This window comes from Tritonibacter multivorans (genome assembly GCF_001458415.1).
In the GTDB taxonomy this organism is placed as follows: Bacteria; Pseudomonadota; Alphaproteobacteria; order Rhodobacterales; family Rhodobacteraceae; genus Epibacterium; species Epibacterium multivorans.
Window position 1 is genome coordinate 1 of record NZ_CYSD01000002.1, and the last position, 115,343, is coordinate 115,343.

Consider the following 115,343-nt stretch of genomic DNA (forward strand, 5'->3'; position numbering starts at 1 on the left):
GACCTCCGAGACCTTCACCATCGCCGTCGAGGACGTGAATGAGGCCCCGGCAGAGGTCATGCTGGACGGCACCACCGTCACTGAAAACGCCGCAGGCGCGGCCATTGGCACGCTGTCCATTGTCGACCCCGACGCAGGCGACAGCCATGAGATCACCCTCTCGGACGACCGCTTCGAGGTCGTCGGCAATGAGATCCGCCTGAAGGATGGCGTCAGCCTCGACCACGAAGAGACCGCTGAGATCGATCTGGAGGTCACCGTCACCGACGCAGGCGGGCTCACGACCTCCGAGACCTTCACCATCGCCGTCGAGGACGTGAATGAGGCCCCGGCCGAGGTCTCGCTGGACGGCACCACCGTCACTGAAAACGCCGCAGGCGCGGCCATTGGCACGCTGTCCATTGTCGACCCCGACGCAGGCGACAGCCATGAGATCACCCTCTCGGACGACCGCTTCGAGGTCGTCGGCAATGAGATCCGCCTGAAGGATGGCGTCAGCCTCGACCACGAAGAGACCGCCGAGATCGATCTTGAGGTCACCGTCACCGACGCAGGCGGGCTCACGACCTCCGAGACATTCACCATCGCGGTCGAAGACATGAACGAGGCCCCGGCAGAGGTCTCGCTGGACGGCACCACCGTCACTGAAAACGCCGCAGGCGCGGCCATTGGCACGCTGTCCATTGTCGACCCCGACGCAGGCGACAGCCATGAGATCACCCTCTCGGACGACCGCTTCGAGGTCGTCGGCAATGAGATCCGCCTGAAGGATGGCGTCAGCCTCGACCACGAAGAGACCGCCGAGATCGATCTTGAGGTCACCGTCACCGACGCAGGCGGGCTGGCGACCTCCGAGACATTCACCATCGCGGTCGAAGACATGAACGAGGCCCCGGCAGAGGTCTCGCTGGACGGCACCACCGTCACTGAAAACGCCGCAGGCGCGGCCATTGGCACGCTGTCCATTGTCGACCCCGACGCAGGCGACAGCCATGAGATCACCCTCTCGGACGACCGCTTCGAGGTCGTCGGCAATGAGATCCGCCTGAAGGATGGCGTCAGCCTCGACCACGAAGAGACCGCTGAGATCGATCTGGAGGTCACCGTCACCGACGCAGGCGGGCTCACGACCTCCGAGACCTTCACCATCGCCGTCGAGGACGTGAATGAGGCCCCGGCCGAGGTCTCGCTGGACGGCACCACCGTCACTGAAAACGCCGCAGGCGCGGCCATTGGCACGCTGTCCATTGTCGACCCCGACGCAGGCGACAGCCATGAGATCACCCTCTCGGACGACCGCTTCGAGGTCGTTGGCAATGAGATCCGCCTGAAGGACGGCGTCAGCCTCGACCATGAAGAAGCCGCCGAGGTCGATCTGGAGGTCACCGTCACCGACGCAGGCGGGCTCACGACCTCCGAGACCTTCACCATCGCGGTCGAAGACATGAACGAGGCCCCGGCAGAGGTCTCGCTGGACGGCACCACGCTGTCTGAAAACGCCGCAGGCGCGGCCATTGGCACGCTGTCCATTGTCGACCCCGACGCAGGCGACAGCCATGAGATCACCCTCTCGGACGACCGCTTCGAGGTCGTCGGCAATGAGATCCGCCTGAAGGATGGCGTCAGCCTCGACCACGAAGAGACCGCCGAGATCGATCTTGAGGTCACCGTCACCGACGCAGGCGGGCTCACGACCTCCGAGACATTCACCATCGCGGTCGAAGACATGAACGAGGCCCCGGCAGAGGTCTCGCTGGACGGCACCACGCTGTCTGAAAACGCCGCAGGCGCGGCCATTGGCACGCTGTCCATTGTCGACCCCGACGCAGGCGACAGCCATGAGATCACCCTCTCGGACGACCGCTTCGAGGTCGTTGGCAATGAGATCCGCCTGAAGGACGGCGTCAGCCTCGACCATGAAGAAGCCGCCGAGGTCGATCTGGAGGTCACCGTCACCGACGCAGGCGGGCTCACGACCTCCGAGACCTTCACCATCGCCGTCGAGGACGTGAATGAGGCCCCGGCCGAGGTCTCGCTGGACGGCACCACCGTCACTGAAAACGCCGCAGGCGCGGCCATTGGCACGCTGTCCATTGTCGACCCCGACGCAGGCGACAGCCATGAGATCACCCTCTCGGACGACCGCTTCGAGGTCGTTGGCAATGAGATCCGCCTGAAGGACGGCGTCAGCCTCGACCACGAAGAGACCGCCGAGATCGATCTGGAGGTCACCGTCACCGACGCAGGCGGGCTGGCGACCTCCGAGACCTTCACCATCGCCGTCGAGGACGTGAATGAGGCCCCGAGTGATCTCACCCTCAGCTCTTCCTCGGAGAACTTGATCCGCAATGGCAGTTTTGAGGATTTTGAACTGGATGCCGGGCGCTGGCGAGGCTTCGAGTCGGATGAAACTGGTGCTTGGCAGGATCAGAATGGGATTGAGGTCTGGAACAATCTTGGCCGGGTGACCGCGTCGGACGGGGACCAGCTGATGGAGCTGGATCATGGTCATGGTGTGGATTCCATTTCGCAAACCATCAACACAGATGCGGGCCAGGTTTATGATCTGGGGCTGGATATTCGCGAACGTTTTTCCGGTGGCACCGATACGGTAGAAGTCTACTGGAACGGCGATCTGGTGGCCGAAATCGACCCGCAGGCCACCGAATGGGAAACCTTCGAGTTGCAAGTGATCGGTACCGGCCAAGACACGCTGGAATTGCGCGAACCTGAAGGAGGAAGCGACAGTCTTGGCGCTCTAATTGACAATATCACCCTTGTCGCTGCGGAAAGCACCGTGGCCGAAAACCTTGAGGGCGCGGTGGTTGGTGAGCTGTCTTTTGTGGACCCCGACGACGGGGACAGCCATGAATTCAGTGTCTCGGATGACCGTTTTGAGGTCGTGGGCAACACGCTGTGCCTGAAACCCGGCGTGAGCCTCGATTATGAAGAAGCGGCGCAAATAGAGGTTGAGGTCACAGTAACGGACGCGGGTGGGCTTTCCACAGCGGAAAACTTCACTGTTCATATCGCCGACATTGCAGAGCCCCAGGATGTTGATATCGAAATTCCTGTCGGAACTGGATTTCAGACCAAGTATTTTGACGTTGATCATAGTTTGAAAGAACTGGCGGACGTGGATTGGTCAGCGGATCCCACCCATCAGGAAGTCAAAAGCGATATCAACTTTGAAAACAGCGGGAACTCTTTCTGGGAGGGTGGTTCGCGCGACACATTTGGAGTCGAGGTTTCTGGAAATATCGAAGTGGAAGAAGGCGGCACCTTTGAATTCTTCCTTGGCGGTGATGATGGGGCCGTGCTGTTTGTCGATGGTCAAGAGGTGGTCAATCATGATGGCTTGCACGCTTACAAGACCGGCACTGGGGAGATCGATCTGGACCCCGGCACCCATCATATCGAAGTGCGCTACTTTGAGAATTACGGCCATGCCGGACTGAAGTTGGAGTGGGAGGGTCCCGGCCTTGAGGGGCGCGAGCTTGTCACTGCACCAGATATGTCAGAGGCGCAGACAGTCAGCGGCGTCCCCGTGACATTGGACGTGGACATGAGCGTGATGGACCCCAATGGCCATGCCGAAATTGCGCTGGAAGGATTGCCAGTGGGGTCTCTGGTCGAAGCAGGGTCGCTGACACTTATTGTCGATGACAGCGGTGGCGTCGATCTTGGCGGTTGGGACGGCAATAGCATTCAAATTACCCCACCGCTTGATTTCATGGGGGAGGTTTCCGCCGATCTGCATGTGACCACCCAGTTGGCCGATGGGTCGTCTCAAAACGGTACACAGAACATCACCTTTGACGTCAACGAAGCCCATATTGATGCGCCAAGCGCCGAACTGGTCGGCGGCTTTCACGCCAGCTATTTTGATGTCGATCACAGCCTGAATGTATTGGATGACATCGATTGGTCATCCGATCCCACCCATGAAGAAATGGTCACGGAGATTAACTATCAGAACGCGTCAGACTCTTTCTGGGAAGGCGGCTCCAAGGACACATTTGGCGCTAAGCTTGAGGGCAAGGTCACGATCGAAGAAGGCGGAAACTATACCTTCTTTGCAGGCGGCGACGATGGTGTTGCGCTGTTTATTGATGGCGAACAGGTGATCAACAATGACGGGCTGCACGGGTTTCGCACCCGCAGCGGCGAGGTCGAGCTGGAACCCGGCACTTATGAAATTGAGGTCCGCTACTTTGAAAATTATGGGCGTGCCGGTCTCAAGGTGGAATGGGACGGGCCAGACACCAATGGACGGGAAACTCTGCAGGCGGATGCACCAGAGCAGGTCGCGGAAAATGGCACGCTGGATGTTGGCATTTCGCTTACCGGTGCAAGCCCAGAGGCAAGTGTTGTGTTAGACGGCTTACCCGCCAATACGCTTTTGATCAGCGGTGATGAGGCCGCGCTTTCCGATGGCACCCCGATAGATCTGTCCGGCTGGGACATTGATCACCTGGAAGTCTCGCCACCGCCGGGCTTTGAGGGCAAAATTGAAGGGGAATTGCAGCTATCCGACACCGCATTCAACGGGGAAGAAGTGTCCGCGACCAGCACGTTTACTTTGCAAGTGGGAGAGCCGGGCGATGAGCCGCCAGAAAACGGCGCTGAGGCGCTGGACATCCAAATCGCAGTTGATGCCAGTGAAGGATCCACACAGGTGGGATGGGACGCTGATCTTTCCGACGCAGAGCCAAGCAGCGATGACGGTGGTGATGTCATGGCCGAACCTGTCCTCAGCAATTCAGTTGCCGAAATCACGGTGATTGACACCGACACTTACGAGCGGGTTGATTGGTAGCGGCTGCGCGCCACGCGCACGCTACGGCATTCCCCTGCAACGCGTCTACTGCGCGAGCAGAACCGGAATATTGGCGTTTTCTAGAACGCTTTTTCCGGTGCCCCCAAACAGTTCCTCGCGAAACGACGTTGTCTGCCGCACCCCCATAACCAGAAGCCCTGCGCCCTCTTGTTCGCAGCAGTCCAGAATGGCCTTTGCAGCTCCGCCCGAGCTCGGTTTCACAGTGATCAGGTTGGCTTGAACGCCGTGGCGCTCAATGGCGGTTATCACATCAATGCCCGGCAGGGGTTTGCCGACTTTCTTGTTGTCGACCGTCACGATGGTCACCCGCTGCTTCGTCTCCAGAATGCTCATGGCGGACCACAGGGCATTTGCGGCGGCGCGATTGCCGTCCCATGCCAGAACAGCGTGTTCGTGGATGGCCTCAACATCATATTTTCGAGGCACAACAATGACCGGGCGCCCGCTGCGCGCCGCGATCCGGTCGGGATGCAAGTCATAGCGTCTATTGCCAACAAGAATATCCCGACGCCCGACAACGGTGACGTCAAACATCAGCGAATAATCCGCAACCGTCTGATCCGAGTTGCCAAACTGCTCGATCCAATGCAAGTGGTCCGGCCCGACTTCGGGATACCCGACTTTTAGAAACGCATCCTTGATCCGGGTGTGTTCCTTGTCCTCAAGCGCGCCGAGCACATCTTTCATGTCCGACGGGATCCAGGTTTCCTGTCGCAGCCGTGATTGCGCGCTTTGGTGCGCCAGAAGCCCGGTGACATGTGCATCGTACTTGCGATGCATCAGCTTGGCCAACCGCATGGCTGCATCAGATGAATCCGACCCGTTATATGCGACAAGTATGCTCTTGATGCTCATGAGGAGACCTTTGCGCTTCGCTGCGAGCGCCGATCAAGGCGCAATGCAACAATGATTGTCAGAACCGACAGGGCCATAAACACGGCGGCAATCGGATTGTTGAACAGAAACCAAGGATCGCTGCCGGTGGAGGCAAAGGCCTGACGCGCGGTATCCTCGAGACGACCTCCAAGGATAAAAGCGATGACAAAGGGCAACGGAGAAATCCCGTAGACCCGCATCAAATACCCCACCACACCAAAGGCCAGTGTGATCCAAACCGCAACCATGGCGGTTTCCTGAACGTAGATCGCGGTCAAAGTCAGCAGCAAGACAACGGGCAACAGCATCTGCTTTGGCACGCGGGTCATAATGCCCATCGCGCGCATGATCAGCCCACCAATTGTCCAGTTCAGGAAATTGGCGATGAACATGCAGGTGAAAAGGCCAAAAGCGATAACCAGCTCAGGGTTCACTTGCTCGGTCGAAAATTTGAAAACCGAAGGCCCCGGGGTGAAGCCGCCGATGCTTTCTGCAGCAAGGATCAAAAACACGGCCGCCGCGTTGCCGGGAATGCCAAGGGAAAGCACGGGGATAAGGTTTGCGCCGGAAACTGACGAATTTGCAGCTTCGGTTGCGGCCACCCCCTCCGGCGCGCCTTCCCCGAAACTGGGATCGCCCTTGCGTTTTCGCTTTTCGTGCCGTGCACGTCCCAATGTGTAACCAATGGTCGCAGCCAGTGTCGATCCGATCCCCGGCAGCGCGCCGATGACGGTGCCGACAAGTGCAGAACGACAAATGTATGGCCAGATCCGGCCAATGAGCCGCAGGCTCAGACCTTGGTTGTCCCTGCCTTCCGGATCATCTTGCCGGTCCTGCCGCCCCCGTTCGCGCCAGTAAGTCGTCAGTTCATGCGCAACAGCCCCGACAATCAAAACGCCGAGGATAACCGCTGCCAGCGGCAGGCCTTCAGACAAAGCTGGGCTGCCAAGGCTAAGCCGCGGGTAGAAATCTTCGCCTGTGCCGACATAGGCCGCAAGCAATCCCAACCCCGTCGAAATCAGACCCTTAGCAGGTGCACCACCAACGGCGGCCGCAATAAACGCCAGAGACAGGATCAGCAGCGCTGCCTTCTCGGGCAGATCCAGATATCCTTCGACCAGGATCGCCAGAAAGGGCGCACATACAATCAAGACGATGTCCGAAAATGTGTCGCCCGAAACCGAAGAGAAATGCGCAACCCGCAGGGCCCGGCGCGCATTGCCCTTTTGGGTCATTGGATAGCCGTCCAATGTGGTCAGATACGCATCAGGCGTTCCGGGCGTGTTGAACAAAATCGCAGGCACTGCCCCGCCAATTGTCGCCCCTTTCATAACCCCAATAAGAAATCCCATAACCGGCAAAAGCGCATCGGGACTAAAGCCGAAGATCGATATCAGGATCGGCAGCGAAATCGCCATGGCGATAGGTCCAGCCAGTCCCGGCGTCGCGCCTACGGCAATGCCAAGCAAGAAGCCTATTGCGATCATGATCAACGTCACTGAGATCGAAAGTCCAAAGATCGAAAACAGTTCCGGACCCTGGAAGACGGACAAAATACCCATCCAGATATAGTCTAGGGTTCCCATCACATGTCTCCGTTGGGCGGCAGCAGAAGGTCATCAAAAGGCAGATCGTAAATCGCAATCATTGCAACGACTGCGACCAGACCGGTGAACAGCGCCCGCCATGAAAAGCGCCCTTCCAACATGGAAATGCTGGACATCACGGCCAATGTGCCCCCGGTCGCAAAGCCAAGGTATTTCCAAGGCGCAGTATCGCGCAGCAGCCGGTATTCCAGGGCATCACCGGTGATCCCATTGGCCACCCAGACCACAAGCGGACCGACGCCCCACATCACAAGAAAGCAAAGGAAATAAACCGCAAACAACAGCCCCGCAAAGCGCATCGCCAACTGGTCCAGCGGCTCTTCGACCCCTGTTTCCGGCGCGCGAAACAGGAGCAATCCAAGCCCGCCGACCATCAAAAAAGCCGCCGCAACTGTAGGAGCAAGGGCATCCCCAATAGAGATCTGCCGGCGGACTTTTTCAATAAAGCCGGTATCCGTGTCCAAGGGGATCCACAGAAAGATCAGAAGAAAGGCAAAGAGCATAAAGAACACGCCCAGCTTTTGATCTCGCGACAAAGGAGATTCCATGTACCTCTTCCTCTTGCGATAAAAATTGGCCCGCAACCACAGTTGCGAGCCAAGAGCCTGTTATTCGGATGCTGCGTCGAGCAGGGTTTCAGAGGTGTCAAACTCCGCCTGAACCCGCTCAGCTAGCGCGTCCCCTTTGATCGCAACAGCCCCCCCAAAGGCCTTGGCAATCATCTGCCCCGCTTTGGTGTTCGGATCAGTAATGACGGCCTCAATAGCATCGGCCATGGCGGCGCGTGCCTCTTCCGGAAGGCCCGCCGGGGCGACAAAAAGAAACTCACCTTCGGCATCAAACTCCAAACCACGTTCCAGCAACAGCGGCGCGTCCGGGCTCTGGTTCAGGGGCTTGGTGATGGCAGAGGCAAGGTTGACCATGTCGCCAGCCGCCACCGCGCGGGTTTGAAGACCCGCGACAAATCCCATGTCCACGTCACCTGCGTTGATGGCGTCAAACACAGCTTTACCACCGCGCAGGGACACAATATTGAAATCAACGCCATTCGCCTTGCCCAACAGGTAGGCAAGATCGGCAAGACGCGGGCTCATCACACCAAAGCTAAGCGTTTCGCCTGCTTTGGCTGCTGCAAAGGCATCGTCAATGGTGGTCCAGCCCCGTCCGCTGGTTGCGACAACCCCCATCTGAAAGCCCGCCGTCGTGATAATCGGCGTGTAATCCGCGGGTTTCATGCCCGCTTTGGGGGTCGCAGCCATGCTGTAGCCGAAGAATTCTGTGACACCGAGACCAATAACGGTGCCATCGGCAGGCGCGTCCTTAAGGGCCGCGGCCATATTCAAACCGCCTTTTCCCGCAACCTCCTCGGGAATGAATTTCCAGCCATGCCGGGCTTCCAATTCTTCGGCAATCAAACGCGCATGTGTGTCAGCACCACCGCCAGACCGGAACGCAACAAGCAGCTTGATCGGTCCGGGTGGCGTCCAATCTGCGGCGGTCGCAGCGGAAGCAGAAGCAGCGATTGCGACAGCTGTGGCTGCAGCTTTGATCATTGATTTCATTTTGACCTCCCATGTTGATTAACCTCAGCATGACCAAATTTAGTTGAAGCATCAACTAAAATCTGTAGAATGGTATCGAAAGGGTCCGCAAATGCATAAGAACAAAGCGCAAGATACGACTGAATCCGAGGTGCCTCTCGAACAGCGCATCAGTTACCGGCTACAGAGAATCGGCACACTGCTGACCACACAGGTCGTCGGGATCCTCAAATCCTCTGGCGATCTGACGTTGAACCAATGGCGCTTGCTGGACTTTGTCAAAGGCCGCGATGGCGGCTCAGCGCACGAGCTCGCAAAACGGGGCTATGTGGACAAAGCCACAATGAGCCGCGCATCCGCTGATCTGATGAAACGCGGCTATATTGAAGTGTCCCCAAACCCGTCAGATCGCCGCGCTAGCCGGTTGTACTTAACCGATAAAGGCCGCGCAGCACTGGCCGCCACCGACCCTCTGATGCGGGCACGTCAGCAGGCGCTGTTGTCTGCAATCACCCCGGAAGAAAAAGAAACCCTGTTTCGGGTCCTCGACAAACTTGAGGCGGCCGTTACTGAAAAGGATCGTGAAATCACATGACCCAAAACAACCTTCTTGTCATTGTCTCGGATGAACATCAGGCGCGGGCGATGGGCTGTGCGGGTCATCCCTTTGTCAAAACACCCCATCTGGATCAGCTTGCTGCCAAGGGTACGTTGTTTGAACATGCCTATACCCCCTGCCCGATCTGCGTGCCGGCCCGTGCGGCCTTTGCCACCGGCAAATATGTGCATGAAACCCGCCTCTGGGACAACGCAATGCCCTATACCGGCGCCATTCGCGGATGGGGCCATGCGTTGCAAGAACAAGGGGTGCCGGTCGAATCCATCGGCAAGCTGCACTACCGCGATGAAAAGGACCCGGCGGGGTTTGATGTCGAATACATCCCCATGATGGTTCAGGGCGGTGTTGGCATGGTCTGGGCTGCGATCCGCAATGAAGAGGACCGCATTGAACCCGGAGCTCGCATGTTGGGAGATTACATCGGGCCGGGCACCAGCACCTACACTGACTACGACCAAGGGGTGACGGATCGCACTGTGGCTTGGCTGGAACAGCGATCTCAAAGTGAAGATGCCCGCCCCTGGTGCCTGTATGTGGGCCTTGTGGCCCCACATTTCCCGCTGGTTGCGCCACAGGAATACTACGATCTGTATCCCGAAAGCAGTATGCCAGACGTCAAGCTGCATCCAGACGCCGGGTATCAACGCCACCCATGGGTTGAAAAGCAAAACAGCGGCTCTGGCGACGCTGAGATGAAATTCACCGACGCCGCCGAACGCGCCCGCGCGTTTTCCGCCTACTACGGGCTGACCTCCTGGCTGGACCACAATGTCGGCCGCATTCTGAAGGCGCTGGAAAGCCAAGGTTTCGGCAGCACCACCAATGTGGTCTACAGCTCGGATCACGGCGACAACCTTGGTGCGCGCGGTCTTTGGGGCAAATCAACCCTTTATGAAGAAAGCGTCGCGATCCCCATGATCATGGCCGGACCTGATGTGCCCACCGGGCGCTGCGAAACGCCGGTCTCGCTGTTGGATGTGTCACAGACCATTGCCGACCAGTTTGGCGCAACAATCGACAGCGCAGAGGGCGTGCGTTCCCTGATCGATATCGCAAAAGACGCGCCCGATCCCGAGCGTCCCATCCTGAGCGAATATCACGCAATCGGTGCCGTCTCTGGCGCGTTTATGCTGCGCAAAGGACCATGGAAACTCAACTATTACGTCGGCTTCCACCCCGAATTGTTTAACCTGGAAACCGACCCCGAAGAGCTGGAGGACAAGAGCCAGGATCCCGCGTTTGCGGACATCCTGGCGCAGATGACCGCTGCTTTGAAGGATATTGTCGACCCGGAACAGGCAAATGCCCAGGCCTTTGCCGACCAAGCTGCATTGGTGGAACGGGTTGGCGGAAAAGAGGCCGCATTGAAGCTTGGCCCAAAATCGGCGACGCCGCCGCCGGACGTCGCCTAAGGGATGCGGCAAGGGGATCGGCTAGGGCCGTTCGAGCAGCAACGCGGTCCCCTGCCCGACGCCCACGCACATGGCGCAGACCGCATACCGTTGCCCGGTCCGCTTCAACTGATGGGCCGCCGTGAGAACAAGACGGGCACCGGTCATGCCAAGCGGGTGGCCCATCGCAATCGCGCCCCCATTCGGATTCACCCGCGGGTCATCGTCGGCGATGCCCAGCTCCCTCAGGCTGGCAAGCCCCTGGCTGGCAAAGGCCTCGTTCAGCTCAATAATGTCAATGTCTGCCACAGATAGGCCGCTGCGTTCCAGCAATTTGCGAGTTGCAGGCACGGGACCGATGCCCATCACACGCGGCTCCACACCGGCTGAGGCCATCGCCCCAACACGCGCCAATGGTGTCAGCCCGTGCTGTGCCACAGCGGCTTCAGACGCCAGTAGCAGCGCTGCGGCCCCATCATTGACACCAGAGGCATTGCCCGCCGTCACGGTGTTGCCAGGCCCATTAATCGCGCCCAGTGACGCCATTTTATCTGCGGACGACCCCAGGCGCGGATGTTCGTCACGCAAAAAGACCAGCGGCTCCCCTTTGCGCTGAGGAAGGGTGACCGGTATGAGCTCCTCCTCGAACAGACCTGCCTCCTGCGCGGCCAGCCAGCGGGCCTGCGATCTGAGCGCAAAAGCATCCTGATCTTCACGGGACACGCCCCAGTCCACGGCGACATTGTCGGCGGTTTGAGGCATCGACTCCGTGCCGTACTGAGCCTCTATCTTTGGGTTCACAAATCGCCAGCCAATGGTGCTGTCATGCACCTCATTGGCACGGCCAAAAGCGCTGGTGGCTTTGGGCATCACAAAGGGCGCGCGGGTCATGCTTTCAACACCGCCCGCGATGGTCAGGTCATAATCGCCCGCTTTAATTCCACGGGCAGCCATGCCCACCGCATCCATCCCCGAGGCACACAGGCGGTTAACTGTCAGCCCCGGAACGGTCGGTGCAAGCCCTGCCAGAAGCGCTGCCATACGGGCCACGTTTCGGTTGTCTTCGCCCGCCTGATTGGAGCAGCCCAGAACAACCTCGTCAACCTGTGCCCAATCCACATCCGGATTGCGCTCAATGAGGGCCCGAATGGGAAGCGCAGCCAGATCATCGGTACGGATCTGGGACAATGCGCCCCCATAGCGGCCAATCGGCGTGCGCACGCCGTCACAGATAAATACGGTCACGGATCTGGTCCTTCTTCGCTAGGGAGTTCTGCGGTCTATGTGCTGGGGGCGATGAAGGCGGTTGCCTCGATCTCGATCAGCGCATCGTCTTCCACGAGGTCCTGAACAATCAACATCGACATCGCCGGGAAATGCTTGCCAAAAACCCGGCGATAGGCTTGGCCAACCTCGCGCTGGTGCGCCAGATATTCCGCTTTGTCTTTGACAAACCAGGTCAGACGCCCCACGTCGGTCACATCCCCTCCGGCTGCGCGCACGATCTCAGCAATGTTTGCAAGCGCCTGCTCCATCTGAGCGATAAAGCCGCCTTCGACAAAGTTTTTGTCTTTGTCCCAGCCGATCTGGCCGCCGATATGCAGAGTTCCATCGGGCATCAGCATGCCATTTGAATAACCAAGCGCAGGCGCCCAGCCTTCTGGGTGAATGGTCTCGGGTTTCACAATGGATCTCCAATTTCTTTGTCAATTTTGGCACGGATGGCATCCGGCCAACGCAAAGGCCGCCCGTTTTGGTCAATACAGACAAGAACCTGATCCGCAACGAAACGCACCTCTTCGCCGGACTGCGCGACGATCTGAAGGCGCAGGCTGGCACCGCCGATCGCTTTAATCGTCAGGTTCAGATCCAGCACGTCGCCATGGCGACTGGGCGCTTTGAAATCGACCTGAAAAGACGCAGTCGGCACTGCGCCTGTCTGGTGCAGATCTTCAAAGGGCCAGTCCAGAACATCGGCAAACATGGCTTCCACGGCATCATTGATCATCTCAAAATACCGGGGATAGAATACGATCCCTGCCGGGTCGCAGTGTTTGAACAGGATCTTTTGGCGCAGGGTGGAATGCATGACGCCTTAGAACGCTTTGTAGGTCTGGGTTGTATAGGTCCGTTCGATGCCTTCGATATTGAGGAGGTTGTCATTGATGAACCGGCCAATATCGGCCCCTTCGGGCACATAGAGCTTCATCAACAGATCGTAGTCGCCGCTTGTTGAGTAAAGCTCTGAGTGGATCTCGCGCAGCACGATCTGGTCGGCAACCTCATAAGCGGTGCCGGGGCGGCAGCGGATTTGTACAAAAAGACAGGTCATGATCTCTCCTCAGGTGACGCGTGATTTGGTTTGATATTTGGGGTCTTGCCAGAGGTTCTGGGTGATCACCTCTTCGAGAATTTCGGCAGCGGCAACGATGTCGGCTGCGTCCAGATACAGCGGGGTAAAGCCAAACCGCATAGTATCGGGCGCACGGAAATCACCGATGACGCCTCGGTCGATCAGCGCCTGCATCGCAGCATAACCATGCTCAAAAGCAAAGGACACCTGGCTGCCGCGCGCCTCTGGGTCGCGAGGCGAAGCCAGCGTCAGGGTGGGGCAGCGGGCCTCGACCTCTTGGATAAACAGCTCAGAAAGCGCCTGCGAGGCGCGACGCAGGTCCTGCATGTCCACGCCCTCCCAGACATCCATGGCGGCATCCAGAACCGACAGTTGGACAATCGGTGGCGTGCCGACCCGCAGGCGTTCTGTCGACATGGCAGGACGATAGCCCAGCTCCATCGCAAAGGGCGCGTCATGACCCATCCAGCCGGCCAGCGCAGGTTGCACGTCGTGGACAATGTCAGGGCGCACATAGATAAACGCAGGCGCACCAGGCCCCCCATTCAGATATTTATAGCTGCAGCCCACAGCGAATTCTGCGCCCGAAGCTGTCAGATCCACCGGCACAGCACCTGCGCTATGGGCCAGATCCCAGATCATCACCGCGCCGACCGCATGGGCCTTTGCGGTGATCGCCTTCATGTCATGCAGCCGACCAGAGCGGTAATCGACCTGCGTCAGCATCACCACGGCGACGTCTTCGGTGATCTGATCCACCACATCTTCGGCAGCAGGGGTGCGCAGCGCATAATCTTTGTCGATGGTGTTGATCAGCCCCTGCGCCATATAAAGATCGGTCGGGAAATTGCCATTGTCCGACAGGATCACCCGACGGTCAGGGCGCATTTTCAGGGCTGCCGCCAGCGCCTGATAGACCTTGATCGACAGCGTGTCACCAGTGGCCACGCTGCCCTCAGGCGCACCAATAAGCGCGGCAATACGATCACCCACACGCTGCGGCAGGGAAATCCAGTCGGCCGTGTTCCAGGCCCGGATCAGCTCTTGTCCCCATTCTTGCGTGATCGTCTTTTGCGCCCGTTCGGCCGCCCCTTTAGGCAACACGCCAAGCGAATTACCGTCCAGATAGATGACCCCTGCGGGGATATCAAAAAGATGTTTTTTAGGTAGCATCACAAATCTCCGCGCAGGTGCCACAGGTCCGGGAACAGCTCGACGCTCAGCATCTTGCGCAGGTACTGCACACCCGAGGTCCCGCCCGTTCCACGTTTGAATCCGATAACCCGTTCAACCGTGGTCACATGGTTGAACCGCCAGCGGCGGAAGTAATCCTCGAGATCGACCAGTTTTTCACCGAGCTCATATAGCGACCAGTAGACATCAATGTTCTCGTAAACGGTCTTCCAGCGCGCCTGGATGTCCGGGTGCGCCGTGTGCGGCGCATCCAGAGACAGTTCGGGCACATTCTGGTCATGCCCATCGAGCGTTGTATAAAGATGGCGCACAACCTCATGGTAAAAACTGGGTCGCGCCAGCTCAGCCGATAGGGCCTTGTGCACATCCGGGACATGTTCGTGCGGCTTCAGCATATTGGGATTGCGATTGCCCAGCACGAATTCGATCATCCGGTACTGATAGGACTGAAAACCCGAAGACGGCCCCAAAGCCTCGCGGAAGGTGGTGTAGTCTGCAGGCGTCATGGTGCGCAGAACATCCCATTGATTGTTCAGCTGTTCAAAGATCCGGCTGACCCGCGCCAGCATCTTGAACATGGTGGATTTGTCGCCGCTGATCAGCGCCTCGCGCGCGGCGCTCAGTTCATGCAGGATCAGCTTCATCCACAATTCGCTAGTCTGATGCTGAATGACAAACAGCAGCTCATCATGGGCCTCGGACTGCGGGGCCTGATGGGCAAGGATCTGATCCAGATGCAGATAGTCCCCATAGGACATTGCATCCTTGAACCCCATCTTCGCACCGTCGGTTTCCGGGTTATAGGCTTGGTTCGCCATGACTATACCTCACGCAGTTTGAAGCGTTGAATTTTCCCGCTCTCGGTCTTGGGCAGTTCTTTCGCGAACACGACCGAGCGAGGATATTTGAAAGGGGCAATGGTGGCTTTGACATGATCCTGCAGCTGCTTTGCCATTGCCTCAGAAGGAGTCTCGGACGCGCCCAGAACCACATGGGCCTGCACAATTGTTCCGCGTGCCTCGTCAGGGATGCCAATGACGGCGCATTCTGCCACGGCGTCATGGGCCAAAAGCGCCGCCTCCACCTCGGGGCCTGCGATATTGTAGCCGGAGCTGACAATGATATCGTCATTGCGGGCCGCAAAGTGGAAATAGCCATCTTCATCGCGGACAAATGCATCACCCGAAATGTTCCAGCCTCCCTGCACATATTCGCCCTGACGTTCGCCCCGCAGGTAGCGGCAGCCCGTGGGCCCGCGCACGGCCAACCGGCCAATTTCGCCCGGCTTTGCCTCTTGGCCGGTTTCATCCACAACCTTGGCCTCATACCCACGCACCGGCTTGCCCGTGCAGCCCGGACGGTGGTCCGCGAAGCGGTTTGTAAGGAAGATATGCAGCATCTCGGTAGCGCCAATCCCATCCAGCATCGGCTTTCCGGTCTTTTGCATCCATTCGTCATAGACCGGGCCTGGCAGTGTTTCACCAGCGGATACCGCCGCCCGGAGGGAGGACAGATCCGCGCCCTCTTCCATCGCGCGCATCATTGCGCGATAGGCGGTGGGTGCGGTAAAACACACTGTCGCCTGATATTTCTCGATGATCTCGATCATATTGGGGGGCGAGGCGTTTTCCAGCAGCGTGGCCGTCGCTCCAAAACGCAGAGGGAAAATCGCCAGACCACCAAGACCAAAGGTAAACGCCAGTGGGGGTGAGCCGACGAAGACATCGTCGGGTTGCACGTCCAGAACCTCGCGGGCATAACCATCGGCGATGATCAGCAGATCCCGGTGAAAATGCATGGTGCCTTTGGGCGCGCCGGTCGATCCGGAGGTGAACCCAATAAGTGCGACATCATCCTGACTGGTTTGAACTGTATCAAATGTCACAGGTTTTTCCAGCGCCAGCCGGTCCAGTTCGGCGTCGTGATTGGCGGTGCCATCAAAGCCGACAACCGTAGTCAGCGTATCGCAGGATTTGGCGCAGGCCGTCATCTCATCCATCAGGCGTGTGTCACACAACGCGTGGGTGATTTCGGCTTTTTCCACATATTTCTGCAGCTCGACCGCCCGCAGCATGGGCATGGTGTTGACCACAACGGCACCGGCCTTGGTCGCAGCCAGCCAACAGGCCACCATAGCCGGATTATTGGCCGATCGGATCAGCACCCTGTTTCCCGGCTTCAGGCCAAGGTCATCCACCAGCGTATTGGCCAGCCGGTTGGTCCAGTCGGTCAGCTCTTTATAGGTGCGACGGCGACCATTTCCGATCAGCGCCGTGTGATCGCCAAATCCTTTGGCCACCATCGCATCGGTCAGCTCATATGCTGCATTGAGCTGTTCGGGATACTCAAACCCATCCAGCAAGAGGTCAGGCCACTGGTCAACAGGCGGCAGGTTGTCCCGGGAAAACGTATCCGTATGTGCACTGTTCTGTAGCATGTCGATTACCCCTGCTGTGCCGCTAGCGTTTGCCGTGCAATGATCACCCGTTGGACATCAGAGGCCCCCTCGTAGATCCTCAGCGCTCTGATTTCTCTGTATAATTTCTCGACAACCACGCCGGACCTCACGCCATCACCGCCGTGCAGCTGCACGGCTTTGTCGATCACCTGTTGCGCTTGATCGGTGGCAAACAGCTTGGCCATTGCAGCTTCGCGGGTGATGCGGGCAGCCCCGCTGTCCTTAGCCCAGGCGGCGCGGTAAATCAGCAAGGCAGCCGCATCAATGTCCGTGGCCATATCAGCAATGTGGCCCTGTACCATTTGCAGGTCCATCAAAGGGGCACCTTGCACGCATCGGGAGGAAACGCGCGTAAGGGCCTCGTCCAGTGCGCGGCGCGCAAAGCCAAGCGCGGCAGCGCCAACCGTGGACCGGAAAACATCCAGAACCGACATGGCAATCTTGAACCCCTGACCGGCTTCACCAATCAAGGCGGATGCAGGCACACGGCAGTCCACAAACGACAGTGTTGCCAGCGGATGCGGAGCGATGGTTTCAAGCCGTTCGGTGATCTCAAGCCCGGGCGTTGCGGCGGGCACGATAAAGGCTGACATGCCCTTTGCACCCGGCGCTTCGCCAGTGCGGGCAAACACCGTGTAGAGATCGGCAATCCCGCCGTTGGAGATCCAGGTTTTTTCACCATTGAGAACAAAGTGATCCCCGTCGCGGGTTGCGGTCATCGTATTTGCCGCAACATCAGATCCCGTTCCGGGTTCGGTCAGCGCAAAGGCGGAAATGGCCTTGCCTGTGCGGGTCTTTGGCAACCATTCGCCACGCTGCGCCTCTGTGCCAAACAGCGAGATCGCCCCGGTGCCCAGCCCCTGCATGGCAAAGGCAAAATCCGCAAGCCCATCATGGCGCGCCAGAATTTCCCGGGTCAGACAGAGTTTGCGTACATCCAACGCCCCGTCTGCACTGCCAGTGGCCTGCAACAGCCCCGCCGCACCCAGATCCAAGACAAGCGCACGGCAGGCCTGGTCCGTGTCACCATGATCGACGGACAGCCCCGCGGCCACCTCTTCGACCCGCGCCGCCCAATCCCGGTGCTCCGCCTCCAAGAAAGGCCAGTTCAGATAACTTTGATCGCTCATCTTTCACCTTTTCCAAATATCCCGGGGAGCGCGAGGGGCAGCGCCCCTCGCTCCGTATCAGTCGCCCTCGAACACAGGTTTTTCTTTGGCGACAAAGGCATGGTAGGCACGGTGGAAATCTTGCCCCTGCATACAGATCGCCTGCGCCTGCGCCTCGGCCTCGATCGCCTGCTCGATGGACATGGACCATTCCTGTGCCAGCATGGTTTTGGTCATCATATTGGCAAAGCCCGGCCCATCGGCAATTCGGCGGGCCATAGTTTGCGCCGCCGAAAGCAGCTCACCCGCTTCAACCACCTTGTTGAAATAGCCCCAGGCAACACCTTCCTCAGCGCTCATGGACCGGCCAAGATACAACAGCTCTGCCGCGCGTCCCTGACCGATAATCCGAGGCAGGATCGCGCAGGCCCCCATGTCACAGCCCGCAAGCCCAACGCGGTTGAACAGAAAGGCCGTCTTGGCCTCGGGTGTGGCAAGCCGCAGGTCAGAGGCCATCGAGATAATCGCCCCTGCCCCGGCACAGACACCATCCACCGCAGCGATAATTGGCGTGCCGCAGTTGACCATTGCCTTGACCAGATCCCCGGTCATACGGGTGAAAGCCAGCAGTTCCTTCATGTTCATTTTGGTGAGCGGGCCGATAATGTCATGGACATCCCCCCCCGACGAAAAGTTGCCGCCGTTCGGGGCAAAGACCACCGCCTTGACCGTGTCGTCATAATGGAGATCACGGAACCAATCCCGCAGTTCGGCGTAGCTGTCGAATGTCAGCGGGTTTTTACGCTCTGGCCGGTCCAGCGACACAGTCGCGATGCCGTCCGCAATGTCGCAGTTGAAATAGGAAACGTCCTGTCGCATCAGATATCCCTTTCTTCCAGCGTTTCGGCCAAGCGATCGAGGCGCAGGATCATGCCTTCGATGTCATCAGCATTCAAACCGCCCAGCAGGTCGTCGATCCACGCCTCATGTGCGGCCGCATGCTCAGCAAAAGTGGCCTGACCTTTGGCGGTCAGCTGCACGAGGTTGGCGCGCCGATCACCGGGCACGGCCACGCGCTGCGCCAGCCCGTCCTGCGCCAACTTGTCCACCACAACAGTCACATTGCCGTTGGAGACCCGCAGCATTTTTGAAATCTCGCTCATCTTCAAACCCTCAGGCACGCGAGACAGGGCCGACATCACATCAAAGCGCGGCAGAGTTCCGCTGTACTCTGCCCGCAGACGGCGGCGGACTTCGTCCTCCAGCAGACTTGAGGCCTTGAGCAACTTGAGCCAGAGCCGCAGTCTTTCTTTCGACAGCGGGGTATCAGGTGCGATATCGGGTTGGGGACCGGTTGTCATATTTCACCTCCTGATAGGCTGAGTGCATGGCCATTGATGGAGCGCGCAGCATCCGAACAAAGCCAAAGCGCGGTTTGTGCGACCTCATCGGTCTGAATGAACCGCTTTTGGGGGTTTCCGCCATAAAGCGCAGCACGCGCCTCGGCTTCGGTCTTGCCGGTTTTTTCGGTGATGTTGGCGACAGAGCGATCCAGCATCGGGGTTTCTATGAACCCCGGACAAATCGCATTGACTGTGATCCCCGCACCGGCGAGCTCCAGTGCAAGCGCGCGGGTCAAGCCGACAACCCCGTGTTTTGCCGCGCAGTATGCAGCGACATAAGGATAGCCCTTGAGCCCAGCAGTGGACGCAATTGCGATCATCCGACCCCACCCTTGCGCTTTCATATCCGGCAAGGCGGCCTGCCAGACATTGGCCACACCAACCAAGTTCACCGCCAGCATATTGTTCAGGACCTCTGGCGTCATTTTGGCAAAGGGTACGCTGTCAGCTGCGCCCGCATTGGCAACAACAGCCGCCACCGGCCCGTGTGCGTCCCGCGCAGCCGAGAAGGCCTCGGTGACTGCGGCGGCGTCGGTTACATCACAGATCTGATAGGGCAGCCCCTGCGCCTGAAGCGGTGCTTCACTGCGTCCCATGATTGTGACCTTGGCACCGGCCTCCGCAAACAGTTGCGCGGTTTCAGCGCCAACACCGGTGCCGCCGCCAGTCACGACGATATGTCTGTCACGGATGCTCATACTTTGATCGCCGCGGCCGCTTCGCGTTCCGCGAGGCGCCAGATCATGTCACGGCCTGCGCGATAGGGTTCTGGCCAATTTGCGGAACGATCGCCAATATTGCTGCCCGCGTGAAGGGTCCAATATGGATCCGCCAGATGCGCCCGAGCGAGACACACCAGATCCGCCCGCCCCGCCATCAAGATCGAATTCACGTGATCCGCCTCGTAGATGTTCCCCACGGCCATTGTCGAAATCCCGGTCTCATTTCGGATCCGGTCCGAGAATGGCACCTGGAACATGCGACCATAGACCGGCGCTTCCTCCGACACCGTTTGGCCAGACGAAACATCGATGATATCGGCACCGGCCGCATCAAAGGCCTGCGCCAGCAGGATTGCGTCTTCCGGCTGTGTGCCGCCCTCACCAACCCAGTCATGGGCAGAGATCCGCACAGACATCGGCTTTTCCGTGGGCCAAATGGCCCGCATGGCATGGAACACTTCCAAGGGGAAGCGCAGGCGGTTCTCGATCGAACCACCAAATTCATCGGTTCGATGGTTGGTCGCCGGTGACAGGAAACTGCCCAACAGATACCCGTGCGCGGCGTGCATTTCGATCATGTCGAACCCGGCCTGATCGGCCATTTTTGCGGCGGCCACGAATTGATCCCGCACCTGCTCCATATCCGCCCGCGTCATTTCGCGCGGGGTTTGACTGAGCTCTTTGTACGGCAGGGGCGACGCCGCCATCAGCTCCCAATTGCCATCTGCAAGCGGATTATCAATCCCCCCTTCCCAGGGAATACAGGTCGACCCTTTGCGCCCTGAGTGCCCGATCTGACAGCAGATCTTCGCATCGGTTTCCGCATGAACGAAGTCCGTCAGCCGCTGCCAGGCGGCCACGTGACCCTCGCGATAAAGACCCGGGCAGCCGGGGGTGATGCGCCCCTCCGGAGACACACATGTCATTTCGGTATAGACCAGTGCTGCGCCGCCTTTGGCGCGTTCGCCATAGTGGATCAGATGCCAATCCGTTGGGCAACCATCGACAGCCTTGTACTGCGCCATAGGTGATACCACGATGCGGTTCTTCAGCTCCATTTTGCGCAGCTTGTAAGGCGTGAACATCGGCGCGCGGACCTCTGCTGTCTCCGGCGCACCTGCGCGAGTCTGGAACCATTTCTCGGCGCTGCGCAGCCAGTCGCCATCCCGCAACCGCAGATTTTCATGGCTGATCCGCTGGGACCGCGTCAGCAGCGAATAATTGAACTGAACCGGGTCCAGATCCAGATACCGCTCCACATCCTCAAACCACTCCAAAGAGTTGCGAGCCGCTGACTGTAGCCGCAGAACATCCAAGCGACGCTCTTCCTGATAGCGCTCAAAGGCAGCTTCTTTGGTTGGCTCCACATTCAGGAACTCTGCCAGCGCAATTGCGCTGTCAAAGGCCAGTCGCGTGCCCGAGCCGATAGAGAAATGCGCGGTCGCAGAGGCATCCCCCAACAGCACCACATTCTCGTGATGCCATTTTTCGCACAGAACCCGCGGGAAATTGATCCAAACCGCAGAGCCGCGCAGATGGTCGGCATTGGAGATCAGATCGTGGCCGCCCAAATGCTTCTCAAAGGTCGCGCGGCAGGTCTCGACAATCTCGTCCTTTGACATGTGCTCAAAGCCAAAATTGTCCCATGTCTCCTGGGTGCATTCCACGATGAAAGTCGCGGTATCCTCGTCGAACTGATAGGCGTGAACCCAAATCCAGCCGTGCACCGTTTTTTCAAAGATAAAGGTGAAGGCATCGTCGAATTTCTGGTGCGTGCCCAACCAGATGAACTTGCATTTTCGGGTGTCGACTTCCGGTTTGAAATACGCTGCATAGGTTGAGCGCACGGTAGAGTTCAGCCCATCACAGCCGACCACAACGTCATAGTCTTTGCGATAGGTTTCAATGTCGTCAAACGCGGTCTCAAAGCGCAGCTCGACCCCCAGTTCACGGGCGCGATCCTGCAAAAGCAGCAGCAGTTTCTTGCGGCCGATTCCTGCAAATCCGTGACCACTAGAAACGGTCCGCACCCCGTCATGGACCACCGCAATATCATCCCAATAGGCAAAGTTCTGGCGAATGACCTCCGCGCTTTCCGGGTCATTGGCCCGCAGATTACCAAGCGCATCATCCGATAGCACCACACCCCAACCAAAGGTGTCATTGAATTTATTTCTTTCAATAACAACAACTTCATGATCAGGATCCCGCAACTTCATGGAAATTGCAAAGTAGAGACCAGCAGGTCCTCCGCCAAGACAAGCTACACGCATCTTTACTTCCTCCATGTCCACATTCGACCAGAATCAGGGTCGCTTATCCAAAGGTACCGCGTTCTGTTTTTATTTCAAGCTTGAATAATTGAAGCTTCACCGATACGTTTTTCATCAGATCGACTCGCCAAAGGGAGACCCGGAAAATGCACGCAAGTGAACACCTCAGCTTCAGCCCTGCCACCCCCGAAGACGCGCGCGCGAAACCTGCGGCGCTTGTTTGGGAAGATCCCTTTCTGATTGAAGACCTTCTCTCTGAAGAAGAGCGCATGATCCGCGACACCGCGCATGCCTACTGCCAGGACAAGCTGAAACCCCGCGCGATCGAGGCCAACCGCCACGAGGTGTTTCACCGCGACATCATGAGCGAAATGGGCGAGCTGGGCCTTCTGGGGCCGACCCTCCCCGAAGCGTATGGCTGCGTCGGCGCCAACTATGTGTCTTACGGGCTTGTTGCCCGCGAGGTGGAACGTGTCGACAGCGGCTACCGGTCTGCCATGTCGGTGCAAAGCTCGCTGGTGATGCACCCGATCTTTGCCTATGGCTCCGAAGACCAACGGCAAAAATACCTGCCCAAACTGGCAAGCGGCGAATGGGTGGGCTGCTTTGGCCTGACCGAACCCGATCACGGATCAGACCCCGGGTCGATGATCACCCGCGCCAAGAAAGTGGACGGGGGGTATTTGGTTTCCGGGGCCAAGAACTGGATCACCAACAGCCCGATTGCCGATGTGTTTGTGATCTGGGCGAAATCCGACGCCCATGACAATAAGATCCGCGGCTTTGTTCTGGAAAAAGGCATGACGGGGCTGAACGCGCCCAAGATCGAGGGCAAGTTTTCCCTGCGGGCGTCGATCACCGGCATGATCCAGATGGACGAGGTCTTTGTGCCGGACGAAAACCTGCTGCCCCATGTGGAAGGTCTGGCCGGGCCATTTGGCTGCCTGAACCGCGCCCGTTACGGCATCAGCTGGGGCGCCATGGGCGCCGCCGAGGCCTGCTGGCACGCCGCACGCAGCTACACCATGGACCGCAAACAATTTGGCAAACCGCTGGCCGCGATGCAGTTGATCCAGAAGAAACTGGCCGACATGCAGAGCGAGATTTCGCTGGGCCTTCTGGGGGCGCTGCGTCTGGGGCGGTTGATGGACGAACACAAGAACTCGGCCGAGCTGATCAGCCTGATGAAGCGCAACAACTGCGGCAAAGCGCTGGCCATCGCCCGCGAAGCCCGCGACATGCATGGCGGCAATGGGGTGTCGGATGAATATGGCATTATCCAGCATGTGATGAACCTTGAGGCGGTGAACACCTATGAGGGCACCCACGACGTCCACGCCCTGATCCTGGGCCGCGGTCAAACCGGCCTGCAGGCCTTCGTATGACCGACGCGTCAGGCATTGATTGGGAAGACGCTTTGGTAAAAGGCGACAGGATCACCGACTGAATGAATGTCGCTGAGAGAAAGGCCGCCGCAGCGGCGGCCTTTCTCTCAGCAGCACACAAGCGAAGCCGGGAAAAATGCGATTTTATTCAGTAACTCGGTTTTCAAACCAGTGCTGAACTAAATAGCATTTCCGTAAAATACCGCCCCAATCGCCCTGCATTATTTGACCAATCGAAAAAAATTTCGTCACCTAACCCCAGCAATCACAAAACTAGGGGGAACTAGGTATGAAACGGCAACCCACGCGTAGGTTGTTTCTAGCAGCCGCTCTTGCGGCATCCACGGTCTTTTCAGCCGGAGCAGCCGCTGCTGAGAAAATCAAAGTCGCCGCCATCTACACGCTGCCGGTGGAACAGCAATGGATCAGCCGGATTCACACGGCGCTCAATACGGCGGCAGAGCGCGGCGACATTGACTATGTTTTCTCCGAGAACGTCGCCAACACGGACTATGAGCGCGTCATGCGAGAATATGCCGAACAAGGCACGCAGCTTGTTGTCGGTGAGGTCTTTGGGCTTGAGCGCGCGGCGCGCAAAGTGGCCAAAGACTACCCGGAAACCGCATTCCTCATGGGGTCATCCTTTGGCCCGGTGGCACCGAATTTCTCTGTGTTTGACAACTGGATTCACGAGCCTTCCTACCTGACAGGCATGGTGGCGGGCGCTGCCACGGAATCCAATGTGATTGGCATGGTCGGCGGCTATGCGATCCCTGAAGTGAACCGACTGATGCATGCTTTCATGGATGGTGCGCGCGCGGTGAACCCCGATGCCAAGTTTATCGTGAACTTCATCGACAGCTGGTACGATCCGCCCAAAGCCAAAGAGAGCGCGTTTGCGATGATGGATGCCGGGGCGGACATCATGTACGCAGAACGCTTTGGCGTCTCGGACGCAGCGGTTGAACGCGGCGTGAAGGCCATTGGCAACGTGATCGACACCTCTGGTGACTATCCGGGCACGATCATGGCATCCGCATTGTGGCACATGGAAGCCACCATCGACAAAGCCGTGTCCAGCGTGGCGTCCGGGTCGTTTGAGGCCGCAGACTATGGGCAGTACAGCTTCATGGCGTTTGGCGGCGGCTCACTGGTGCTGGACGAAAACCTCGTTGATGCCGAAACCGTCGCTGCGGTCAAAGCAAAAGAAGCCGAGATCCTGGACGGTCTGTTCCGTGTGAATGTGAACGACCAGCGCCCGGTTTCGGACAACTAAGGCAATCAGGGCCGGCTTGACGGTCGGCCCCCAGTTCTCATGACACCATACCCCGTCTTACAACTCCGCGGCCTGAGCAAACGCTTTGGCCCCGTGGTGGCCAATGACGACGTCTCTCTGACCCTGCACAAAGGCGAAGTCCTCGCCCTGCTCGGAGAAAACGGCGCTGGCAAAACCACATTGATGAACATGCTTTTTGGGCACTATCTGCCCGATGCAGGCACGGTCGAAGTCGCGGATGCGGCGGGCGCATTGCAGCCCCTGCCCCTGGGCCACCCTCAAGCGGCCTTGGCGGCTGGTGTTGGTATGGTGCACCAGCATTTTGCACTGGCCGAAAACATCTCTGCCTTGGATAATATCACCCTCGGCGCAGAGCCCCTGTGGTCACTACGCCGAAACCGGGCCGCTGCCAAAGCAAAAGTCGAGGGCATCATCCAGCGCAGCGGCCTGTCGGCCCCATTGGATGTGCCTGTTGGACGATTGTCCGTTGGCGAACGCCAGCGGGTGGAGATCCTAAAAGCGCTCTACCGCGATGCGCGGATTCTTGTTCTTGATGAACCAACCGCCGTTCTGACCCCGCAGGAAGCAGACACTCTTTTCGCCAATATCAAAGCGATGACCAAGTCCGGACTATCGGTCATTTTCATCAGCCACAAACTGCGGGAAGTTTTAGCGTTTTCCGATAGGATTGCGGTGCTGCGTCACGGGCGAAAAGTGGGCGAAATGCCCACCTCAGAAGCCAATGAGGCCAAGATCGCGCGCATGATGGTTGGGGCTGACACGCCTCTAGTGGAGCGGGAACCGCTTGCGCCCGGTGCACCAGTTCTGAACCTCAGCGGTATGTCGGTGGTGGGGCGATCCAAACGCGAGACCCTCAATGCGGTGAATTTATCCGTTCACGCACAAGAGATCGTGGGAATTGCAGGTATTTCCGGCAATGGGCAACACGCCCTTGCGCAGGTGATTTCCGGCCTGAAAGCCCCCGACATGGGCACGGTGGCGATTGATCAGGCCGCAATTGCCCATCCAACACCGGCCCGCATGGTCAAAGCCGGGGTTGGACGCATTCCCGAAGACCGCCACCACGAAGGCATTGTCGGCGCAATGAGCGTCGCGGAAAATCTGGTGCTTGAACGGCTGACCGAGCCGGACGTGTCCACGGGAGGATTGTTGCGCCGCGAGGACATCGCCGCCAATGCCACCAAACTGGCAAAGGCCTATGATGTGCGCGGTCCCGGAACCGAGGCACAGGCGCGCCTGCTGTCCGGCGGCAACATTCAGAAACTTATTTTGGCCCGCGTCTTTGAGCGCAACCCACGCCTGATCCTGGCCAATCAACCCACGCGCGGGCTCGACTTGGGCGCTGCAGCCGAAGTTGGACGCAGGTTGTTAGACGCTCGTGCGCGTGGTGCAGGCGTTGTTCTGATCTCGGAAGACCTGGACGAAATTCTGGGCCTTTCGGACCGTGTTCTGGTGATCCGCGACGGGCAATTGATCGAAGCGCCAACCCGAGATCGCGCAACCATCGGGCTGATGATGGCCGGAGAAACAGTATGATTCGTATTGAACCTCGTGACACCCCGTCCAGAGCGTTTGCGCTTGGTGTTCCTCTTCTTTCCGCTTTGGTCGCATTAGGCTTTGCGGCCATTCCGCTTTTGGCGGCCGGGGCGAACCCGATTGCGGCCTATGGCGCGATGTTCAAAGGCGTCTTTGGTTCGGTATTTGCCTTTACCGAAATGCTGACCCGCGCGACGCCTTTGATCTTTACCGGGCTGGCCGCGGCATTGGCGTTTCGCGCAAAACTGTGGAACATCGGCGGCGAAGGTCAGCTTTACCTTGGTGCGATGGCTGCGGTGGCCATTGGCGCTGGGGCATTGGACATCCCCGGGATTTTTCTCGTGCCGCTGATCGTGGTTATGGGGGCCGCTGCAGGTGCGGTCGGCATGGCGGCGCCGACTTATCTGCGGGTCAAATTTGGTGCCGATGAAGTTGTCACCACGCTATTGCTGAATTTCATCATTTTGATCCTGGTTCAGATGATGCTTGAAGGGCCGCTGCAAGATCCGATGGGGCTTGGCTGGCCGCAATCTGCACCCATTCTGGATCAGGGTATGCTGCCCAAATTGATGGACCGGATGCGCCTGCATTCTGGGTTTATTCTGGCGCTGATCCTGGCCATTGTCGCGCAATTTATGCTGATCCGATCGGTATGGGGGTTCAAACTGCGCGCAGTGGGGGAAAACGTCGCTGCCGCACGCCATGCGGGGATCAATGTGAACCGGTCTTTCTTTGGCGTGGCCGCGATCTCGGGCGCGCTGGCCGGGCTGGCCGGCGTCAGCGAAGTGGCCGGGCTCAAAGGATACCTGACCGCCGACTTGTCCCCGGGCTTTGGCTACACTGGCATTGTTGTGGCCATGCTGGCGGGGCTTTCCCCCATTGGCGTGGTGCTGGCAGCCTTGTTCATTGCGTCCGTCTTTGTCGGCGCAGACGGGATGAGCCGCGCAATGGGCGTGTCTTCATTTCTTGCGGATCTTGTTGTCTCTGTCTCGTTGTTGTGCGTGCTGGTCGGAGGGTTCTTCGCAAAGTTCCGCGTTGTTCTGGCTGGCAAAGGGGAGGTCGCACAATGATGGATCTGCTGAATATCCTGCTCAGCGACAGCTTTTGGGCCGCTTCCCTGCGCATCGCGACCCCATTGATCTTTGGTGTTCTGGGCGCGCTGATCTGCGAACGCAGCGGGGTTTTGAACCTTGGGATCGAGGGGATCTTTGTCGTTGGCGCAATGTGCGGATGGATGGCGGTCTGGCTTGGCGCGAGCCTTTGGGGCGGTGTGCTGGCCGCTGCCTTGGCCGGAGCGGCCTTTGGGTTTTTGCATGCGCTCCTCACCGTGCCGCTGGGCCTGTCGCAACATGTCTCGGGGCTGGGGATTACCTTGTTTGCCACCTCAGCCAGTTACTTCACCTACCGGACAGCCCTGCCCAATGTGTCCTCCCCGCCGCGGATCGAACCGTTCCAACCGCTCGATATTCCGGTTTTGTCTGACCTGCCGGTGTTGGGGCCGGTCCTGTTTCAGCAAACCGCATTGACCTGGCTTGCGCTGGGAATGGTGGGTTTGGTCTGGTTTGTACTGGATCGCACAGCCCTTGGCGTCGCACTCAAAGCGGTTGGTGACAATCCAGACAGCGTCGATGCCCAGGGCCTGTCGGTCTATGGGCTGCGGATCGGCGCCATCGTGGCCGGGTCGTCCCTCATGGCATTGGGCGGTGCGTTTCTGACCATGTCCGCGTTTGACGCCTTCTTTTTCGGTATGGTCAACGGGCGCGGCTGGGTCTGTATTGCATTGGTGATCTTTGCCAGCTGGCGTCCGGGCAAAGCCCTATTGGGGGCCATATTATTTGGCGCGTTTGATGCCCTACAGGTCAGGTTACAGACAGAAATGGGCGCTCTGGTTCCCGGTCAGGTGTTTCTTATGGCGCCCTATATTCTGTCGATTACCGCACTTGTCATTGCAGCGCGGTCCGCAGATTACCCGCGCGCGCTGCTGACACCTTGGTTCAAAGGACAACGGTGATTAAAAACTCCTGCGCCAAACGAATATGCCCGATGGTCGAAGCCACCACCGGGCATATTCCTATTGTTGCGCCATCTGTTCATCGCGCTTCTGTCTGGAAATCGCGCGTTTGGTCGAAATGGATGCGGTCAGGACACCGATGGTGACAAAAGCAATGATGATCGTCGACAGCGCATTGATTTCAGGGCTGACCCCAAGGCGCACAGCCGAGAAAATCTTGATCGGCAGGGTCGTCGCCGCCGGACCCGAGGTAAAGGACGCGATCACCAGATCATCAAGCGACAGGGTAAACGCCAGCAACCAGCCCGAAATCACCGCCGGCGCAATGATCGGCAAGGTGACAGAGCGGAACGCGTCCCATGGCGTGCAGCCCAGATCCATCGCGGCCTCTTCGAGGCTTTTGTCGAACGTTACCATCCGCGAAGACACGACAACCGAGACAAAGCACATGGAAAACGTAGCATGGGCCAGAACAATGGTGGTCACCCCACGGTCCAACCCGACCGAAATAAACAGGAGAAGAAGCGACAGGCCTGTGATGACTTCGGGCATAACAAGCGGCGCATAGATCATACCCGAAAACAGGGTTCGGCCGAAAAACCGCCCTCCGCGCACCAGAACAAAGGCCGCCATCGTTCCCAGAACGGTAGCAATTGTGGAAGAAATCGTCGCCACCTTCACCGTCACCCAAGCCGCATCAAGGAAAGCCTCGTTCTGCAACAGCTCTCCGTACCATTTGGTGGAGAACCCCGCCCAGACCGTCACGAGCTTGGACTCGTTGAAGCTGTAGACGATCAAAATGATCATCGGGATATAGAGAAACGCAAATCCAAAGGTCAGAGAGACCGCATTGAACCAGGTGAACTTTCTCATTGGTCCGCCTCCCTCTGCTTCTGTTCGTTGCGCTGGAACAGGACGATCGGGATGATCAGGATCAGCAGCAGGATGATGGCAACGGCGGACGCCACAGGCCAGTCGCGGTTCGAGAAGAACTCTTCCCACAGCACCTTGCCGATCATCAGGGTTTTGGAGCCGCCCAGAAGCGACGGGATCACAAATTCACCTAGGGCAGGAATAAACACCAGAAAGCAGCCCGCGATCACACCCGGCTTTGCCAGATGCACGGTAACGGACCAGAAAGCGCCAATCTTGGTACATCCCAAATCCTGCGCCGCTTCCAGCAGCGATCCATCGAGCTTCTCCAAGGTGGAATAGATCGGCAAAATCATAAACGGCAAATAGGTGTAAACGATGCCAATATAGACCGCCGTATTGGTGTTCAGGATGACCAAAGGCTCTGAAACAAGCCCTGTCCACATCAGGATCTGGTTCAAAAACCCTTCGTTCGACAAAATACCGATCCACGCATAGACGCGGATCAGAAAACTGGTCCAGAACGGCAGGATCACCAGCATCATCAGGCTGGGCCGCCATTCGTCCGGGGCATTTGCCATCGCATAGGCAATTGGAAAACCGATCAGCAAGGTAAAGAACGTCGCCAGCGCCGCGATCTGCAGGCTGGACAGATACGCCTTCCAATACAGGTCGTCCGACGTCAGGAACACATAGTTCTCAAAATCCAAGGCCGCCCAAAAGACACGAAACCCCGCCCAGCCTTCGGACAGGTCAAGCGTCGGTGTATAGGGCGGAATTGAGATCGCGTAATCCGACATCGAGATCTTCAATACGATCAGGAAGGGCACCAGAAACAGGGCAAACAGCCACAGATACGGCACCCCAATCAGCAGTCGACGCGCAAGGTTCATCAGCTGTGCCCTACCCTGCCAAGACGATGCCGGCCGTGTCAGTCCAAGACAGCCAGACCTTGTCGTTCCAAGTGATCCCCCGACGCGCAATACGGCGGGTATTTGCGGTTTGCGACTTTACCAGCGCGCCGTTTTCCAGACGCACATAATAGGTGGAGATATTGCCAAGATAGGCAATGTCCTCGACCTCACCGGAAATCCGGTTGTGGACGTCTGTGGGCTCTTCCGTACCGATCACGATTTTTTCGGGGCGAATGGCAAAAGCACCACCCTGACCGCTGGAAACCCCGGCACCGGACATGCCGCGGATCGGGCTGTGACCTTCGGCCCAGGCCAGTTCCGCCGCCTCGCCATCGGCCTTGGCGATGCGGCCCTCGATGATATTCACGTCACCAATAAAATCCGCCACGTAAACAGAATTTGGTGCTTCATAGATACGATCAGGCGTGTCCACCTGCACCAGCTTGCCATGATCCATCACCGCGATCCGGCTGGCCATGGTCATGGCTTCTTCTTGGTCATGGGTCACAATCACAAAGGTCGTGCCGGTCTTTTCCTGAATATCCATCAGCTCGAACTGGGTTTCCTGACGCAGCTTTTTATCAAGCGCCCCAAGGGGTTCGTCCAGCAGCAGGAGCTTGGGTGCCTTTGCCAACGCCCGCGCAAGCGCAACACGTTGGCGTTGCCCCCCAGACAGCTGATGCGGTTTGCGCGATGCAAACTTACCCAGCTGCACAAGCCGCAGCATTTCGTCGACACGCCCCTTTATCTCGGACTTTGGCATCTCCGAACGTTTCAGACCAAAGGCCAGATTGTCCGCCACCGACAGATGCGGAAACAGCGCATAGGACTGGAACATCATGTTCACCGCGCGTTTGTTCGCCGGCACGCCCTTCATGTCCTGCCCGTCGATTGTGATGGTGCCTTTGGTGACGTTTTCAAACCCTCCCAACATCCGCATCATTGTGGTCTTCCCACAGCCCGATGGCCCCAAAAGCGCAAAGAACTCGCGAGGAAAAATCTTGAGGTCGATATTGTCGATGGCCGTAAAGTCACCGTAGTTTTTGGTGACCCCGGAAAATTCGATCATCGGCTTGGCGTCGGCATCCAGCCAAGGGACAAAAACGTCTGTGGCGTTCATAAGAGCAGGTCCTGAAAGGGAAAACCTGGACCCTGCAGGGTCCAGATCTGTCTTTTGAATGTCAGCAGCTTAGCTGCCGGATTTGACCTTTGCCCACATGCGAGTGGCAATGCGCTGGGTTTTCGGGTCGTAGGGCGATTTGGTGTAGAGGTTTTTGATCGTCTCTGCATCCGGGTAAATGGCCGGATCGCCAATTACGTCTTCCACCAGAAATTCCTGCGACGCGAGATTGCCGTTTGCGTAGTAAACATAGTTCGACGCGGTCGCCATATTGTTGGCATCCAAGATGAAGTTGATGAACTTATGCGCCGCGCCCGGATCTGGCGCGTCTACCGGAATGGCAAGTTGGTCAAACCACATCAGCGCACCCTCTTTCGGCGCATGATAGGCAATCTCGACGCCATTGTCGGCCTCTGCGGCACGATCCCGGGCCTGAAGAATGTCACCGGACCACCCGACAGCCACGCAGATCTCACCATTGGCCAGGGCATTGATATACTCAGAGCTGTGGAATTTGCGCACATAGGGTGCAACCGCGGCCAAGACGTCTTCGGCCTTCTTCACGGTGTCCGCATCCGATGCGTCGGGGTCTTCGCCAATGTACTTCAGCGCAGCCGGGATCAGTTCATCTGGTGCATCAAGGAAATGAACGCCGCAGTCCGCGAGTTTTTCCATGTTTGCCGGGTCAAACACCAAAGCCAAGGAATCGAGCGGTGCATCCGCGCCAAGCGCCTCTTGCACTTTGGTGATGTTAGCGCCAATCCCGGTGGTGCCCCACATGTAGTTGATAGAGTATTCGTTGCCCGGATCATATGTCGCGGTGCGTTCTTCGATGTCGGACCAGACGTTGCCAATATTGCTCAGCAGGTTTTTATCAAGCTTCTGAAACGCGCCGGCTTGGATTTGGCGCTGCAGGAAAGATCCAGTGGGAACCACCACGTCATAGCCTGACCCGCCCGCAAGCAGTTTGGTCTCGAGGAGTTCGTTGCTATCAAAGACGTCGTAGATCAGTTTAATGCCGGTTTCTTCTTCGAATTTGGTCAGCAGCGATTCATCAATGTAGTCGGACCAATTGTAGACGCGCACCTCTTCTGCATTGGCGACAGAGGCCGCTGCGAGTAGCGCGATGGCGGAAAGTGTGGACAGTTTCTTCATGGCTATCTCCCTGTTGATGGCAAAAGTTTGATCAAAAGTTTGAGTAAGGCAAGTTTTTTACGAGCTTCAAATTTAAGAGAGGCCCCAGTTTGGCCTTCTGAGGTTGTTTTCCTGTGGCACGGACCCCAAAGCGCCCTCGCATCAGGCAGTCTGCGAAATTCCCGAACCGCAAAACCCAGTAAAGCGTTTAAATCAGGCGGAAACTTATTCAGCGACTCGTGGATTTGATCGATCAAATGTGGCGTCAACAACCGCGTTTCTGGGCCTGACCCCAAAATATGATCAAATTATAAGCGATCTGGTCTACACGCCTGCGGCAATTTTGACGCGACCCGCCGCCACAACCCCGTCCTGGATATCTCCTTCTATTGCAGTCACCAAAGCCTCCGCATTGCGCTCATCCAAAGCGTTGAGGATCGCTTTGTGATGATCAACAACATAGAAGTCACTGACATTCTTAATTAATTCACGGTGAAACGGGCCAAGCTGCAACCAGATGCTCTCGATCAATGGCATAGCGACCAAATCGGGGTTGGCTTGATATAGTTTGCGGTGAAAGTCCTGATTCAGACGCGTCAGGCGGTCATAATCCTGGGCAGCAATGGCCTCATCCATCTTGTCATCAATGGCGCGCAGATCCTGCACGCGCACGCCAGAAACATAGGGCAGCGCCCGTTCGGCCGCGTGCCGTTCCAGAACGGTCCGGGTTGCAACCAGATCCTCAAACCGCCCGGCAGTCATCTCGGGCACCAACATGCGGCGATTGTCCTGCGGCGTTATCGCCTGTTCTGAACTCAGGCGGCGCAGGGCTTCGCGAATGGGGGTTGGGCTCAGGCCAAGCTGCTCTGCCACGCCCCGCATTGTCAGGGATGTCCCGGTCGGGATCGCCCCAACCATAATCGCATTTCGCAGCCGCGCGTATACATACTCTTGGCTGGTCAGCTGCGCAGAGGTTTCAATCTCTGGGATCTCTAGGCGCATTTTTTGGTCCTGTGTGCAGTCTCTCGCGACCTTAGGTTTGAGTTTGACTCGAGTCAATTAAGCTGTCACGTTTCAAAAAATGCTATCACATTTCATAGAAAGCTGTGCCAAATGAGCCCCGATTTTGCCATTTCTGCGAAAGCCAGGACTGCGCCCTTCGACGCGAAGCCGCGCCGCCTGCAGGGTTCACCTGTGGGGATGGGATGACGGCTTTGGGACATTACGCAGGCGATGGGTCTCATACAGGCAGCTACTACGCCGCCTCCGCAAATGTGGTGCAGCTACGTCCACAGCTGACACGCGACCACAGCTTTGACATTTGCGTGGTTGGCGCAGGCTATACAGGTCTTTCAACCGCCCTGCACCTTGCCGAAAAAGGGTTCAAAGTCGCCATCGTCGAAGGCGCGCGGATCGGTTGGGGCGCATCGGGTCGCAATGGCGGGCAGATTGTCAACGGGCTCAATGCCTCGCTGCAAACCATCAAGCGCCGGTACGGGCAGGACACCGCAAATTTCGTTGCAGGCCTTGTGACCGAAGGCGGTGATATCATTCGCGACCGGGTGGCAAGCTACGACATCAAATGCGATCTCAAGGCCACCAACCTGTTCACCGCCTACACCAGCGCCCATATGCGCGAGCTTGAAGAGCGGCTGGAGCTGTGGCGCGGGTACGGCATCACCACTCAGGAAATGGTCGACAAAGACAGGACCCGCGATTTTGTCGGATCTGACGCCTATGCGGGTGGGATGATTGACCATGCCGGCGGCCATCTGCATCCGCTGAACCTCGCCTTGGGCGAAGCCGCCGCCTTTGAACAGAACGGCGGCACGATCTTTGAGATGTCCAAGGTGGTGCATGTGGATCAGGACGGCCCGCAGCCTGTTGTGCAAACCGAAAACGGCCGCATCACCTGCAACAAAGTCGTTCTTTGTGGCAACGCCTATCTGGGGCACGTCGTCCCGGCCCTCACATCCCGCGTTATGCCGGTATCGACCCAGATTATGGCGACCGAGCCGCTGGACGCCGACCTCGCGCAGCGGCTGTTGCCAACGGACACCTGCGTTGAGGACATTCGCTACATTCTGGACTATTTCCGTCTGTCTGCAGACAATCGCCTGCTGTTTGGCGGCGGCACAGTTTATGGCGGCGCGGACCCTAAAGACATAGTAGCCAAGCTGCGCAAAAACATGAACCGGGTTTTCCCCGAACTCCGCCGCACGCGCATCGACTATGCCTGGAGCGGAAATTTTGCGCTCTCGTTCAGCCGCGTCCCGCAAATGGGCCGTTTGAATGAAAACACATATTTCGCGCATGGCTATTCGGGTCATGGTGTAACCGGCTCCCATACGTTTGGTCGCATCCTCTCCGAGGCGATCGCGGGCGACATGAGCCGGTTTGACGTATTCTCTAACGTACCCTGGATCCCCTTCCCCGGCGGGCGCCTGTTCCGTGTGCCCTATTCGGTGATTGGCTCTTGGTATTACGCATTCAAAGACCGTTTTGGCATCTGAGGACACCATGACCCCCAAAGGCGATCAAGCATTCCGCAAGACCGACCCCAAAGGCCGCTGGCCCGAGATGACCTATGGCGGCGCGCTCAGCTTTTTGCGCCGGGATTACAGCCGTGACCTTGCGGGCGTCGATGTCGCTGTGATCGGCATTCCCTTTGACAATGCGGTCACCTACCGTCCGGGATGCCGCCTTGGTCCGCGCGCTTTGCGCGAAGCCTCGGTCCAGCTGGCAGAGCTCAAGGCGTTTCCCTGGGGGTTTGATCCGTTCGAAACCCTGAATGTTGTCGACTATGGCGACGTGTTTATGGACCCCCACCATCCGGAAACAGTGGCAAAAACCATCGAAGCGGCCGCGAAGAAAATCCTCTCGAACGGCACCAAACTGCTCTCGCTTGGGGGCGACCATTCCATCAGCTACCCCCTCTTGCGGGCCCATGCAGAACAACATGGCCCAATTGCCCTGCTGCAGTTCGACGCCCATTGTGACACCTGGCCAGACGATGGCGTGACCATGGATCATGGCACAATGTTCGGCCGAGCCGCCGCCGAGGGTGTGATTGACGTGAGCAAATCCACTCAGATCGGCCTGCGGACATACAACGACAGCGATCACGGGTTCGAAATCCTCTCGAGCCCATGGATCCACCGCAATGGGATCGAGGCCGCAATCGACGTGTTCAAAACCCGTGCCGGCGATGCGCCGGTCTATGTGAGCTTTGACATCGACATGCTGGACCCGGCCTTTGCCCCCGGCACTGGCACACCTGTTCCCGGCGGCCTTTCCACATGGCAGGGGCTGGAATTCGTACGCGCCATGTCAGACCTGAATTTGATTGGCATGGACATTGTGGAGGTCTCGCCCCCCTACGACCACGCCGAAATCACGGCGCTTGCTGGGGCGCATGTCGCGCATGACTTCCTGTGCGTTCTGGCGCAGCAGGCAGGGGCAGAACAAAAACCCGTCGGTCGCTTATGACCCGGTGCAACACCCACAGCGCCCCATCGTTCTGACCAAACCGCGGACCCGGTTCTTGATTATTAAAACGTTTTAAAATACCCCTGCCCTACAGGGGGACAACCATTTGACGCACGATGCCCAGGTTCAAAAGCCGACCCAAAAGCTGATCGCCGAGACCGCAGGGCTTTCTGTTGGCACGGTCTCCAGAGCGCTGGCCGGGGACCCCAAAATTGCCGACGCAACGCGGCGGCTTGTAGGGCAAATCGCGGCCGAACTCGGCTATGCGCCGGATCGGGCCGCACAGCGTTTGCGCACGGGCAAGACGCAAGTCATCAACCTGATCCTGCCGCCGCATGACGAAATCTTCGGCTTTGGCACCTCGTTGATCCGGGGCATCACCCGCGGCCTTGAAGACAGCAATTACCATCTGGTTGTTATGCCCGATTTTGGCCCCGACGTGACAAGGGATGACCCCGGCGAGGTGATAACAAGAATTGTCAAAAACAGACTGGCAGATGGAATTCTGTTCTCGCGGACGGAACCCAATGATGCCCGCGTCCGTTTTTTGACTGAGACCGGGTTTCCTTTCGTTTCGCACGGCCGAACCGAAGGAAAACACACCCATGCCTTTGTCGACTATGACAACACCAACTTCGCCTACAAGAGCGCCGTGCGGATGATCCAAAAGGGCGCACGAAAACTGTCGATTCTATTACCACCACCGACGCTGACCTTTCGCCAGCATTTGCTGCAGGGCATCACCAATGCTGTGCGCGAGTACAACGTTGAGCTGGAGGTTTTCAACGGCGCAACGCTCGACAATTCTGCGGACCAGATCGAGGCCGCCATCCGCCACAGGTTCGCAGCCCCCGATCGTCCGGATGGGCTTGTCCTGCCGGGTGAGGTCTCGGGCCTTGCCACTTTGGCGGCACTGCAGGACATTGGCCTGACCCCACAAAAGGACGTCCAACTGGTGGTCAAACAAACCACGGGGCTGTTTGATTTGGTGCGACCACGTGTGGACTGCATTTTCGAAGACCTTCCCGAAGCCGGTCTGCAAATGGCACGTCTGCTGCTGCGCAGGCTCCGGGGGGAAGCGCCAGAAACCCTGCACTATGTTCAACCGATTTCCTCTGCCAACCTTCAGTGAGTGAGCACGCGCAATGGACCCGACACATGATACATGGATGACCAAAGCGCACCGACGCTTTCTAGCGGCCGATGCGCATGCCCAGTTTGATTTCTTCGACCGCAGTTTTTGCGCGACGGGTGGGTTTCATGTTTTGGACTTCAAAGGCGTGCCTTTGGACAGCCAGGTGCAGGAACTGCACACAACCACGCGGCTGATCCATTCCTATGCGCTTGGCAAACTGGCGGGCCGCAGTGGCTGTGAACCCATGATCGATCACGGGCTGGCCTATCTGGGCTCTCACCATTTTGACAGCAGCGCCGGCGGTTATGTCTGGGCGCTGAATGGCCCTGCGATCCACGACGGACGCAAACTTGCCTACGGCCATGTCTTTGTTCTTCTGGCCGCGTCCAGTGCACTTGCCGCAGGTCACCCCGACGCGCAGTCGGTTCTGGACACCGTCGACCACGTGCTGGATCAGCACTTTTGGGAAGAAGATCACGGGCTTTTCTGTGACGAATACAACCGCGACTGGAGCCCGTTTTCGACCTACCGCGGCATGAACGCCAATATGCATGGCGTCGAAGCGTTACTGGCCGCTTATGAGGTCACTGGCCGCGAGAAATACCTTGACCGAGCCGGGCGAATAATTGAGTTTTTCGCCTGCAAAATTGCAGCCGCGCATCAGTGGCGTCTACCAGAACATTACACCGACACTTGGGCTATTGATCCCACCTACAGCGGCGATCCTATGTTTCGGCCTGCGGGAACGACACCGGGTCACTCCTTTGAAATCGCGCGACTTCTCTTGCAGTACAATGAGCTGAGCATAGCCCCTAGCGCCGACAGGATCCAAATCGCCCGCAATATTGCCTATCGTGCTCTTGCAGATGCTTGGGACGACGCGAATGGCGGTTTCTTCTATACCCTGAACTTCGATGGAACCCCGGACATCACGCGAAAATACTGGTGGCCGGTCACCGAAGCTATTGGCGTTCTCGCGGCCCTTTTGAAAACCGATCCCCAACCCGAAGACGTGATCTGGTATCGGCGCATTTGGGACTGTGCGCGCACAAAATTCATCGACACAGACCACGGCGGCTGGTTCCCAGAGATCGACGACACAGGCGCGAAAACCGCCCTGCAATTCAAGGGCAAACCAGACATCTATCATTCGATCCAGGCTGTGCTATTTCCAATGTTGCCGGGTGTTTCAAATGCCTACTCCGGCCTTGAGGGCAAGCTGCGCAGCCCCTGACGGGCAACAGGCACTCCTGCGCGCCCCCTTCTGACACCGCAAAAGCCATTGACCACTGCGATAAACTGCAGCATGGGCGGGGCCAAGTTTGCCTCGCACGGCCGCGGAAAGGTTTTAAACATGAGCATCGCCACATCTCCCCTCCCGATCACAATCCTCAACGGGTTTCTTGGTGCGGGCAAAACAACCTTGCTCCAAAGCCTTCTGGTCCAAGCCCGTTCGCTGCCGGACGTGCGCCTCGCCGTGATCGTCAATGAGATGAGCGAGCTTGATGTGGATGGGCGCATTCTTGACACCAGCGAGGTCATGTCCGGCCAAGATCCCCTGTTCGCCTCGATCCCAGCAGGCAGCATCAGTGGCGCAGAGGGTTTGGCCAAATTCAAGGATGCACTGATCCGGTTTCACAACGCAGGCGCAACGCATGTTGTCATTGAAACATCTGGCAGCACCCATCCCTGGCCCCTGCTCGAGGCTATTCACGCGCAAGAAGGGGTACAGCTGCACGGCTTTCTCTCCGTTGTTGACACCGTCACGCTGGCGCAAGATCACGACCTTGGCCGCGCAATTGTCCCCGCCGCCTCGCAGAACCTTGCAAACAAAACCCGTGGCATTGAAAATCTACTGGCCGAACAGATCATGTTCGCCAACCGCATCCTGCTCAGCAAAATGGACCGCGTCCCGATGGAGCGACTGCGCACCGTGGCAGAGGCCATTCACCCGATCAATCCCGGCGCAGAGATCCTTGGGATGCAATGGGGCAATGTCAAACTCACCGATGTGTTGAACATGCCGCCCTACGACCATCACCGTGTCGCAACACTTGGCGCAGAGCTGACGGAATGGGATCGCGAACATGGCACCAGCTCCATGGCGAGTGCCGCCGACTACCGGATCGACAGCATTGTCATTTCAGATCCCCGCCCTTTCCATCCGCAGCGGCTGTGGGATGTCTACAATCACTACTTGGGCGAAGGCATCTATCGCAGCAAAGGGTTCTTCTGGCTGCCAACGCGGGATCGGCTGCAACTGTTGTGGAACCAGACTGCGGGCAGTGTTGGGCTGGAGATTGTGAACTTCTGGAAAATTGCCACGCTTGAGGATGAAAGCCTGAACCTTCTTCCCGAAGAACGCGAAGAGATGCGCCGCCGTCTGGCGCATACCTCTGAGGAGTTTGGCGACCGTCATTGCCGGCTGACCGTGATCGGTGATCGTGATGGGCTTCAGACCTTTGCGGATGCTTTGCAGGACTGCCTTTGTACACCCGAAGAGGTCGCGCAGTGGAAGGCCGGCTTTGTTTTTGACGACCCTTGGCCCAAAGCGACCACGCGGCTTTCTTAGGCAACGGATCGTAAATTCGTCGATAGCGCGCGCCAAAGATACATACAACCAAGGCGCGCAAAGCATACCATCACATAGAAGTTGAACACAGGCGCGGACGTGGCATCAGCCACGACCACGGCTGCAAGCCCCTGTGATTGCGAAGAATTACCTCGCCCGGCAGCAATATCCGCTGCCGCCCCATCCGTTCGACTGCCTCCTTGGCGGCAGCCTGTGCTGGTCGAATTTAGCCCCCACTCTTTTAAGTTGAAATGAATCATGATTCATGTTTCATATTTTATCAGGAGAAGAGGGAGGACTACCAATGAAAGGCTTGACCGCATTGACGGTTGCCGGGGCGATAATGTCGTCGGCCGCCAGCGCAGAAATTCGTATCGCACATGTCTATGGCAAAACCGGACCGTTCGAGGCCTACGCCGCCCAGTCCCACAATGGGCTGAAACTTGGGCTGGAATACGCAACTGGCGGCACCATGGAGATCAACGGTGAAAAGATCGTCCTGATCGAAAAAGACACCCAACTCAAACCAGACATTGGCCGCGCCCAGCTGGAAGAGGCGTTTGGCGATGACGACGCCCATATCGCGGTCGGCCCGGTCAGTTCCGGCGTAGCCCTTGCCATGCTTCCGGTTGCTGAAGAATACGAACGTGTTCTGATTGTGGAACCCGCGGTGGCAGACTCGATCACCGGTTCCAACTGGAACCGCTATATCTTTCGCACGGGGCGCAATTCCTCTCAGGACGCGATTGCCAATGCGGTGGCGCTTGGCGGTGAAGGGGTCACCGTTGCAACCCTTGCGCAGGACTATGCCTTTGGCCGCGATGGTGTCGCTGCCTTCAAAGAAGCGCTGGAGGCAACAGGCGCAACTGTTGCGCACGAGGAATACGTCCCCACGGACACAACAGACTTTACCGCGGCGGCCGAACGCATCTTCACCAAGATGTCAGACGTGGACGGCGAAAAGAAGCTGTTTATCATCTGGGCCGGCGGCGGCAATCCGATGGGGAAAATCAACGCGATGGAGCCCGAGCGGTTCGGGATCGAAATCGCAACTGGCGGCAATATCCTTGCGGCACTCAAGGCCTATAAGGAACTGCCCGGCATGGAAGGGGCAACCTATTACTATTACGAAATTCCACAGAACCCGGTGAACGACTGGCTGGTGAAAACCCATTTTGAACGCTTCGACAGCCCGCCTGACTTCTTTACTGCGGGCGGAATGGCCTCCGGCATGGCCATTGTGGAGGCGATCAAGAAGGCAGGCGGGGCAGATGACACCGACGCGCTGATCAACGCCATGGAAGGGATGACCTGGGAGACGCCCAAAGGTCCTATGACCTTCCGCCCCGAAGATCACCAGGCCATGCAGACCATGTACCACTTCCGCACTGAAATTCAGGACGGCAAGGACTATGGCGTGCCGGTGCTCGTGCGTGAAATGGGCATGGATGACCTGTCCATTCCGCTCCGCAACAACTGAGCTCAGGATTTTCCCGACGACATTCTCCCGACGACAATGCAGGGGGCCCTTTGCCCCTTGCAGACAGGGACCAGGACAAATGACCCAGACTTTATTGCAGACCGACGCGCTGACCGTACGGTTCGGAGGCCACGTGGCTGTTGATGCTGTCTCGTGCAGTTTCCGCGCCGGAGAGCTCACCGCGATCGTAGGCCCCAATGGGGCTGGTAAAACAACCTACTTCAACCTGATTTCGGGGCAGATTCCGGCCAGCTCCGGCACCGTTAAACTGCTGGGCGAAGATATCACCCGGCTGGGTGTCGCAGACCGGTGCCGACGGGGGCTGGGGCGGGCCTTTCAGCTCACCAACCTCTTTCCCAACCTTTCGGTTCTGGAAAACATCCGCCTGGTCATTCAGTCCCGCCATCACAAGGGGTTTGGTCTGTTTTCAATGGCGGATGGCCATGTCGAATTGACTGTTGCGGCCACAGCAATTCTTGAACGCGTGCGTCTGGATACGCAGAAACATCAGCTGGTTTCGGAACTGTCTCATGGGGATCAGCGCAAGCTGGAAGTGGCGCTGCTGTTGGGGCTCGATCCGATGGTCTATATGTTTGATGAACCAACCGCAGGCATGAGCGTGGACGAAGCGCCGGTGATCCTTGACCTGATCGCAGAGATCAAAGCCGACAGACAGCGCACGGTTCTTCTGGTTGAACACAAAATGGACGTGATCCGCACCCTGGCGGACCGCATCATCGTCTTACACAATGGCGCCCTTGCCGCAGACGGAGAGCCCGAGTCAGTCATGGCGTCGGACATCGTACAGGAAGCGTATATGGGAAAGGATCTGGAACATGTCTGATCCGATCCTGTCCCTTAACAACGTGCACACCGACATCGCGCAGTATCATATCCTGCAAGGTGTGGATCTGGAGGTACCCAAAGGCCAGGTGACCATGCTTTTGGGGCGCAATGGCGTGGGCAAAACCACCACCTTAAAAACCATTATGGGTCAGTGGACCTGCAAATCCGGCGAGATTTCCTTTGATGGCCAAGACATGACCCAGATGGCTGTGTCGGCACGCGCACGTGCAGGAATTGGGTTTGTGCCTGAAGACATGGGCATATTTGCCGACCTGACAGTCGAGGAGAATATGGTTCTTGGCGCGACCTCTGGCCCGATGGACCCAAAACGCAAAGAGTGGCTTCTCAACGCCTTCCCTGCCCTCGGCACATTTTGGACAAGCGAGGCGGGCAATCTGTCCGGTGGCCAGAAACAGATGCTGTCGATCGCCAGGGCAATGGCCGAAGACCGTACGCTCTATCTGATTGACGAGCCCACCAAAGGCCTCGCCCCGGCAATTGTCTCCACCATGGCGCAAGCGCTGCGTGAACTGAAGGCACAGGGCGCGTCGATCCTGTTGGTGGAACAGAACTTCTCCGTTGCAAAAGCGCTTGGCGACACCGCCGCCGTCATGGACGAGGGCCGCGTTATCTGGACAGGCGCCATGGCGGATCTTGCCACCGACAAAGACCTTCAGGAACGGCTGATGGGTCTCAGCATGGAGGCACATTGACATGACTGCTGCTCCGGATCATCGCCCAACTTTTGCCCGGCTCAGCCTGACAGAGCGATTGGACGCCTCTTTGCCCTTGCTGTTGGTGCCGATCCTTGTGGTACTGGGGTTCTTCGCAATTGGCGCGCCATCGTCCTGGCTGACCCTCACTGTGTCCGGCCTCGCTATGGGGATGATGATCTTCATCATGGCATCGGGGCTGACGCTTGTTTTTGGCCTCATGGATGTCATCAACTTCGGACACGGCGCCTTTATTTCCGTCGGCGCCTTTGTCGGCGTTTCGGTCCTGATCGCCCTAGGGGACTGGACCGGTGCCGCCTCGCTTGTGCTGAACATGTCTGCGATTTTCCTCGCGGTTGTGGCCGCGATGGCTGTGACGGGTGCGCTGGGATGGGGGTTTGAACGTGTCATCGTCAAACCGGTTTACGGTGCGCATCTCAAACAGATCCTTGTCACTGTGGGCGGCCTCATCGTCATCGAGCAGCTGATACATGTGGTCTGGGGCCCTGACGAGATTTTCATCAACCGGCCCGAAATGCTGAAAGGCGCTGTCACCTTCGCTGGCGCGGCCCTGGAGCGGTATAGACTGCTGGCTGTGGCTGTGGGTCTCGTGCTTTTTCTGGCCATGCGCATTGTCCTGCGTCGCACCAAAATCGGTCTGATCGTGCGCGCTGGTGTTGAGAACGGACCAATGGTCGAAGCCCTCGGTTATCGGTTGCGTGTCGTATTTGTCGGCGTCTTTATCGCAGGTTCTGCGCTTGCGGGTTTGGGTGGGGTGATGTGGGGCCTCTATCAGGAGGTGATCACCGCCAATATGGGCGAACGGATGATGGTGCTTGTGTTTATCGTGGCCATTATCGGCGGGCTCGGTTCCGTAGAGGGCGCTTTCATCGGCGCGTTGCTCGTGGGGCTGTTACAGAACTACGTGGCCTTTCTGGAACCCAAACTGGCGCTGGTGTCCAATATTGCACTGATGACCGCAATCTTGATGTGGCGCCCCCAAGGCATGCTGCCTGTCGTGAAGGCGAAATGATATGATTGTAAAACTTCTGTCCGGAGACAAGCCACGCTCCAGAGTGCTGACCGCCCTGCTGCTGGTGATCCTGATCTGCCTTGCGGGCGCGCCGTTTATCTTTGACGGCGTGCGCCCCTTGGACACGGCCGCGCGGATCTGCATCTTTATCCTTCTGGTGGCAAGCTATGACCTGCTTCTGGGCTACAGCGGCATCGTCAGTTTTGCCCATACGATGTTCTTTGGCCTTGGCGCTTATGGCGTTGCACTGGCGTCGATCCATATGGGCCGCGGTTTTGATGCGCTCCTTGTGGGGTCGGTCGCAGGCGCTTTGGCCGCTGTGATCTTAGCCCTGCTGATCGGCCTGTTCAGCCTGCGCGTGCGCGCGATCTTTTTCGCCATGATCACATTGGCCGTCGCGTCCGCCGTGGCGGTTCTTGTGTCGCAATTCTCGGGCCTTACCGGCGGGGAAGACGGGCTGACCTATAAAATCCCCCGGGTGCTGACCTCGGCCAATCGTTTGGGAGAGATCATGGGCACCAAGATCAGCGGCAAGATCCTGAACTACTATCTGATCTTCTTCGTATCGCTGATCCTGTTCCTACTGCTTCTGCGCATCGTAAATTCGCCGTTTGGCCGGGTCTTACAGGCAATCCGTGAAAACGACTTCCGCGCCGAAGCGATTGGGTATCGCGTGGTTTGGTATCGCACGATGGCGACCTGCCTGTCGGCTGCTACAGCGGCGCTCGCCGGAAGTCTCTTTGCGATCTGGCTGCGCTATGTGGGCCCCGACACAACGCTCAGCTTCGAGATTATGCTCGATATCCTTCTGATGGTTGTGATCGGCGGTATGGGCACCATTTACGGCGCGGTCATTGGGGCAACCCTTTTCATTCTGGCACAAACTTATCTGCAAAACCTGATGGGCACTGCCGCCGAGGCGACCTCGGGACTGCCGCTGATCCCCGAACTGCTGGACGCAGACCGTTGGCTCATGTGGCTGGGCATCCTGTTCATTCTGAGCGTCTATTTCTTCCCCACCGGCATTGTCGGACGCCTGCGGGAGCAGCATCGCGCATGAGCATTCCGATCCTCTTTCTGCATGGTTGGGCGATGGATGGGGCAATTTTCCAAAACCTGGCCACCTGCCTGGGCCCGGACTTTGATTGCCACGCCCCGGATCTGCCGGGGCATGGCGTCAACCCGACGGATGCGCCGAACTTAGACAGCTGTGTGGAACTGACCCGGTGGGGCATTGCGGAACTCGACCGCCCAATTGTCGTTGGCTGGTCAATGGGCGCTGCCGTCGCATGGCGATACATTTCCCGCTATGGAACCTCTGGTGTCAGAGGGTTGGTGACCATCGACATGAGCCCCCGGATGCTACCGGACACCGATTGGGACCTTGGCCTGCTTGGGCAATCTGCAGAAGACATCCTCGCCACCTCGTCCAAGATCGAGCCGAACTGGCATCGCATGGTCAACAGCATCATCCGCAATATGTACGCCACAGATGCCGAAGACGCCCATCAGAACACGGCCATGCGGGCCTTCCTTCGGGCGCAAGACCCAGAACGTTTGCGCCCATTGTGGGACGATCTCACTGCCCTCGACGAACGCAAGACCATCGCAAAGATCGATATCCCCTATCTGGTCTGCACCGGCATGCAGAGCAGACTATACAGTGCCGATGTCGGGCGTTGGATCGCCCAAACCGCGCAACAGGCCCGCGTAGAGAGTTTTCGGAATTCGGGCCATTCTCCTCACATCGAAGAGCCCGAGACCTTTTGCGAGGCCTTGCGGCGCTTTGCTGTCATAGAGTGCGCGCCAAGATGAAAAACGACCAAGAAAGACCCAAGATGAACAAAATGACCGCCCCTAAACCGAAAACCAAACGCGGTGTGGAACGTCGGGCGAAAATTCTCGCTGCGGCAGAACAGGTGATCGGGGAAAAAGGATTTGCAGCGGCGTCGATCGCGGATATCACCCGCGCCGCCGACACGGCCCTTGGGACCTTCTACATCTATTTCTCTGGCAAGGACGAGTTGTTTCGCGAACTGGTTGAGGACATGGGCCAAGCCACAAGGTCACAGGCTGCCGAGCGGATCTCTCACACGACAAACCGGCTGGAAGCGGAACGTGCGGGTCTTGAAGCCTACCTCATGGTCATCCGAGAACGGCCCATGCAGTACCGCATCGTGGAAGAAGCCCGTTTTGTCGACCCGGACGCCTACCGGACCTACTATATGGAATTTGGGCAGGCCTATGCCGAACAGCTGGAGGCCGCTGTGGAAAAAGGAGAGCTGGCCCCCGGCAATGCCGAGGTGCGTGCCTGGGCACTGATGGGCATCGCCAAAACCCTGGGCGAACGTTTCGTGCTTTGGGAGGACGGCGCAGACATCGACCGGATCGTCACCGAGGCGCATAAATTCATATGCAATGGCATGGCGCCATGACGAACCTTGCGACGGATCTTGTAAGGTTTCGCCAAGAAACGCTTCCCGGGGGCGAACCTTTCTTTGCAATCTCTATGCAGGCCCCGCGTGCCAATGCTCTCGCGCCCGAGATTTTGGCGGCGCTTCACAGCGCTTTTGATGCGCTGGAAACCTCGGGGATCCAAAAGGCATTGATCACCGGCGGACGGCATTTTTCCACCGGCGGTGATGTGGCGCGGTTTTATGACGCCGCCCACTCAGGACATGCCGAAGACTACAGCGACAAGGTCGTGCCACCCTTGCAATCGCTGGTCCTTAGAATGATCGAGATGCCGGTGCTGTTCGCAACCGCCGTTCGAGGGGCCGCGACCGGCGGATCTGCTGGTCTGCTGTTTGCCTCTCATCTTGCGGTTGCCGCCCCTGATGCCTTTGTACAGCCCTATTATGGGACCGTAGGATTTGCGCCGGACGGGGGCTGGACCGCGCTGCTTCCGGATTTGGTCGGTCGCGCGGTTGCCCGCAGTTGGCTGATGGCGAACCAAAGGAAAATGGCTGAAGAACTGCACCGGCTGGGACTGATTCAGGATATTGCGGCTGCGCCTGAAGATCGCGCACAGGATCTGTTGGACGGCATTGATGTCGCCTCCGCGCTCGCAACCAAATCCTTGTTCTGGAACGCTGTGCGCCGCGAGGCGATAAAGTCCGGCCTGAGCGCAGAAGCCAAAGCCTTCCGGCAATTGATCGGACGGGGGCGCACGCAATCCCTGATGCAGACATTTCTTGAAAACATTGGATGAGGAAAATGTTTGACGAGATCCCAGATATGGCCGCAAAACGGGCGGAGCTTACCCCAGACAGATTGGCCTTTGCGGACACCACCAGTGGGCGCGATTGGAGTTTCCGGCAAATCAACGAGGCGGCAGACGCCACCGCCGCAGGCCTGCGCGCACAAGGGCTGGCTGAAGGCGACCGCCTGGCCATTCTCTGCCAGAACCGGGCTGAGTTTTTTGTGGCACTGTTTGCCTGCCAAAAAACCGGAATAATCCTCTGTCCGCTGAACTGGCGCCAGCCCGCGCTTGAATTGACTGAAACCATAGAACAGGTCGGCATCTCACTGTTGCTTGCGGATACGGCGTTTCAGGACACAGCCCAAAAGATCGCGGCGCAGATGGACGTGCCGCTTTTGTCCATTGAAAAAGACCTCGCTGGCTGGATCGACGCCGACGCCCCCCCTGTGACACAGCCCATCCCGGCAGAGCGACCTTGGTATCTGTTGTTCACATCTGGAACCACCGGCCTGCCGAAATCTGTTGTCCAGACGGCCCGGATGGCCTGGGCAAACACCGTCAACATCGGGCAGGCCATCGACATGACATCGGACGACCGCGCAGTGTGCTTCTTGCCCCTTTTCCATACGGCTGGCATCAACCTCTATTCCCTGCCGGTATTCCTGACCGGAGGCGCTTCCACGATCCTGCCAAAATTCGACGCTGCGGCGGTCACGGAGCTGCTCGCTTCAGGGCAGATCACGCAGTTTTTTGCGGTCCCCGCCGTCTACCAAGAGCTGTCGCTCCTGCGTCAAATTGGGGGGCTGGACTGGTCCCGCATTCGCTGCGGCTGTGGCGGCGCTCCGCTGCCGGAACCTTTGATCCGTTTCTATGGAGAGCTCGGTGCGAAAGTTCTGAACGGTATGGGGATGACCGAAACTGGTCCAACCGTTTTTCTGATGGACCCTGAACATGCAACGCAGAAAATCGGGTCGGTCGGAAAGCCACAAAGCCTGGCCGAGGTTCGGCTGGACAGCGTTCCGGAGGGCGCAGAGGGGGTTGGCGAATTGCTCCTGCGTGGCCCCGGCATAACACCGGGGTACTTCGCAAATCCCGAAGCCACGGCGGCAGCCTTCACATCTGATGGCTGGCTGGCCACGGGCGACGTCGCACGGCGCGATGCGGATGGGTATTACTTTATCGTGGACCGCATCAAAGACATGTTCATCTCGGGCGGTGAAAACGTTTATCCGGCCGAAGTGGAACGGGTGTTGCATACGCATCCGGCGGTGCTCGAAGCAGCTGTTATCGGTGTGCCCGATGCAAAATGGGGCGAGGTCGGTGCTGCATTTCTACTGCTGCGCCCGGGCGCAACACTTGCGCCGGACACTCTGCGCCCTTGGTGCCGGGACCGCCTTGCGTCCTACAAGGTTCCGGCGCACGCCCGCATTGTCACTGACCTGCCCCGAACGGCGGCTGGCAAAGTGTGCAAGCCTGACCTTCTGAAGGCGTTTCAGCATGATTGATCTGCAGCAGCACTGGACACCAACGCAGGCGGAATTTGACGCCTTTGCCACATTGTCCGGCGACGAAAACGCCATCCATGTGGACCCCGAATTCTGCGCAAAAACCCAGTTTGGACGCACTGTGAGCCACGGGATGCTGATTTATTCCAAGCTCTGGGGATTGCTGCATCATCACATCCCCAACCTTTCCCAAACGCAGCAAGATCTGATGTTTCCCAACCCGGCTTTTGCCGGCGAACCGCTGCTCTTGACGGTCCGCGAACACAGCCCGGGTCAGCTCAGCATGCGCGCAACGCGTGTCCACGACAATGCCGCCTGCCTGATCGGCGAAGCGAGGGTCGAATGCTAACTGTTGGCGAATCTGCGCATCTTGTGCGCAGCTATTCCCAAGACGACCTGCACGCGTTTGCCGCATTAAGTTCCGCCTCCGTAAAAGCCGTTCCCGAACCCCTGATCGCGGCCCTGTTTTCGCAACTCTTGGGTATGGAACTGCCCGGTTTTGGAACCAATTACCTCAAGCAAGAGCTGAGGTTCAAAACGCCTGCCCCGCTCAACACCCCTTTGGAAGCCCGCGTTGAAATCATCCGCCTTCGCCCGGAAAAACATCTGGTGGACCTGTGTGCAACCTGCCGCACGATCGACGGCCGCCTCATTTGCGAAGGCCGCAGTCTGGTCAAAGCAAAGGATGTGCCGAACGCCTTTTGACCAAGCATCCCCGCTTGTGACTTGGATCAAGATCCGTGATCCAAACCCGCCGCCGCGACGTAGTCTTCTGACAAATAAAGGGACGGCGCAATGAAGCTTCGACTGATCCTCGGCGATCAACTCTCATCACACATCTCCTGCCTAAAAGACGCATCATCGCAAGATGTTATCCTGATGTGCGAGGTCCGCTCCGAAGCCACCTATGTCAAACACCACAAGAAAAAGATCGCCTTTGTCTTCTCGGCTATGCGGCATTTTGCACAGTCACTGACGGATCGCGGCCTGAACGTCCGCTACATCCCTTATGATGCCCCCCAGAACCAAGGCAGCCTGCGCGGCGAGGTCAACGCCGCCCTGAAAGACCTGCACATCGACGGAATCGTTGTCACAGAACCCGGAGAACACAGGCTTTTGGCAGAGATCCAGTCATGGGGCAGAGAGTTCAACGTCCCGGTCTCCATTCGGCCAGATACGCGGTTCCTTGCAACGCACGAAGATTTCACAACCTGGGCAAGCGGTCGCAAGCAACTCCGCATGGAGTATTTCTATCGCGAGATGCGCCGCAAACATCAGGTTTTGATGGACGTCGACGGCCCGATTGGTGGTCAGTGGAACTACGACAGCGAAAACCGCAAACCCCCGAAAGAGGGGCTGGACGTTCCGGACCCTTTCGACATGCCGCCGGATGCGATCACCCAGGATGTCCTGTCGCTGGTCGACGTGCATTTTGCGGATCATTTTGGCGATCTGTTCCCGTTTTCTTTCGCCGTGACACGAGAAGGCGCCTTGGGCGCGCTTGAGATGTTTATCAATCAGCGGCTGAACCAGTTTGGAGACTACCAAGATGCCATGGTTCAGGGCCAGCCATGGATGTTCCACAGCCACATCGCGCTTTACCTGAACGTTGGTCTTCTACAGCCGCTGGAATGCATCCGCGCCGCCGAACAGGCCTACCATCGCGGACAGGCGCCGCTCAATTCGGTCGAAGGGTTTATCAGTCAAATTCTTGGCTGGCGAGAATACGTGCGCGGGATCTACTGGCTCAAAATGCCCCACTACAAAGGCACCAATTTCTTTGCAGCCAAACGGGATTTGCCGGATCTGTATTGGACCGGGCAAACAAAAATGAACTGCCTGCGTCAATGCATTTTGGAGACCAAGCAGAACGCCTATGCCCACCACATTCAACGGCTGATGGTGTTGGGCAATTTTGCGCTTCTGGCCGGTCTGGATCCGGATCAGGTCAATGACTGGTATCTCTTGGTCTATGCCGACGCCTTTGAATGGGTCGAGCTGCCCAATGTCCACGGCATGGTACTGTTTGCGGACGGCGGCACGCTTGCGTCGAAACCCTATGCCGCAAGTGGCGCTTATATCAAAAAGATGTCGAATTACTGCAACAGCTGCTCGTACAAAGTCGGCCTCAAGAACGGCCCCAAAGCCTGCCCGTTTAACTATCTCTACTGGGACTTTATGCAGCGCAATGGTGGAAAACTGCGCGGCAACCCGCGCCTTGGGTTTGTCTTTAAGACCCTAGACCGGATGAGCGACGAAAAGCGCGCCGCCAGCCGCGCTGACAGCGCACGTTTCTTTCAGGCTTTGGAAAACCGCGAAAACGTCTGACTTGCCGCATAAAACGGCCAGCACGGATGCACTTACCAATAGTGATGCACATGGGGTGCGATGCGGGTTTGGTACAGGCTGCGCAAGACGGTCATCGCTTCATCGGAGACCGGAGGGAGTGCGCTGGCCGCAGCGTTTGCACGGGCTTGCACATCGGATTTGGCACCGGGAATAACCACAGTCACCGCCTCCTCCATCAGGATCCAACGCAACGCAAACTGTGCCATGCTGACGCCTTCAGGGACCAGATCTCGGATGTCTTCAACAACCTCCAGCGCCAACTCGTATGGCACGCCGGCAAATGTCTCGCCCTTGTCGAACTCTTCACCATTGCGGTTGAAAGCGCGGTGATCATCCGGCGCAAAACGGGTTTCAGCCGTCATCTTGCCCGTCAACAGACCCGACGCCAAAGGCACACGGACAATCGTCGCAATATTGCGTGCCTTGGCCTCTCGGAAAAACAGACCCGCAGGGCGCTGCCGGAAAATATTGTAGATGATCTGAACAGACATAACGCCCGGATATTCGATCGCTTTCAGGGCCTCTTCGACTTTTTCAACCGATACCCCATATCCCTTGATCTTGCCGTCCTGAACCAGACCTTCCATGATATCAAACACATCTGGCTGATAGAAAACCTCGCTTGGGGGGCAATGCAGCTGCACCAGATCTAGACACTCCATCTGAAGATTGTCGCGCGAACGGTCCACAAAAGCGGTAAGGTTTTCCTTTGTGAAACCCGCCGCGACATGGGGGGAAAGACGTCGGCCCGCCTTTGTCGCAACAAAGGGGCGTGTACCGCCGCGTTCCTTTAGAACCTCTGCGATAATGCGTTCGGAACGGCCATCACCATAAACATCAGCCGTGTCGATAAAGGTCATGCCCGCATCCAATGCCGCATGCACCGCCTGTTTCGCATCCGAAGCCGACACATCGCCCCAGCTGCCGCCGATGGCCCAAGCACCAAAGCCGATTTCGGAAACGTCATGACCTGTCCGGCCAAAGGGTCTGGTTTTCATGGATGTGCTCCTCATTGCGGAATGACTGTAATTGGCCAGATGCCGGAGACAGAGCACACGATGGGAGGGTCGCGCGCGCCAGACTGCCCCCGGCCTGCCTGATCAAGGGCCATGATCCAAAGTTACACTTGAACAGGGCCAAGCGGGACGGATATTGATTGAATGCAGTTCATTCTTCGAATGAGGCAAGTTCACAGAAAATGCTCTCTGATCGCACTAACCTCGCAGATCTGCGGTTGTTTCTGACAATCGTGCGCCGTCAGAGCTTTACCGCCGCGGCAATCGAACTCGGCGTGACCCCGTCAGCCGCCAGCCACGCCATTCGGCGGCTCGAGGAAAAACTGGGGGCAAAGCTCTTGAACCGAACCAGCCGCTCTGTCATGCCCACCGACCTTGGACAAGACCTGGCAGAAAGTCTGGCTGACGGGTTCGACACAATCGATGGCGCTGTTCACGCCATTCAAGCCCCCGGTGCCGCGCGGTTTGGCGAGCTGCGGATCAATGCGTTTGCAGATGCGGCCCATATGCTGATCGCCCCTGCTCTGCCCGAATTCGCGCGCCGTTTTCCCGACGTTCGATTGACCGTCGCGGTCGAGGAACGGCCCATCGACATCGTGGAAGAAGGCTATGATGCAGGCATCCGTTATGGTCACCATGTGCCAGAAGACATGGTTGCGGTTCCCCTCACTGGTCCCCATCGCTGGGTCGTGGTCGCCGCGCCGTCTTATCTCGATGCCCGATCTATCCCGCAGACCCCGGAAGACCTAAAAGACCACACATGCCTTCAATTGCAGCTGGGCGACAATTCAAACTATGCTTGGGAACTGCGCGACGGCACGGCAGAGCGCGCGTGGCGTGTACCCGGCAATATTACTGTCAAAGATACCGCAACCACGATAACAGCGGCAAAGGCAGGTTTGGGCCTGGCTTATTTGTTGGAAGCCCGGATTGCGCCAGAATTGGCTGAAGGCAGCCTTAAGATCGTGCTGGATGATTATGCCGCGGCGGGCGAACCCTTGTATATCTACTACGGCAGCCGCCGCCACAATCACCCCGGCCTGCGCGCCTTGACGAACATCATGCGCCGCAACAACCAACTATCGCAGATCTAGCCCCATTGCGGCGCAAATTCAGCTGCGCTTGCGGGCCGGAATGAGCTGTTGCACCATGCCAACAACCAGCAGGTAAACCGAGGTCACAACAAGCCCCCAATGGGCCCAGCTTTGCGGGTGGAAATCGACCCAGGCCGCCCAGCCTGCAAAGAAGGTCCAAGCGATCGCCATTGGCAAAGACAGCTTGCGCCAGCGCTCCGTGCGAACCGGATGGATGAACTTGAGTGGCACGAACATGGACGCCGCCAGCGCCGTGACCAGCGCCAGACACACCCAGTGGCTGGGCTCCAGGGCAAAGATAACCAGAACCAGCATGTTCCAGCACCCAGGGAACCCCGCAAAGGAATTGTCCTTTGTCTTCATACGGGTGTCCGCAAAATACATCGCCGAAGCAAACGTGATGACAATAATCGCGACCCAACCTGTCCAGCCCGCCATCAAGCCGGACTTAAACAGCGCAAACGCGGGGATGAACACATAGGTCAGATAGTCGATGATCAAATCCAGCAGCACCCCGTCAAATTCGGGCGCATAACGGCGCACATTGTAATGCCGCGCAAGCGGGCCATCGATGCCATCAACGGCAAAGGCCACAACCAGCCAGACAAACATGAGATCCCATTTCGCTTCGACAGCCGCCAACAAGGCAAGCATGGCAAAAACAGCACCGGTGGCAGTAAGCAAATGGACGGAGAGCGCGCGGAGTTGAGGTGACATTCCCACCTGATGGCGAATTTCGTCCCGTCTTGCAAGTGGCGTACAAACTTTAGCGTATCAATCCTTCGTTCCTGACAACCATCACGGACGAAGACAAGCTGCCTCGCCGTTCCATCCCCGGCACTGGTCGAGCTCCACCTCTTCCTCAAACATCGCTTTGCCTCGGCCCAAACTTAATCGATGACGTGACCTGAGCCCCGTTTTCTCCTCCGATTTTGGGTAGAGTTCTTCCTAACGAAGGAGACGAACAGAATGAAGAGATCACGTTTTAACGAAGAGCAGATCATTGCGATCCTGAAGCAGCAGGAGAGCGGCGTGGCGACAGCAGATGTGTGCCGTGAACATGGGATCAGCTCGGCGACATTCTACAAGTGGAAAGCGAAGTATGGTGGCCTCGAAGTGTCGGATGCCCGAAAGCTCAAGACGCTTGAGGACGAGAATGCGAAGCTGAAGAAGTTATTGGCGGAGCAAATGCTGGACAACGCGATGTTGAAGGATGTCGCCTCGCGAAAGTGGTGACGCCCGGCGCGAAGCGGGATGCTGTGGCGCACTTGTGCACAGAGCACGAGGTGAGCCAGCGGCGGGCGTGTTCTGTACTTGGCGTTGATCGTTCGAGCGTGCGGTATCGCAGTGTGCGCCCGGACGATGCAGAGTTGCGCAAGGCGATGAAGGCGGTGGCCGCCGAACGCCGCCGGTTCGGTTATCGCCGTGTCCATGTCATGCTGCAGCGGCAGGGCTGGCAAGTGAACCAGAAGAAACTGAGGCGGCTCTATCGCGAAGAGAAGTTGCAGGTCAGAAAGCGTGGTGGTCGCAAACGGGCACTCGGGACGCGCAGACCAATTTTGGTGCCAGAGAGGCCCAACGAACGCTGGAGCCTGGATTTCGTGTCTGACGCCTTTACTGACGGACGCCGGTTTCGAGTTTTGGCCATCGTGGACGATTTCAGTCGGGAGTGCCTGGCGCTGGTGGCGGACACGTCTCTTTCTGGGCAGCGTGTCACGCGTGAACTGACGGCGATCAAGGCGAGGCGTGGGCGACCCAGAACGATTGTCAGCGACAATGGGACGGAACTGACCAGTATGGCGGTGCTCAGATGGTGCCAGGAGACGCAGATCGAATGGCATTACATTGCGCCAGGTAAGCCAATGCAGAACGCATTCGTGGAAAGTTTCAACGGCAGCTTCCGGGACGAGCTTTTGAACGAAACCCTGTTCTCTTCGCTGGCCGAGGCCCGCGAGAAGATCACCGAATGGAAGGACGACTACAACCGAAACAGACCTCACTCATCCCTCGGCAATCTCACGCCACAGGAATTTGCAATGAAATCGAGACTGGAAATCAAGGCCGCATGAGGTCAGAAAACAACTGACGGATTCTCCCAAACGCTGGAGGAAAGTCGGGTCTCAGGTCAGACGCCGCAAACAATTTCGAAAACACGAAACTACCCGCTCTCCTTAACCCCCCCTCAATCAACTTCCATTAAATTAGAACGAAATTTGCGGATACAGAACCACGGTAAATCTCATGAAATTCTGGCACGTCATTCCTGATAGCAATCATGCTGTTTCGCTCGCCAACAACCTGCGCGAAATCGATCATGCTGGGGAACATGAAATCCTGATGTATCACTCGCGCGGACACCAAAAATCCTACATCGAAAATACGATGGAAATCTTCCCTCGCACGTCCATCCTTGGCAAGAACCTGTCGTTTGGGGAAAAGGATATCGTTGTGGCTCACGGCGTCTTTACGCAAGACGTCATCAACCTGTTCGACGCAATCTATGCACAGGGCATCAAAACCGCGTGGTCCATTTGGGGGGGCGATCTTCATCTTCTGGCACCGCTGAAGGGTGGCATGGCGCTGATGAACCGGTTTTCCTGCGTCATCACTGCCCCCGGTGAACTCTTGCTTTATCCGGACCTACACACCCCGGAAGTGCACGGCTGTTTATACAAACTGGACGGCACGCTCGAAATGAGCGCGCCAGAAAAAGAAGACCTCATTATCTTGGGGAATTCCGGCGACCCATCCAATAACCATCTGTATCTACTGGACATTGCGCAGAAATTCGAAGGGTATCAGGTTCATGTTCCCTTCGCCTATAACGCAACCGAAGACTACACACAGACCGTTCTGGAAAAAGCGGCCTCGCTTGGGCTCAGCGATCGTATGACGCTGCAGACCGACATCCTGAGCCTAGAAGACTATAGCGACCTTTTGGCAAGAGCCCGTATTTTTCTTGCCGGCCATGACCGGCAACAGGCGGTTGGATCCATCAGCATTGCGTATCAAAACAACTGCCGCGTCTATCTGAAGAAAGCCATCAAACGTCCCTGCGGGCGGGAAATGGTCAACCCGGGCTATATGCACCTTCAGACCTATGGGTTTGTCGATATTCAGGACGTGTTTGATTTGGAAGACGATGCAACCGTCAACGCGCTGATGCGATCCGCGCCCGCACCCAATCGCATCGCAGAGATTAACGCCCTGTCCGTTGAACACCGTCTGGCGACCTTTGAGAAAATCAAACGCGCTTGCGGGGTGGCTTAACCCTGCCGTTCACCGAACAGAACTCAGCAGAACAATACTGCTTGCCGTGCTTATTCAGCGGCAAGCAGTTTTATCCTGCGACGCGTTTTGGCGTTTCGGTCGCGTCAGACAAAACCTCTGCCAGCTGGGAATACTGAATTTTGCCCGAGGTCGTTTTCGGAAAACAAGGCACCGTATGAAGACGGAAATCCCGCAGCATCAGGTTTGTTTCGCCGCGGACCGTGCCCTCGAAACGCGACACGTCGATATCGCCAGTGTGACAGACACAAATCATCTCGTCTTTTTCCAGGCAACAGACTTCGGTCTGCAGCGCGGTCTGAAGGATTTCTTCGAGGTGAGTGAGGTTCACGCTGTGGCCTGAGACTTTGGCAAAACGTTTCAAACGGCCGGTGATGAATACGTACCCCTGATCATCGACATATCCAACGTCACCGGTTTTCAGGACACCATTGAAACCGTCGGGCGCATTGAGATCCGCAGAAGACCGCGCATAGCCAAGCGATACGTTCAGCCCATGATACCAGAGTTCACCTTCCTGCCCGGTGCCAAGCGCCATCCCGTTGTGATCAACCACAGTAAACCGCCCGCCCGCAAGCGCGAGACCGGCAGTGCCCGTCACAGACCCAAAGTCGCGTGCTGGCAGGATGGACATTCTGGTGGTGGCTTCGGCCTGACCGTACATCATAAAAAAGTCTTGCCCCGACTGGGCGATCTTTTTCACCAAATCCGCCTCAAGCGTTGCAGCCAGTTTGCCGCCTGCCTGCAAAAAGGTTTGAACCCCGGCCGCGTAACGGGACTTAAAAAAGCGCATCGCATTCAACTGCGCATAGGTCTGCGGCACGCCCGCCAGAAGGGTCACGCCTTCGTTCAGCATCAACTCCAGAAAACCCTTTTGGGTCGGTGCAAGGTCGCTGACCACAATGTCCCCGCCGCACAGCACCTGACAGTTCACGACCGACATCCCGTAAGTGTACGAAATCGGCAATGCGGTAATGGCCTTGCTCTTGGAAGTCAGGCCAAGCGCCGTCACAATCTGGCGGCTGTTTTCAACCACGTTCGCAAAGCTCTGCCGCACCACTTTGGGGCTGCCTGTGGAGCCCGAGGTTGTGGCGAGCAAACATAGGTCTTCGTGAAACGCATGCTGTCGTTGACAGTCAGCGGCAAAAACGCCGAAAGCACCCCATGAAAACTGCTGCGTAAACCCATCCGGCAGCGCCTCGCACTCCAGCGGGGCAATAAGGTAGTTCGGTTGAAAATCCGCGATGAAGCGCGCCAAGAGTTCGGGCCTGGCATCTCGCGGGAAAAACACAGGAACTGCTTCCCCAAAGACGAGGTTCAAGTAAATCCCGATCCCATCCAACGTGTTGTCGACACAAGCCAAAACCAGACTGCGGCCAATTTTGGCCCGTTCTCTGCTTGCCCTATCCCAAATCTCGTGTGCCAACACGCGGTTGTCACCGTCAGTCAGGACACAGCGCGAGGCTTGTAGAATTGCAGGCAACTTACCCCGTGCCGTCATTGGAAGTCCTCTGGTTGCACCAGAAAATCGCCCTCCACGGCACGAACCAAGGTTTTTCCGACGACCCTCGCGACCTCTGTCGGCGGTATGCCCGTTCCCGGACGTTTGCAGATCAGATCATCTTTGGAGATCATGGTCCCCGGAGCCAAATCACCGGCATATACAAGGCTGCGCCGCATGTTTGCCCGCTGGCGCAGTTCCTCTTCGGAAATCTGCCGCTCCGCTCTGCCCATGCAATGCCATGTGGCCATGCAGCGTTTGATCATTTCGGCGAACTCTTCCGGTTCTGTCGCCATTTGGTTGTCCATGCCGATGCGAGAACGGTCCAACGTAAAGTGACGCTCGATCACGCTTGCCCCCAAGGCGACGGCCGCCACCGGCGCGTCCAGTCCCAAGGTGTGATCAGAATAGCCAATCGCGACGCCCGGCAGACGGTCTTTAAGCAGCGCGATATTGCGCAGGTTGGCCTCAGTATTTTCAATGGGGTAGCGTGAAACGCAGTGCAGAACACTAAGATCCGCGCACCCAGCGTCTTGAACCACACGCACGGCGGTTTCGATCTCGCAGAGGTCGGCCATTCCGGTGGACAAGATCAATGCGCTGCCCATCCGCGCAAGATCCGCAAGATAGTCGAGATTGTTGATTTCCATCGACGCAATCTTCAACGCGGGCACGTGACATTGATCAACAAGGAAACGCGCCTCTGGCACCGCATAGGGCGTGGACATAAAGCCGATGCCTTTTGATTTGCAATGGGCCGCGAGTTCCAGAAGCTGTTGTTCTGACAAAGCGTATTTCTTTACAAACCGCTTCGCCATTTTGTTTTCAGCGTAATAGGACTGCGAATAGAGCGTCTCTGCGGACCACGACTGAAACTTCACACAATCCACCCCGATCCGGGCGCATTCTTCGATCATTTCTTTGGCCAGCGCGACATCACCAAAGTGGCTGGTGTTAAACTCCGCCACGAAATAGGGCTTGGCGTAGTCGGCAAGAGGCGTACCGTCGTTGAGTTTCATGGTTGCACGGCCTCGCGTTTATTCATCAATTGTTGGGATCAGCATCTCGGACCGGAAAAGCTCCCGGTCGAGGAACGGCTTTTGGTCTTCCAGCGGACGGCGCGCCAGACGATTGTTGGCATCGCGACCAAGACCGATTTCGATGTAATCTTGGTTCTGCTTGCCAGGCAGCGTGATCACGACTGGGCCCGGTTGTTTGAACGCCTCTCGGATTTGGTCGACATAGGTGTCGGCCTCAGCCCGGACAAACGGCAGCCCAAACCCCCGCGCAAGCTGTTCAAAATCGGGTTCCTGCAAGCCGGTTTCGGGATCAACGCCAATCGTGCGACCGCGAAACAGCTCTGTCTGCCGCCGTTTGATGATGGCGTACATGCCGTTCAGAACCACCACGATTTTAATATTTGCACCGCTGCGTGCGATCGTGTCGAGCTCCTGAATATTCATCATAATAGAGCCATCCCCAACCGCACAAAGCACCGGCCGATCTGTGCAGGTCGCCACGCCGAGCGCGCCAGGCAGTGCGAACCCCATGGCCCCCTGCGACACCGGCCGCACCACGCGCTGCCCTCGTTTCAGCGGTGCATTGGTGGGCACAACTACGTCGATGAACCCAGAATCACACAGCAGCGCGCCGCGATCCGGCAACATCTGTCCCATATTGCGGGCAAAATCATGAAGATCGACATCGCCGTCGGGACCTTCAAATTCAATCAACGCGGTGAACTTCGCTTTCCAGCTCTGGGCTCTCGCCAGCCACTCCGGGTGGCTTGGCAAAGCAGGTTTTGCGTCCTGAAGCCCGGCTAGTACGGCGCTCAAATCCGCCTGAACAAACCGGTCGATCCGCACCCCGTCCTTTTCAAACTCAGCCGCGCTGATATCAACCACAACTATCTTGGCGTCGCGGGCGAATTTCGAAAAATCCGGACCCGTCGTCAAAGAATTGAGCCGCGAGCCCAGCACCACGACCAGATCGGCATTTTGAACCGTAAACGCCCCAGCACGACTACAGCCCTGACTGCCCAAAGAGCCGATGGAAACCTCTTCCTGCAGCGGCACGCAATCCACGGCTGATGCGGTGTACACAACCGGAATGGCATGGGTCTGGCAAAAATCGATCAGACGGGTCTCGGCCTGTGCGTGACGCACCCCAGCCCCGATCAAGAAAACCGGACGTTGCGCGCGGCGCAGCGCGTCTTCCAACGCCTTCAAATCTGTAGCGGACGGCGCCATGTCCGCCAACGTGGGCACATAGCCTTCCAATTCCTCAGGCTCAATCCGGGCGTTCTGAATATCCAGCGGGACGTCCAGCCAAACCGGGCCAGCATTGCCAGACACAGCAAGATGAAACATCTTTTCGAGTTCGAACCGCACGTTTTTCGGATCGTCGAGCATGACCGCATATTTGCAGATCGGCTCCACGATCGAGACGATATCAGCTTCTTGCTGACCAAACGTCTTGATCGGAAGGCCGCTGTGCCGCGTTGTTTCCTTGAGGGTATTCTGACCGGAGATCACGATCAGTGGAATATGGTCCTGCCAGGCCGACAAAACCCCGGTAATAACATTCGTCGACGCACAGCCCGTCGACACCATCACGGCCTGCGCAGATTGCGTAATGTCTGCACCCGCCACGGCGGCAAAGGCCGCGCCTTGTTCGTGATGGGTGAAAACAGGGTCAACGTCTGCATGCTTGGCCAAAGCATCGTTCAAAAACAAAGCACCGCGCCCGGTCACGACAAACGGGGTCAAGATACCTTTGTCGGCCATGAATTGAACGATGTAATCCGCTAAACGCAAAGGCTTATCCTCAGGTCTTGGGTTTGTATTGCTCCAGAATCTTTGGCAGGCCAATCGTGACCTCCGCAGAAACCGCAAGCTCTCCGTCGACACGTCCAATGGACGTCCCACGGGCAATGCCGCGCTTGAAAGATGCGATCTGAGAGTCGATCACTAGCCGATCACCGGGGACGACTCTCCGACGAAACGTTGCATCCTTAATGTTTAGAAAGCTTGTGCGACTGCCAAAATGTTCCGGGAGTGACAGAAAGGCCATCAGGAAAGACTGCGTCAGGCTTTCCACCAGCACAAAGCCCGGCACGTTGGGGTCATCTTCGTAATGCGTTGGAAAGAACCATTCATTGTAGGTGAAGTTCTTTTCACTTCGCGCAGATTGGCCTGGAACACATTCGCAAACCCGGTCGATGAACAGCATTGGCGAACGATTGCATTGGGCCTTCAGGATGCCTTTGATGTCGAAACTGCTGCCGCCCGGCTCATTATGCATCAAAGGTCACCCCGTATTTCCCAAGGATCTCTTTTCCTTTGGAAAAGCTTGAGAAATCGGTGATGTCGTCAATGTCCATTTCGATATCGAAACGCTCTTCCAAATCAGACATCAGCTGCATGTGGCCGAGGCTGTCCCACTGTTCAATGGATTGATATGCAAGGGCCGCGACCTGATTTGCATCCACGCGAAAAGCATCCACAAAGGCCGAAGTGTACGTGTCGAGGTTAGACATGGAGTTCTTCCAATCACTTTAGGTGTTTTGAAAACACGTAACACTGAGAGGTTAACCGAGTACTTATAATGTTATGGATATTGCTCGCACCGAGGTTGTTGGACGAGAAAGTGGTCGAAACAGTTTTCGCCCCTTTTTCAAAGCAATGCACATAGGCCATATGGTTGATGAAATACCCTAAACCCATGTGTTGGAACGCCGGGAAAATGCCTGCGAGCAAGGAATGAAACCGCCCGCCCCCTGCATCCCGCACCAGAAAGAACCCCACAAATTTCCCTTTGAACGCAATTGATTGCAGCTCTGCCCCGCGCGCAACCTCATCTGAGATCCAGCCACAATAGCGGCTGGAAGACTGAACTGCTGAAAAGGCCGGATCCAACGAGAAACGATCCGTTGTAAACATTCCGTCGCGTATGTGGTCAAAAATCTCTTCGATTTCATGGTCCGCTGCAGGCCCTGTGGACATGTGCTGGGCATAGCGTGACATGATCCGATCCAGGTCAGGTAGATTAACCACTTCAACAGTGCTCAACATCTCCCGAAAGCGAAATCCAATGTCTTCAATGGCATTGGTCAATGCCACATTGCCAGCCGGAACCTTCACAGAGACATAATCCGCCGCCGGGAGGTTTTCGAGCGCCGTGACAACGTCTGTGGGGCAATCATCAGATCCCAGCTCGACCTCCAACACATCCAGTCCGAGATTGCGCTTTTCCCAAACAGCTTCAATGATTTTCACAATTCGAAACTCCGTGACATGAGCCGGATCAAATCCTTCCCTTCCCAAACAAAAGAGAAGTGACCCGCGGTCCCGACCGGAACCACCCGGTCCACCCCCTTCATGCCGTGTTCAGCAACACAGGACAGGATGTCCGTTTTGAGATCCCCAACAAACGCCAGCGTCTGGCAGCGTTGGTCCAATGCGTCCGAAAGCTCGCCCAGGTGTTGGATACTTCGCTCTAGGAAAAACCCCTCGCTCGCGCCGTGATCCAGACGGCAGGCGCTGGCGGTTTCTGCTTCAATGACCGTCAAACTGGGATGGCTTATGGATCGCCGAATGGGCGCCTCGACCGCCAATTGCGCAACGCTTTTGAAATGCCGGACCCCGACACCTTCCGCTGGCTGATACTGTGCCCGATGCATGGTCTGTTTCAGCTCTGACCAGAACCGTTCTTTTGCTTGTCGGATAACGACATCCTCGCCCAGCCAGAACACCAGTTTCGGGGCCGTGCAGGCGTTTTGTTCGAACGGGTAGACGTCGTTGTAAAACTTCTGCGCAATCTCCCGCGCCTCGCAGGTTTCCAGATAGTCACGGGCATCGATCACCGCCGCAGAGTAGCGATTGGCGAAATGTATCTCCGTCGCGCGCGCTGGGACGGGAATGGAGGCAAACGTCTGAATTGTTTGGTCGCCGCCCCAGATCACGCGAAGGTCGCAGGTCTGCGACAGGCGTTCATTCATCGCGCTGTCGTGCCCGTACCGCAGGATCGAAACCCTGTTGGACATCTTCGCCGCATCAAACGCGGCATTCAGCGCGTCCACAAACAGATCCACCTGCGGAAACGGTCTGGACGAGACGCGCACAACACTTGGATTGCCCGCCAGCAAGGACGCCACAAGGGAGTAGGCAAAATTCAGGGGCACGTTCGCCGGGCCCACATGAAACGCAAGCCCGCGTCCCATTAAGAAGACTTTGCCATCTCCAAGATACCCGCGGCCAATCCGATCCAGGTTCTTGCGCCGCAGGAAGAACCCCAATGTCGCAAGATCAGGAAACTGGCGTGTCGTTGACGTGTTCAGAATTTTCTGACTGACGTCATCCAAAAACCCAAGAACGGACGGATCGAACGCACGCATCGGTGCGGCCGACAGAACGTTTCCAAAATCGCTGTTGGTGAGTTCTTGCATTTAACGCCCCTGATAGGTGTCGCTGCACCCTCGTATTTCCGCCTGAGCCATGCGGCCGTGGACTTCAAAGACTGTGCTGGCATGGGTCACACCAGCTGTCATCGTCTCACCGGGCCCAATGACCCGTCCAAGGTCCTCGGTCAGGATTGAGAATCCGGGGTAAGAGGTGGGCAGGGTCGACATAACCTGCAGCACGCCTGTTTCCCCCTCGGGTAGCGGTTCAAGCGTGTTTTGATCCCGGCAAATGATGTGATTGTAGGGATTGGTATGGAGATATCCCTGATCGCAGCCCAAAAAGATCGACCCAGTCTGTTCCACCATGCCGTAATAATCATGCACGCTTTGTACAAAAGGCAGCCGTTCTTTCACCCTGGCACCAAAGGTCTGGCTGGAAATGTTCTGCGCAGCCAGCTTCTTCCAGCCCCCCCCATGGAGCAAAACCGCAGCGCCTGCCTTTTCTTTAAAGCTGTGCGCGTCAATCTTGCTCAGGAATTCCTGCCAGATAATCGCCGTGAACCCAAAGAGGAAACTTTGGTCCGCATCGCAGTCCAGAAACGCCTGAATATTCTCGTGGTTGATGGACATGTCGTCGTTCAGCGCAAAGAATTTCTTGGTCGCAAAGGTAGAGAAGCCAAGAATTCCAGCGCCGCGTGCGGAAAACGTTGCCCTGTTGGCGATCTGCGCCGGGCAATCGATCACCAGCATAGGGCGACGTTTCTTGCCCAGGACTCCGGCGACAATGGAAGACAGCGCCTTACTTTGTGCCCGTGCGGTATCCCGGTCCAAATAGATCTGTGATCGCAGTTGCGATGTGGTGCCCGAGGATTTCATCACCTTGAACACCTCCTCCTCGGGGACGCTCTTGAGCGCGTGGGTCTTAAAGATTTCGGCCGGAAGAAATGGCAGTTCCTCCAGTCGCCCCGAAAGCGCCGATGGTCCAAACCATCGGTCAACAATATTGCGATAGGCCGAACACGCGTCGTAGTGGTGACGCGCAAGAGACTGAAACCGCGCAAGTCTTTCGTCTGTCGCGGTTGGAAAATCAAAATCCTTCATTGATTTTCCGTCCTTAAACACCTGATCTGTTTGTCGCCGCCGCCGAAGAAATTCCTGCCCCGGACAACAATTGCGCCGGGCTGTGCAGCGAGGCAAGCCAGCTGAGTTCCAGAACCTCCGTGGCTGCAGAGATCACGGTTTCAATGTCAGAGCCCAAATCATAAAACATCGGCAGGCGGACCAATGTCTCTGATACTTGGTCGGTCACTGTTAGTGACCCATGTGTTCTGCCATACCGCCGTCCCGCCGGCGCGGAATGCAGAGGCACATAGTGGAAGGGCGTCCCAATTCCCCGTGCCTTCATTTCCTGAATAAAATGCTGTCGCGCGTTTTGGCTTTTCATAAGAAAATAGAACATGTGGCCATTGCCATCACAGTCAGGAAGCGCCTTGGGAAGCGTCACCAGGCCGCGATCTTCCAGATCGGAAAATGCCTCGGTATAGGCATCATACACCGAAAGCCTTCGGGCTCGAATGGCGGGTTCCACATCAAGCTGTGCGGCCAGATAAGCTGCAATCAACTCCCCCGGTAAAAAGGAGGAGCCAATGTCGACCCAGGTGTATTTATCGACCTGTCCTCGAAAGAACTGCGACCGGTTGGTGCCCTTTTCGCGAATGATTTCCGCACGCTCCGCCATGGCTGGATTGTTGACAACCAACGCCCCACCTTCGCCGCTGATGACGTTTTTGGTTTCGTGAAAACTAAAGGCGGCAAGATCGCCAAAACTGCCTGCCGGTCGCCCCTTGTAGCGCGAACCAAGCGCCTGTGCCGCATCTTCGATCAAGAAGAGCCCGTGATCCTTTGCAATGTCGGCCAAAGTCTCGATCCCTGCCGGGAACCCCGCATAGTGAACCGCCATAATCGCGCGTGTTTTCGAGGTAATCGCCGCACGCACCTTGTTTGGATCCAGACAAAGCGAGACCGGGTCAATATCAACAAAAACTGGAACCGCGCCCCGAAGCACGACCGCATTTGCAGTCGAGACAAAGGTGAAAGAGGGCATAATAACCTCATCCCCCGGCCCGAGGTCGCACAATATCGCCGCCATTTCCAAGGCCGCCGTGCAGGAGTGGGAAATAAGGGTGTCCCCGCCGCCGACCAATTTGGAGATCTGCTTTTGGCAACGCTCCGTATATGTGCCGTCGCCTGCAAGCTGACCCAGCCGCACCGCATCCCGGATATATTTGATCTCGTCACCGACAAGACTGGGCTTGTTGAATGGGACTTTGTTCATATCGACGCGGCCTTTCTAGCGATCTTGCTTTCGCCCCCCTTTCCGGCAGGCGATCAGGCCAAATTTACCGATTCCAAATTAACAAAGGGTGTCGAGGTTAAACGCTCCTCGTACATCCCAAATGAAAGCCGCCGCCCGGCGCGAAAATCCCGCCACCCTCACAATGCGTTTTCGAAGAGTTTTGTGAGGTTTTCTTCTGTGAGTTTGATTGGGTTGCCGCCGCAGGAGGGGTCGGTGATTGCGTCTTTGACGAGGGCGGGGATGGCGGTTTCGGTGATGCCGAGGGCGCGCAGGGATGAGGGAATGCCAAGACGGTTGTTGAGATCCTGAACAAAGGCGCAGAAGCCCTCAAAGCCGCCCTCGATCCCCAAGTAAGCCGCCGCCTGATCAAAGCGGTCGCGGATGGCGGGCGCGTTGAAGGCCAACACGGCGGGCATGCAGACCGCATTGGTGGTGCCGTGGTGGGTGTTGAACTGCGCGCCCACGGGGTGGCTCATGGCGTGGATAGCGCCCAGCCCCTTCTGGAAGGCGGTCGCGCCCATCATCGCCGCTGACATCATCTGGGCACGGGCCTCCAGATCCTGACCATCGGCATAGGCGCGCGGCAGGTAATCCTTGACCAGACGCATGCCCTCCAGCGCAATGCCCTGACTCATCGGGTGATAATGCGGGCTGGAAAACGCCTCCACACAATGGGCAAAAGCGTCCAATCCGGTGCCTGCGGTGATCGCGGGCGGCATGCCCACGGTCAGTTCCGGGTCGCAGATCACCACGGCGGGCAGCACCTTGGGGTGAAAGATGATCTTCTTGGCGTGGGTTTCAGAATTGGTGATGACGCTGGCGCGGCCCACCTCAGATCCGGTGCCCGCGGTGGTGGGCACCGCGATAATGGGCGCAATTGCATCCGCATCTGCCCGCGTCCACCAGTCGCCAATATCCTCAAAATCCCAGACCGGACGGGTTTGGCCTGCCATAAAGGCCACCATTTTCCCCAGATCCAGCCCCGAGCCCCCGCCAAAGGCGATGACCCCATCATGGCCGCCCGCCTTATAGGCCGCGACCCCCGCTGCGAGGTTGATCTCGTTTGGGTTCGGGTCGACCTCGGCAAAAATCGCACGCCCCAGACCTGCGGCCTCCAGAATATCCAGCGTTGCGGATGTGATCGGCAAAGCGGCCAGCCCCCGGTCCGTGACCAGCAGAGGGCGTTTCATCCCCGCCTGCGCGCAGGCGTCGGACAGTTCAGCAATGCGGCCAGCGCCGAATTTGATCGCGGTCGGATAGGACCAGTTTCCAACAAGGCTCATGAGGTCACCTTTTTCAGATGGTAGGATTTCGGGCGGGTGAGGTTCTGATAGCCAATCACAGAAAGTCCGCCCCCGCGCCCGGTGTTCTTGCAGCCCGTCCAGCACAGGCCGGGATCCAGATAATCAGCCCGGTTCATAAAGACCGTCCCGGTTTCCAGCTGGTCGCCAATGCGCGCGGCGCGCTCCACATCCGCAGTCCAGAGCGACGCCGTCAGACCAAAGTCGCAGTCATTCATCAGCCGGATCGCTTCCGCATCAGAAGAAACCTTCATAATGCCGACCACCGGGCCAAAGCTTTCTTCGCGCATCACCCGCATGTCATGGGTCACATCCGTCAGGATCTGCGGCGTCAGATAAGCGCCGCCATCATCGGCGGCAAAGAGGTCTATATGAGCGGTCGCGCCATCGGCCACAGCCTCGGCAATCTGGGCCCGCACCTCAGCGGCGAAACGCACATTGGCCATTGGCCCCAGCGTGGTTGCGGGATCCATGGGATTGCCCAGCTTATAGCCCTGAACCAGCGCCACGGCTTTGGCCACGAAGCTGTCATACAGGCTTTCGTGCACATAGATCCGCTCAATCCCGCAGCAGCACTGACCGGCGTTGAACATGGCGCCATCAATCAACGTGTCGACCGCCGCATCCAGATCGGCGTCCTCCATCACATAGCCCGGATCCTTGCCGCCCAGTTCGGTGCCAACACCGGTAAACGTCCCTGCCGCCGCGCGCTCCATCGCCTGCCCCCCGCCGACGGACCCGGTGAAGTTCACAAAATCAAAGGCGCGATCTGCAATCAGGGCCGAGGTGGCGTCATGATCAAGAAAGACATTGGCAAAGACATCCTCAGGCACGCCCGCGCTGTGGAAGGCCGCCGCCATGCGCTCGCCCACCAAAAGGGTCTGGGTGGCATGTTTCAGCACCACCGTATTGCCCGCAATCAGCGCAGGCGCGACAGTGTTGATCGCGGTCATATAGGGGTAGTTCCAGGGCGCCACGACCAGCACCACCCCATGGGGGATGCGTTTGATGTACCGGCGGAAGGTCGCATCCTCGCCCACCTCAATGTCAGCAAGGCTCTCTGCAGCGATCTGCGCCATATACTGCGCCCGTTCCTCAAAGCCGCCAAATTCCCCGCCATAGCGCACAGGCCGGCCCATCATCTGCGCCAGTTCCGGCACGATCTCATCATTCATGGCGCCCACAGCGGCCACGCCCGCCAGCACCAGATCAATGCGCTCCTGCAAGGGTCGCGCCGCCCAGGCCGCCTGCGCCGCGCGCACACGGGCAACTGTGGCACGGGCGGCCTCAAGGGGCAGCGTGTCGCGCGTGGCAAAGACCGATCCATCAATCGGCGAGATACAGCTCAGCTTCTGGCGCATGGGCACCTCCTTTTGGCCGCAGCGGCCTGTCTTTCATCTTTTTCCAAATATCCCGGGGGTGCGGGGGCTGGCCCCCGCTCCGACCTCCCGGTTCCGCTCAGGCTTTCTCAAACCCACGGGCGATCTCATAGGTGGTCACCACGCGGTTGAACTCTTCGATCTCCCACGCGGCCGCGCGCGCATAATGGGTGATTACCTCTTCCCCCATGGCCGCGCGCAGCATGTCCGATGCAAGCAGGGCGTCGCGCGCCTCGCGCAGGGTGCGCGGCAGGTGGCGGCTGTCGTCTTCACTGTAAGCATCGCCCGCAAAAGGCTCCGGCAGCGGCAACTCTTCCTCAATGCCCTTGAGCCCCGCCGCCAGCATCGCCGCCAGCGCCAGATAGGGGTTCATGTCGGACCCCGGCGTGCGGCATTCCACCCGCACCCCCTTGGTGCCATCGCCGCACAGGCGGAAGGCGGCGGTGCGATTGTCCACCGACCAGACCACCTGTGTCGGCGCAAAGGTGCCTTTGGCAAAGCGCTTGTAGCTGTTGATATAGGGCGCAAAGAAATAGGTGCAGTCGGGCGCGTATTTCAAAAGCCCGGCCATATAGTGATCCATCAGCTTGGATTTCCCCAGAGGCGCGGTTGCGTCATAAAACGCGTTCTCTCCCTCAGCCCAGAGCGACTGGTGCACATGGGCAGCTGATCCGACGCGATCATGGTGCCATTTCGCCAGAAAACTTGCCGCAGACCCGTGCAGATGGGCGATTTCCTTGATGCCATTCTTTGCCAGCGTGTGGTGATCGGCCGTGGCCAGCGCCCCGGCATATTTGATGTTCAGCTCTTCCTGACCCGCCTCTGCCTCGCCTTTGGAGCCCTCTACCGGGATCCCCATGGCGCGCAGATGGTTGCGGATCGGGCGCATCACGCCCTCTTCTTTGGTGGTCTGGAAGATGTGGTAATCTTCATTGTAGTTCGAGATCGGCTTGAGGTCGAACCCAGCCCGGGCAATCTCGTCATGGGTGCCCTGAAACAGGAAAAACTCCAGCTCCGTCGCCATCACCGGTGAAAACCCCATGGCCTCGGCGCGGGCAATCTGCCGCTTCAGCATCTCGCGCGGCGAATGGGGCACGGGCGCGTGGCTGTGGTGATCCAGCACATCACAGAGCACCATCGCCGTGCCCTCAAGCCAGGGCACCGGGCGCAAGGTGGTCAGATCCGGTTTCATCACATAGTCGCCATAACCCGCCTGCCAGCTGCTGGAGGCATAGCCATCCGGCGTCGCCATCTCCAGATCCGTGGCCAGCAGATAAGTGCAGCAATGGGTCTCCCCCTCCCGGGCATCCAGAAAACTCTCTGCAAAGCTTTCGGCCTGAAACCGCTTCCCCATCAAACGACCCTGCATATCAACAAGACACACCAATACGGTGTCAATCAAACCAGATCCAATCTGGGTCCGCAGCGTGTCGGGGGAGAGTAGTCTGGTCACGTCCAAGCCTCCTTAGTGTTGAGTTTCTGGAGCGCCGGCTGAAGCATCGTCAGGATTTCGGTCGCGATGGTGTCGATCTGCCCTGAGTGTTCCAGCAAGTCGTTACGCACCTCGATCATCGCGTTGGGCACGCCCCGCGCGATCGCATGGCGTTGCAGCGTGTGGGTTACCCCGTCTTGCGGACCATAAGGTTCGTTTCGCGCGATACAGCGATGCGGCAGCAGAGAGGCCTGTTCCAGCATGCCATCCACAAGGCGGCTGTCCACGTCATGCAAGAGCCCCAGTTCCGTTTCGCGCACCTCTCCGTGAAAGACAGGTGTGAAACTGTGCACGGTAACCAACACCACATCCGGACCCGCTGCGGTGATCAGCTCTGACAGCGCCTGTGAAAATGGATCATAGATTTGGGCCGTGCGCGCGGCACGGGTTGCGGCCGTCAAATCGCGGTTGCCGGGCACCTCGATACGTTCCGATTTGTCCGGCATAGCCGTCTCAGAGTCTGGTGGGCGGTTGCAGTCATAGACCAGGCGCGACACTGTGCCCGCAATCATCGGAGCCTCCAGCGCCGCGGACAACCGCGCAGCCAATGCGCGCGCGCCTGGATCCCACGCGGCGTGGCTTTGGCGGTCTTCCGGGGCAAGGCCAAGCCCCGCATAACACGCTGGAATATGGGAACTTGCATGTTCACAGACCAGAACCACACCACTTTGCCCTTTTGGGGTCATGATTTCAAAGGGAGCCAGCCCCATGTTCTGCACGTCAACCATTGAGAACCCCCAGCAATTCGCGATGCAGTTCCGGGGTTGCCGCCGACACAATAGCGCCGGACGAACCCAAATGCAGCGGTTGACCCTGCCAGTCGGTCACAACCCCGCCGGCCGCTTCGATGATCGGCGCAAGTGCCAGAAAATCATAGGGTTGCAGGTCATAATCGACAACAGCATCCACATGCCCCGCAGCAAGCAAAGCATGAGGATAGCAATCATAGGCAAACCGACGTGTCTGGCCACTGGACATTAGGCGACCAAAGATTGCGGAGTGGTCGCGAAACAGCTTGTCGCCCTCGTTCACGTAAAGGATCGCCTGATCCAGCCGCGCAACGTCAGAGCTTTGAATGGGCGCACCGTTCAGACGTGCACTGGCCCCACGTCCCGCAACAAAAACTTCCCCCAGCGCGGGCATTGCAATCACTCCAAGCTGCGGCGCCCCATCCACAAGATGCGCCAGCAAAAATCCAAACAGCGGATGCCCGGACAGGAACGACCGTGTGCCGTCGATCGGGTCGATCACCCAAAGCTGGGCTTGGTCGCCGCCGGTCCTGCCTTCTTCCTCGCCAAATATTCCGTGATCGGGGAAATGGTCAGAAAGATAGGCGCGGATGGCGGCTTCCACCGCTTTGTCCGCCTGCGTCACCGGGCTGAGATCCGCTTTGAAATCCACGCCCAATTCTCCCCGAAAGAACAGCATCGCGGTTTCCGAGGCAATGTGAGCCATGCGCGCGCCATGGGCCATGAGAGCATCAAGATCAGCCATGCCGCGGCCTCAGGACTTCACATTGGACATGTTGGGATCATAAAGCGGGCGCATATGAACCGTGGCTTTGACCCGCTTGGTTGCGACCTCCAGTTCATAGTCGCCGTCCAGCACATACTCCTCGGTTACGCCATTGGGATTGCGCACATAGCCTAGGCCAATCGACTGCCCAATCGTATGTCCAAATCCACCCGAGCTGAGCCAGCCAACACGTTCGCCATTGCGGTAGATCGTTTCCCGCCCCAGAAGCACAATGTCAGGAGCGACGGTGAAACAGGCGAGCATCTTTTTGACCCCATTGGCCTTTTGCGCAGCTGACGCCGCTCGACCTTTGAAATCTAAATCCTTGCGCAGCTTGACGGCCCAGCCCAGACCAGCTTCGAGCGGCGTATGGTCGGGCCCGATATCAGCCCCCCACGCGCGATACCCTTTCTCAAGACGCAGGCTTTCAATCGCCCGGTAACCCGCATTGATCAATCCATGTAGCGCCCCTGCCTCCATCAACGCACTGTAGACGGTCTGGGCATATTCGACCGGCAAATGGAGTTCCCAACCCAATTCGCCCACATAGGTCACCCGGAGCGCCTGCACAGGGCAACCCGCGATCCCGATGGTGCGAAGGGTGCCGAACTTGAAACCCGCGTTGCTGACATCATCGCGGGTCACAGCAGCAAGAATGTCACGCGCCTTCGGCCCCATCAGCGACAGAACGGCATTTGATGACGTAATATCAAACAGCTGGCAGTTCATCCCCGCAGGGATGTTGCGCTTGATCCAATCAAAATCATGGGTCGCAAAGCCGGTACCGGTGACAATGTAGAATTCATCATGGGCCACCCGCCCTACCGTAAGGTCACATTCAATGCCGCCCTTGTCATTGAGCATCTGCGTATAGACCAGCGCGCCGACGGGTTTGTCGACATCATTGGCACAGATCCAATTGAGCGCTGCCAGCGCATCCGGGCCTTTCAGGGTAAATTTTGCAAAAGAGGTCTGGTCAAACAGCACCGCCGCTTCCCGAGCGGCCTTGTGTTCGCGCCCCACCGCCGCAAACCAGTTCTGGCGGCCAAAGCTGTATGCGTCTTTTGCGACCTCGCCAGCGGCAAGATCCGCAAACCAATTAGGCCGTTCCCAACCCAGTTTTTCACCGAAACACGCGCCCTGCTCGGCCAAACGGTCATAAAGCGGCGATTTACGACAGGGACGACCGCTGGCATGTTCCTCGTGCGGCCAGGCCATAGTGTAATGTTTGCCATAGGCCTCGACGGTGCGGGTTCGCACCCAGTCGGTGTCAAAATGCGGGCGACCAAAGCGACGAATGTCCGCCGACCAAAGATCAAAGGGCGGCTCGCCATTTTTGACCCATTCGGCCAGCGCCATGCCAGCGCCACCACCTGAGGCAATGCCAAAGGCATTGAAGCCCGCACCGACAAAGAAATTCGCAAGCTCCGGTGCTTCGCCAATGATGAAATTCCCATCAGGGGTAAAGCTTTCGGGGCCATTGGTCAGGGTTTTGACCCCCGCAGTCTCGAGCGCAGGCACCCGCCCCAAGGCGAGCTCCATCAGCTGTTCAAAATGGTCGAAGTTGCCGTCCAGAAGCGTGTAGTGGAACCCCTTGGGAATGCCCTTGGTGGCCCAGGGGATCGGGTTTGGTTCATAGCCGCCCATAACCAGACCACCAACTTCTTCTTTGTAGTAGGTCAGCCGGTCCGGGTCGCGCAGGGTCGGCAGGTTCGTGGGCACATCAAAGGCCTCTGTCACCATATACTGGTGCTCCATTGGCACCAGCGGCACATTTACCCCGAATTTCGCGGCAAAGTCACGGGTCCATTGGCCTGCGCAGCAAATCACTTTTTCGCATTCAATCCGGCCGTGTTCGGTGATCACAGCACGGATTTTGCCATTCTCGATCTCAAGGTCGGTGACCTTGGTGTCTTCATAGATCCTGGCGCCAGCCATCCGCGCGCCTTTGGCCAGCGCTTGGGTGATATCGGACGGGTTGGCCTGACCGTCGGTCGGCAAATAGGCCGCGCCGATCACGTCAGAAATATCCATCAGCGGCCAAAGATCCTGCGCCTCTTGCGGGGTCAGCAGTTGCATATCAAGCCCAAAGCTATGCGCCGTGGTGGCCTGGCGTTTGACCTCGGTCCAGCGTTCCTCGTTGCAGGCCAGACGCAAGCCGCCGTTCATCTTCCAGCCGGTGCCAAGGCCGGTTTCTTCTTCGATCGAGTTATAGAGGTCAACTGAATAGCCCAGAAGCTGGGTGATATTGGCATTCGACCGCAACTGCCCCACAAGACCTGCCGCATGGAAGGTCGTGCCCGAGGTGAGCTTTTTACGCTCCAGCAGGACGGTGTCCGTCCAGCCCAGTTTTGCCAAGTGATAGGCCGTCGAGCAGCCGATGATCCCGCCGCCAATGATGACGGCTTTTGCTGTGGTGGGAAGTTCGGTCATGTCTGTCCTCAGGTATTTTGGAAATCTTTAAGGGCCGCGCGAAACCGCGCGAGGTTTTCGGCCGTGTAGGCCGCGTAGTCGAAGTCAATTTCGGAGGTCTTTTCCGACACCATGCTCCACATGGTTTCCCGCAGGAGAGAGGCACATTTCATCGCGCTGTAGCGATGGCGCAGATCCTCGGTGACGGGGGCCTCAAAATACGTCTCGAGCATCGCCTCTTCCTGATGGGCGGACAGGCCATTGTTTGAGGCCAGCCCCCCCAGATCGAAAAGCGGGCAGTTGAAGCCGGCATAGTCATAGTCGATCAGCCACAGACGCTGGCCATCATCCAAGAAATTGCCACAGAGCAGGTCATTGTGCCCAAAGACCATGTCAAAGGGCCCTGCTTCCTGCTCCAGCACGGCACCGGCTTCCAGCAGCTCGGGCATCAGGCCCATATGCGCGCTTCCAAGGTCGTCCAACGTGGCCGCGTAGTCGCGGATGACATGAAACACCCAAAACACCAGCGCCGGTCCACGCAGGTGTTTTGGCACCTCCGTGTGGCAGGCTTTGACAAGGTCCAGCACACGCGGCAGCATCTCCGGATGACGGACATCTTCTTCGGTCAGGGTGCGGCTTTCGATAAACTCGAGCACCGTGAGATCGCCAGACGCATGCACAACAGCCGGAGAAAGCCCAGCAGCATGGGCCGCTTTGGAGGCGGCAAGCTCATTGAAACGCATCACCTGATGCAGGGGAATATCGTCGCCAACCCGCACCACAAAAGCGCCGACCTGATCCGTAACCTTGAAATTTACATTGGTAATCCCGCCTGTCATCGGCTCAACCGCGATCTCGCCGTGCCAAATCGGCAAGCTCCGAATTCGATCCAGAAGGGCTGTCTGACGCAAAGATTTATTCATATCAGTTCTCCAATCCAAAACGGATACGCGCTTGTTGCGCCCCGGCTTTGATCAGACGGTCCGCAAGGATGGCGATAAAGGCAATGGCAAGCCCGGCGACCACCCCGCGACCGATGTCGGCCTTGGTCAGCGCAATATAGACCTCCTGGCCAAGGTCCCGCGTTCCGACCAAAGCGGTGATCACTAGCATCGATAGCGCAAGCATAATGGTCTGATTGAGACCAAGCAGAATTTCCGGCAGCGCAAGAGGCAGGCGAATGTGGCGAAGAAGCTGAAGCGGCGTGCAACCTGACACCAATCCCGCCTCGACCAATTCGCCGCTGACATTGCGCACGCCGTGGGCAGCATAGCGGACAGCCGGAGCCAGCGCATAAAGCACAATCGCAATCAGCGCGGTAAAATCACCCACCCGGAACAGCATGACCACAGGGATCAGATAGACAAAGCTTGGCAGGGTTTGCAGCGTGTCAATGAACAGGTTGATCGCAACACCCGCACGACGGTTCAAGGCCGCCCAAACACCCAATGGCACACCAATCACAGTGGCAAGGACAACTGATGCGCCACACAGATAGACGGTAACCATTGCCTTCGCCCAAAGGCCCGACACCAGGATCAACCCCGCCAGCCCGCCGCACAGCAGGGCCAGTCGCCAGCCGCCAGCCGACCAGCCAAGCAGCACCAGCATGGCAATTGCCCAGGGCCACGGCATGCCCAGCAAGACCTTTTTAATCGGGATCATGAACCAATTGAGGAAGAAAACCTTCACAGCCTCGAACTGGTCAAAATAGTTTACGTTCAGATACTTGATCGTGTCATCCCAAAACGCTCCGGTTGTTAGGGTCCGGGTTGCCGGATAGTCCTGCAACAAAGGGATCACTTGTCCGACCGTCCAGGTCATCAGCAGCAAAGCGCCAACCAGAACCGTGCGTTTATGGCGGGCAACAAAAGACCCAGTGGTGCGTTCGGGCATCCTGCCCATGCGCTCCGCAAAGGCTTGGCTCAGCCGATCCACGGCAATCGCCAGCACCACAATGGCAAGGCCTGCCTCGAACCCGGCGCCGATATCCAGTCGGCGCAATGCAGCAAGGACGTCAAACCCCAACCCCCCTGCCCCGATCATGGACGCAATGATGACCATATTCAGGGTCAGCATAATGACCTGATTGACGCCGACCATCAGACTTTGCCGCGCAGATGGGATCAGCACACGCCACATCAATTGGCGTTCGGTGGTGCCCGCCATTCGTCCGAAATCGACGATCTCGGGATCCACAGCTTTCAACGCCATTGTTGTGATGCGGACCATCGGCGGCGTGGCATAGATTATTGTGGCAACCAGTGCCGAAATCGGACCAAAGCCAAACATGAACAGGATCGGAACCAGATAAGCAAAAATCGGGATGGTCTGCATCAGGTCAAGGATCGGCGACAGGATCTTTTCACCCGTCGGGTGGCGATAGGCCCAGACCCCAACCAGGAGCCCACCGCCCGCGCCAATCGGCACCGCAATCAGCACAGAGGCGAGCGTGACCATGGCGCTGTCCCATTGGCCAAAGACCGCCAGATACAGGAAGCACGCCCCCGCCAACAGCGCCAGCCCCCAATCGCGACAATAGTGCCCCAGCGCCAAAACAGCGGCAATCACCACAATCCAGCTCACCGCAGGAAGGATCACTTGTGCCTCATTGCCCAAACCAGAGACAAACCCCGTCGCCAGGAGGGCAAGAATAAGGTTATAGGGCTGTTCAATCGCCCAGGCGATCGCGCGTGTGACATCCGTAAAGGACACCGGCCCGATGGCGGCGTCTTCGATCAGCCAGCGCATGGCCTCGCTGATGACGGATTTGAACGGCAAAACCCAGGCAGACGGGTATTTGACGATCCAGCGCATATCCAACGCTTTGGAGAGATCCCTGCCATGATAGCCCAGCACAATGGTCACAATGACCAGCGCCAGAACAATCACAGTGCGTCTGTCAAAGCGCTGAATCATGGCGTGCTGCCTTCGCCAAACAACACCTTTGCGACGGCCATCCGGTCCACGGCACCGATGATCTGGCCCGCATCATCCTGTACCGAAAGCGGCGCGTCCGACGCAATAATACGCTCGGCCACATCGGCAACTTTTGCGGAATGCAACAGGGGTGCGCCTTCACCGACAGCTCCCGGTGTCATGAGACCGGCCAAACTCAGAACCTTAGAGCGGGGAATATGTTTGGTAAATTCAGCCACATAGTCGGTGGCGGGGTTCATCACCAGCTTTTCCGGCGTGGCCACCTGAATGACCTCGCCGTCCTTCATAATGGCAATGCGATCCGCAAGGCGGACGGCCTCCTCAAAATCATGGGTGATGAACACGATTGTTTTGTGGAGCCGCCCCTGCAAACGCAGAAACTCGTCCTGCATTTCGCGACGGATCAGCGGGTCAAGCGCAGAGAAAGGCTCATCCAGAAACCAAAGGTCCGGCTCTGTGACCAGCGACCGGGCGATGCCGACGCGCTGTTGCTGGCCGCCTGACAACTGACGGGGGTAATTGCCCTCGCGGCCTTTCAGCCCGACCAGTTCAACCACCTCACGCGCGCGGGCCTCAGCTTCGGCTTCCGGGGCCGCCTGGATCGTCAACGGAAACATGACGTTCTGTAGAACGGTCAGATGCGGCAACAGGGCGAAGTGCTGGAACACCATACCCATTTTGTGACGGCGGATATCGATCAGCGCCTTGCCGTCAGCCTTGAGCAGGTCCACCCCGTCAAACAGAACCTCGCCACTGGTCGGTTCGATCAGCCGGGACAGGCAACGCACCAAAGTCGACTTGCCTGACCCCGACAGCCCCATGATGACAAAGATTTCCCCTTCTTCGATCTCTATGTTCGCGGCTCTAACCGCGCCAACGGTGTTCGCGTTGCGGATCTCATCCGCCGAGGGGCTGGGGTTGGCTTTAAGCAAAGTCTCTGCGTTCGCACCGTAGAGTTTCCACACGTTGCGGCAGGCCAGTTTAATCTTGGCTGACATGAAAGATGATCCAGTGAAGCGGGAAAGGACCGGAGCGCCAAGCTTTGACGCTCCGGCCAAGGTGCAGCTTACTTGGCGATCCAAGCAGACCAGCGGTCCTTGTTTGCGCCCATCCATGTGGCCACAACAGCGTCGATGTCTGTGCCTTCCAAATCAGCTTCGCCGACCATGGCGCTCATCTCGGCATTGTCGATTTTGTAGGCTTCAATAATGTCATAAGCGCCCGGCCATTTCTCCTGAAGTCCAGACCAGGCGGCTTTCCAGATCGGGCCACGCGGCTTGCCACAGTCATAGGCCATGTCCGGGTTCACGCCCACGGAAGGGTCCGAGTAACATTCTGCGGAAAACGGCGGGAATTCCACAAACTCACCCTCGTATTTTGCAGGCGCCCAATGCGGAACATAGACCCAGAGCATAACGGGGGCCTCCCGCTGGTAGGCCGATTCCAGCTCTGCAAAAAGCGCCGCGTCGGTGCCCGCGTGGACCACTTCGAAATCAAGGCCAAGCGCTTCAACACGTTCTTCGTCAAAGCCCCCCCAAGTGACTGGACCGCCCACATAGCGACCGTTGGGGTCCGTTTCAGCTGTTGCAAACTCTTCGGCGCAGTCCTTCAGCGCCTCCCAGTTCGGCAAGCCGGGGCACCGGTCCTTCATATAGCTTGGATACCACCACTCTTCGATTGCCATGAGGCCGGTTTCGCCGACATTCACAACCTTGCCTGTGGCGGTCGCCTCATCCAGCGCCTCACGACCTGTGGTTTCCCAAATCTCCATCGCCAGATGCAGATCACCAGACTTCAGGCCCGCAAACTGCGCAATATAGTCGGCCTGAACATACTCAACATTATACCCGGCCTCCTGCAGAATAGAGCCCATGATCTTTGTGTTGATCAGCTGACCTGACCAGTCATGCAAGGTCAGCTTGATCGGGTCCGTAGACTCCGCCGCCATCACAGGCATCGTCAAGCCCGGAGACAGACATGCCGCCGCCGAAATCGTGAATGCGCCTATAGTCGATCTTTTGAACATCCTAGTACCTTCCCTGTTTTTCTGTGGCTTTATGTGTCTTTTTTTCAATCACTATGAATGAGCCCTGATCAAAGTCAACAAAAACAACATTAGACCACGAAAGCTTGTCTGAATTTTCAGCAAAGCCACTTATTACAGATGACGCGTTGCTTTTTGTGGCTTTTACACCTAGGACTGATGTTCGAAATGAGTACGCCTTCAGAGCAGCAATCGATGAACCACCGAACAACAAACCAACGAGAAGAAGAAATCCTCCGCGAGCTGTATCGCACGGGAGGATCTTGCCGGGTTAGCGTTCTTGCGAATGCCCTTGGCGTGACGCTGGAAACCATCCGCCGCAATGTACGCACCTTGGAAGAGCGCAATATCGTGCGCAAAGTTCACGGCGGCGTGCATCTGGTTGAGGACGTTCAGGAACCCACCTTGAAAAGTCGCCTGGACACCAAAGTCGATGCCAAGGAAAAGCTTGCAGCGAAGGTTGCCGACATTATCAGCGACGGCGACTCTCTGTTTCTGGATATTGGCTCGACCACGGCCTATGTGGCCAAAGCTCTGCGCGACCATAGTGATCTGTTTGTCGTAACCAATTCCGTTTTTGTGGCGCAAACCCTGGCGAGCCGAAACAACAATCGCGTCTTTATGGCCGGAGGAGAGCTGCGCGCCCACGACGGAGGCGCCTTCGGGGCAGAAGCACAAGATCTGGTGCGACGCCTGAACGTGCGGTTTGCAATCCTCTCCGCCGGCGCTGTGAACGGCGAAAATGGCTTCATGCTGCATGACCTGCAAGAGGCAAATCTGGCGCGCCTCGCCATCGACAGCGCGCAGGTTCGGGTGATTGTGACCGACAGCGAAAAGCTTGGAAAGCGGGCGCCAGTTACATTGGAGAAGGCAAACAAGATCGACCTGCTGTTCACCGACCAGACACCGGAGCAATCCATTCAGGACATGCTGAACCGCAATGACATCGAGCTCGTCGTTGCGGATTGATCATGACCAGCGCGCAAAAAGCACGATTTCATAAGCCGCCCTCAGCATTGCCTTTGCCAAAACTCTCCGCCGGTGAGCGCGACCTACGCCGCAATCTGAGGGCAAACATCGCTTTGACACTTCTTTGCGAAACGTAAAATCCGCACGAAAGACAGCGCAGCTGGGCGCTGCCACATCACCAGAGGCCGCAGCCCTAATTTACAAAGCTGCTCGCGACCAACGCCTACTCCCCAGACGACGGCCGGACAAGTCACGCCCCAAACGTGCACCCCTTATGCAGTTTTAAATTTCTCAAAACCGCCCCCCCCCGACGCGCCCATCCCGCCCCTCAAAAATCCAGCCGCGCGCCGCTTTCGATTTTCGAAACAACCGCAACCTTCCCCAAGAACAGCACCACTTCAAAGTCGTCAAGTTGTTGTTTTGTTTTGGAAATTTTTAACCTCTTCCCTCCCATCTAGGGAAAGATTACCCGGCAAGAAACGCCGCTTCGGTACATCTGTTGCACTATTCAAGGACGCAGCCCGAAGATGCAGAAACGCATTTCAACTTCCGCCGATCTGGCATTGCACGGTGCCCCGCCCGCGATGCCAGCCCCCGTCCACGTGGGACGCCCCAATGTGACCAACCGCGAGAATTTTTTGTGGCACGTGGATGATATTCTGGATCGCAACTGGCTCACCAACAATGGGCCAAAGGTCTGCGAACTTGAGCAGCGGTTGGCCGACTACTTAGGTGTGCGCCACTGTATTGCTATGTGCAATGGCACCATCGCCCTAGAGATCGCCATTCGCGCCACCGGCATGACAGGTGAGGTCATCCTGCCGTCCTATACCTTTGTTGCAACCGCGCATGCCGTCTCTTGGCAGGGGCTGCGGCCCCTGTTTGCCGACATCCGCTTGCAGGATCATTGCATCGATCCCGAAGCCGTGCGCCGCGCCATCACGCCGCAAACAACGGGCATTGTGGCCACCCATCTTTGGGGCGGCACCTGCGATGTCGACGCGCTGCAGGACATCGCCGATGAACATGGGCTGAAACTGGTCTTTGATGCCGCCCATGCCTTTGGCTGCTCGCATGGCGGACAGCGGGTCGGAAGCTTTGGCAACGCCGAGGTGTTCAGCTTTCATGCCACCAAGTTCTTCAACAGCATTGAAGGCGGCGCCGTCACCACAAATGACGATGCCCTGGCAGAAAAGATCCGCCTCATGCGCAACTTTGGTTTCGCAGGGGTCGACAAGGTCATTCACCCGGGCACCAATGGCAAAATGACCGAAATCAACGCCGCGATGGGTTTGGCCAATCTGGATTCCCTGACCGAGGTCATGGACACAAACAAGGCCCGCTATGCCGCTTACCGCGCCGCGCTTGACCCGATCCCTGGCCTACGTCTGGCGGAAATCAACACCCGTGAAGAGCGCAACCACCAATATGTGGTGCTGATCGTCGAAGACAGCTTCGCGCAATCCCGCGATACGCTTTTGGCCGCTTTGACAGCAGAAAACATTCTGGCCCGCAAATACTTCTGGCCGGGATGCCACCGCATGGAACCCTATGCGACCCAGCAACCCGATGCAGGTCAGGCATTGCCCATAACAGAGGCCCTGTCTGAACAGGTCATCGTCCTGCCAACCGGCCCCACCTTGCCAATGGAAACCATCGGTGTGGTCCGTGATGTCTGCCGCGTGCTGGCCTTTGGCAACGCCGCGCAACCGCGCCACCCCGGCCGCGCGCAGCGAAAGAATGTGGCCTGAGCCCCAAATCGGCCCCACCTAGAAAGAGGTGTTCCAGAATGGAACAAAAGAAAATCGTATATGCAGTCTTTGGCACCGGCGGTTGCGGCCGAGAAGTCATGCCCTTCACCAAGGCCTATATTACAAGCCGTCATGCGGACCTGAACCCTGCCGACATTGGACTGTGTTTCGTGGAAACCGAGCCCGCACAAGATCAGATCAATGGCTACCCCTGCCTCAGCGAGGCTGCGTTTTGTGCGATGGAATGCGAGGCCAAATTCTACCACATCGCCATTGGGAATTCTGCTGCTCGACAAGCGGTTTCCGAACGCCTCGCCCAATTCGACTGTCGGCCGTTTTCAAGCTATGCGCCCTCTGCGATTGTCTATGACAACAACCAGATTGGCGAAGGCGCGGCGATTTGTGATCATGTGATGATCACATCCAACGTTCAGATCGGCCGCTTCTTTCAAGCCAACATCTATTCCTATGTGACCCACGACTGCAAAATCGGGGATTTTGTAACCTTTGCTCCGCGCGTGTCCTGCAATGGAAATGTCGTCATCGAAGACCACGCCTATATAGGGTCCGGCGCTGTGATCCGCCAAGGCACCCGCGAAAACCCGATCGTAATCGGAACGGGCGCCGTTGTTGGGATGGGAGCTGTGGTGACCAAAAGCGTCCCCCCGCACACAACAGTTGTGGGTAATCCCGCAGCAGAGCTGAAGCGTGCGCCGTCCAAACCGCGGGGAACCCCCTTGTGAACGCACGACCAACCCACTGATACAAATGACTTATACTCGCTTTCCATTCAAATACAGGCAACCAGTTCGGATGCCAAACCGCACGGAGCTTATGGCACAATGAAATTTTGGCACATTATTCACGACGGCAATCACCTCGTCAGCCTCGCCAAGAATTTGGCCGATATCGACACCACAGATGATCATGACATCCAGGCCCTGTATTCCAGGGGCCATCAGAAAAGTTACATCGACAAGGCCCAGGAAATTTTTGCCAATGTTCGCCCGTTCGACGGGCGCCTCAACGTGGGGCCGCAGGACGTGGTGGTTATTCACGGCCTCTTTGGCCAGCCCATGGCGGATCTGTGTCAGGCGCTGTTCAAAAACAAGATCAAAACCGTTTGGTGCATGTGGGGCGGCGATCTGCATATGATCGCCCCTTTGGAAGGCGGGTTTGATCTGCTCAACTCCTTCGATTGCATTATCTCATACACCGGGGAGCTTGCCCTTTATCCTGAGATCATTGCGCCCGAAGTCCAAGGTGCGGTTCACATTATTGACGGCACCGCCAGCGACCCATCAATTGAGAAGGAAAAGCTGATCCTGATCGGCAACTCAGGCGATCCGTCCAACGATCACCTTTACCTGCTGGAACTCGCCAGCAAATTCGAAGGCTACCAGCTGTGGCTGCCCTTTGCCTACAATGGAACCGAAGAATACAAAGCGCAGATTCTTGCCAAAGCCGATGAGCTGGGCGTCCTCGAACGTCTGACCCTTCAGGAAGACATGCTCCCGTTTGAAGAGTACAGCAACCTGATCGCGCGCGCCGAAATGATCTTTGCAGCCCACAACCGCCAGCAGGCACTGGGTACGATGGGGCAGGGTTACCTGAGCAATTGCCGGGTGTTTATGCGCAAGACAATTTTGTCGAAGGCCGGCAAAACGATGGTCAATCCCGGCTACCTTCAGATGCTCAGTTATGGCTGGGTCAGCGTGGCCGACATCTGCGATCTGGAGCAGGACGTCCACCGCAAGGCAATTCTGGAGAACCCGGATTGGAAAAATGAGTTCGCCGAAGTCAGCTCGCAATCCCACATTGCCAGATCCAAGGTGTTTGACCGCGTCAAACGTGTCTGCTTCCCCTCACAGAGCTGACGCCAAAGCGCAGTTGCGGATCAGGGACGGTTTTAGCAGCCCCCTGCCCGCAACCGAGCAGAAATCCCCCCCCAAAGCTGCAGCTTTTTCAAAACCACTGCCCCCTCGTGGGCCTTCAAGACATTTTGAACGACTTCCGTTTAACAAAAACATGCCAGAGGGAGAAATTTCTGCGACGGAAACGCGATCCCTCCAGCGTGGAACAATGGTCGCCCTAATGTTGCCGCGAAAGCTGTGTAGCCAATCGGGCATTCAATTCGGTCCCCTGCACAGGGGCGAAGTGGTTTAAAACGGGCCGCAAGAGCAGCCCGAAGAACGAGAAGGTAGAACAATGTCCCTTAGAGAGGCTTTCCGAAGCGCCAGAACAGGTTTTGGTCGCAAAGAGTTTCCGATGCAACAGAAGAAGGAACTGAAGAAGCTCAACCTCGACAGCAAAGGCGTTTGCCAGGGACTGTGCATGGCACATGCCGCATTGCGTAAAATCGGTGAGAAAACCCGGATCAAAGACGACCAAGACTTCGGGATGGACGAACTGTTCGCCTATGCCAACAAGGCCCAACAACACTTTGAGACTATCGGCAACCCAGACGATCTGGCGAGCGTCGGCCGCATGTATCAGCACCTCGGAAAACACTTTGATCTCAAGATGAAAACCATCCGAGAGTATAGTTGTGGCAATGACGACGTTCAGAAGATGTATGCGTGGGCGGCGCAACGAAAGCCGGGTTATTTCCAAGTCCTGCTGCCGAACCATGTGGTGTCCTTCCACATCACCGACGATATCATCAGCTACTTCGACCCGAATTGTGGTTCTGTAAAATTCGCAGGCCTGAACGACCTCTCAACGTTCCTGAACTTTTACCACACACACCCGCAGTTTCGAAAAGAGTATGGCTTGGGTGAGGCGCTACCGTCTTCGCGCCCGATTTTCCTCGTTGGGCTTGAATAACCTTTACGGTTGCCTTGAATGTGCAGGCGGTTTTCCCGCCTGCAGCACAAGACAGACCTCCGCATTGGCCTTGCGGGGATCACCCTGCCATGCCCCCCACCTTTCGCTGCGGGAACGAAACAGGTGCTTAGCCCCTCGGCTGTCGACATCGTTTCAGATTGTCTGTTCAGATCAAAAAATGGACCGCCGGGTGCAGCGGTCCATTATAACTTTCACACGCAGAGCTTACGCTGACTTGGCGAAACCGCCGTTGTAGTCTTCGCTTTTCCGCCGGATCTGAGCGTGCTGGACAACGCGCTCCCGTGCGATGCCGCGGAACTCTTCAAGCGACGCATAGCCATGGCGGTCCAGATAATCTGTCATGTCCTCACAAAGCTCTTGGATAAGCTTCACACCGACGCCGCCGCTGCCTTTTTCTTCCATCGCCGCAGTGCAGACCTGAAGGTTGCCCGCGCCGTGAACGATAAAATTGAAAGCTTCGCGGAACCCACGAATGCCACCGATCCCGGAAATTGCTTTGTCCGGGTATGCTTTGTGGAGATCATTCACCCGCTTCAGCGCTTGGTGCAGGATCGCCAGGCCCCCTTGACCGCCGGGGGTGACCAGGCCGTCGACTTCGACCTCGAATTTCATTGTTTCCGGGTCCATAAGAGGCAGCGACGGAAAAGTGTTGCAGGTCGAAATCGCCGCCGCACCCGCGTCATAGGCCGCACCCGCCGCGTCCACAATGGTCGAGGCAGACGGTGTCAGCTTGACCCAGATCGGAACGTCCACAACGCTGGTAACCGCCTCAAGAACAGACCGGATGATCGCTTCATCATTGGCAACATGCGCGCCCATGTCCTTGCGGTCCATGTGCGGGCAGGACAGGTTCAGCTCTAGCGCGTCGCAGCCAACGCCAACAACAGCGGTCGCGAGCTTTTTCCAGTTCTCCAGTTCTTCTTCGCTGCCGGTGCCAGCCATGATCGAAGCAATCACCATGCGATCAGGATAGGTGGCTTTGATCTCTTCCAGATCCGGCAGCCATTGCTCCAGCGGTTGGTCCGAGATCAGCTCCCAGTTCCAAGACGAATGCGACACCGTGTCCGGGCGTTTCATCCGCGACACGTAAGGCTTGGCTTCGCTCGTGCGTTGATAGATCGTCTTCGGCCCCGCAACGTTTTCCACCGGGTGCAAGCCAATCGTCTTGGTGACCACACCACCCCACCCAGCCTCAAAGGCCTTGAGGATCTTGCGCTTGCTTTCGGTCGGCGGTGCGGAGGCAAGAATAAACGGGTTTACGAACTTCAGACCGGTGAAGTTGGTTGCTAGTTTGCTCATCGTGGCGCTCTCTTTTTTGACTACTTGGTCAAATTTGAGCCCGAGAACAAACTCCAGTCAACAGCCTTGCGCGCAACACAGGCAAACAAACTCAATTCTACCGCCCGATGACGCGGAGTTTGCCTAGAAAATAGGAAGCCGCGGCACGGAACCGTCGAAAATCCCGAATTTTCGCATTCCACCCCAAATAGAATGAAACCGTCTTTGTGGGGTCTGGGTGAAAAAGGCCCATGACGGCTGATCCAGACTCGCCATCGGACCCATCGTGCACCGGCCAAAGTTCTTATCGCCGGGTAAACTTCCCCTCTGGACATATCTGACAAAAACACTAGGTTCGCGCCAACTTCGACAAAGCCAGCCCGCCGCAAGCAATGTCTCCTCTTTTTAGAAGGTACATGCGAATGCGCAACAAACGGCTGTTTATGACATTGGCGGCTTTGGTCACTGCCGGCGCGGTGTCCTCTCTCGCCGCTCAAGAGGTGATCGTCCCGACCTATCGCGGTGACGCAACCGTGGTCGGGATCCCTTCGAAAATTGTGGCATTGGATATTGCCGCAGTCGACACGCTGGATGCGCTTGGGGTGGAACTGGGCGGCGTTCCAGACAAGCTTTATGTTGATTATCTTGAGGATGTCGCAGCAAAGGCGCAGTCTGTTGGCACCCTGTTCGAGCCGAACTTCGAAGCGATTGCGCTAATGGGCCCCGACCTGATCGTCGCTGGAGGCCGGTCGTCTGACCAATACGAACCGCTTCTGGACATTGCGCCCACCATCGACATGACAATTTGGGGCGATGATCATGTCGCCCAATCGCTGCAGCGGCTCAAGAGCTTTGGTGAAATCACCGGCAAAACCGCAGAAGCCGCCGCAGTCAAAGCCGCGTTTGACGCCAAACTGGCGACCGCACAAGCAGCAGTGACCGGCAAAGGGTCTGCGCTGATTGTTCTGACCAATGGACCCAAGATCTCGGTCTATGGCGAGGGGTCCCGGTTTGGCTGGCTGCATTCGGCCGTCGGCCTGCCGGAAAACGTCCAGAATGTTGACGCGCAGACCCATGGCGAGGCGATCTCTTTTGAATTCATTGCAGAAGCCAACCCCGATTGGCTGATCGTGATTGATCGCGCTGCCGCGATTGGCCAAGACAACCAATCTGCCAAGGCGACGTTGGACAATGCGCTGGTGGCGCAGACCACTGCATGGTCCAAAGGTCAGGTGATTTATCTGAAATCGGCCAATGTGTATGTCGCAGGCGGTGGCATCCAATCGATGATGTACACGCTTGATGACCTGATTGCTGGGTTTGGTCCCGGTGCCTAATACGACCGTTATGTCTGCGGCAGGGGGCGGCGTTGGCTGGCCCCTGCTTGGGGTGTTCGTGGGGCTGTCTGGCCTGACGGGCCTCAGCCTTTTTGTCGGGGTGCAGTCCCTGTCTTTGCCCGCGCTGTTTCAGGACCCCGAAGCGCTGCAGCTATTGATGATCAGTCGCCTGCCCCGCACGCTTGCCGCCCTTTTGACCGGCGCGAGCATGGCGGTGGCCGGTGTTATCATGCAGCTTTTGGTGCGCAATCGCTTTGTAGAGCCCGGCACCACTGGCACCAACGAAGCCGCCATGCTGGGGTTGCTGGCAGTGACCCTCTTGGCGCCGGGCTGGCCATTGTTTGCCAAAATGACCGTGGCGGCCGGAACCGCGCTGCTCGGCACCTTTGGTTTTATGCGGCTCAGCCGCCATTTGCCGCCGCAGCAACCCCTCTTGTTGCCTTTGGTGGGGCTGATCTATGCTGGGGTTCTCTATGCCAGCGCCACCTTCATCGCCTATCAGACGGATCTCATTCAATATCTGGGGACCTGGATGGCGGGTGAGTTTTCCGGCGTGCTTGCAGGCCGTTACGAACTTTTGTGGCTCGCTGGATTCCTGTCGATTGTGGCCTATTTTGCAGCGGACCAATTCACCCTCGTCGGGCTGGGTCGCGGCCTGAGCCTGAGTCTGGGGCTGCGGTATGGGCAGGTTGTGGCACTTGGCGTTGCCACCGTGTCCATGGTGTCTGCGCTGGTGATTGTGACAGTGGGCACGTTGCCCTTTGTGGGGCTGGTTGTGCCCAATGTTGTATCCCGGCTGATGGGCGACAATCTGCGCCAAAGCTTGCCTGTTGTTGCAGGTCTGGGCGCTGGAATGGTGCTGGCCTGTGACATTCTGGGCCGTGTCTTGCGCCACCCCTATGAAATACCTGCGGGGACGATTTTTGGCATCCTAGGTGCGATTTTGTTCCTCTGGATGCTGCTGGGGCGCGGTTCAAATGCCTGATAAGCGATTGATTGCACTGGGCGCCGCAGTTCTTGCGGCCTCGGTCGTTTTCCTGTTTTGGGGCGGCGCGTGGCGCTCTGCTTATGTGCTTGAACTGCGGGGCATAAAACTCGGTGGGTTGATCTGTGTCGGCACCGCCGTCGGCATCGCCACGGTCTTGTTTCAGACCCTGAGCAACAACCGCATTCTGACCCCGTCGATTATGGGCTTTGATGCGCTCTTTATCTTAATGAAAACACTTGTGGTCTTTGCCTCAGCCGGGGTCGCGGTCCGCACGATGCCGACAGAGCTGGTTTTCCTGACAGACACGCTGTTTATGATTGGGGCCACGCTTGTGATTTTTCTGTTGGTCCTGCGGCGTGCCCGGCAGGATATCCAGTTGTTGATCCTTGTGGGCGTCATATTTGGCCTGCTGTTTCGGACCCTTGCAGGGTTTATGCAGCGCCTGCTGGACCCTTCGGAATTTGCCATGGTTCAGGCCAATATGTTTGCCCAGTTCAGCGGCATTGACCGTCAGGCCCTTTTCATTGCCATCTGCTTGATGATCTTGGTGGTTTTCTGGTTGGCCAGCAAACATCTGGTGCTCGATGTGATGGCATTGGGGCGCGGGCCTGCGTCCACACTCGGGGTATCTTATGACAGGTTGCAAGTGCACATGCTGATTGCCATTGCCACGCTGGTGGCGGTTTCAACCGCGCTGGTGGGGCCGCTGGCCTTTCTTGGGCTGTTGGTCACCGCCCTGACCCATAGCCTGATGCAAAGCCATCGACATGCCCTGCAATTGCCCGGCGCCGCACTGATGGGCTGCCTTGTGCTGATCCTTGGCCAGACCCTGTTCGAGCGGATCTTGAAGCTGGACTCCACCTTGGCGGTCATCATCGAGTTTTGCGGCGGCCTGTTGTTTCTTGCGCTTCTGGCAAAAGGAAAAGTCAAATGATCCAGATTGACACGCTCAGTCACCACATCGCCGGAACGCCGGTCTTGTCGGACATCTCTCTGACCCTGCCGCAAGGCAAGATCACGGCGCTCATCGGCCCCAATGGTGCTGGGAAATCTACATTGCTCAATGCCATTGGTCGCCAACTTGAACCGCAGCAGGGCAATATCACCATAAGCGGGCAGAACCTGCGTCGCTTTGCGCCGCGCGACCTCGCCTTTCAGATCGCGGTGGTGGCCCAGCATCTGAATGTGGGAAGCCGCATCCGGGTGGCCGATCTGGTTGGTTATGGCCGATGGCCCCATGCCCAAGGCCGCCTCAGAGCGGAGGACCGGGTCATGATTGACCGCGCCTTGATCCAATTTGACCTGCAAAACCTGCGCCACAGGTTTCTGGACGAATTGTCCGGCGGACAGCGGCAACGCGCCTTTATTGCGATGGCCTATGCTCAGGACACCAATTGGCTGCTTCTGGACGAGCCATTGAACAACCTTGACCTGAAACACGCCCGTAGTCTGATGGCCAAGCTGCGCGAGCTGGTGGACACTCAAGGCAAAAGCGTGGTGATCGTTTTGCACGACCTGAACTACACGCTTTCCTGGGCAGATCACGTCGTGGCCATGCGAGATGGGCAATTGGCTTTTGCCGGCCCCACCTTGGACGTTGCGACAGCAGATGCGCTAAGTGATTTATACCAAACAGATATCAACATTGCGCAAACAGATCGCGGCACGCCCCTTGCCCTCTATCATCGCTAAACGGCCCCTTTTGCGGCCAAATTCACGCAATCCGATTACAACCCTTAATCCTTAGTAAAATACTATTGATTGTTTCTTCGAAGCTTCCTAAGAGGTCTTCGGCTTATTTCAGGCAAGCCAGGTTCTTTCCCCCGCCATGCCAGACACTCACCTTTACGATGTTAGGTAAATCATGGCTCGGAATCGATCCCATCTCTTGCCGGGGCTGCTTTGTGGCACGGCACTTACGCTTTCCTTCTCTACAGTTGCGCTGGCCGAACATGACCTCGGCGTTTCAGTCCTGGACCCCATTATCGCGGAAAAAGAAGACCCGCTTTATGGTGCCGCGGACCGGGCGACGGCTGTCTATGTGGCCGAAGCCGAAATCGAGCGCGCGAGCCTCGGTGATCTGAAAGACCTGTTTGCTGGTCTGGCCTCTGTGTCCGTCGGTGGCGCTATACCTGTGGCCCAGAAGATCTTTGTGAACGGCGTGGATATGCTAAACCTCGCGATCAAGGTCGATGGCGTGTCGCAAAACAACCGCGTCTTCCACCACGCCAGCGCCAACGCCTTTGACCCCGGCCTGATGAAATCGGTTCGTGTCGATCCCGGCGTGGCCCCCGCCGATGCGGGCCCCGGCGCGCTGGCTGGCGGCGTGACCATGGAAACCGTGGACGTTGCCGACATTCTGGAAGACGGCGATAATTTCGGCGGCAAAGCGCGTTTTGGCTACTCTGACAACGGAAGCACCGCACAGGCTGCCCTGACTTTGGCCGCACGTCGCGAAGGCTTTGAAGTTCTGGCCTATGCCCGTCGCGCCACCGGCGACGACTACGAAGACGGCGATGGCAATGTGGTCACCGGCACCGAAGCCAAATTGTCCTCTCAGCTTTTGAAATTCGCCTATGAGTCCGCCGAGGGCCACCGGGTCGAATTTTCAGCCCAGCAAATGAAAGACAACGGGCTGCGCAATACCCGCGCCAACTTTGGCTATATGCCGCCGCGCGGTCCTTTCCCGGATTTGCGCGTTTATGACACCACCCGCCGGATTGCCTCCCTGCGTTATGAAAACACATTTGACAGCGGCCTTTGGGACCCGAGTGTGGTTGTTGGCTTCTCGGAAACTGATCTGAAAACAGAAGTGCCGTTTGGCGATGATGCACAATCCCGCACATTCTCTGTGACCGTTCAGAACGAATTCCACCTCAGCGAAAGCAACACCATCACGGCGGGTTTGGATTATCAGCGCAAGGACAACCGCTATAATGCGGATTGGGTCACCGAAGCCACCTCTGAGGAAAGCCGGAACATCGGCATCTTTGCACAGGCCCGCCTGGAGCCGACGGACCGTCTCAAGGTTTCGACTGGTCTGCGGGCTGACTGGCAGGACTTTACCGATCGCAATGGCGGCAGCCAAAGCCCGAACGGCATCAGTGGCAACCTGTCTCTGACCTATGATGTCACCGACTCCCTGTCGCTGCGGGCGGCCTATTCCACTGTCTTTGGTGGCATTATCCTCGAGGACAACTATCTGCTCGGGGACGCTTGGGATTATTCGGGGCTGACCGACGCGTCCCGTGGCCGCAACCTTGTGATCGGCGCCGATTTTGAGCAGGGCAACTGGACCTTTGGTGGCGAATTCTTCCGCACCAATATCGATGATGCGCGGTTCTCGACTTATGACAGCGGGCTGGCAGCCTACACCGCCAGCCACAACGACTTTGAAACCAAAGGCGTGAACATCGCAGCCACCTATGGCTGGGACAGCGGTTTTGCCCGCTTTACCGCAAGCCGGTCCGAGAACTACATCAATGGCGAAAAAGCCTCGAGCTACTATGTTCTGGACTACGGCGCACCCTTGGGCACCGTTCTGGCGCTCGAGGTTCAACAAGAGCTGCCGCAGTATAACCTCGTGGTCGGAGGATCGGTGGATGCCGCGCTCTCTTATGACCACGGCGCAGTCGAAGCGGATCCGGTTCAGAAACTCGACGGCTATCAGGTGCTCAACCTCTTTGCCGAATACACCCCGCCCTCTGCTCAGAACGTGACGATCCGCGCCTCGGTCGACAATGTGTTCGACACGCAATTTGCAGACCGCGCGACCTATGGCGCAGACTATGGCGGCTTCAACACCCTCAAAGAACCGGGGCGCACCGTCTCTGTTGTGGCGACTGTCAAGTTCTGATCCGGTCAAACGAGCACCCTCGTTCGAACCCACTACTCTATTTGACGGCTCCGTTCCGCGGGGCCGTCTTTCTTTTGGGAAACGGGTTAAACTTTGCTTTTTCCCGCAGGGCGCCATTTCCCGCCGACTGCCATTTTTCGCCTTTACCTAGTAAAATACTCATCTATAAGTCACCCACGCGCGACATGCCTCACAGAAGCTGCGAGTCGTGCCATGCCAGCACGCCACATCGCCTGCCAGTCTCCTTAAAATCAATTTGCATCAAAGCTATACGTCGCAGCCCCTGTGACGGACTGCACTGTGATGCACAAAGGGAGCTCGCTCGGATGACCGTCGCATTCACTTTGCCCTCTCACTGCCCCATGTGCGGAGCAGTGAGATGAGTTTTCAACGTATAGCTGATAAACAATCCCGCGCAGAACAGGCCTCTCTGCAAGCGCTGGTCAATGGGTTCCTGCGCGAAATCGATCCGGGTCTCTGGCTTCAATCTGAAGACGGGCCCCGTCTTCAGATTGAACTGCGCCATTGCAAAGCGGTTTTGTGCTTGGAGGTGCTTTATGCCTCTCAGACCGGCCCACATGAATTTGGTGGGATACGGGTTCTGGACCCTCTATCTGGCTCTCAGCGGGCCACTTCTGCGGTTCAGGCCCTGTGCCTGGTCGCCCAAGAATGCGCCGCGCGTCTGGGTCGCGATGCCGATCGGAAGTTACCAGAATTCCTGCGCTGCGTTTTCAACAGCAACGCAGAAATCACCGCGTTTATGGACCATGCCGCAAAAGATGCCGACCTTCGGGATTTTCTAACCGCAGAACAGAGCGTGGTCTTTGGCCATTGGTTGCACCCAACCCCCAAAAGCCGCGACGGGATGAGCAACTGGCAGCAAAAAACCTATGCACCGGAGTGGCAGGGACGGTTTCAGCTGACATGGTTTGCAGTTGATGCGGGCCTCTTTGAAGAAGACAGCGCAACCACTCCAGTTGACCAGATTGTCACGGATCTTCTGGGACAGGACAGCGCGTTTTCCCTTGCCCCAAATGAGCGGCTTTTGCCCCTGCACCCCCTGCAGGCTGAGGCGCTGCGCCTTGACCCCGAGGTGGCATCGCTTTTGGATCGTGGCGTGCTGCGCGACCTTGGCCCGGCCGGACAGGAATTCTTTGCGACCTCTTCCGTGCGCACGCTTTACGCACCGAATTGCCCCTGGATGGTAAAGTTCTCCATTCCTGTCCGTCTGACCAATTCTTTGCGGGTGACCAAACGAAGTGAACTGCGTGTCGGCCTGCTGATGGCGCGCCTGCTTGCGCGTCTGAACTTTGCCACCGACGTGCCCTGCTTCCAGATCCTTGACGATCCGGCCTATGCCAATGTTCGGATACCCCAACGACGCGAAAGCGGGTTTGAAACCATCTTTCGACAAAACCCGTTCCTGCAGGGCAAAAGCAATGGCATCGTGAATGTTGCCGCGTTGACAGCCGATCCGGCAGTTGGCGCGACAAGTCTGCTTGCCACCGAAATTCTGCGCCTCGCGCAAGCGGAGGGCCAAAGCCGCAGCACAATCGCCAGACGCTGGTTCGACGCCTATCTGGATTGCATGTTAGTGCCGCTTTTGACGCTCTATGACCGCCATGGCATCGCCGTCGAAGCACATCAGCAAAACGCCCTTCTGGATTTGTCCCAAGGCTATCCAGGGCGCGGGTTTTTCCGGGACAATCAAGGCTATTTTGTTACCCAAGAGGCACTGCCGCGGCTTGCTGCCCTGCAGCCTGAGCTTGCCGAGCTTGACGCGCTGGTCTTTGAGGCAGAGCACATTCATCAGCGGTTTGCCTACTATCTGTTTGTCAATCAGATCTTTGCTGTCATCCGGCGGCTGGGACGCGATGGCATCGTTCCGGAAACCACAACGCTGGCGCAACTGGCGCAGCGGCTTGATGATCTGGCACCGCACCTCACTGGCGCAGGGGCTGGTTTCATCGCCTATCTGCGCAGTAGCCCCCAACTGGCAACCAAAGCCAACCTGCTAACCCGCTTTCACGACATGGACGAACTGCAAACCGCAGCGTTAGAAGGGATGTTTATCGACATGCCCAACCCGCTTTGCCGTCAGACCATCACAATGCGGGAGGTTGAAGATGCTTGCCTCTGAAGCACGGCATTCGCCCGCCATGCAGCGCGTATTGCGCCAATTCTGCGAAGCGTTGCTGAGCGAGGGCTGGGCCAATCAGCTTTTGTTGGACCGCAGTGGCAGATTGTCCTGGACCTTTGGGTCGCTAGCCCTGCGCGCCAAAGGGCGGATGGGCGCCTTTGGACGCTTTCGCCTGAACGCGGACAGTCTTGAGATGCAGATAGGCACGCGTTGGCAGGTCGCCACCCTAGAGGCCATTCTTTCTACGGTGCCCTCAGAACACGCCCAACCGCTTCAACAAGACCTCGAACAAACCGCCCGGCTGACCGCCCTAAACGCGCGTTACCTCAGCGGGGAAGACCGGCGTGGCCTACCGCTGTTTGCGCTGGAAACCGCCCTTCACGAAGGGCACCCGTACCACCCCTGTTTTAAGGCCCGCAGCGGGTTTTCAGAGGCGGACCATTTGGCCTATGGGCCAGAATTTGGCGAACGTTTCCGCCTTGTTGCGGTTTTCTTTGACCGGGACCTCGCACTCGAGGCCCTGCCCCACACAGAGTTCTGGTCCAGTGAACTGGGAGAGGACGAGTGGCACCGCATCACAACCGCATTGCGCGACGGGGGACAGGATCCAGCGCAGTTTTCGCTGCTGCCGCTGCACCCATGGCAATGGGCGGCAGTGCAAGACCACCCGCTGCTACAACAATGGATTGCGCAGGGGCGTTGTCACGCATTGGGCCCGATCGGTGACAGCTACCGGGCCACACAGTCCGTGCGCACGCTGATGAACGCCCAAGACAGCAAACGCGCCCATGTCAAAACCGCCATGGCCATGCGCAATACATCTTCGTTGCGGACCCTGATCCCGGAAACCGTAGAGATCGCGCCGGTCATTTCGAACTGGGTGACACAAGTGATCGACAGCGACCCGCTGTTTGCCAATCGCTACCCGCTTCGGCTGCTTCCCGAATATGCGGGGCTCATCGTTGGGCGCGACACCGAACTCGCCGGTCATCTGGCTGCCATTTGGCGTCAAAGCCCCATGGCACTCGGGATCGAGGCGACAGAAATGGTGCCATTCAACGCGCTCTCTGTCATCGAAAGCGACGGCTCTCCGTTTATTGCGCCATGGGTTGACCATTTCGGGATCGAGCCCTGGGTCAAACGCCTGATCGAGGTGGCCGTTTTGCCAGTTTGGCACCTGATGGTCGCACATGGCATCGGGTTGGAAGCCCATGGCCAGAACCTTATCCTGCATCATAAGGACGGCTGGCCGACAGAGATTATTGCGCGCGATTTCCACGATGGGGTGGAATACGTGCCCGACCTCCTGTCGCGTCCCGACCTCTGCCCCGATTTGGGCGCGATCAATCCCGTGTTCGATCACGCCCCGCCCGACACATTCCACCGGCTGTCCTCGGCCGATGGGCTGCGCGAACTGGTGATGGATACATTGTTTGTGTTCAACCTCGCCGATCTCTCTGACCTTCTGCAACGGCATTGGGGATTTGCGGAAAGCCGCTTTTGGCAAATCGTCCGCGGCTGTCTGGACAGTTATGCAGAGGAACACGGGCTTCAGGCGCGGCAGGCGATGTTTGACCCGTTCAAGCGCCAGATCCACGCCGAAAGCCTGATCACCCGAAAACTGGACCCCACCCGAGACAGCTATCGCCATCTGGTCCCCAACAGCCTTTCCCTTGTAGAGGAGCATTGACGTGTTTGTCTTAAACGACACCCCAGTTGACCCGAACGCCCTGTTTCCGCGCCTGGAGCGCACCTTAAGCGGCTGCGCCAGCCATCGTTATGCGCTGCACCTCAGCGACACCGGAACCCTACTGTCCACAATCCTGTTTCTGCGTTCCAAAGGCGCGGGGGTTTTCCCAATCCGGGCTGACATTCCCGCAGACAAAGCTCTGACGATGGCCAAGACCGCTGGCTGCGACCGGTTCATAGCAGAGGGTTTGAAAGAACACGAAATCCCCTGCCACGCGGCGGTAGAGCCCGGTGTTCTGGTGCAGATGTCTTCGGGCACCACCGGCGCCCCAAAGGTGATTGCCCGCAGTTGGCAAAACATCGACGAAGAAATCGCGGCCTACGCCGCTTTCTTTGTGCGCAGCGCTGAAATGACCCCGGTCATCGCCAGCCCGATCAACCACAGCTACGGGCTGATTGCCGGAGCCATGGTGGCCCTGCACCGGGGTCATGTGCCGGTGCTGATCGATGCGGTAAACCCCAAGTATATCTTGCGGCGCATGCGCGAAATTGAGAACCCCGTTCTTTATACCTCGCCCGCCATGCTGCACACGCTGGCTAGGCTTTTGCCCAAAGATCAGAAGCTGAATGCCGTGGTGACATCCGGCACAGTGCTGCCGGACGCCTGGTTCGCCGTGATCCGCGCGCGCACGACCCATTTCTTCCAGCAATATGGCTGCTCCGAAGTTGGTTGCATTGCCATCAATCAGGATCTGCAAAACCCGGCCGCCGTTGGCCGCGCCTTGCCGCATCTGCGGCTTATGGCCGGCACCGCGTCGTCCCCGGCTGCCGTTCAAGTCGAAAAACAAGGCCGGTTGATTGCAACCGGGGACCTCGGCGTTTTGGACGAGACCGGGCTGCTGACCTTTGTGTCGCGCGCAGATGATATGATCAATGTGGCCGGGCTGAACGTTTACCCGCAGGACGTTGAAGCCGCGGTTATGACGTCCGACGGGATTTCCGACGCAGTTGCCTTTCGGGTCGAAGACGGCATGGCCGGCGCCCGTGTGGGTCTGCTGTATTGCGGTCACACGGTCACTGAAGACGACGTCCGCCAGATTTGCAACGCACGACTGGCCCCCTATCAGCAGCCAACGCTGATCAAACAGGTCTCCAACCTGCCACGCGAAGCGAACGGAAAACTCAGCCGCCGCGCCATTGCCGCGCAATTTGCCCCGGCCGGGGCCTCGCAAACGCAGGAGGTGCCAGCATGACCTTTGACAGCATCCTGACCGCGATCGAAAGCACCCTGCGCGGTCCGCTTCAGAATACACATATGCAGCATTTCAGCGCCCATGCCCTTCTCAATGACCAGCTGCATCTGGATTCCGTGTTGATCATCAACCTGCTATTGCATCTGGAAACGGATCACGGGATCGATGTGCCCGAGCGTGAGTTCAGCAAGGATGCGTTCAAAACCGTCGCTGACCTGATCCACTCGATCCTTGGTTCCGAGGCGGAGAAACCGATTGGGGTAACAACGGCCAGCCCCTCGCCCGAAGGTGCGGAAATTACGGTTCATTGCGTCGTCAGCTGCATCTGCGCAGCCATACGCCGTCAAGAAGGCGTCGATTTCCGGCCCTTCTACTTTGGCACCTGGGACAGTGACTTTGCGCTGACCCCAGACATGCGACTGTCCTACCACAGCCCAGAGATGAGCCACGCCCATTTTTTCCAATGGGCGACCAAGCTCTATGGGTTGCAGATCCGCTCCTGGTACGATCACAGCCAGAACAAGTCCGCCAACCTCATCCATTTTGAGACCTGCCTTGCGCAAAAGCACCCTTCTGAAGATCTGATGGTGCTGGTGGATATGTACCACCTCCCGGAACGCGAAAATAAGTTCAACCAGAATCCTTTTCCTCATTTTGTCCTGATCGAAGGCACCGCAGATCCTGACAGTTGGCACATGAATGATGCCGATTATCGCTGGCGGGGCGACTTGCCGCGTGCTGCGATTTTGAATGCCATGGCACAGCCAACCGTCGCAGGCGGCTATGTCTTGCGCTGGGATCAGGTCGCGCCCCCAAAACCCGCGGATGTGGCAGAGTATTTCAACAAAACCCTGCTTGCCGACCATAACCCCCTGACCTCGGCCGTTCGTGACATTGTGACCCATCACGCCAGTCCCGAACGCCTGCCAGCCATGCAGGACGCGCTGCGCGAGCTGCCGGTTTTGTCCCTGCGCAAATACGCCTTCGAGCACGCCTTTGCGTTTTTCTGGGAAGAGCTGGACACGCCATTTGCTGATTTCGATGCGGAATGTGACCGAATTGAAGCGCTCTGCGAAGGATATCGCCAATTCCACTATCAAGCGGCCCGCGCCGCACATACGCAGGACCAAACTTTGATCCCAGAGGTGCTGCAGGCGTTGGATCGACTGGACCGGTTGGAATACGACATCAAAGCGGCCCTCACGGCGCAGTTTGACCAATGGTGCGCGCTGAAGCTGGCACCGAAAACCGAAACTCAGGGGGAACTGGCATGAGACTGTCGCTCTGTACCATCTCCTTTCGCCATCAGCTGATTGACCTCAAAGACATCGCGTTTTGGGCGCGTGACAGCGGGTTTCAGGGGATTGAACTCTGGGGAGCGCATGCCCGAAATCAGTCGCCTTTGGCGCTGTACAATGCCCAGTGGATGGCCGCGCAGGGGCTGTCGATTCCAATGGTCAGTGATTATCTGCCCCTTCATGATCTGGCCTTGCTGCGGCAAAGCACGCTGGACCTGTGCCGTCAGGCGCAGATCTGGGGCGCGACGAAAATGCGCACCTTCGCCGGGATGACAGCCACCGCCGACGCCTGCCCTGACCAGCGCCGCAAGACGGCGCGCGCCTTGCGCGAAGCCTGCGCGATTGCCCAGGATAATGGCCTGAAGCTTTTGATCGAAACCCACCCAGGCACATTGGCTGACAGCCTTGCCGCGACCTGTGACCTGATTTCCGAGACCAACCATCCCGGACTTGCTGTCAATTTCGACGCTATTCACCTCTGGGAGGCAGGGGATGACCCGGTTGTAGCCCATAAGGTGCTGTCGCCCTATATCGCCCACTACCATCTGAAAAACATCACATCGCGCGACCGTCTGGGCGTCTTTGCCCCCGCCAATATCTACAGCGCAGCCGGAGACCGCGACGGGCTCGTGTCCCTTTTTGACGGGGCCTATGACTATCGACCGCTGCTGACATTGATGGCAAAAACACCCCAATGCGAAGCCTCACTGGAGTGGTTCGGCGGCAATGTGTTTGCCGCGCTCAAAACGGACCTGAACCAGATCCGATCCTTGACCGATCTCCCCCACGACGCCTCTGTAAACGCGGGATAAAACGCGATAGACAGCGCTGTGAAAGCAAAACGCCGCCCCCGAATTTCCGGGGGCGGCGCTTTTTTGCATTGTCGTTTTTCCGGTGCCTATGCGGGCGCGGCGGTCCTATCAGCGCTCCGGGAGACGTCTTCTGTGTGTCCAGCACCTACCGCCTGTTTGGCCCAAAGATCGGCATAAAGTCCGCCTTCCTCCAGCAGCTGACGATGCGTGCCATCGGCGACAATACGACCTTTGTCGAGAACCAGAATGCGGTCCATCTGCGCAATGGTGGACAGGCGGTGGGCAATTGCGATCACCGTCTTTCCGCCCATCACCTCCATCAGTGTCTTCTGGATCTCTGCTTCGACAGCGCTATCCAGTGCAGAGGTTGCCTCGTCCAGAACAAGGATTGGGGCATCTTTCAGCACCACCCGCGCGATTGCGATCCGCTGGCGCTGCCCGCCAGACAGGGTCACACCACGTTCCCCAACATGCACATCATAGCCGGTACGGCCGCAATGGTCTTTGAGGGAGGCTATGAACGTATCCGCACGGGCGCGCTGCGCGGCTTGGATCACCTCGGCCTCGCTCGCGGTGCTTCGCCCATAAAGAATATTGGCCCTCAAAGACCGATGCAGCAGTGACGTGTCCTGCGTTACAACACCGATCTGAGCTCTCAAACTGTCCTGCGTGACGGTTGCAATGTCCTGCCCATCAATCAGGATTTTGCCCTCTTGCGGGTCATGATAGCGCAGCAACAGTTTGACCAAGGTCGATTTCCCAGCACCGGACGGGCCAACAATTCCAACCCGTTCACCTGCACGCAGGGTCAGGTCGATGCCGTCCAGCCCGCCGCCGTCATTGCCAAACCGATGCGTTACGCCTTGGAACGAAATCTCGGCCTCTTTCAAGTTCAGCTCCTGCGCGTCCGGCGCATCAGTGACACGATGCGGCGGAGCAATGGACTGCAATCCTTCGCGGATGACCCCAAGGTTTTCGAACAACCGGATCACCACCCAAAGGATCCAACCCGCCATTCCATTCAGACGAATGGTAAGCGCGGCTGCCGCAGCGACCTCGCCCACGGAGACCAGCCCGCGGGTCCAAAGCCAAATGGCAGGAACAACCACGATCAGGATCAGTACCCCATTCAGCGCAATGCTGCCAAACGCCAGCTGCGTCATCATCCGCAGGAACCGGCGATAGCCCAGTCGCAGCTTTTGCAACGACGCAAGCGCATGGCGGTCCTCCTGGTCCCCCTGTGCGAACAACTTTACGGTTTCAATATTGCCATATGCATCGACAATCCGCCCGGACGCATCAGAACGCGCAGCAGACCAGCGTTCTGCGGTGCGCGCCACGTGCAGCGCGATATAGCGCACATAGGCCACATACAGCCCGACCCAAAGCAGCAAGGGCACCGCCAGTCGCCAGTCGATCTGCATCAAAACCACCACAGCGCCCACCATATAGGTGATGGCAAACAGCAGGGCCTCGAACATCATGTGCACGCTGTCCTGGACCGCAGGCCCCATTTGCATGACCCGATTGCTTAACCGTCCTGCAAAATCGGTCTGGAAAAAACCAACCGACTGGCGCAGCAGATGACGATGGCCCTGCCAGCGCACCTGTTCTTGCAGGTTCGAGGACAGCGATTGCTCCAGCAGCAAGTGGTTCAGCCCGACCAGACAGGGCCGCACAAGCAAGATACAGAACAGCGCCAGCAGCATTTCAACCTTATAGGTTGACCAAAACGCGGCAGCTCCGGCCGCGTTCATCAAATCCAGAACACGACCAGAATAGAAGATCAGACCGCTTTCCATAAGCGCGGTCAGAACGCCGGTCAGAACCATAAGCGGCAACAGCCGCCGGTAAGGATAGAGCTGTTGAGTTAGATAAGCCCACACGGTTGCTGCAGGCGGAGAATTTTCTGTCGGATCAAACGGATCGACAAGTCGTTCGAAAAATCGAAACACCTATGTCCCTCTCAAAGCTGGGAATGGTTTGCAATGAGATGTGGGTGGGGAACGTGGCGGCATGAGACGCGGAGGGCGCGTCGCTTGGGCTGCCAAGTGTCTGCCTGCATCGAAGCTCCGGGCCTTACTACCGCGAGGGCCGGGAATTGTCACGGTGTTCTGGTACACGTTCGGCCCACTTTAGCCGATCATTTTGGCGCTCGATACGTGAGCGTGGTGTCAAACTGACGCTGGGTGACCTGAAGCCCTTTTGGCGCTTTGGGGAAACGGCGAATGGACTTCAACAGACGCTGCGCGGCTTGGTCCAATGCAGCGACCCCAGAAGAACGGGCAATACGGTAGCTCAGGACATTCCCCTTGCTATCAAGTGTGAAACTCACCTGCACGCCACCATCGCCATGATTGCCACGCGGATAGCGAATACCCTTGCGCAGCCTGGCTGACACCCGCGCCTCCCAAATCGCGTTCAGCTCTGCCTGTTTGCCTGCCGACTTGGCCGACGCCTGCGCCGTACCCGTTCCGGCCTCAGTGCCCCCAGCGGTTCCAGCCGCACGCTGCGCAGCCCGCCCGGCGCTGTCCTGCTTGGACGTGACCGCATCTCCTGGCGGCGCTTTCTTCTTGGGTTTCGGCGCTGGTTTGTGCTCTGGTTTCGGTTCTGGTGCCTGAACCGGCTCGGGAGGCGGGGGCGGCGCGGTGTCCACCTGCACCGCACGCTCCGTTGCGGTCGCCGGCAACGGCATCGACAGCTGCGCCAATGCGCGCGGCGCCTCAGATAATTTGATCTGCGGAATCTCTGGTGCCTGCGTTGCCGCAGTCTGCACCGGCGGAAGCGAAGGTTTTTGCTGCGGGATCGGCGGTGGACGTTCCCACTGCTCCACCATATCCGCAACCGAAGCTGCCGCAGCAGCAAGGGTGACGTCATGCGTCCCGCCTGATCCCCCAGTTTGGCTGCCAGACTGCGGCAGGCTGACAAACCCCGCAATCAGAACAGTCGCCGCAAGGCCGCCAAAGACAACGACCTCAAACATTCCTTGCCCAAGCTGTTTCATTTGGGGGAGACCGCCAGCTCGACCGCGCTGCGACCCGCCTCTGCCAATTGACGCAGAATACGCGCGAGCCGCGCTGCCTCCAACTTCGCATCCGCCCGGATCTGCAAAACCTGAACACGATCGCCCAGCCCCGCAATCGCCACCAGTGCTGCATCGCCTTCTTGTCCGGCAAAGGACAGGCGTCCATCAGATGAAATAAACAGGACCTGTTCCCCTGCGCCAGCCGCCTCAAGCGCGGCTTCAGGCGGCACGATTTCAAAGGGATCTGGCTGGGCAAGCCGTGAGGTCATCAAAAAGAAGATTAACAACAGAAAGACGACGTTGATCATCGGAACAATGGACTCCGCCGGTTTTCGGCGTGTGGGCGTGCTGAAGTCCATGGCGCTTACTCCACCAAGACCACAGAGGTAATGCCACCCGCCCGCAGCGCTTCGGTTACAGCAAGTATCCGCTGCAAATCTGCCCCATCCGTGCCCCGCAAAATCACCATGTCGCCTGCTTTTTCCATCAAAGGAGCCAAAGCGCCCGGCAGATCGGTCACAGGCTGGCCATTCAGCAAGAGCGACTGCGGACCAATATCGACCAAACGCGGCGGACCAGTGTAAGTGCCACCTCCAGCCGCCAGCGGCATGGGCAAAACAGTATCCGTGCCAAACCGCGAGGCAAGCATAAAGAACACCAATAGCAGGAAAACCACATCGATCATCGGCGTCAGGCTGGGCCTGCGGCGGGGGCGTGCTGGCGGGGCAAAGTCCATTGGTGATAGCGCCTACTCTGCTGCGACACGCAATTCCGGCGCGGTGGGTGACGCCAGAAACAGCCGCGTTGCACAATCCTCAACATCGAGGCGGATTTTCTCAATCACGGCCTCATACCATGTGAGCGCAGCAGAGGCCGGGATCGCCACTGCCATCCCGGCAGCCGTGGTCAACAAAGCCTCCCAGATCCCCCCAGCGAGCAGAGAGGGATCCGCTTTTGACCCCGCGGCTTGCAACGCCTGAAAGGCGGCGATCATACCCAAAACTGTGCCCAGCAGGCCCAGCAAAGGGGCAATCGTTGAAATCAGCTCCAAGGCGCCCAGGCCACTGCGGGCCGATGCGATCTGCTTTTTTGCCACGCGGGTGGTTTCTTCGCGTGCACCGGATTGAGAGCGTTCCGAAAGCGCTGTGATGGCCGCTGACACCACCTTGGACCGCACGCCCCTGCGGCCGTAAACAAGCGCAAGCGCCTGATCTTTTTGCCCGGCCTCAAAGGCAGCAACAGCCCGGAACGCTTTGCCCCGTGACCACGCCCCGAGGAGCGCCAAGCGCCATGCCTTCCACAAAATCAACGCAAGTGTTGCCAATGCAAGCGCCGCAATGGCCCAAATCGACGGGCCACCATCGACGAGAAACTTCAACGCCCTGCCGTAAGCCGCCTGCGCAATTTCGACTGGTGTTTCTGCCGGCGCGGCTTCTTGCACACCTACGTCAGCCTGCGACGAGGGCCCCGCCAAAGCCGTCGAACCCTCGGTCGCCAGATGCATCTCGTCCGATGCAGTCTGCAAATCTCTCGGTTCTTCCTGTTGCGGGCTTGATCCTTCCGCGACCAATGCTGCACCGATGTCGGGGACCGCATCTAGCGTAAGAAGCGCTGGGGCTTCGGGCAGTTCAGATGCGACAACAGGCTGGTTCACCTGAGCGGTCAACGAGGCCGCCGACAGGGCTAAAACAACCGCAACAGACGTCGCAAGAAAGGCTGGTCGCATGGTTTGGTTCTCTCAACAGGTCAGGCAGCCAAAGAGGCCCAATTCATCGCCTCAAAGGCTTCGCGATGGGCAAAACACGCCAAATGTTTGTCGATAATGATCCGGGCTTCCGCGAGAGCGCCCGTCTCTTCAGAACAAACGGTGATGGTCAGCAGATCTGCGTCGGCGGTGAGCTCGACCGGGCCTGTGCCCAGGGCGACCGTACCGTTGGTTTCAGTGAATTCTGCTTTAACCTTATGGCCAAAATGCTTGCACAGCTGCTGAAGATACTGAGAGGCTTTTGGTGTTTGAAAAGTGCCGGTATCGCGGAGCATTGGAAACCTCAGCTTTTATCTTAGTATTTTACTATGTTTTTCTACCTAGGTTAGTTCACCCATCGAATGCAAGTTAAATTTCCGCTCGAAACAATTGACCGTTGGGCTTGGGCAGCATGACCGCACCAAGGCCCCAACCGTTGTCCCCAAACGCAGATAAGGAACTGGCAGTCCAGAGACACCGCCCTGAAGCAGGCCTGATCAATGTTGACCCGAAACCATTCCCAAAGGCCGGATCTGACCCGCCCCGGCCCTTGCATCGAAGTGGCCGGCTTTTGCCGCCGTTACGGTTTTTTCGCTAAATATCCGGGCCTCAGCGGACCATTGTTGTGCGGTCCCAATCAGCGTAGTCTGGAGAGCCCTCTCCCTTGATGTCACCAGCATAGCCGAATTCAACCATATGCGTCATGGTAGAGGCCGTGTCTGCGAACGTGACGGCATAGGCTTCGGGAAGCTCGGCCGAGGACAATAAGCGTGTCGCAGAAAAATCGGCCCAACCCGCATGGTTTGTACCGCGCGGCGCATAGAGCGGAATCCCATGCAAAGAACCTGCCAACGGCAGATGGCAATGGCCGTGATAGATATGGCGGATGCGGCCGCTAAAGGGCTGGATCGTGGCGGCGAACCGATCTGCATCCAGAAGCATGATTTTGTCCATCGGAGCAATACGCAGAGCCACAGGGTTGTGGTGCATGAAAATCCACACCGGCCCCTCGAGACGTGAAAGCTGCGCCTGCAGCCAAGCGGCCCGTGTTTCGCAAAAATGGCCGGCATGGGATTGTGGCCCCCAAGTGTCCAGACAGATCGCCGTGCCAAGGCTCAGCGGAACGGTATATTGAACAAAGCCATTTGGGTCTGCGAGATCCGGAAAGGCCGCGCGCAGCAAGGCGCGTTCATCGTGATTGCCGATCAGCGGATATACGGGCACAGGAACGTCCCGCAGAATATCCTTGAGCTTTTGGTAGTCTTCGGCATCCCCCCAATCCGAGAGATCTCCGGTGATAAAAAGCGCCTCAGCGTCGGCGTGGAACTCCATCGCATGCGCAAGCCCTTTGCGAAAGTTCAAAACGGGATCGCGACCGCCAATGGTTTCGCCGTCCTTGGTCAGGTGGATGTCGGTAAATTGCAGAAATTTCATGAGGCTACCTTGTTCGAGGGCTCCGGACAGATGCCCGGAGCCAGAGGTTTAGAAACGTCGCGATTGCAGTTACTTGAGCAAGTCCTGAACTTCTTCCGTCAGCTCTTCCTGAAGTTCGGTCATGTCGCTGTATTCTCCGGTCACGATGCCTTCGAGGCCGTCATAGATAACCTGCGTCGCGGCCAGACCATTGTCGCCCGGATAGGCCTGCCATTCCCGCAAAAGCGGCAGCTGGCGTACCGCCGTCGCCTTGGCGGGGTTGTCCGCATAGAAATCTTTGAGGATGATTTCATTCGCCGCCTGGTTCGGAGGCATATAACCGGTGGTGCGCGCCACATCTGCCGCACCTTCACCAGACGTGATGAATTTCAGCCAGGCCCAAGCGGCCTCCAGCTCTGCCGGGTCTTCGGAAGTAGAGACCATAAGCGCAGAGTTGCCACCTGCAGGCAGGCCCATCGGACCCTTTTCATCCAGCCCCGGGTATTCACTGGTTACCAGGGTGAAATCCCCCATTGCGCGTTCCACGGCCCCCACCGCAGAGGTGGACCAGTACATCATACCCAGATCACCAGCAGAGAAAGACGCAAGCGCGGCTTTCCACTCCAGGTTCTGCATTTCACAGCCCGAGAAGATGTCCTTCATTGTGTTCAGCGCCGTCAGCCCTTCGGGTGTATCCAGCTGGAAATCGTTGCCTTCGACAGTTGGCTTGTCCTGCGACCACATCAGCGCCTGCAGGAACCAGTTGCCGGTGATGTTCCAGCCCCAGAACATCGGGTTGTCCACGCCCGCTTCACGCAGCTTGCCACAGGCCTCCACAACCTCAGACCAGGTGGTGGGCAGGTTGGTCTCATCATAGCCAGCCTTCGCCATCACTTCCATGTTGTAGTAGCCAACCGGCAGCGAGATGGAGAACGGCAGGCCATAGACATCATCGCCAAAGGTGCCCAGATCCAGCATTGCCTTGTGATATCCGTCTTTGGCAAAATCGGCTTCCTTTGCGATGAACGGCTCTAGCGATTTGGCGATGCCCTTCTCGACCAGAATGGCCTGACGGTTTAGACCTTGCATGGTGACGTCCGGCAGCGTGCCCGCAACCGCTTCGCGCAGGATGGTGTTGGTGCCGTCCTCGTAGGACTCATATGTAGCACGCATTTTGATTTCGATATTGGGATGCTGCTCGTAAAACTTTGGCAGGATCTTCTCATATGTAACGTCAAAGAGGTGGCTGTAGGGGTAGCCGAACTCAACAACGATTTTGTCTTCAGCGGTGGCGGCAGTGGCCGCCAGCACAAGACCCATTGCGGTCGCAGTCAGTTTCATTATCGTAGTCTCCTGTTGGGGGGACGGACAGTTTGGCGATTGGATGTCCCCTGATGTGATCCCTCTTGGGATTTGGCGGTAGGCCGGGCCGACAAGGTCCGGCTTACTTCATTCCAGACAGCGTGATCCCCTCAATGAACCTGCGTTGCGCGAGCAGAAAGCAGACGATCAGAGGGGTGACGATGATACAGGCGGTGGCCATCATGGGTCCAAAGTTGTCGCCATCGGCGTCGCCCTTGAACTCTCGCAGGCCCAGGGGCGGTGTGAACAGATCCCGGTTGCCGGTGATGACAATGCGGGGCCAGAAATAATCGTTCCAATGGGCCACCACGGAAAAGATCCCAAAGGCCATCAGCGCCGGGATCGCAGTGGGCAGCATGACGCGCCAGATAATCGCGTATTCGCTCATCCCATCCATGCGCGCGGCATCGATCAAGTCATCCGGCACCGTCATAAAGAACTGGCGCATCAGAAAAATTCCAAAAACCGAAATGGTCCAAGGAATGATCAGCGCGGCATAGGTATTGGTCAGACCAACCTTTGCCAGCATAATATAAAGCGGCAGCGCAATCGCATGGACAGGGATCAGCAGGCAGAACAGAACCAGCGTGAAAACAAACTCACGCCCCCAAAACCGCAGCTTGGCCAGCGCATAGGCGCAGGGCAGCGCAACCACCACCTGAATGAAGAAGATCGACACCGTCACCACGACGCCATTCAACAGATAGCGCAGCAGCGGCGCTTTCTCAAAGGCGGTGCTATAGTTGTAGGCAATCGGATTCACCATGCAATCGGCAACCTCCTTTCCAAGCTTTATGCAGTAGTCATCGCGAAACGGCGCCTGCGTGCCGATAAAGCCACCGGTCTGCTGCATGATCTCGGCAGGTGCTTTCAGCGACAGGCTGAGCATGGTGTAAAACGGCAAGAGCACAATCAGCGCGCCCAGGATCAGCACCGCATGGGTCAGCGCGGTCTTGGTGCTGAACCGCAAGGCCAGCGCCTTTGTATCCGCAACAGCTTCAGTCATCCCCCGCCCCTTTCATCTTTTTGCAAATATCCCGGGGGTGTGGGGGCTGGCCCCCACGCGGACCACCAGCCCAAACGGCAGGATCAGGCATAATGCGTCCTCCGTTCAACCAGCCACCGCTGGATCAGCGTCAGCACCATAACAAAGGCAAGAAACACGACGGTGATCGCCGCCCCAATCCCCATGAGGTTCTGCTGAATGCCCTTCTCATAGATGGCAAACATCATCACGAAGACCGATTTCGACGGCCCCCCACCCTGCGGATAGAAAGCTTCAACCATGTCGAACACCTGAAAGGAGCGGATAAAGCTGATGGTAACCACAAAGACAGTGGTTGGCCCCAACAACGGCCATGTCACTAGCCGGAACCGGTCCCACCCGCGTTTCGCCCCATCCATTTCCGCAGCGTCATACAGCGACCGCGGAATGGACGTCAGCCCCGCGAGGTACAACACCATATTAAAGCCAAAGCCCTGCCAAACCCCAATGAAAGACACGGTCCAGATCGCATAGTCGCGATCCTGCAACCAAAGGGGAAAGCTGCGCTCGCACCCTTTTGCGTACCAGGTCCACAGCTCCAGCCAAGTGCCACAGCCACGTTCCAATGTGCTGTTGATCACACCGATGGTCGGGTGAAAGGCGAACTCCCAGACAATCGCCATCGCGATCAGCGCGGCCATAACGGGCAGAAAGTAGATCGTCTTATAGATGTCGCCAAATCGCCCCAGAGAATGGATCAACAAGGCAGACCCCAGGCCCAGCCCGACGGTCAACGGCACCACAACAAAGACATATCGAAACGTGGCGCCGAACATTTTCTCATAGGCCGACCGGGTGAAAATCTTCTCGTAGTTCTCAAACCCCACAAACTCTGCGCCCATGTTGCCGAGAGAATAATCTGTGACGCTCAGCCCCATGGCGATGAGGATCGGGATCAACAGGATCACAGTCATCAAGACCAAGGCAGGGCCGATAAACCAGATATGGGCATGGCTTTTGATCATTGTGCAACCTCAAGCTGCCGCGCACCGTCCAAAGTCACACGCTGGCCATCGGCCTCAAAAAACAACACTTTGGCGGGATCCAGATCAAACCGCACGTTGTGTCCACGTGCGACGTTGCGGGCCTGATCCGGGTGCGCCCGGATGACCACAGGATTGTCCATCTCTTTCAGCGTCAGGTGCAGAAACAAATCCGACCCCAGGTTTTCCCGGTGCGAGATCATGCCTTCAAAGCGCCCCTCTGCCGCAAGATGCAGATGCTCCGGGCGCAGACCAATAAACAGAGCCCGCGGTTGGCCAGACTGCACGTTGAAAAGCCGCTGACCAAGAAGCACAACCCGTCCGTCGGCCAACTTTTCCCCCGGCAGGACATTGATTGCCGGCGATCCAATAAAGCGTGCCACAGCCAGAGAGGCCGGGTTGTGGTAAATCTCGTCCGGTGGTCCCACCTGAAGGATTTCCCCTTGCATCATGACTGCCATGCGGTCCGACATCGTCAGCGCCTCAGCTTGGTCATGGGTCACATAAACAAAGGTCGCATTGAGGCGTCGATGAAGCTCTGACAGTTCCGCCCGCATATGGACCCGCAACGCGGCGTCTAGATTGGACAGGGGTTCATCCATCAAAAAGGCGACGGGGTCACGCACCATGGCCCGTCCCAGCGCAACCCGCTGGCGTTGACCTCCAGACAGCTGCCCCGGCTTGCGGGCCAAAAGTGGCGTGATTTTTAGCGTTTCAGCCACCGCCTCAACACGCGCATGAATATCCCGACAGGCCCTACGTGCGACCAGCGGCCCCACAATCGGCAACCGCCCGGCCCAGCCCAGCTCACGCATCTTCAGAGGCGTCATCATGTTTTCCGCAACGCTCAGATGGGGATAAAGCGCATAGCTTTGGAACACCATCGCAAGGTTTCGATCCGCCGCGCGGGTCTGAGTGACGCTTTGCGCTTGGATCCTGACGTCGCCGGTGTCGGCGCTGTCCAAACCGGCAAGAATGCGCAGCAGGGTGGATTTCCCACAGCCTGATGGGCCAACCAGCGTTACAAATTCGCCCGCCTCAATGTCCAGCGACACGCCCTTGAGGACTTCCGTGCTACCAAATGATTTGTGAATTCCGGAAAGGGAAATCTGTGACACAGCCGCCTCCTGCGTTTGTGGCGCAAGAATGCAAGCTCTCGTTCTCAGTTCTGTGACGACATATTAGTTTCACTAATGCATGTGAGAGTCCGCGCATGAAACCGCCTTTTACAAACCCTCACCAAATGCGCGCCTTTGCTCAGGTCGTGCGCAAAGGGTCCATCAGCGCAGCCGCGCAGCAATTGGGCGTTTCACAGTCCGCGATCAGCCAGCATATCTCCAAAGTCGAGACCCTCGTGGGTTCTAAACTTCTGATCAGGGGCCGCGACGGCGTAACCCTGACAACGATCGGTCAGGAAATTTTCAGCCTCGCCGATGAGTTCGCCGCGCTGGACCAGCAAATCGCAGAACGGCTTCATCAGCATTCGGAACTGGACCTTGGGCATATCTCGATCATCGCGAACGCCCCGCAACCTGCTTTGCGTTTGATCGCGCGGTTTACCCGGCGGTTTCCCAAAATTTCGGTGAATTTTGGTCTATGCGACTGGTCCTCTGCCGTCGAGCAACTGCATTCGCACCGTGTCGACATCGCGTTTATTACGGACCCGCCGCAACAGACGGATCTGTTTATCAAAGAAATCATACGCTCACGATATGTGGCCTACGCCCGCGCGGATCATCCCATCGCCACACTGCAATCCTCGCGGCTGGCCGACCTGGTCGAACACACATTGGTTCTGCCAGAAAAGGGATCCCTGACGCAGCGGGTTGTGAAACAAGCGCTGAAGAAGGCCAATCTCACACTGCAACGATCGGTCACCATGACCACCTTCCCGGTCATGAAAGAAGCCGTGCTGCAAGGCGTCGGGGTGGGGATCTTCTTGCAGCACAGCTCGGTCGCAGCAAAAGACCTGTGCGAAATCCCAATTGCAGATATGCCAGAGGAATTTTCAACTTGTCTGGTCGTCCCGAAGCACAAGTTGGGGCTTCGGGTGACCCAAAGCTTTCTGGAAGCCTTGGATTGAACGGCACAAGACACCTTGTTTCCGGTGTTCCGGAGGCGGCATGATATTGGCGACCACAGACCCGCAGCGCAGTTGTCAGTTTCGCCTCATACGATGTCTGGTAAGGTCACGCCCAGACTACCCAGAACCGTAAGCACCAGCAGCGCCCAGCCGGCCAAAACAGCAGCCAAAACAATGTACGCGCCGTAAAAGGCAGGTTCGTTCTCGTTTGTGCCACATACGAAAACCGGGTCACAAGCGGAATGCCGAGGCGCACATTGCCTAGGGCACCAACGCCGTACGGGCGGGCGCTCCAAAACAGAGCTGATTGGCACCAATGCCCTTCCAACAATCGCAGGAAAGTCATGTTTCGCCATGTCAAACCGAAATCAAAAACCGCCCAAGGTTTCAGCACCCATTGTTCCGCTTTTTTTGAAGCTGCTTCATTTGATGCGACGTGACATATGGTCATTCTCTTGGGAAACAACTATGAATCAGCGCTGTAGCGACTTTCTGCGCAGGTCCGGGTGGCAGGTGTGACACGGCGGGGCGCAAAGCCCCATCTTGTCACATCAAATTGCCGCCCTTTAGGCTTTCGCAAGGTCACAGACATTTGCCCGCGCCTCCCTCTACGTCGCATCGAGGGCCGCGCAAACAGGGCTCCACTTGGGTAACGCGACGGGTATCAAGATGACGATCACCTTTCATCTCAACGGTGAAGAGGTCTCGCTTCCAGACATTTCTCCCACCACCACGCTGCTGGATTGGCTGCGCGAAGACCGCGGGCTGACAGGCACAAAGGAAGGCTGCAACGAAGGCGACTGCGGCGCCTGTACCGTCATGGTCACTGATCAGGGCGGCCATAAGGCGCTGAACGCCTGTATTCTGTTCCTGCCACAGCTACACGGAAAATCCGTGCGCACCGTCGAAGGCGCGGCAGGCCCCGATGGCCAGCTCCACCCGGTGCAAGAGGCAATGGTGGATCTACACGGCTCGCAGTGTGGGTTCTGCACCCCGGGCTTTGTCATGAGCATGGCCACCGCGCACGCAAATGGCGCTACTGATCACGACGACCAGCTTGCCGGCAACCTATGCCGCTGCACCGGCTACGCGCCGATCATTCGCGCGGCCAAAGCCGCCGAAGAGGCCCCGGTTCCCAGCTGGATCAAGGACGACAGCTCCTTCATCTTTTCCGAAATATCCCGGGGGGAGGTCGCAGACCGGGGGGCAGAGCCCCCCACATCCCTGCGCCCCACCTGCGCGGACGAGCTGGCCACAGCCTATGCCGCCCGCCCCGATGCGACCCTGATCGCAGGGGCGACCGATGTTGGCCTCTGGGTCACCAAATCCCTGCGCGATCTGGACGATGTGATCTTCCTAGATGGCTGCACTGACCTGAAAGACATCACCGTCACCGAAGACGAGGTGCGCTTTGGCGCGATGGTCGATATGAACCGCGTGCGCGACACGCTTGCGCCGCTGCATAGTTCTTACGCGGAAATGGTCCGCCGCTATGCCTCGCAACAGGTGCGTGGCGCAGCCACAATTGGCGGCAATATTGCCAATGGCTCTCCCATTGGGGACAACCCACCTGCGTTGATCGCGCTGGGGGCCACTTTGCATTTGCGGCAGGGCGAGACCCGACGTGCGCTTCCAATCGAAGATTTCTTCATCGATTACGGCAAACAAGCCCGCGCCCCCGGTGAATTTGTCGCGGCGGTGAGTTTCCCGCGCCAGCCAGACAGCCTGCGGGTCTACAAGATCTCCAAGCGCTTTGATCAGGACATTTCGGCCGTTCTGGGCGCGTTTAATGTGACTGTTGTGAATGGCTCTGTGACGGCGGCACGCATTGCGTTCGGGGGCATGGCCGGCATTCCAAAACGCGCATCGCACGTTGAAGCAGCCCTGATTGGCAAAGCTTGGACTGCAGAGACCGTGGCTGCAGCGCAAGCCATGTTCGACAAGGACTTCACCCCGCTTACCGATATGCGCGCCTCAAGCCACTACCGGCTCGAGACCGCACGTGGCCTTCTGGCCCGGTACTTTGCCGATCTGAACGGCGAAACCACACATGTGCTGGAGGTGAACTGATGGCTGTTGCAAAATCCCTGCCCCATGACGCCGCCCGCCTGCATGTGACCGGTCAGGCGCGTTATGTCGATGACATCCCCATGCCGCGCGGCACGCTGCATCTGGCCTTTGGCCTGTCAAACATTGCCAAGGGCACCATTTCCTCGATGGATCTGGAGGCGGTGCGCGCCAGCGCAGGCGTGGTTGCGGTGCTGACCGCAGAGGATGTCCCGTTTGAAAACGATGTCTCGCCTGCCGCCCATGATGAGCCGCTTCTGGCCATGGGAGAGGTCCATTACCTTGGCCAGCCGGTGTTTCTGGTGGTCGCCACATCCCATCGCGCCGCGCGGGTCGCCGCGCGCAAGGGCGTGATCACCTATGACCAAGGCGAAGCCCTTCTGACGCTGGATCAGGCGCTGGCGGCTGACAGCCGCTTTGAGGACGGGCCGCGCATCTACCAAAAGGGCGATGCAGGCGCTGCCATCGAGACGGCCGCCCATGTGATAGAAGACACCTTTGAAATCGGCGGTCAGGAGCATTTCTATCTGGAAGGTCAGGCCGCCCTTGCCCTGCCGCAGGAAGACGGCGGTATGCTGGTGAGTTCCTCCACCCAGCACCCGACCGAAATCCAGCACAAAGTTGCCCATGCCATCGGCTTGCCGATGCACGCCGTGCGGGTGGAAACCCGCCGCATGGGTGGGGGCTTTGGCGGCAAGGAAAGCCAGGGCAACGCGCTTGCCGTGGCCTGCGCCATTGCCGCACGCCAGACCGGCAAACCCTGCAAGATGCGCTATGACCGCGATGATGACATGACCATCACCGGCAAACGCCACGCGTTTCGGATTTCCTATCGCGCAGGCTTTGACACCGAAGGGCGGATAACGGGGGTGGAGTTCACCCATCTGGTGAACTGTGGTTGGGCGCAGGATCTGTCCCTGCCGGTGGCTGACCGTGCCATGCTGCATTCCGACAACGCCTATGCGATTCCCGCCATCCGGATCGAGAGCCACCGGCTCAAGACCAACCTGCAATCCGCCACCGCCTATCGCGGCTTTGGTGGCCCGCAGGGGATGGTGGGCATTGAACGGGTGATGGACCATGCGGCGCATGCTCTGGGGATCGACCCGATCGAGCTGCGCAAGCGCAATTATTATGACGCGCCGTCTGAGGCGTCTGTTGATGGGGGCTCTGCCCCCCGCTCTGCGAGCGCCCCCCGGGATATTTCTGAAAAGATGAAAGACAACACCACGCCCTATGGAATGGAGGTGACGGATTTCGAGCTGCATGCGATCACCGATCAGCTGGTGGCCTCGTCTGATTATGACGCGCGCAAGGCGGAGATCGCGGCGTGGAATGCCAAGAATGACCGGATGAAGCGCGGCATTGCCTTCTCTCCGGTGAAGTTTGGCATTTCCTTCACGCTGACGCATCTGAACCAGGCAGGCGCGCTGGTGCATGTTTATCAGGATGGGTCTATTCACCTGAACCACGGCGGCACGGAAATGGGCCAGGGCCTGTTCCAGAAGGTCGCACAAGTGGCTGCAAGCCGGTTTGGCGTCGATCTGGGCCGGGTGAAGATCACGGCGACGGATACGGCCAAGGTGCCCAATACCTCTGCAACGGCGGCGTCGTCGGGATCGGATCTGAACGGCATGGCCGTGAAAGCCGCCTGTGACGAGATCCGCGATCGTATGGCGGCCTATTTGGCCGAATACCACCAACAGCCCGTGGCAAAGGTCAGCTTTGATGGGGACCGGGTGACGGTAGGCCACGAAGAGCTGAGCTTCGAGCAGGCGGCCATGCTGTGCTACACTGGTCGGATCAGCCTGTCGGCCACAGGGTATTACAAGACGCCGAAGCTTGAATGGGACCGCATTCAGGGCAAGGGCCGCCCGTTCTTCTATTTTGCCTATGGCGCGGCGATCACCGAAGTGGTCGTTGACCGCCTGACCGGCGAAAACCGCATTCTGCGCGCCGATGTGCTGCATGATGCGGGGGCCTCGCTGAACCCGGCGCTGGATGTGGGTCAGGTTGAAGGGGCCTATGTGCAAGGGGCTGGCTGGCTGACCACGGAGGAACTGGTCTGGGACGGGCAGGGCAATCTGCGCACGCATGCGCCTTCGACCTATAAGATCCCGGCCTGTTCCGACCGGCCGGATGTGTTCAATGTTGCGCTCTTTGACGGGCAGAACCGCGAGGACACGATCTATAAATCCAAAGCCGTGGGCGAGCCGCCCTTTATGCTGGGGATCTCCGCCTGGCTTGCCCTGTCGGACGCCACAGCGGCCTTTGGTGAGACCTATCCGCATCTGAATGCGCCCGCGACCGCAGAAGAGGTCTGGCGCCGGGCCACAGAAGTTGCGGCGGAGGTTGCTGATGGCGTTTGACGTCGACGCCCTGCGCAAAGCGGTTACCACCCATGGCCGTGTGGCCCGGGTGGTGATTGCCGAGGTGCGCGGTTCCAGCCCCCGCGAGGTGGGGGCTGCGATGCTGGTCTGGGACGGCGGGCAATCGGGCACCATTGGCGGCGGAACATTGGAATTCGAGGCGGCGAAGGCCGCTTTGCACCAGACCCGTCCCCGGCACCTGTCCCGTCATGCGCTTGGCCCCGATCTGGGCCAGTGCTGTGGAGGGTCGGTGGCGCTTTTGACTGAGGTCTTTGAGGCAGCGGATCTCGACACTCTCGGCGACGACGTGATTAT

General features: G+C 57.8%; 101 protein-coding genes (1 of these 101 running past the window's edge). 47 read left to right on the plus strand and 54 right to left on the minus strand.

Annotated elements, in window-relative coordinates; genetic code table 11:
- A partial coding sequence (locus TRM7557_RS00145; protein WP_082626457.1) for a PA14 domain-containing protein occupies nt 1-4,819 on the plus strand: 4,819 nt, incomplete at its 5' end.
- A 45-nt stretch (nt 4,820-4,864) separates the two neighbouring features.
- Here TRM7557_RS00145 and TRM7557_RS00150 read toward each other — a convergent pair.
- The 4 genes from TRM7557_RS00150 to TRM7557_RS00165 are packed head-to-tail and all read right to left on the minus strand — an operon-like array spanning nt 4,865 to nt 8,885.
- A complete protein-coding gene (locus tag TRM7557_RS00150) occupies nt 4,865-5,695 on the minus strand; it encodes a universal stress protein (protein WP_058288199.1) in 831 nt (276 codons plus the stop codon).
- Nucleotides 5,692-7,302 (minus strand): tripartite tricarboxylate transporter permease, encoded by a 1,611-nt coding sequence (locus TRM7557_RS00155; RefSeq protein WP_058288200.1) that lies wholly within the window; start codon nt 7,300-7,302, stop codon nt 5,692-5,694. The genes TRM7557_RS00150 and TRM7557_RS00155 overlap by 4 nt, the downstream gene beginning before the upstream one ends.
- On the minus strand, nt 7,302-7,871 hold the full coding sequence (locus tag TRM7557_RS00160) for a hypothetical protein (RefSeq protein ID WP_058288201.1): 570 nt from the start codon (nt 7,869-7,871) through the stop codon (nt 7,302-7,304). The genes TRM7557_RS00155 and TRM7557_RS00160 overlap by 1 nt, the downstream gene beginning before the upstream one ends.
- 60 nt (nt 7,872-7,931) lie before the next feature.
- Nucleotides 7,932-8,885: a tripartite tricarboxylate transporter substrate-binding protein gene (locus TRM7557_RS00165; protein ID WP_082626458.1), complete on the minus strand. Its 954-nt coding sequence runs from the start codon at nt 8,883-8,885 to the stop codon at nt 7,932-7,934.
- Nucleotides 8,886-8,976: 91 nt separating this feature from the next.
- Between TRM7557_RS00165 and TRM7557_RS00170 the strand changes: the two genes are divergently transcribed.
- Nucleotides 8,977-9,459, plus strand: coding sequence for a MarR family winged helix-turn-helix transcriptional regulator (locus TRM7557_RS00170; RefSeq protein WP_058288203.1), 483 nt, complete (start codon nt 8,977-8,979; stop codon nt 9,457-9,459).
- Nucleotides 9,456-10,895, plus strand: coding sequence for a sulfatase-like hydrolase/transferase (locus TRM7557_RS00175; RefSeq protein WP_058288204.1), 1,440 nt, complete (start codon nt 9,456-9,458; stop codon nt 10,893-10,895). Before TRM7557_RS00170 ends, TRM7557_RS00175 begins: the two co-directional genes overlap by 4 nt.
- Before the next feature lie 21 nt (nt 10,896-10,916).
- On the opposite strand, the gene pcaF is transcribed toward TRM7557_RS00175, so the two are convergent.
- The 12 genes from pcaF to TRM7557_RS00235 are packed head-to-tail and all read right to left on the minus strand — an operon-like array spanning nt 10,917 to nt 22,386.
- Nucleotides 10,917-12,119 carry a 3-oxoadipyl-CoA thiolase gene (pcaF, locus tag TRM7557_RS00180; RefSeq protein WP_058288205.1) on the minus strand — a complete coding sequence of 401 codons (1,203 nt, stop codon included), beginning with the start codon at nt 12,117-12,119 and terminating at the stop codon, nt 10,917-10,919.
- A 35-nt stretch (nt 12,120-12,154) separates the two neighbouring features.
- Nucleotides 12,155-12,559 carry a RidA family protein gene (locus TRM7557_RS00185; protein ID WP_074942195.1) on the minus strand — a complete coding sequence of 135 codons (405 nt, stop codon included), beginning with the start codon at nt 12,557-12,559 and terminating at the stop codon, nt 12,155-12,157.
- Nucleotides 12,556-12,963, minus strand: coding sequence for an acyl-CoA thioesterase (locus TRM7557_RS00190; RefSeq protein ID WP_058288206.1), 408 nt, complete (start codon nt 12,961-12,963; stop codon nt 12,556-12,558). Before TRM7557_RS00190 ends, TRM7557_RS00185 begins: the two co-directional genes overlap by 4 nt.
- A gap of 6 nt (nt 12,964-12,969) precedes the next feature.
- The gene (locus tag TRM7557_RS00195; RefSeq protein ID WP_058288207.1) at nt 12,970-13,209 is read right to left on the minus strand and encodes an Lrp/AsnC family transcriptional regulator; all 240 of its coding nucleotides are present in this window, start codon (nt 13,207-13,209) and stop codon (nt 12,970-12,972) included.
- Between the two features lie 6 nt (nt 13,210-13,215).
- Nucleotides 13,216-14,400, minus strand: a complete 1,185-nt coding sequence (gene kynU / locus TRM7557_RS00200; RefSeq protein WP_058288208.1) for a kynureninase — start codon at nt 14,398-14,400, stop codon at nt 13,216-13,218.
- The gene (locus TRM7557_RS00205) at nt 14,400-15,239 is read right to left on the minus strand and encodes a tryptophan 2,3-dioxygenase (protein ID WP_058288209.1); all 840 of its coding nucleotides are present in this window, start codon (nt 15,237-15,239) and stop codon (nt 14,400-14,402) included. The genes kynU and TRM7557_RS00205 overlap by 1 nt, the downstream gene beginning before the upstream one ends.
- Nucleotides 15,240-15,241: 2 nt before the next feature.
- Nucleotides 15,242-16,858: a benzoate-CoA ligase family protein gene (locus tag TRM7557_RS00210; RefSeq protein WP_058288210.1), complete on the minus strand. Its 1,617-nt coding sequence runs from the start codon at nt 16,856-16,858 to the stop codon at nt 15,242-15,244.
- Between the two features lie 5 nt (nt 16,859-16,863).
- Nucleotides 16,864-18,009 carry an acyl-CoA dehydrogenase family protein gene (locus TRM7557_RS00215; RefSeq protein WP_058288211.1) on the minus strand — a complete coding sequence of 382 codons (1,146 nt, stop codon included), beginning with the start codon at nt 18,007-18,009 and terminating at the stop codon, nt 16,864-16,866.
- A 57-nt stretch (nt 18,010-18,066) separates the two neighbouring features.
- Complete coding sequence (locus TRM7557_RS00220) at nt 18,067-18,867, minus strand: enoyl-CoA hydratase family protein (protein ID WP_110590868.1); 801 nt, start codon at nt 18,865-18,867, stop codon at nt 18,067-18,069.
- Entirely contained in the window at nt 18,867-19,349 is a 483-nt protein-coding gene (locus TRM7557_RS00225) for a MarR family winged helix-turn-helix transcriptional regulator (protein WP_058288213.1), read from the minus strand. Before TRM7557_RS00225 ends, TRM7557_RS00220 begins: the two co-directional genes overlap by 1 nt.
- The gene (locus TRM7557_RS00230) at nt 19,346-20,089 is read right to left on the minus strand and encodes an SDR family NAD(P)-dependent oxidoreductase (protein ID WP_058288214.1); all 744 of its coding nucleotides are present in this window, start codon (nt 20,087-20,089) and stop codon (nt 19,346-19,348) included. The genes TRM7557_RS00225 and TRM7557_RS00230 overlap by 4 nt, the downstream gene beginning before the upstream one ends.
- Nucleotides 20,086-22,386, minus strand: a complete 2,301-nt coding sequence (locus tag TRM7557_RS00235) for a bifunctional salicylyl-CoA 5-hydroxylase/oxidoreductase (protein ID WP_058288215.1) — start codon at nt 22,384-22,386, stop codon at nt 20,086-20,088. The genes TRM7557_RS00230 and TRM7557_RS00235 overlap by 4 nt, the downstream gene beginning before the upstream one ends.
- Before the next feature lie 146 nt (nt 22,387-22,532).
- On the opposite strand from TRM7557_RS00235, the gene TRM7557_RS00240 reads away from it, so the two are divergent.
- The 5 genes from TRM7557_RS00240 (at nt 22,533) to TRM7557_RS00260 (ending at nt 28,615) form a co-directional block, all read left to right on the plus strand.
- Nucleotides 22,533-23,771 (plus strand): acyl-CoA dehydrogenase, encoded by a 1,239-nt coding sequence (locus TRM7557_RS00240; protein ID WP_058288216.1) that lies wholly within the window; start codon nt 22,533-22,535, stop codon nt 23,769-23,771.
- A 289-nt stretch (nt 23,772-24,060) separates the two neighbouring features.
- Nucleotides 24,061-25,047, plus strand: coding sequence for a BMP family protein (locus TRM7557_RS00245; protein WP_058288217.1), 987 nt, complete (start codon nt 24,061-24,063; stop codon nt 25,045-25,047).
- 39 nt (nt 25,048-25,086) lie between these two features.
- Nucleotides 25,087-26,604, plus strand: a complete 1,518-nt coding sequence (locus TRM7557_RS00250; RefSeq protein ID WP_058288218.1) for an ABC transporter ATP-binding protein — start codon at nt 25,087-25,089, stop codon at nt 26,602-26,604.
- The gene (locus TRM7557_RS00255) at nt 26,604-27,674 is read left to right on the plus strand and encodes an ABC transporter permease (protein ID WP_413081148.1); all 1,071 of its coding nucleotides are present in this window, start codon (nt 26,604-26,606) and stop codon (nt 27,672-27,674) included. Before TRM7557_RS00250 ends, TRM7557_RS00255 begins: the two co-directional genes overlap by 1 nt.
- Nucleotides 27,674-28,615, plus strand: coding sequence for an ABC transporter permease (locus TRM7557_RS00260; RefSeq protein ID WP_058288345.1), 942 nt, complete (start codon nt 27,674-27,676; stop codon nt 28,613-28,615). The genes TRM7557_RS00255 and TRM7557_RS00260 overlap by 1 nt, the downstream gene beginning before the upstream one ends.
- 60 nt (nt 28,616-28,675) lie before the next feature.
- On the opposite strand, the gene TRM7557_RS00265 is transcribed toward TRM7557_RS00260, so the two are convergent.
- The 5 genes from TRM7557_RS00265 to TRM7557_RS00285 all read right to left on the minus strand — a co-directional run bounded on the left by TRM7557_RS00265 (nt 28,676) and on the right by TRM7557_RS00285 (nt 33,658).
- Nucleotides 28,676-29,488 carry an ABC transporter permease gene (locus TRM7557_RS00265; RefSeq protein ID WP_058288220.1) on the minus strand — a complete coding sequence of 271 codons (813 nt, stop codon included), beginning with the start codon at nt 29,486-29,488 and terminating at the stop codon, nt 28,676-28,678.
- Nucleotides 29,485-30,381, minus strand: a complete 897-nt coding sequence (locus tag TRM7557_RS00270) for an ABC transporter permease subunit (RefSeq protein ID WP_058288221.1) — start codon at nt 30,379-30,381, stop codon at nt 29,485-29,487. Before TRM7557_RS00270 ends, TRM7557_RS00265 begins: the two co-directional genes overlap by 4 nt.
- Before the next feature lie 10 nt (nt 30,382-30,391).
- Nucleotides 30,392-31,522 (minus strand): ABC transporter ATP-binding protein, encoded by a 1,131-nt coding sequence (locus TRM7557_RS00275; protein WP_058288222.1) that lies wholly within the window; start codon nt 31,520-31,522, stop codon nt 30,392-30,394.
- A gap of 69 nt (nt 31,523-31,591) precedes the next feature.
- The gene (locus TRM7557_RS00280; RefSeq protein WP_082626459.1) at nt 31,592-32,677 is read right to left on the minus strand and encodes a polyamine ABC transporter substrate-binding protein; all 1,086 of its coding nucleotides are present in this window, start codon (nt 32,675-32,677) and stop codon (nt 31,592-31,594) included.
- Between the two features lie 303 nt (nt 32,678-32,980).
- On the minus strand, nt 32,981-33,658 hold the full coding sequence (locus TRM7557_RS00285) for a GntR family transcriptional regulator (RefSeq protein ID WP_058288224.1): 678 nt from the start codon (nt 33,656-33,658) through the stop codon (nt 32,981-32,983).
- 203 nt (nt 33,659-33,861) lie between these two features.
- Here TRM7557_RS00285 and TRM7557_RS00290 point away from each other — a divergent pair, with 203 nt between their 5' ends.
- The 17 genes from TRM7557_RS00290 (at nt 33,862) to TRM7557_RS00370 (ending at nt 50,959) form a co-directional block, all read left to right on the plus strand.
- Entirely contained in the window at nt 33,862-35,169 is a 1,308-nt protein-coding gene (locus tag TRM7557_RS00290; RefSeq protein WP_058288225.1) for an NAD(P)/FAD-dependent oxidoreductase, read from the plus strand.
- Nucleotides 35,170-35,176: 7 nt separating this feature from the next.
- Nucleotides 35,177-36,145: an agmatinase gene (gene speB / locus TRM7557_RS00295; RefSeq protein WP_058288346.1), complete on the plus strand. Its 969-nt coding sequence runs from the start codon at nt 35,177-35,179 to the stop codon at nt 36,143-36,145.
- A 106-nt stretch (nt 36,146-36,251) separates the two neighbouring features.
- On the plus strand, nt 36,252-37,277 hold the full coding sequence (locus TRM7557_RS00300) for a LacI family transcriptional regulator (RefSeq protein WP_058288226.1): 1,026 nt from the start codon (nt 36,252-36,254) through the stop codon (nt 37,275-37,277).
- Between the two features lie 37 nt (nt 37,278-37,314).
- Nucleotides 37,315-38,514, plus strand: a complete 1,200-nt coding sequence (locus TRM7557_RS00305; RefSeq protein ID WP_235811360.1) for an AGE family epimerase/isomerase — start codon at nt 37,315-37,317, stop codon at nt 38,512-38,514.
- A gap of 120 nt (nt 38,515-38,634) precedes the next feature.
- A complete protein-coding gene (locus TRM7557_RS00310; protein WP_058288228.1) occupies nt 38,635-39,852 on the plus strand; it encodes a CobW family GTP-binding protein in 1,218 nt (405 codons plus the stop codon).
- A gap of 304 nt (nt 39,853-40,156) precedes the next feature.
- Entirely contained in the window at nt 40,157-41,332 is a 1,176-nt protein-coding gene (locus TRM7557_RS00315; RefSeq protein ID WP_058288229.1) for a substrate-binding domain-containing protein, read from the plus strand.
- Nucleotides 41,333-41,411: 79 nt separating this feature from the next.
- Nucleotides 41,412-42,176 (plus strand): ABC transporter ATP-binding protein, encoded by a 765-nt coding sequence (locus tag TRM7557_RS00320; RefSeq protein ID WP_058288230.1) that lies wholly within the window; start codon nt 41,412-41,414, stop codon nt 42,174-42,176.
- A complete protein-coding gene (locus TRM7557_RS00325) occupies nt 42,169-42,891 on the plus strand; it encodes an ABC transporter ATP-binding protein (protein WP_058288231.1) in 723 nt (240 codons plus the stop codon). Before TRM7557_RS00320 ends, TRM7557_RS00325 begins: the two co-directional genes overlap by 8 nt.
- 1 nt (nt 42,892) lies before the next feature.
- The gene (locus TRM7557_RS00330) at nt 42,893-43,924 is read left to right on the plus strand and encodes a branched-chain amino acid ABC transporter permease (RefSeq protein WP_058288232.1); all 1,032 of its coding nucleotides are present in this window, start codon (nt 42,893-42,895) and stop codon (nt 43,922-43,924) included.
- Nucleotide 43,925: 1 nt separating this feature from the next.
- Nucleotides 43,926-44,984: a branched-chain amino acid ABC transporter permease gene (locus tag TRM7557_RS00335; RefSeq protein WP_058288233.1), complete on the plus strand. Its 1,059-nt coding sequence runs from the start codon at nt 43,926-43,928 to the stop codon at nt 44,982-44,984.
- On the plus strand, nt 44,981-45,739 hold the full coding sequence (locus TRM7557_RS00340) for an alpha/beta fold hydrolase (RefSeq protein ID WP_074942170.1): 759 nt from the start codon (nt 44,981-44,983) through the stop codon (nt 45,737-45,739). Before TRM7557_RS00335 ends, TRM7557_RS00340 begins: the two co-directional genes overlap by 4 nt.
- Before the next feature lie 32 nt (nt 45,740-45,771).
- Nucleotides 45,772-46,359: a TetR/AcrR family transcriptional regulator gene (locus tag TRM7557_RS00345; protein ID WP_235811361.1), complete on the plus strand. Its 588-nt coding sequence runs from the start codon at nt 45,772-45,774 to the stop codon at nt 46,357-46,359.
- 74 nt (nt 46,360-46,433) lie between these two features.
- A complete protein-coding gene (locus TRM7557_RS00350) occupies nt 46,434-47,135 on the plus strand; it encodes an enoyl-CoA hydratase/isomerase family protein (protein WP_235811362.1) in 702 nt (233 codons plus the stop codon).
- A gap of 5 nt (nt 47,136-47,140) precedes the next feature.
- Nucleotides 47,141-48,631, plus strand: coding sequence for an AMP-binding protein (locus TRM7557_RS00355; protein WP_058288235.1), 1,491 nt, complete (start codon nt 47,141-47,143; stop codon nt 48,629-48,631).
- Nucleotides 48,624-48,980, plus strand: a complete 357-nt coding sequence (locus tag TRM7557_RS00360; protein WP_058288236.1) for a MaoC family dehydratase — start codon at nt 48,624-48,626, stop codon at nt 48,978-48,980. The genes TRM7557_RS00355 and TRM7557_RS00360 overlap by 8 nt, the downstream gene beginning before the upstream one ends.
- Nucleotides 48,974-49,336 (plus strand): hotdog family protein, encoded by a 363-nt coding sequence (locus TRM7557_RS00365; RefSeq protein ID WP_058288237.1) that lies wholly within the window; start codon nt 48,974-48,976, stop codon nt 49,334-49,336. Before TRM7557_RS00360 ends, TRM7557_RS00365 begins: the two co-directional genes overlap by 7 nt.
- Nucleotides 49,337-49,426: 90 nt before the next feature.
- Nucleotides 49,427-50,959, plus strand: a complete 1,533-nt coding sequence (locus TRM7557_RS00370; RefSeq protein ID WP_058288238.1) for a cryptochrome/photolyase family protein — start codon at nt 49,427-49,429, stop codon at nt 50,957-50,959.
- A gap of 32 nt (nt 50,960-50,991) precedes the next feature.
- Here the strand turns inward: TRM7557_RS00370 and TRM7557_RS00375 are convergent, their stop codons facing one another.
- Nucleotides 50,992-51,978, minus strand: coding sequence for an aldo/keto reductase (locus TRM7557_RS00375; RefSeq protein WP_058288239.1), 987 nt, complete (start codon nt 51,976-51,978; stop codon nt 50,992-50,994).
- A 200-nt stretch (nt 51,979-52,178) separates the two neighbouring features.
- Between TRM7557_RS00375 and TRM7557_RS00380 the strand changes: the two genes are divergently transcribed.
- Nucleotides 52,179-53,090 carry a LysR family transcriptional regulator gene (locus tag TRM7557_RS00380; RefSeq protein ID WP_058288240.1) on the plus strand — a complete coding sequence of 304 codons (912 nt, stop codon included), beginning with the start codon at nt 52,179-52,181 and terminating at the stop codon, nt 53,088-53,090.
- Between the two features lie 18 nt (nt 53,091-53,108).
- On the opposite strand, the gene TRM7557_RS00385 is transcribed toward TRM7557_RS00380, so the two are convergent.
- The gene (locus TRM7557_RS00385; protein ID WP_058288241.1) at nt 53,109-53,807 is read right to left on the minus strand and encodes a CDP-alcohol phosphatidyltransferase family protein; all 699 of its coding nucleotides are present in this window, start codon (nt 53,805-53,807) and stop codon (nt 53,109-53,111) included.
- Between the two features lie 252 nt (nt 53,808-54,059).
- Between TRM7557_RS00385 and TRM7557_RS00395 the strand changes: the two genes are divergently transcribed.
- Together TRM7557_RS00395 and TRM7557_RS00400 are read left to right on the plus strand one after the other, a co-directional pair.
- Nucleotides 54,060-55,159, plus strand: a protein-coding gene (locus tag TRM7557_RS00395; protein ID WP_110620091.1) for an IS3 family transposase whose coding sequence is annotated in 2 segments (ribosomal slippage) — nt 54,060-54,321 and nt 54,321-55,159 — 1,101 coding nt in all. Because the reading frame shifts where the segments join, the coding sequence is not laid out codon by codon here.
- A 172-nt stretch (nt 55,160-55,331) separates the two neighbouring features.
- Nucleotides 55,332-56,360, plus strand: coding sequence for a TDP-N-acetylfucosamine:lipid II N-acetylfucosaminyltransferase family protein (locus TRM7557_RS00400; RefSeq protein ID WP_058288244.1), 1,029 nt, complete (start codon nt 55,332-55,334; stop codon nt 56,358-56,360).
- 70 nt (nt 56,361-56,430) lie between these two features.
- Here the strand turns inward: TRM7557_RS00400 and TRM7557_RS00405 are convergent, their stop codons facing one another.
- The 19 genes from TRM7557_RS00405 to TRM7557_RS00495 form a co-directional block, all read right to left on the minus strand.
- Entirely contained in the window at nt 56,431-57,636 is a 1,206-nt protein-coding gene (locus TRM7557_RS00405) for an AMP-binding protein (RefSeq protein WP_165592385.1), read from the minus strand.
- A gap of 239 nt (nt 57,637-57,875) precedes the next feature.
- Nucleotides 57,876-58,898 carry an N-acetylneuraminate synthase family protein gene (locus TRM7557_RS00410; RefSeq protein WP_058288246.1) on the minus strand — a complete coding sequence of 341 codons (1,023 nt, stop codon included), beginning with the start codon at nt 58,896-58,898 and terminating at the stop codon, nt 57,876-57,878.
- Between the two features lie 18 nt (nt 58,899-58,916).
- Complete coding sequence (locus TRM7557_RS00415) at nt 58,917-60,695, minus strand: thiamine pyrophosphate-binding protein (RefSeq protein WP_207382598.1); 1,779 nt, start codon at nt 60,693-60,695, stop codon at nt 58,917-58,919.
- Nucleotides 60,696-60,705: 10 nt separating this feature from the next.
- The gene (locus tag TRM7557_RS00420) at nt 60,706-61,182 is read right to left on the minus strand and encodes a 3-hydroxyacyl-ACP dehydratase FabZ family protein (protein WP_058288248.1); all 477 of its coding nucleotides are present in this window, start codon (nt 61,180-61,182) and stop codon (nt 60,706-60,708) included.
- Nucleotides 61,175-61,417, minus strand: a complete 243-nt coding sequence (locus tag TRM7557_RS00425; RefSeq protein WP_058288249.1) for an acyl carrier protein — start codon at nt 61,415-61,417, stop codon at nt 61,175-61,177. Before TRM7557_RS00425 ends, TRM7557_RS00420 begins: the two co-directional genes overlap by 8 nt.
- Nucleotides 61,418-61,430: 13 nt before the next feature.
- A complete protein-coding gene (locus TRM7557_RS00430; protein WP_058288250.1) occupies nt 61,431-62,156 on the minus strand; it encodes a hypothetical protein in 726 nt (241 codons plus the stop codon).
- Nucleotides 62,153-63,325, minus strand: a complete 1,173-nt coding sequence (locus TRM7557_RS00435; RefSeq protein WP_058288251.1) for an acyl-CoA reductase — start codon at nt 63,323-63,325, stop codon at nt 62,153-62,155. The genes TRM7557_RS00430 and TRM7557_RS00435 overlap by 4 nt, the downstream gene beginning before the upstream one ends.
- Nucleotides 63,326-64,381 carry a LuxE/PaaK family acyltransferase gene (locus TRM7557_RS00440; protein WP_058288252.1) on the minus strand — a complete coding sequence of 352 codons (1,056 nt, stop codon included), beginning with the start codon at nt 64,379-64,381 and terminating at the stop codon, nt 63,326-63,328.
- Nucleotides 64,382-64,394: 13 nt separating this feature from the next.
- Nucleotides 64,395-65,615, minus strand: coding sequence for a dTDP-4-amino-4,6-dideoxygalactose transaminase (gene rffA, locus TRM7557_RS00445; protein ID WP_074942210.1), 1,221 nt, complete (start codon nt 65,613-65,615; stop codon nt 64,395-64,397).
- 158 nt (nt 65,616-65,773) lie between these two features.
- A complete protein-coding gene (locus TRM7557_RS00450) occupies nt 65,774-66,919 on the minus strand; it encodes an iron-containing alcohol dehydrogenase (RefSeq protein ID WP_058288253.1) in 1,146 nt (381 codons plus the stop codon).
- Nucleotides 66,916-68,298 carry an aldehyde dehydrogenase family protein gene (locus TRM7557_RS00455; RefSeq protein WP_058288254.1) on the minus strand — a complete coding sequence of 461 codons (1,383 nt, stop codon included), beginning with the start codon at nt 68,296-68,298 and terminating at the stop codon, nt 66,916-66,918. The genes TRM7557_RS00450 and TRM7557_RS00455 overlap by 4 nt, the downstream gene beginning before the upstream one ends.
- Nucleotides 68,299-68,395: 97 nt before the next feature.
- Nucleotides 68,396-69,769, minus strand: coding sequence for a glutamine synthetase family protein (locus tag TRM7557_RS00460; RefSeq protein ID WP_058288255.1), 1,374 nt, complete (start codon nt 69,767-69,769; stop codon nt 68,396-68,398).
- On the minus strand, nt 69,766-70,536 hold the full coding sequence (locus TRM7557_RS00465) for an N-formylglutamate amidohydrolase (RefSeq protein ID WP_235811363.1): 771 nt from the start codon (nt 70,534-70,536) through the stop codon (nt 69,766-69,768). The genes TRM7557_RS00460 and TRM7557_RS00465 overlap by 4 nt, the downstream gene beginning before the upstream one ends.
- Nucleotides 70,529-71,302: an inositol monophosphatase family protein gene (locus TRM7557_RS00470; protein WP_058288256.1), complete on the minus strand. Its 774-nt coding sequence runs from the start codon at nt 71,300-71,302 to the stop codon at nt 70,529-70,531. Before TRM7557_RS00470 ends, TRM7557_RS00465 begins: the two co-directional genes overlap by 8 nt.
- A 9-nt stretch (nt 71,303-71,311) precedes the next feature.
- The gene (locus TRM7557_RS00475; RefSeq protein ID WP_058288257.1) at nt 71,312-73,756 is read right to left on the minus strand and encodes a GcvT family protein; all 2,445 of its coding nucleotides are present in this window, start codon (nt 73,754-73,756) and stop codon (nt 71,312-71,314) included.
- 8 nt (nt 73,757-73,764) lie between these two features.
- Nucleotides 73,765-74,658: a phosphotransferase gene (locus TRM7557_RS00480; protein WP_058288258.1), complete on the minus strand. Its 894-nt coding sequence runs from the start codon at nt 74,656-74,658 to the stop codon at nt 73,765-73,767.
- A 1-nt stretch (nt 74,659) separates the two neighbouring features.
- A complete protein-coding gene (locus tag TRM7557_RS00485) occupies nt 74,660-76,654 on the minus strand; it encodes an ABC transporter permease (RefSeq protein ID WP_058288259.1) in 1,995 nt (664 codons plus the stop codon).
- On the minus strand, nt 76,651-77,673 hold the full coding sequence (locus tag TRM7557_RS00490; RefSeq protein ID WP_058288260.1) for a quaternary amine ABC transporter ATP-binding protein: 1,023 nt from the start codon (nt 77,671-77,673) through the stop codon (nt 76,651-76,653). Before TRM7557_RS00490 ends, TRM7557_RS00485 begins: the two co-directional genes overlap by 4 nt.
- 68 nt (nt 77,674-77,741) lie before the next feature.
- Nucleotides 77,742-78,623, minus strand: coding sequence for an ABC transporter substrate-binding protein (locus TRM7557_RS00495; RefSeq protein WP_235811364.1), 882 nt, complete (start codon nt 78,621-78,623; stop codon nt 77,742-77,744).
- Between the two features lie 264 nt (nt 78,624-78,887).
- On the opposite strand from TRM7557_RS00495, the gene TRM7557_RS00500 reads away from it, so the two are divergent.
- The 5 genes from TRM7557_RS00500 (at nt 78,888) to TRM7557_RS00520 (ending at nt 84,265) form a co-directional block, all read left to right on the plus strand.
- A complete protein-coding gene (locus TRM7557_RS00500; protein WP_235811365.1) occupies nt 78,888-79,688 on the plus strand; it encodes a DeoR/GlpR family DNA-binding transcription regulator in 801 nt (266 codons plus the stop codon).
- A 527-nt stretch (nt 79,689-80,215) separates the two neighbouring features.
- Nucleotides 80,216-81,439 carry an aminotransferase class I/II-fold pyridoxal phosphate-dependent enzyme gene (locus tag TRM7557_RS00505; protein WP_058288263.1) on the plus strand — a complete coding sequence of 408 codons (1,224 nt, stop codon included), beginning with the start codon at nt 80,216-80,218 and terminating at the stop codon, nt 81,437-81,439.
- 38 nt (nt 81,440-81,477) lie between these two features.
- Nucleotides 81,478-82,182 (plus strand): acetyltransferase, encoded by a 705-nt coding sequence (locus TRM7557_RS00510; RefSeq protein WP_058288264.1) that lies wholly within the window; start codon nt 81,478-81,480, stop codon nt 82,180-82,182.
- Nucleotides 82,183-82,281: 99 nt separating this feature from the next.
- On the plus strand, nt 82,282-83,316 hold the full coding sequence (locus TRM7557_RS00515; RefSeq protein ID WP_058288265.1) for a TDP-N-acetylfucosamine:lipid II N-acetylfucosaminyltransferase family protein: 1,035 nt from the start codon (nt 82,282-82,284) through the stop codon (nt 83,314-83,316).
- A gap of 391 nt (nt 83,317-83,707) precedes the next feature.
- A complete protein-coding gene (locus TRM7557_RS00520; protein ID WP_058288266.1) occupies nt 83,708-84,265 on the plus strand; it encodes a hypothetical protein in 558 nt (185 codons plus the stop codon).
- A gap of 225 nt (nt 84,266-84,490) precedes the next feature.
- On the opposite strand, the gene TRM7557_RS00525 is transcribed toward TRM7557_RS00520, so the two are convergent.
- Complete coding sequence (locus TRM7557_RS00525; protein ID WP_058288267.1) at nt 84,491-85,585, minus strand: tRNA-dihydrouridine synthase; 1,095 nt, start codon at nt 85,583-85,585, stop codon at nt 84,491-84,493.
- 395 nt (nt 85,586-85,980) lie between these two features.
- Here TRM7557_RS00525 and TRM7557_RS00530 point away from each other — a divergent pair, with 395 nt between their 5' ends.
- The 10 genes from TRM7557_RS00530 (at nt 85,981) to TRM7557_RS00575 (ending at nt 98,937) form a co-directional block, all read left to right on the plus strand.
- Nucleotides 85,981-86,901: a siderophore ABC transporter substrate-binding protein gene (locus tag TRM7557_RS00530; RefSeq protein WP_413081147.1), complete on the plus strand. Its 921-nt coding sequence runs from the start codon at nt 85,981-85,983 to the stop codon at nt 86,899-86,901.
- A gap of 10 nt (nt 86,902-86,911) precedes the next feature.
- Nucleotides 86,912-87,886, plus strand: coding sequence for an ABC transporter permease (locus tag TRM7557_RS00535; protein WP_082626461.1), 975 nt, complete (start codon nt 86,912-86,914; stop codon nt 87,884-87,886).
- A complete protein-coding gene (locus TRM7557_RS00540) occupies nt 87,879-88,823 on the plus strand; it encodes an iron chelate uptake ABC transporter family permease subunit (protein WP_058288268.1) in 945 nt (314 codons plus the stop codon). Before TRM7557_RS00535 ends, TRM7557_RS00540 begins: the two co-directional genes overlap by 8 nt.
- On the plus strand, nt 88,820-89,581 hold the full coding sequence (locus TRM7557_RS00545; RefSeq protein WP_058288269.1) for an iron ABC transporter ATP-binding protein: 762 nt from the start codon (nt 88,820-88,822) through the stop codon (nt 89,579-89,581). The genes TRM7557_RS00540 and TRM7557_RS00545 overlap by 4 nt, the downstream gene beginning before the upstream one ends.
- Before the next feature lie 172 nt (nt 89,582-89,753).
- On the plus strand, nt 89,754-91,745 hold the full coding sequence (locus TRM7557_RS00550) for a TonB-dependent receptor plug domain-containing protein (protein WP_058288270.1): 1,992 nt from the start codon (nt 89,754-89,756) through the stop codon (nt 91,743-91,745).
- Nucleotides 91,746-92,124: 379 nt separating this feature from the next.
- Nucleotides 92,125-93,885, plus strand: coding sequence for an IucA/IucC family protein (locus TRM7557_RS00555; RefSeq protein ID WP_058288271.1), 1,761 nt, complete (start codon nt 92,125-92,127; stop codon nt 93,883-93,885).
- Nucleotides 93,872-95,575, plus strand: a complete 1,704-nt coding sequence (locus tag TRM7557_RS00560; RefSeq protein WP_058288272.1) for an IucA/IucC family protein — start codon at nt 93,872-93,874, stop codon at nt 95,573-95,575. Before TRM7557_RS00555 ends, TRM7557_RS00560 begins: the two co-directional genes overlap by 14 nt.
- 1 nt (nt 95,576) lies before the next feature.
- Nucleotides 95,577-96,827 carry an AMP-binding protein gene (locus tag TRM7557_RS00565; RefSeq protein ID WP_058288273.1) on the plus strand — a complete coding sequence of 417 codons (1,251 nt, stop codon included), beginning with the start codon at nt 95,577-95,579 and terminating at the stop codon, nt 96,825-96,827.
- Entirely contained in the window at nt 96,824-98,101 is a 1,278-nt protein-coding gene (locus tag TRM7557_RS00570) for a DUF6005 family protein (protein ID WP_058288274.1), read from the plus strand. Before TRM7557_RS00565 ends, TRM7557_RS00570 begins: the two co-directional genes overlap by 4 nt.
- Complete coding sequence (locus TRM7557_RS00575; protein WP_058288275.1) at nt 98,098-98,937, plus strand: sugar phosphate isomerase/epimerase family protein; 840 nt, start codon at nt 98,098-98,100, stop codon at nt 98,935-98,937. The genes TRM7557_RS00570 and TRM7557_RS00575 overlap by 4 nt, the downstream gene beginning before the upstream one ends.
- 86 nt (nt 98,938-99,023) lie before the next feature.
- On the opposite strand, the gene TRM7557_RS00580 is transcribed toward TRM7557_RS00575, so the two are convergent.
- The 11 genes from TRM7557_RS00580 to TRM7557_RS00630 all read right to left on the minus strand — a co-directional run bounded on the left by TRM7557_RS00580 (nt 99,024) and on the right by TRM7557_RS00630 (nt 109,627).
- A complete protein-coding gene (locus TRM7557_RS00580) occupies nt 99,024-100,892 on the minus strand; it encodes an ABC transporter ATP-binding protein (RefSeq protein ID WP_058288276.1) in 1,869 nt (622 codons plus the stop codon).
- Nucleotides 100,893-101,080: 188 nt separating this feature from the next.
- Nucleotides 101,081-101,920, minus strand: coding sequence for an energy transducer TonB (locus TRM7557_RS00585; protein WP_058288277.1), 840 nt, complete (start codon nt 101,918-101,920; stop codon nt 101,081-101,083).
- Nucleotides 101,921-101,937: 17 nt separating this feature from the next.
- Nucleotides 101,938-102,321: an ExbD/TolR family protein gene (locus TRM7557_RS00590; RefSeq protein ID WP_058288278.1), complete on the minus strand. Its 384-nt coding sequence runs from the start codon at nt 102,319-102,321 to the stop codon at nt 101,938-101,940.
- Nucleotides 102,322-102,326: 5 nt separating this feature from the next.
- A complete protein-coding gene (locus tag TRM7557_RS00595; RefSeq protein ID WP_058288279.1) occupies nt 102,327-102,698 on the minus strand; it encodes an ExbD/TolR family protein in 372 nt (123 codons plus the stop codon).
- A 12-nt stretch (nt 102,699-102,710) separates the two neighbouring features.
- Nucleotides 102,711-103,688, minus strand: a complete 978-nt coding sequence (locus TRM7557_RS00600) for a MotA/TolQ/ExbB proton channel family protein (RefSeq protein WP_058288280.1) — start codon at nt 103,686-103,688, stop codon at nt 102,711-102,713.
- Nucleotides 103,689-103,708: 20 nt separating this feature from the next.
- A complete protein-coding gene (locus TRM7557_RS00605) occupies nt 103,709-104,002 on the minus strand; it encodes a DUF2218 domain-containing protein (protein ID WP_058288281.1) in 294 nt (97 codons plus the stop codon).
- Between the two features lie 313 nt (nt 104,003-104,315).
- Nucleotides 104,316-105,140 (minus strand): metallophosphoesterase, encoded by an 825-nt coding sequence (locus tag TRM7557_RS00610; RefSeq protein WP_058288282.1) that lies wholly within the window; start codon nt 105,138-105,140, stop codon nt 104,316-104,318.
- Nucleotides 105,141-105,209: 69 nt separating this feature from the next.
- Nucleotides 105,210-106,460 carry an extracellular solute-binding protein gene (locus TRM7557_RS00615; RefSeq protein WP_058288283.1) on the minus strand — a complete coding sequence of 417 codons (1,251 nt, stop codon included), beginning with the start codon at nt 106,458-106,460 and terminating at the stop codon, nt 105,210-105,212.
- A gap of 103 nt (nt 106,461-106,563) precedes the next feature.
- Nucleotides 106,564-107,487: a carbohydrate ABC transporter permease gene (locus tag TRM7557_RS00620; RefSeq protein WP_058288284.1), complete on the minus strand. Its 924-nt coding sequence runs from the start codon at nt 107,485-107,487 to the stop codon at nt 106,564-106,566.
- A gap of 83 nt (nt 107,488-107,570) precedes the next feature.
- Complete coding sequence (locus tag TRM7557_RS00625; RefSeq protein ID WP_058288285.1) at nt 107,571-108,491, minus strand: carbohydrate ABC transporter permease; 921 nt, start codon at nt 108,489-108,491, stop codon at nt 107,571-107,573.
- The gene (locus TRM7557_RS00630; protein ID WP_058288286.1) at nt 108,488-109,627 is read right to left on the minus strand and encodes an ABC transporter ATP-binding protein; all 1,140 of its coding nucleotides are present in this window, start codon (nt 109,625-109,627) and stop codon (nt 108,488-108,490) included. Before TRM7557_RS00630 ends, TRM7557_RS00625 begins: the two co-directional genes overlap by 4 nt.
- Before the next feature lie 125 nt (nt 109,628-109,752).
- Here TRM7557_RS00630 and TRM7557_RS00635 point away from each other — a divergent pair, with 125 nt between their 5' ends.
- From TRM7557_RS00635 to xdhC, 4 genes are all read left to right on the plus strand, one after another.
- Nucleotides 109,753-110,592: a LysR family transcriptional regulator gene (locus TRM7557_RS00635; protein WP_058288287.1), complete on the plus strand. Its 840-nt coding sequence runs from the start codon at nt 109,753-109,755 to the stop codon at nt 110,590-110,592.
- A 669-nt stretch (nt 110,593-111,261) separates the two neighbouring features.
- Nucleotides 111,262-112,662 (plus strand): xanthine dehydrogenase small subunit, encoded by a 1,401-nt coding sequence (gene xdhA / locus TRM7557_RS00640; protein ID WP_058288288.1) that lies wholly within the window; start codon nt 111,262-111,264, stop codon nt 112,660-112,662.
- Entirely contained in the window at nt 112,662-115,028 is a 2,367-nt protein-coding gene (xdhB, locus tag TRM7557_RS00645; RefSeq protein ID WP_058288289.1) for a xanthine dehydrogenase molybdopterin binding subunit, read from the plus strand. The genes xdhA and xdhB overlap by 1 nt, the downstream gene beginning before the upstream one ends.
- Nucleotides 115,018-115,343: the 5' end (the start) of a xanthine dehydrogenase accessory protein XdhC gene (gene xdhC / locus TRM7557_RS00650; RefSeq protein ID WP_058288290.1), read on the plus strand. 610 nt of this gene lie beyond the right edge of the window; the window shows 326 of its 936 coding nt (coding positions 1-326); its start codon is at nt 115,018-115,020; the stop codon falls past the right edge of the window. Before xdhB ends, xdhC begins: the two co-directional genes overlap by 11 nt.

Excerpts from the sequence above, each read along its gene's own strand:
- TRM7557_RS00150 (WP_058288199.1), bottom strand. The coding sequence starts at position 5,695 with ATGAGCATCAAGAGCATACTTGTCGCATATAACGGGTCGGATTCATCT.
- TRM7557_RS00155 (WP_058288200.1), bottom strand. The coding sequence starts at position 7,302 with ATGGGAACCCTAGACTATATCTGGATGGGTATTTTGTCCGTCTTCCAG.
- TRM7557_RS00160 (WP_058288201.1), bottom strand. The coding sequence starts at position 7,871 with ATGGAATCTCCTTTGTCGCGAGATCAAAAGCTGGGCGTGTTCTTTATG.
- TRM7557_RS00165 (WP_082626458.1), bottom strand. The coding sequence starts at position 8,885 with ATGAAATCAATGATCAAAGCTGCAGCCACAGCTGTCGCAATCGCTGCT.
- TRM7557_RS00170 (WP_058288203.1), top strand. The coding sequence starts at position 8,977 with ATGCATAAGAACAAAGCGCAAGATACGACTGAATCCGAGGTGCCTCTC.
- TRM7557_RS00175 (WP_058288204.1), top strand. The coding sequence starts at position 9,456 with ATGACCCAAAACAACCTTCTTGTCATTGTCTCGGATGAACATCAGGCG.
- TRM7557_RS00190 (WP_058288206.1), bottom strand. The coding sequence starts at position 12,963 with ATGCATTCCACCCTGCGCCAAAAGATCCTGTTCAAACACTGCGACCCG.
- kynU (WP_058288208.1), bottom strand. The coding sequence starts at position 14,400 with ATGCTACCTAAAAAACATCTTTTTGATATCCCCGCAGGGGTCATCTAT.
- TRM7557_RS00205 (WP_058288209.1), bottom strand. The coding sequence starts at position 15,239 with ATGGCGAACCAAGCCTATAACCCGGAAACCGACGGTGCGAAGATGGGG.
- TRM7557_RS00210 (WP_058288210.1), bottom strand. The coding sequence starts at position 16,858 with ATGCTACAGAACAGTGCACATACGGATACGTTTTCCCGGGACAACCTG.
- TRM7557_RS00215 (WP_058288211.1), bottom strand. The coding sequence starts at position 18,009 with ATGAGCGATCAAAGTTATCTGAACTGGCCTTTCTTGGAGGCGGAGCAC.
- TRM7557_RS00220 (WP_110590868.1), bottom strand. The coding sequence starts at position 18,867 with ATGCGACAGGACGTTTCCTATTTCAACTGCGACATTGCGGACGGCATC.
- TRM7557_RS00225 (WP_058288213.1), bottom strand. The coding sequence starts at position 19,349 with ATGACAACCGGTCCCCAACCCGATATCGCACCTGATACCCCGCTGTCG.
- TRM7557_RS00230 (WP_058288214.1), bottom strand. The coding sequence starts at position 20,089 with ATGAGCATCCGTGACAGACATATCGTCGTGACTGGCGGCGGCACCGGT.
- TRM7557_RS00235 (WP_058288215.1), bottom strand. The coding sequence starts at position 22,386 with ATGCGTGTAGCTTGTCTTGGCGGAGGACCTGCTGGTCTCTACTTTGCA.
- TRM7557_RS00240 (WP_058288216.1), top strand. The coding sequence starts at position 22,533 with ATGCACGCAAGTGAACACCTCAGCTTCAGCCCTGCCACCCCCGAAGAC.
- TRM7557_RS00245 (WP_058288217.1), top strand. The coding sequence starts at position 24,061 with ATGAAACGGCAACCCACGCGTAGGTTGTTTCTAGCAGCCGCTCTTGCG.
- TRM7557_RS00250 (WP_058288218.1), top strand. The coding sequence starts at position 25,087 with ATGACACCATACCCCGTCTTACAACTCCGCGGCCTGAGCAAACGCTTT.
- TRM7557_RS00260 (WP_058288345.1), top strand. The coding sequence starts at position 27,674 with ATGGATCTGCTGAATATCCTGCTCAGCGACAGCTTTTGGGCCGCTTCC.
- TRM7557_RS00265 (WP_058288220.1), bottom strand. The coding sequence starts at position 29,488 with ATGAGAAAGTTCACCTGGTTCAATGCGGTCTCTCTGACCTTTGGATTT.
- TRM7557_RS00270 (WP_058288221.1), bottom strand. The coding sequence starts at position 30,381 with ATGAACCTTGCGCGTCGACTGCTGATTGGGGTGCCGTATCTGTGGCTG.
- TRM7557_RS00275 (WP_058288222.1), bottom strand. The coding sequence starts at position 31,522 with ATGAACGCCACAGACGTTTTTGTCCCTTGGCTGGATGCCGACGCCAAG.
- TRM7557_RS00280 (WP_082626459.1), bottom strand. The coding sequence starts at position 32,677 with ATGAAGAAACTGTCCACACTTTCCGCCATCGCGCTACTCGCAGCGGCC.
- TRM7557_RS00285 (WP_058288224.1), bottom strand. The coding sequence starts at position 33,658 with ATGCGCCTAGAGATCCCAGAGATTGAAACCTCTGCGCAGCTGACCAGC.
- TRM7557_RS00290 (WP_058288225.1), top strand. The coding sequence starts at position 33,862 with ATGACGGCTTTGGGACATTACGCAGGCGATGGGTCTCATACAGGCAGC.
- speB (WP_058288346.1), top strand. The coding sequence starts at position 35,177 with ATGACCCCCAAAGGCGATCAAGCATTCCGCAAGACCGACCCCAAAGGC.
- TRM7557_RS00305 (WP_235811360.1), top strand. The coding sequence starts at position 37,315 with ATGACCAAAGCGCACCGACGCTTTCTAGCGGCCGATGCGCATGCCCAG.
- TRM7557_RS00310 (WP_058288228.1), top strand. The coding sequence starts at position 38,635 with ATGAGCATCGCCACATCTCCCCTCCCGATCACAATCCTCAACGGGTTT.
- TRM7557_RS00315 (WP_058288229.1), top strand. The coding sequence starts at position 40,157 with ATGAAAGGCTTGACCGCATTGACGGTTGCCGGGGCGATAATGTCGTCG.
- TRM7557_RS00320 (WP_058288230.1), top strand. The coding sequence starts at position 41,412 with ATGACCCAGACTTTATTGCAGACCGACGCGCTGACCGTACGGTTCGGA.
- TRM7557_RS00325 (WP_058288231.1), top strand. The coding sequence starts at position 42,169 with ATGTCTGATCCGATCCTGTCCCTTAACAACGTGCACACCGACATCGCG.
- TRM7557_RS00330 (WP_058288232.1), top strand. The coding sequence starts at position 42,893 with ATGACTGCTGCTCCGGATCATCGCCCAACTTTTGCCCGGCTCAGCCTG.
- TRM7557_RS00335 (WP_058288233.1), top strand. The coding sequence starts at position 43,926 with ATGATTGTAAAACTTCTGTCCGGAGACAAGCCACGCTCCAGAGTGCTG.
- TRM7557_RS00340 (WP_074942170.1), top strand. The coding sequence starts at position 44,981 with ATGAGCATTCCGATCCTCTTTCTGCATGGTTGGGCGATGGATGGGGCA.
- TRM7557_RS00345 (WP_235811361.1), top strand. The coding sequence starts at position 45,772 with ATGACCGCCCCTAAACCGAAAACCAAACGCGGTGTGGAACGTCGGGCG.
- TRM7557_RS00350 (WP_235811362.1), top strand. The coding sequence starts at position 46,434 with ATGCAGGCCCCGCGTGCCAATGCTCTCGCGCCCGAGATTTTGGCGGCG.
- TRM7557_RS00355 (WP_058288235.1), top strand. The coding sequence starts at position 47,141 with ATGTTTGACGAGATCCCAGATATGGCCGCAAAACGGGCGGAGCTTACC.
- TRM7557_RS00360 (WP_058288236.1), top strand. The coding sequence starts at position 48,624 with ATGATTGATCTGCAGCAGCACTGGACACCAACGCAGGCGGAATTTGAC.
- TRM7557_RS00365 (WP_058288237.1), top strand. The coding sequence starts at position 48,974 with ATGCTAACTGTTGGCGAATCTGCGCATCTTGTGCGCAGCTATTCCCAA.
- TRM7557_RS00370 (WP_058288238.1), top strand. The coding sequence starts at position 49,427 with ATGAAGCTTCGACTGATCCTCGGCGATCAACTCTCATCACACATCTCC.
- TRM7557_RS00375 (WP_058288239.1), bottom strand. The coding sequence starts at position 51,978 with ATGAAAACCAGACCCTTTGGCCGGACAGGTCATGACGTTTCCGAAATC.
- TRM7557_RS00380 (WP_058288240.1), top strand. The coding sequence starts at position 52,179 with ATGCTCTCTGATCGCACTAACCTCGCAGATCTGCGGTTGTTTCTGACA.
- TRM7557_RS00385 (WP_058288241.1), bottom strand. The coding sequence starts at position 53,807 with ATGTCACCTCAACTCCGCGCGCTCTCCGTCCATTTGCTTACTGCCACC.
- TRM7557_RS00400 (WP_058288244.1), top strand. The coding sequence starts at position 55,332 with ATGAAATTCTGGCACGTCATTCCTGATAGCAATCATGCTGTTTCGCTC.
- TRM7557_RS00410 (WP_058288246.1), bottom strand. The coding sequence starts at position 58,898 with ATGAAACTCAACGACGGTACGCCTCTTGCCGACTACGCCAAGCCCTAT.
- TRM7557_RS00420 (WP_058288248.1), bottom strand. The coding sequence starts at position 61,182 with ATGCATAATGAGCCGGGCGGCAGCAGTTTCGACATCAAAGGCATCCTG.
- TRM7557_RS00425 (WP_058288249.1), bottom strand. The coding sequence starts at position 61,417 with ATGTCTAACCTCGACACGTACACTTCGGCCTTTGTGGATGCTTTTCGC.
- TRM7557_RS00435 (WP_058288251.1), bottom strand. The coding sequence starts at position 63,325 with ATGCAAGAACTCACCAACAGCGATTTTGGAAACGTTCTGTCGGCCGCA.
- TRM7557_RS00440 (WP_058288252.1), bottom strand. The coding sequence starts at position 64,381 with ATGAAGGATTTTGATTTTCCAACCGCGACAGACGAAAGACTTGCGCGG.
- rffA (WP_074942210.1), bottom strand. The coding sequence starts at position 65,615 with ATGAACAAAGTCCCATTCAACAAGCCCAGTCTTGTCGGTGACGAGATC.
- TRM7557_RS00450 (WP_058288253.1), bottom strand. The coding sequence starts at position 66,919 with ATGAGCCTTGTTGGAAACTGGTCCTATCCGACCGCGATCAAATTCGGC.
- TRM7557_RS00455 (WP_058288254.1), bottom strand. The coding sequence starts at position 68,298 with ATGCGCCAGAAGCTGAGCTGTATCTCGCCGATTGATGGATCGGTCTTT.
- TRM7557_RS00465 (WP_235811363.1), bottom strand. The coding sequence starts at position 70,536 with ATGGTTGACGTGCAGAACATGGGGCTGGCTCCCTTTGAAATCATGACC.
- TRM7557_RS00470 (WP_058288256.1), bottom strand. The coding sequence starts at position 71,302 with ATGGCTGATCTTGATGCTCTCATGGCCCATGGCGCGCGCATGGCTCAC.
- TRM7557_RS00475 (WP_058288257.1), bottom strand. The coding sequence starts at position 73,756 with ATGACCGAACTTCCCACCACAGCAAAAGCCGTCATCATTGGCGGCGGG.
- TRM7557_RS00480 (WP_058288258.1), bottom strand. The coding sequence starts at position 74,658 with ATGAATAAATCTTTGCGTCAGACAGCCCTTCTGGATCGAATTCGGAGC.
- TRM7557_RS00485 (WP_058288259.1), bottom strand. The coding sequence starts at position 76,654 with ATGATTCAGCGCTTTGACAGACGCACTGTGATTGTTCTGGCGCTGGTC.
- TRM7557_RS00490 (WP_058288260.1), bottom strand. The coding sequence starts at position 77,673 with ATGTCAGCCAAGATTAAACTGGCCTGCCGCAACGTGTGGAAACTCTAC.
- TRM7557_RS00495 (WP_235811364.1), bottom strand. The coding sequence starts at position 78,623 with ATGGCGGCGGAGTCTACGGACCCGATCAAGCTGACCTTGCATGACTGG.
- TRM7557_RS00500 (WP_235811365.1), top strand. The coding sequence starts at position 78,888 with ATGAGTACGCCTTCAGAGCAGCAATCGATGAACCACCGAACAACAAAC.
- TRM7557_RS00505 (WP_058288263.1), top strand. The coding sequence starts at position 80,216 with ATGCAGAAACGCATTTCAACTTCCGCCGATCTGGCATTGCACGGTGCC.
- TRM7557_RS00510 (WP_058288264.1), top strand. The coding sequence starts at position 81,478 with ATGGAACAAAAGAAAATCGTATATGCAGTCTTTGGCACCGGCGGTTGC.
- TRM7557_RS00515 (WP_058288265.1), top strand. The coding sequence starts at position 82,282 with ATGAAATTTTGGCACATTATTCACGACGGCAATCACCTCGTCAGCCTC.
- TRM7557_RS00520 (WP_058288266.1), top strand. The coding sequence starts at position 83,708 with ATGCAACAGAAGAAGGAACTGAAGAAGCTCAACCTCGACAGCAAAGGC.
- TRM7557_RS00525 (WP_058288267.1), bottom strand. The coding sequence starts at position 85,585 with ATGAGCAAACTAGCAACCAACTTCACCGGTCTGAAGTTCGTAAACCCG.
- TRM7557_RS00530 (WP_413081147.1), top strand. The coding sequence starts at position 85,981 with ATGCGAATGCGCAACAAACGGCTGTTTATGACATTGGCGGCTTTGGTC.
- TRM7557_RS00535 (WP_082626461.1), top strand. The coding sequence starts at position 86,912 with ATGTCTGCGGCAGGGGGCGGCGTTGGCTGGCCCCTGCTTGGGGTGTTC.
- TRM7557_RS00540 (WP_058288268.1), top strand. The coding sequence starts at position 87,879 with ATGCCTGATAAGCGATTGATTGCACTGGGCGCCGCAGTTCTTGCGGCC.
- TRM7557_RS00545 (WP_058288269.1), top strand. The coding sequence starts at position 88,820 with ATGATCCAGATTGACACGCTCAGTCACCACATCGCCGGAACGCCGGTC.
- TRM7557_RS00550 (WP_058288270.1), top strand. The coding sequence starts at position 89,754 with ATGGCTCGGAATCGATCCCATCTCTTGCCGGGGCTGCTTTGTGGCACG.
- TRM7557_RS00555 (WP_058288271.1), top strand. The coding sequence starts at position 92,125 with ATGAGTTTTCAACGTATAGCTGATAAACAATCCCGCGCAGAACAGGCC.
- TRM7557_RS00560 (WP_058288272.1), top strand. The coding sequence starts at position 93,872 with ATGCTTGCCTCTGAAGCACGGCATTCGCCCGCCATGCAGCGCGTATTG.
- TRM7557_RS00570 (WP_058288274.1), top strand. The coding sequence starts at position 96,824 with ATGACCTTTGACAGCATCCTGACCGCGATCGAAAGCACCCTGCGCGGT.
- TRM7557_RS00575 (WP_058288275.1), top strand. The coding sequence starts at position 98,098 with ATGAGACTGTCGCTCTGTACCATCTCCTTTCGCCATCAGCTGATTGAC.
- TRM7557_RS00585 (WP_058288277.1), bottom strand. The coding sequence starts at position 101,920 with ATGTTTGAGGTCGTTGTCTTTGGCGGCCTTGCGGCGACTGTTCTGATT.
- TRM7557_RS00590 (WP_058288278.1), bottom strand. The coding sequence starts at position 102,321 with ATGGACTTCAGCACGCCCACACGCCGAAAACCGGCGGAGTCCATTGTT.
- TRM7557_RS00595 (WP_058288279.1), bottom strand. The coding sequence starts at position 102,698 with ATGGACTTTGCCCCGCCAGCACGCCCCCGCCGCAGGCCCAGCCTGACG.
- TRM7557_RS00600 (WP_058288280.1), bottom strand. The coding sequence starts at position 103,688 with ATGCGACCAGCCTTTCTTGCGACGTCTGTTGCGGTTGTTTTAGCCCTG.
- TRM7557_RS00605 (WP_058288281.1), bottom strand. The coding sequence starts at position 104,002 with ATGCTCCGCGATACCGGCACTTTTCAAACACCAAAAGCCTCTCAGTAT.
- TRM7557_RS00610 (WP_058288282.1), bottom strand. The coding sequence starts at position 105,140 with ATGAAATTTCTGCAATTTACCGACATCCACCTGACCAAGGACGGCGAA.
- TRM7557_RS00615 (WP_058288283.1), bottom strand. The coding sequence starts at position 106,460 with ATGAAACTGACTGCGACCGCAATGGGTCTTGTGCTGGCGGCCACTGCC.
- TRM7557_RS00620 (WP_058288284.1), bottom strand. The coding sequence starts at position 107,487 with ATGACTGAAGCTGTTGCGGATACAAAGGCGCTGGCCTTGCGGTTCAGC.
- TRM7557_RS00625 (WP_058288285.1), bottom strand. The coding sequence starts at position 108,491 with ATGATCAAAAGCCATGCCCATATCTGGTTTATCGGCCCTGCCTTGGTC.
- TRM7557_RS00635 (WP_058288287.1), top strand. The coding sequence starts at position 109,753 with ATGCGCGCCTTTGCTCAGGTCGTGCGCAAAGGGTCCATCAGCGCAGCC.
- xdhA (WP_058288288.1), top strand. The coding sequence starts at position 111,262 with ATGACGATCACCTTTCATCTCAACGGTGAAGAGGTCTCGCTTCCAGAC.
- xdhB (WP_058288289.1), top strand. The coding sequence starts at position 112,662 with ATGGCTGTTGCAAAATCCCTGCCCCATGACGCCGCCCGCCTGCATGTG.